At 72.5% G+C, this 87,605-nt stretch carries 69 protein-coding genes and 1 tRNA gene (1 of these 70 running past the window's edge); 26 read left to right on the top strand and 44 right to left on the bottom strand.

Annotated elements, in window-relative coordinates:
- The 3 genes from E4U92_RS07915 to E4U92_RS07925 form a co-directional block, all read right to left on the bottom strand.
- Window positions 1-428 carry the 5' portion of a hypothetical protein gene (locus tag E4U92_RS07915; protein ID WP_137299580.1) on the bottom strand. Its footprint begins 202 nt before the window's first position, so the window shows 428 of its 630 coding nt (coding positions 1-428); the start codon lies at window positions 426-428; its stop codon lies beyond the left edge, outside the window.
- Window positions 429-496: 68 nt separating this feature from the next.
- On the bottom strand, window positions 497-1,198 hold the full coding sequence (locus E4U92_RS07920; protein ID WP_137299581.1) for a ribonuclease HII: 702 nt from the start codon (window positions 1,196-1,198) through the stop codon (window positions 497-499).
- Between the two features lie 113 nt (window positions 1,199-1,311).
- A complete protein-coding gene (locus E4U92_RS07925; RefSeq protein ID WP_137299582.1) occupies window positions 1,312-1,935 on the bottom strand; it encodes a TetR/AcrR family transcriptional regulator in 624 nt (207 codons plus the stop codon).
- 186 nt (window positions 1,936-2,121) lie between these two features.
- On the opposite strand from E4U92_RS07925, the gene E4U92_RS07930 reads away from it, so the two are divergent.
- Complete coding sequence (locus E4U92_RS07930) at window positions 2,122-3,669, top strand: MFS transporter (protein ID WP_137299583.1); 1,548 nt, start codon at window positions 2,122-2,124, stop codon at window positions 3,667-3,669.
- A gap of 326 nt (window positions 3,670-3,995) precedes the next feature.
- Here E4U92_RS07930 and E4U92_RS07935 read toward each other — a convergent pair whose 3' ends face one another.
- From E4U92_RS07935 to E4U92_RS07945, 3 genes are all read right to left on the bottom strand, one after another.
- Window positions 3,996-4,901: an ADP-ribosylglycohydrolase family protein gene (locus tag E4U92_RS07935; RefSeq protein ID WP_137299584.1), complete on the bottom strand. Its 906-nt coding sequence runs from the start codon at window positions 4,899-4,901 to the stop codon at window positions 3,996-3,998.
- Window positions 4,902-4,914: 13 nt separating this feature from the next.
- Entirely contained in the window at window positions 4,915-5,574 is a 660-nt protein-coding gene (locus E4U92_RS07940) for a histidine phosphatase family protein (protein WP_137299585.1), read from the bottom strand.
- Window positions 5,575-5,672: 98 nt separating this feature from the next.
- Window positions 5,673-6,278, bottom strand: coding sequence for a YdbC family protein (locus E4U92_RS07945; protein ID WP_137299586.1), 606 nt, complete (start codon window positions 6,276-6,278; stop codon window positions 5,673-5,675).
- Window positions 6,279-6,456: 178 nt separating this feature from the next.
- Here E4U92_RS07945 and E4U92_RS07950 point away from each other — a divergent pair, with 178 nt between their 5' ends.
- Complete coding sequence (locus E4U92_RS07950; RefSeq protein ID WP_137299587.1) at window positions 6,457-6,990, top strand: TerD family protein; 534 nt, start codon at window positions 6,457-6,459, stop codon at window positions 6,988-6,990.
- A gap of 74 nt (window positions 6,991-7,064) precedes the next feature.
- Here the strand turns inward: E4U92_RS07950 and E4U92_RS07955 are convergent, their stop codons facing one another.
- The 3 genes from E4U92_RS07955 to nrdR all read right to left on the bottom strand — a co-directional run bounded on the left by E4U92_RS07955 (window position 7,065) and on the right by nrdR (window position 11,558).
- The gene (locus tag E4U92_RS07955) at window positions 7,065-7,760 is read right to left on the bottom strand and encodes a DUF6215 domain-containing protein (protein ID WP_137299588.1); all 696 of its coding nucleotides are present in this window, start codon (window positions 7,758-7,760) and stop codon (window positions 7,065-7,067) included.
- 161 nt (window positions 7,761-7,921) lie between these two features.
- Window positions 7,922-10,816 (bottom strand): vitamin B12-dependent ribonucleotide reductase, encoded by a 2,895-nt coding sequence (locus E4U92_RS07960; protein WP_137299589.1) that lies wholly within the window; start codon window positions 10,814-10,816, stop codon window positions 7,922-7,924.
- A 166-nt stretch (window positions 10,817-10,982) separates the two neighbouring features.
- A complete protein-coding gene (gene nrdR / locus E4U92_RS07965) occupies window positions 10,983-11,558 on the bottom strand; it encodes a transcriptional regulator NrdR (RefSeq protein ID WP_137299590.1) in 576 nt (191 codons plus the stop codon).
- A 703-nt stretch (window positions 11,559-12,261) separates the two neighbouring features.
- Between nrdR and lexA the strand changes: the two genes are divergently transcribed.
- Window positions 12,262-13,047 (top strand): transcriptional repressor LexA, encoded by a 786-nt coding sequence (lexA, locus tag E4U92_RS07970; protein ID WP_137299591.1) that lies wholly within the window; start codon window positions 12,262-12,264, stop codon window positions 13,045-13,047.
- 171 nt (window positions 13,048-13,218) lie between these two features.
- Here lexA and E4U92_RS07975 read toward each other — a convergent pair whose 3' ends face one another.
- From E4U92_RS07975 to E4U92_RS07990, 4 genes are all read right to left on the bottom strand, one after another.
- A complete protein-coding gene (locus E4U92_RS07975; protein WP_137299592.1) occupies window positions 13,219-15,195 on the bottom strand; it encodes an ATP-dependent DNA helicase in 1,977 nt (658 codons plus the stop codon).
- Between the two features lie 311 nt (window positions 15,196-15,506).
- Window positions 15,507-16,238, bottom strand: coding sequence for a GNAT family N-acetyltransferase (locus tag E4U92_RS07980; protein ID WP_137299593.1), 732 nt, complete (start codon window positions 16,236-16,238; stop codon window positions 15,507-15,509).
- A 24-nt stretch (window positions 16,239-16,262) separates the two neighbouring features.
- Entirely contained in the window at window positions 16,263-18,191 is a 1,929-nt protein-coding gene (locus E4U92_RS07985; protein WP_373311714.1) for an IucA/IucC family protein, read from the bottom strand.
- Window positions 18,192-18,447: 256 nt separating this feature from the next.
- Entirely contained in the window at window positions 18,448-19,917 is a 1,470-nt protein-coding gene (locus E4U92_RS07990; protein WP_137299642.1) for a diaminobutyrate--2-oxoglutarate transaminase family protein, read from the bottom strand.
- A gap of 793 nt (window positions 19,918-20,710) precedes the next feature.
- On the opposite strand from E4U92_RS07990, the gene E4U92_RS07995 reads away from it, so the two are divergent.
- The gene (locus E4U92_RS07995; protein WP_137299594.1) at window positions 20,711-21,940 is read left to right on the top strand and encodes a trypsin-like serine peptidase; all 1,230 of its coding nucleotides are present in this window, start codon (window positions 20,711-20,713) and stop codon (window positions 21,938-21,940) included.
- A gap of 185 nt (window positions 21,941-22,125) precedes the next feature.
- Here E4U92_RS07995 and hflX read toward each other — a convergent pair whose 3' ends face one another.
- From hflX to miaA, 6 genes are all read right to left on the bottom strand, one after another.
- Entirely contained in the window at window positions 22,126-23,619 is a 1,494-nt protein-coding gene (hflX, locus tag E4U92_RS08000; protein WP_137299595.1) for a GTPase HflX, read from the bottom strand.
- A 145-nt stretch (window positions 23,620-23,764) separates the two neighbouring features.
- Entirely contained in the window at window positions 23,765-25,450 is a 1,686-nt protein-coding gene (locus tag E4U92_RS08005; RefSeq protein WP_137299596.1) for a M1 family metallopeptidase, read from the bottom strand.
- Window positions 25,451-25,608: 158 nt separating this feature from the next.
- A complete protein-coding gene (locus tag E4U92_RS08010) occupies window positions 25,609-27,864 on the bottom strand; it encodes a RelA/SpoT family protein (RefSeq protein ID WP_137299597.1) in 2,256 nt (751 codons plus the stop codon).
- Between the two features lie 298 nt (window positions 27,865-28,162).
- Complete coding sequence (gene dapF / locus E4U92_RS08015; protein ID WP_137299598.1) at window positions 28,163-29,032, bottom strand: diaminopimelate epimerase; 870 nt, start codon at window positions 29,030-29,032, stop codon at window positions 28,163-28,165.
- A gap of 136 nt (window positions 29,033-29,168) precedes the next feature.
- Window positions 29,169-29,621 carry a hypothetical protein gene (locus tag E4U92_RS08020; RefSeq protein ID WP_229863369.1) on the bottom strand — a complete coding sequence of 151 codons (453 nt, stop codon included), beginning with the start codon at window positions 29,619-29,621 and terminating at the stop codon, window positions 29,169-29,171.
- A 340-nt stretch (window positions 29,622-29,961) separates the two neighbouring features.
- Window positions 29,962-30,900 (bottom strand): tRNA (adenosine(37)-N6)-dimethylallyltransferase MiaA, encoded by a 939-nt coding sequence (gene miaA, locus E4U92_RS08025; protein WP_137299600.1) that lies wholly within the window; start codon window positions 30,898-30,900, stop codon window positions 29,962-29,964.
- 225 nt (window positions 30,901-31,125) lie between these two features.
- Here miaA and E4U92_RS08030 point away from each other — a divergent pair, with 225 nt between their 5' ends.
- Together E4U92_RS08030 and E4U92_RS08035 are read left to right on the top strand one after the other, a co-directional pair.
- A complete protein-coding gene (locus E4U92_RS08030) occupies window positions 31,126-31,527 on the top strand; it encodes a hypothetical protein (protein ID WP_168725064.1) in 402 nt (133 codons plus the stop codon).
- Window positions 31,528-31,550: 23 nt separating this feature from the next.
- The gene (locus tag E4U92_RS08035) at window positions 31,551-31,802 is read left to right on the top strand and encodes an antitoxin (protein ID WP_137299602.1); all 252 of its coding nucleotides are present in this window, start codon (window positions 31,551-31,553) and stop codon (window positions 31,800-31,802) included.
- Window positions 31,803-31,930: 128 nt separating this feature from the next.
- Here the strand turns inward: E4U92_RS08035 and E4U92_RS08040 are convergent, their stop codons facing one another.
- On the bottom strand, window positions 31,931-32,668 hold the full coding sequence (locus E4U92_RS08040) for a class III extradiol dioxygenase subunit B-like domain-containing protein (RefSeq protein ID WP_137299603.1): 738 nt from the start codon (window positions 32,666-32,668) through the stop codon (window positions 31,931-31,933).
- Between the two features lie 233 nt (window positions 32,669-32,901).
- A complete protein-coding gene (gene miaB / locus E4U92_RS08045) occupies window positions 32,902-34,431 on the bottom strand; it encodes a tRNA (N6-isopentenyl adenosine(37)-C2)-methylthiotransferase MiaB (RefSeq protein ID WP_137299604.1) in 1,530 nt (509 codons plus the stop codon).
- 207 nt (window positions 34,432-34,638) lie between these two features.
- Between miaB and E4U92_RS08050 the strand changes: the two genes are divergently transcribed.
- The 4 genes from E4U92_RS08050 (at window position 34,639) to E4U92_RS08065 (ending at window position 40,836) form a co-directional block, all read left to right on the top strand.
- On the top strand, window positions 34,639-35,661 hold the full coding sequence (locus tag E4U92_RS08050; RefSeq protein ID WP_137299605.1) for a LacI family DNA-binding transcriptional regulator: 1,023 nt from the start codon (window positions 34,639-34,641) through the stop codon (window positions 35,659-35,661).
- Window positions 35,662-35,943: 282 nt separating this feature from the next.
- Entirely contained in the window at window positions 35,944-37,077 is a 1,134-nt protein-coding gene (locus E4U92_RS08055; RefSeq protein WP_137299606.1) for a glycoside hydrolase family 12 protein, read from the top strand.
- A gap of 176 nt (window positions 37,078-37,253) precedes the next feature.
- Window positions 37,254-39,491 carry a glycoside hydrolase family 3 N-terminal domain-containing protein gene (locus tag E4U92_RS08060; RefSeq protein ID WP_137299607.1) on the top strand — a complete coding sequence of 746 codons (2,238 nt, stop codon included), beginning with the start codon at window positions 37,254-37,256 and terminating at the stop codon, window positions 39,489-39,491.
- A 208-nt stretch (window positions 39,492-39,699) separates the two neighbouring features.
- Entirely contained in the window at window positions 39,700-40,836 is a 1,137-nt protein-coding gene (locus tag E4U92_RS08065; protein WP_137299608.1) for a lytic polysaccharide monooxygenase auxiliary activity family 9 protein, read from the top strand.
- A 50-nt stretch (window positions 40,837-40,886) separates the two neighbouring features.
- Here the strand turns inward: E4U92_RS08065 and E4U92_RS08070 are convergent, their stop codons facing one another.
- Both E4U92_RS08070 and E4U92_RS08075 read right to left on the bottom strand, forming a co-directional pair.
- Window positions 40,887-41,540, bottom strand: coding sequence for a response regulator (locus E4U92_RS08070; protein WP_137299609.1), 654 nt, complete (start codon window positions 41,538-41,540; stop codon window positions 40,887-40,889).
- Complete coding sequence (locus tag E4U92_RS08075; RefSeq protein WP_137299610.1) at window positions 41,537-42,598, bottom strand: sensor histidine kinase; 1,062 nt, start codon at window positions 42,596-42,598, stop codon at window positions 41,537-41,539. The genes E4U92_RS08070 and E4U92_RS08075 overlap by 4 nt, the downstream gene beginning before the upstream one ends.
- A gap of 184 nt (window positions 42,599-42,782) precedes the next feature.
- Between E4U92_RS08075 and E4U92_RS08080 the strand changes: the two genes are divergently transcribed.
- From E4U92_RS08080 to E4U92_RS08090, 3 genes are all read left to right on the top strand, one after another.
- A complete protein-coding gene (locus E4U92_RS08080) occupies window positions 42,783-43,268 on the top strand; it encodes a cation:proton antiporter regulatory subunit (protein WP_137299611.1) in 486 nt (161 codons plus the stop codon).
- Between the two features lie 3 nt (window positions 43,269-43,271).
- Window positions 43,272-44,531 carry a cation:proton antiporter gene (locus E4U92_RS08085; RefSeq protein WP_137299612.1) on the top strand — a complete coding sequence of 420 codons (1,260 nt, stop codon included), beginning with the start codon at window positions 43,272-43,274 and terminating at the stop codon, window positions 44,529-44,531.
- A gap of 98 nt (window positions 44,532-44,629) precedes the next feature.
- Window positions 44,630-45,628, top strand: coding sequence for a TAXI family TRAP transporter solute-binding subunit (locus E4U92_RS08090; protein WP_137299613.1), 999 nt, complete (start codon window positions 44,630-44,632; stop codon window positions 45,626-45,628).
- 27 nt (window positions 45,629-45,655) lie between these two features.
- Here E4U92_RS08090 and E4U92_RS08095 read toward each other — a convergent pair whose 3' ends face one another.
- Window positions 45,656-47,065: a sensor histidine kinase gene (locus E4U92_RS08095; RefSeq protein ID WP_137299614.1), complete on the bottom strand. Its 1,410-nt coding sequence runs from the start codon at window positions 47,063-47,065 to the stop codon at window positions 45,656-45,658.
- A 10-nt stretch (window positions 47,066-47,075) separates the two neighbouring features.
- Entirely contained in the window at window positions 47,076-47,762 is a 687-nt protein-coding gene (locus tag E4U92_RS08100; RefSeq protein ID WP_137299615.1) for a response regulator transcription factor, read from the bottom strand.
- A gap of 277 nt (window positions 47,763-48,039) precedes the next feature.
- Between E4U92_RS08100 and E4U92_RS08105 the strand changes: the two genes are divergently transcribed.
- The 8 genes from E4U92_RS08105 (at window position 48,040) to E4U92_RS08135 (ending at window position 54,570) form a co-directional block, all read left to right on the top strand.
- A complete protein-coding gene (locus E4U92_RS08105) occupies window positions 48,040-48,816 on the top strand; it encodes an amino acid ABC transporter ATP-binding protein (protein WP_137299616.1) in 777 nt (258 codons plus the stop codon).
- Between the two features lie 67 nt (window positions 48,817-48,883).
- The gene (locus tag E4U92_RS08110; protein WP_137299617.1) at window positions 48,884-49,729 is read left to right on the top strand and encodes a glutamate ABC transporter substrate-binding protein; all 846 of its coding nucleotides are present in this window, start codon (window positions 48,884-48,886) and stop codon (window positions 49,727-49,729) included.
- 114 nt (window positions 49,730-49,843) lie between these two features.
- Window positions 49,844-50,509 carry an amino acid ABC transporter permease gene (locus tag E4U92_RS08115; RefSeq protein ID WP_137299618.1) on the top strand — a complete coding sequence of 222 codons (666 nt, stop codon included), beginning with the start codon at window positions 49,844-49,846 and terminating at the stop codon, window positions 50,507-50,509.
- Complete coding sequence (locus E4U92_RS08120) at window positions 50,506-51,420, top strand: amino acid ABC transporter permease (RefSeq protein ID WP_137299619.1); 915 nt, start codon at window positions 50,506-50,508, stop codon at window positions 51,418-51,420. The genes E4U92_RS08115 and E4U92_RS08120 overlap by 4 nt, the downstream gene beginning before the upstream one ends.
- Before the next feature lie 185 nt (window positions 51,421-51,605).
- Entirely contained in the window at window positions 51,606-53,216 is a 1,611-nt protein-coding gene (locus E4U92_RS08125) for an FAD-dependent monooxygenase (protein ID WP_137299620.1), read from the top strand.
- 198 nt (window positions 53,217-53,414) lie between these two features.
- Window positions 53,415-53,486: a putative leader peptide gene (locus tag E4U92_RS37135; protein ID WP_309544753.1), complete on the top strand. Its 72-nt coding sequence runs from the start codon at window positions 53,415-53,417 to the stop codon at window positions 53,484-53,486.
- An 80-nt stretch (window positions 53,487-53,566) separates the two neighbouring features.
- Window positions 53,567-54,124, top strand: a complete 558-nt coding sequence (locus E4U92_RS08130) for a cupin domain-containing protein (RefSeq protein ID WP_373311712.1) — start codon at window positions 53,567-53,569, stop codon at window positions 54,122-54,124.
- Window positions 54,121-54,570 (top strand): rhodanese-like domain-containing protein, encoded by a 450-nt coding sequence (locus tag E4U92_RS08135; protein ID WP_373311711.1) that lies wholly within the window; start codon window positions 54,121-54,123, stop codon window positions 54,568-54,570. The genes E4U92_RS08130 and E4U92_RS08135 overlap by 4 nt, the downstream gene beginning before the upstream one ends.
- Window positions 54,571-54,638: 68 nt before the next feature.
- On the opposite strand, the gene recX is transcribed toward E4U92_RS08135, so the two are convergent.
- Together recX and recA are read right to left on the bottom strand one after the other, a co-directional pair.
- Entirely contained in the window at window positions 54,639-55,331 is a 693-nt protein-coding gene (recX, locus tag E4U92_RS08140) for a recombination regulator RecX (protein ID WP_373311710.1), read from the bottom strand.
- 8 nt (window positions 55,332-55,339) lie between these two features.
- Window positions 55,340-56,476, bottom strand: a complete 1,137-nt coding sequence (gene recA / locus E4U92_RS08145) for a recombinase RecA (RefSeq protein WP_137299621.1) — start codon at window positions 56,474-56,476, stop codon at window positions 55,340-55,342.
- A 323-nt stretch (window positions 56,477-56,799) separates the two neighbouring features.
- Between recA and E4U92_RS08150 the strand changes: the two genes are divergently transcribed.
- Window positions 56,800-57,609 carry a hypothetical protein gene (locus E4U92_RS08150; RefSeq protein ID WP_229863362.1) on the top strand — a complete coding sequence of 270 codons (810 nt, stop codon included), beginning with the start codon at window positions 56,800-56,802 and terminating at the stop codon, window positions 57,607-57,609.
- Window positions 57,610-57,703: 94 nt separating this feature from the next.
- Here E4U92_RS08150 and E4U92_RS08155 read toward each other — a convergent pair whose 3' ends face one another.
- Entirely contained in the window at window positions 57,704-58,933 is a 1,230-nt protein-coding gene (locus E4U92_RS08155; RefSeq protein ID WP_137299646.1) for an AI-2E family transporter, read from the bottom strand.
- A gap of 165 nt (window positions 58,934-59,098) precedes the next feature.
- Window positions 59,099-59,293, bottom strand: coding sequence for a DUF3046 domain-containing protein (locus tag E4U92_RS08160; RefSeq protein WP_067241957.1), 195 nt, complete (start codon window positions 59,291-59,293; stop codon window positions 59,099-59,101).
- A 79-nt stretch (window positions 59,294-59,372) separates the two neighbouring features.
- Here E4U92_RS08160 and E4U92_RS08165 point away from each other — a divergent pair, with 79 nt between their 5' ends.
- Window positions 59,373-60,317 (top strand): hypothetical protein, encoded by a 945-nt coding sequence (locus E4U92_RS08165; RefSeq protein WP_137299622.1) that lies wholly within the window; start codon window positions 59,373-59,375, stop codon window positions 60,315-60,317.
- 40 nt (window positions 60,318-60,357) lie between these two features.
- Here the strand turns inward: E4U92_RS08165 and E4U92_RS08170 are convergent, their stop codons facing one another.
- Genes E4U92_RS08170 through E4U92_RS08180 form a run of 3 tightly spaced genes read right to left on the bottom strand, consistent with a single transcriptional unit; the run spans window position 60,358 to window position 62,407 of the window.
- Window positions 60,358-60,666 carry an AzlD domain-containing protein gene (locus E4U92_RS08170; protein WP_137299623.1) on the bottom strand — a complete coding sequence of 103 codons (309 nt, stop codon included), beginning with the start codon at window positions 60,664-60,666 and terminating at the stop codon, window positions 60,358-60,360.
- Entirely contained in the window at window positions 60,663-61,502 is an 840-nt protein-coding gene (locus E4U92_RS08175; RefSeq protein WP_137299624.1) for an AzlC family ABC transporter permease, read from the bottom strand. Before E4U92_RS08175 ends, E4U92_RS08170 begins: the two co-directional genes overlap by 4 nt.
- On the bottom strand, window positions 61,466-62,407 hold the full coding sequence (locus tag E4U92_RS08180) for an AraC family transcriptional regulator (protein ID WP_137299625.1): 942 nt from the start codon (window positions 62,405-62,407) through the stop codon (window positions 61,466-61,468). Before E4U92_RS08180 ends, E4U92_RS08175 begins: the two co-directional genes overlap by 37 nt.
- A 92-nt stretch (window positions 62,408-62,499) precedes the next feature.
- Here E4U92_RS08180 and E4U92_RS08185 point away from each other — a divergent pair, with 92 nt between their 5' ends.
- Window positions 62,500-67,470 carry an ATP-dependent helicase gene (locus tag E4U92_RS08185; protein WP_137299626.1) on the top strand — a complete coding sequence of 1,657 codons (4,971 nt, stop codon included), beginning with the start codon at window positions 62,500-62,502 and terminating at the stop codon, window positions 67,468-67,470.
- Window positions 67,471-67,535: 65 nt separating this feature from the next.
- Window positions 67,536-68,390: an Fpg/Nei family DNA glycosylase gene (locus tag E4U92_RS08190; RefSeq protein WP_137299627.1), complete on the top strand. Its 855-nt coding sequence runs from the start codon at window positions 67,536-67,538 to the stop codon at window positions 68,388-68,390.
- Between the two features lie 65 nt (window positions 68,391-68,455).
- On the opposite strand, the gene E4U92_RS08195 is transcribed toward E4U92_RS08190, so the two are convergent.
- The 10 genes from E4U92_RS08195 to E4U92_RS08240 form a co-directional block, all read right to left on the bottom strand.
- A complete protein-coding gene (locus E4U92_RS08195; protein ID WP_137299628.1) occupies window positions 68,456-68,725 on the bottom strand; it encodes a hypothetical protein in 270 nt (89 codons plus the stop codon).
- A 116-nt stretch (window positions 68,726-68,841) separates the two neighbouring features.
- Window positions 68,842-69,312 (bottom strand): Dps family protein, encoded by a 471-nt coding sequence (locus E4U92_RS08200; RefSeq protein WP_137299629.1) that lies wholly within the window; start codon window positions 69,310-69,312, stop codon window positions 68,842-68,844.
- 227 nt (window positions 69,313-69,539) lie between these two features.
- Window positions 69,540-69,920, bottom strand: a complete 381-nt coding sequence (locus E4U92_RS08205) for a helix-turn-helix domain-containing protein (protein ID WP_003993396.1) — start codon at window positions 69,918-69,920, stop codon at window positions 69,540-69,542.
- 109 nt (window positions 69,921-70,029) lie between these two features.
- The gene (locus tag E4U92_RS08210) at window positions 70,030-70,566 is read right to left on the bottom strand and encodes a CinA family protein (protein WP_137299630.1); all 537 of its coding nucleotides are present in this window, start codon (window positions 70,564-70,566) and stop codon (window positions 70,030-70,032) included.
- Entirely contained in the window at window positions 70,563-71,495 is a 933-nt protein-coding gene (pgsA, locus tag E4U92_RS08215) for a CDP-diacylglycerol--glycerol-3-phosphate 3-phosphatidyltransferase (RefSeq protein ID WP_137299631.1), read from the bottom strand. Before pgsA ends, E4U92_RS08210 begins: the two co-directional genes overlap by 4 nt.
- Window positions 71,492-72,964, bottom strand: a complete 1,473-nt coding sequence (gene rimO / locus E4U92_RS08220; protein ID WP_137299632.1) for a 30S ribosomal protein S12 methylthiotransferase RimO — start codon at window positions 72,962-72,964, stop codon at window positions 71,492-71,494. Before rimO ends, pgsA begins: the two co-directional genes overlap by 4 nt.
- Before the next feature lie 86 nt (window positions 72,965-73,050).
- On the bottom strand, window positions 73,051-73,887 hold the full coding sequence (locus tag E4U92_RS08225; RefSeq protein ID WP_137299633.1) for a helix-turn-helix domain-containing protein: 837 nt from the start codon (window positions 73,885-73,887) through the stop codon (window positions 73,051-73,053).
- A gap of 256 nt (window positions 73,888-74,143) precedes the next feature.
- Window positions 74,144-76,906: a DNA translocase FtsK gene (locus tag E4U92_RS08230; RefSeq protein WP_174863753.1), complete on the bottom strand. Its 2,763-nt coding sequence runs from the start codon at window positions 76,904-76,906 to the stop codon at window positions 74,144-74,146.
- A 136-nt stretch (window positions 76,907-77,042) separates the two neighbouring features.
- A complete protein-coding gene (locus E4U92_RS08235; protein ID WP_137299635.1) occupies window positions 77,043-77,723 on the bottom strand; it encodes a response regulator in 681 nt (226 codons plus the stop codon).
- A gap of 295 nt (window positions 77,724-78,018) precedes the next feature.
- Window positions 78,019-83,484, bottom strand: coding sequence for a HAMP domain-containing protein (locus E4U92_RS08240; RefSeq protein WP_137299636.1), 5,466 nt, complete (start codon window positions 83,482-83,484; stop codon window positions 78,019-78,021).
- Window positions 83,485-83,870: 386 nt separating this feature from the next.
- Between E4U92_RS08240 and E4U92_RS08250 the strand changes: the two genes are divergently transcribed.
- Window positions 83,871-86,606, top strand: a complete 2,736-nt coding sequence (locus E4U92_RS08250; RefSeq protein WP_137299637.1) for a SpoIIE family protein phosphatase — start codon at window positions 83,871-83,873, stop codon at window positions 86,604-86,606.
- A 46-nt stretch (window positions 86,607-86,652) separates the two neighbouring features.
- Here the strand turns inward: E4U92_RS08250 and E4U92_RS08255 are convergent.
- Together E4U92_RS08255 and E4U92_RS08260 are read right to left on the bottom strand one after the other, a co-directional pair.
- Window positions 86,653-86,725: transfer RNA gene (locus E4U92_RS08255), tRNA-Thr, on the bottom strand.
- A 74-nt stretch (window positions 86,726-86,799) separates the two neighbouring features.
- Complete coding sequence (locus E4U92_RS08260; protein WP_168725068.1) at window positions 86,800-87,462, bottom strand: DegT/DnrJ/EryC1/StrS family aminotransferase; 663 nt, start codon at window positions 87,460-87,462, stop codon at window positions 86,800-86,802.
- Between the last annotated feature and the right edge of the window lie 143 nt (window positions 87,463-87,605).

The raw sequence follows: 87,605 nt of genomic DNA on the forward strand, positions 1-87,605 counted from the left end.
TCGTGCTGCGCCCAGTAGGACGCCTCACCGAAGGACAGTTCGTGGGTGGCCCACGGGTGCTGCTCGCCGGTGGTGACCACCAGCACGTCACCCGGAGCGCGGCCCGAATCCAGGAGGAGGTCCACGGCCTCCTCGGCGGCGTCCAGCGCACCTTCGGCCGAGGCCGGGATCAGCTGGATCTGCGGAGCCGTCGAGGGGGCGGCAACGGCCTGGGCCTGCGGCCCGGGCTTGAGTGCGGCCACGTCGCGAGGCGTGCGCTGTGCCGGAGCCGTCGGCCGCGGAGGACCGGGGCGGCCGGGGCGCGACGGAGCCGCGGGACGGGGGCCGGGTACGGGGCGGGGGGTCGGCGCGGTACGGCCGCTGGCCGGCGTGGCGCGGGGACCCTGGGCACTCTCGTGAATCTGAGGCTCCTCGGGAATGAGAGGCATGAGCTGATTTTTATCAAACACTGGTGCGGTTCGCGCCAGTGGGTGGCACAACAGTGCGAACGGCAGGATCAGAAGTCGAAGCCGAGCTGGCCCGCGACCTCCGGAACGCTCGCGTCCGCCCAACTGCGGGCCTTCTTGAGGTGCCGCCACTGGGGCAGCGCATCAAGATACGCCCACGACAACCGGTGGTACGGGGTGGGGCCCCACTCCTGCAGTGCGGCCTTGTGCACGGGCGACGGATAGCCGGCGTTGTCCGCGAAACCGAAGTCTGCATGGTCGGCACCCAGTTCGGCCATCATTTTGTCGCGCTGGACCTTGGCGAGCACCGAAGCCGCCGCGACGGCCACGCAGGACTGGTCGCCCTTGATCACCGTGCGGACCCGCCAGGGAGCGCCCAGGTAGTCGTGCTTGCCGTCGAGGATGACCGCGTCGGGCTGGACCGGCAGGGCTTCCAGTGCCCGTACGGCGGCGAGCCGCAGCGCGGCCGTCATCCCCATGTGGTCGATCTCCTCGTGGGAGGCGTGTCCGAGGGCGTACGAGGTCACCCACGTCCGCAGTTCCTCGGCCAGTTCGGTGCGACGCTTCACGGTGAGGAGCTTGGAGTCGGTGAGGCCCGCGGGGGGTCGGCGCAGTCCGGTGACCGCGGCGCACACGGTGACGGGTCCGGCCCAGGCACCGCGCCCCACCTCGTCGACACCGGCAATGATCTTCGCTCCGGTCGTGGCGCGGAGAGAGCGCTCGACGGTGTGAGTGGGTGGTTCGTACGGCATGGCGCCCTAAGCGTACGCCGCCGGGATCGCTGCGCGACACCCCGGTTTCCGACCCCGCTTTCCCCTGCGGGGATGGTCGTCTCCGGCCGGCGGCCCGCGTCACGCTACCCGGTTCAGTCCCCGTCCGGCCGCAGCAACGGCAGCATGAGCTGGTCGACCATCTCCTCGAGCTCCAGATCCTCCCATTCGCATCCGCGTATCTTGGAGCGGTACATCATCATCGCCGGGACGGCGTCGAAGACGTAGCCGTTCGTCGCGTCGGGCCGCACCTCCCCCCGCTCGATCCCACGGCTGATGACCTGGTGGAGCAGCTCCACGGTCGGCCGCACGACACTCTCGAAGATCAGCCCCTGGAAGCGTTCCACCTGCGCCGGATCGCATTCGTGAATCACCGCACGGAGAGCGAATCCAGGGCGCGAGAACATCGCGTCGCGCGCCGTGCGGCACAGCGCCAGGAGGTCCTCGCGCAGGGTGCCCAGGTCGGGCGCCTCGTCCAACCGCGGCAGCGCGGCCTGGAGGGCATCGGCGACGAGGTCCTCCTTCGACGGCCAGCGCCGGTACACAGCGGCCTTGCCGGTCTGGGCGCCGGCGGCGACGCCTTCCATCGTGAGGCCGTTCCAGCCGACGGTACTGAGTTGCTCCAACGCGGCGTCGAGGATCGCGCGTTCGAGCACGGCGCCGCGCCGGCGGGGGGAGGTCGCCTGAGCGGGGGCGACCGTCCAGCGCGAAGTAACCATCCGAGTCTCTCCAGGTGCAGGCGAAGCGGGCGGTGCGGGGAAGCGGCGGTCACCGGACGGCAGTTGGGGGACGGAGACCGCCGTACGGCGAAGACAGTGAACGCTTGCGTTCTCTAGCGCGGACTCACTACCGTGGACGCAACAGTGAACGCAAGCGTTCACTAAGCCATGCGTGGGGGACTCATAGTGACAACCTCTCAGTTGATCGAAGAACAGAAACCGGGTGCGGCCCGCCGGCAGGGGCATCCCGGCATCGCGCTCACCGTCATCGCGGCCTGCCAACTGATGGTGGTCCTCGACGCGACGATTGTGAACATCGCGCTCCCGCACATTCAAGATGCGCTCGAGTTCAGCACCACGGATCTCACCTGGGTGGTCAGCGCCTACACGCTCACCTTCGGCGGTCTGCTGCTGCTCGGCGCGCGGGCCGGTGACATCCTCGGGCGACGCCGGGTGTTCATGACCGGCATCCTGCTGTTCACCTTCGCCTCGCTCCTGGGTGGAGTGGCCCAGGAACCCTGGCAGTTGCTCGCCGCGCGCGCCCTGCAGGGCGTGGGAGGAGCGATCGCGTCCCCCACCTCCCTGGCGCTCATCACCACCACGTTCCCCGAGGGCCCGGAACGGAACCGGGCCTTCGGAGTCTTCGCCGCCGTGTCGGCGGGCGGCGGCGCCATCGGTCTGCTCACCGGCGGCATGCTCACCGAATGGCTCGACTGGCGCTGGGTGCTGTTCGTCAACGTGCCCATCGGCGTGCTGATCGCGTTCCTGACCCCGCTGTACATCAGCGAGTCCGAACGCCACCCGGGACGCTTCGACATCGCGGGCGCGCTCGCCTCGACGCTCGGCATGGCCTCCTTGGTGTACGGCTTCATCCGCGCCGCCGAGGAAGGCTGGCGGGACGACCTGACCCTCGGCTCCTTCGGGGCCGCCGTGGTCCTGCTGCTGGCCTTCGTCTTCATCGAGACGCGGGCCAAGGAGCCGATCACCCCACTGAGGATGTTCGCCGACCGCAACCGCTGCGGCACGTACGTGATCATGCTGAGCCTGGCCGCCGCGATGTTCGGCATGTTCTTCTACATCGTGCTGTTCGTGCAGAACGTGCTCGGCTACAGCCCGATCAAGGCCGGTGTCGCGTTCCTGCCCGTGACGTTCGCGATCGCCCTCGGCGCCGGTCTGTCGCAGCGCTTCCTGCCCGTGCTCGGCCCCAAGCCGTTCATGGTCAGCGGCACCTTCCTGGTGGTGACCGGTCTCGTCTGGCAGACGTTCATCAGCCCCGACAGTTCCTACCTCGGTGGCGTGCTCGGTCCGATGCTCGTGTTCGGCTTCGGCATGGGGCTGAACTTCGTGACCGCCACGGTCACGGCGGTCGCGGGCGTCGCCCCTCGCGAGGCGGGCGCGGCGTCGGGACTGCTCAACGCCATGCAGCAGGTGGGCGGTTCGCTCGGTCTGTCCATCCTGACCACCGTCTTCGGGTCGGCCAGCAAGGACGAGGCCGAGAAGCAGGTGCCGCGGTTCCTGGCCGACGGGTCGCCGGAGCAGAAGGCGGAGTTCGCCAGGACGCACCAGCTGCCCGGCCCGTGGGGGCACGAGGTGCTCGCCCACGGCATCTCGACGGCGTTCATCCCGGCGGCCGCCATGGGTGTGCTGGCCCTGGCCACCGCCTGGTTCGTCATCCGGGTCCGCAGGAGCGACCTGGAGGCCCTGTCCGGCACGGCCGGCCCGATGGTGGGCTGACCGAGGAACCGGCACACCACGAGCCGGACGGGCCGGGTCACCGGCGGACGCGAGCGCAGCGCGTCCGCGGGGGCCCGGCCGAGCCCGTTCCCCGATCCGACCCATGGCTCTCCTCCACACCCCGGCGACGAACGCCACCAGCACCATCGACCCCCGCACCCACTCCGCCCACCTCACGACCACCACCCCGAGACCTCGCCCGTCCCCTCCAGAAGCACCCGCACCTCACACAGCGGATGTCCGGACAACGAGCCCAAGGTCACTCAGAGTTCCCGATCGGCACGGAGAGTTTTGAGTTCCGGTCCCCCGGACGGCACAGCGGTGCGTCAGACGGACACGGCCGCCCACTCCGGCAGCGGCTCCGTCCGTTCCCCCCACGCCACCGGCGGTGCACCCGCCCGGCCCGCGGCGACGATCCCTCCCACGATCGCGCAGGTCGTGTCGACGTCCCCGCCGACCTGCGCCGTCGTCCAGAACGCCGCCTCGTAGTCGCCCAGGGAGCGGGCGGCCGACCAGACGGCGAAGGGGACCGTGTCGTGGGCGGTCGTACGGCGTCCGCAGCCCAGGACCGCCGCGACGGTGGCCGCGTCGCCGTAGTCGAGCATGTCCTTGGCGCGGCGCAGACCGGCACCGACCGCGCTCCGCGGGACGAGCGCGATCACGTCGTCGAGGAGCGACTCGGGAGTCGGCGGGCCGCCCGGCGCGGCGGCCAGTGCGGCGGCCGCGGCCACGGCCATGGCGCCGACCACCGCTTCCCGGTGCTGGTGCGTGGGGTAGGCGGAGATCTCGGCCTGGTGGGTGGCCTGCTCGGGATCGTCCGCGTACCAGGCGCCGAGCGGGGCGATGCGCATGGCGGCGCCGTTGCCCCAGGAGCCCTGTCCGTTGAAGAGCGCGGCGGACAGCTCGCGCCAGTCACCGCCCTCCCGGACCAGCCGCAGGAGCCGGTTCACGGCGGGGCCGTAGCCCCGGTCGAAGTCGTGGTGCGCGGCGAAGGACTGCGCCAGGGCGTCCTGGTCGATCCGCCCGTGCTCGGCGAGGACGGCGACGACGGAGCAGGCCATCTCGGTGTCGTCCGTCCACTGCCAGGGTCCGGGCGGCAGCTCGCGGCGCTTGAGCAGCGGGACGTTCACCGGGACGAAGAACTGCGAACCCAACGCGTCGCCGACGGCGAGTCCGCGCAGGGCGGCCAGGGCGCGCTCCTGGCGCCCGCGGGAAGAGGTGTCTGAGATCATCGGTTCTGCCACTCTATCCGGTGATCCCGTACGATTCCGGGTCACGCCAGCGGTCGAACGGCCGGTCGAGGGTGTACTTGCCGTCGTCGCCCAGAACGAGCATCCGCATCTCCGCGTTCCCGGGATTGGACAGCGACTCGAACTCGGCGACCGTCCAGTGGAACCAGCGCATGCAGAACAGGCGCATGGCCAGGCCGTGGGTGACGAGGAGGACGTTCGGCGGGTGGTCGGGGGCCTCGAAGCTGCGGAAGAGGCTCTCCAGGAAGTTGCCGACGCGGTCGTAGACGTCGGCGCCGCTCTCGCCCTGGGCGAAGCGGTAGAAGAAGTGCCCGTAGGCGTCGCGGTAGGCCTTCTGCAGGCGCACGTCGTCGCGGTCCTGCCAGTTCCCCCAGTCCTGCTCGCGCAGCCGGGGCTCCTCGCGCACCCGGATCAGCTCCTGGTCGAGGTGGAAGGCGCGCAGGGTCTCGTGCGTGCGCCGGTACGGGGAGACGTAGACGCTGACCTGCTCGCGGCCGAAGACCTCCCGCAGTGTCTTGCCGGTCTCCTCCGCCTGCCGCCACCCGCGCTCGGTCAGCGCGAGGGCATGGTCGGGTTCACGCTCGTACACGGTGTCATCAACATTGCCCGTTGACTCCCCGTGGCGGACAAGGACGATGCGCCGTGGTCGTGCCATGCCAAAACCCTAGATCGGATGGCGCGCTCGTGAGCACTCGTGCGGGCCCCGTACGGCGTACGTCACACCGGGCGTGCACCCGGGGTCACAGAACGGGGTCAAACGGTCCAGGTGGGTTCCAGCTCGACGATGTCGCCGGTGAGCGAGGCGATGTCGGCCTCCGTCTGCGCGCGCAGGGCGAGCCGCTCGATGCGCTCGGTCCGGTACTTGCCGTGCTCGGCCTGCGAGCGCCACATCGACAGCACCAGGAACTCATGGCCGGGCGCTTCGGCGAACAGGCCGCGGATCATGCCGGGGGAACCGGCCATCGCGGGGTTCCAGACCTTCTCCTGCATCAGGGTGTAGTGCTCGGCCCGGTCCTCGTGGACGCGGCACAGCGCCACGCGCAGCAGGTCGGCGTCCGTGAAGCGGGGCTCGAAGCCGGTCTTCACGTCGAAGCGGTGGTCGAAGAGCCGGGCCTGGGGGTCCTTGAAGGTGCCGGCCTGGGCTGCCGCGAGGCGGTCGTGGGAGCGGGCCATGAAGGAGTCGTAGAAGGCGCGGCTCTCCCAGAACGCGAAGACGTGGGCCACGGACGGCCGTCGGCGGCTCCAGCCCCCGCCCTGTCCGCGAAACCCCGGCTCCCCCAGAAGCCCCGCCCACTTCCGCTGCCCGCGCTCGAAACCGCGGCGGTCCACCACGGTGCAGCGAATCCACTTGACCAGCACCGCGCCATCGTAAGGCCAGCGGGCGTGGCGTCGGTCACGCTGAGCGCACCTCTGGCGCACGGACACGTACGCGCGCGTGGCAGGATGGACAACCCGCCCCGGGTATCGGTCAGTTAAGGCCGACGATCGACCGGGAACGGGCGGACGGGCACATGGGGAGACGGGGAAGGGGAGCCTGGTGAACGGTCTCAACAAGGGGATCCGCAAGGTCGAAGCCGCGGTCAAGTGGGATCCGAGCCCGGCCGGGCAGCCGCCCACCGACCTCGACATCGTTGCCGCCACCTACCTGGCGGACGACCCGCACGGCGAACCCGCGTACGTGGTGCACTTCGACAGCCGTTCCCCCGACGGCACGATCTACCTCAACCGGGACAGCACGGACGGCAAGGGCTTCGGCTGGGACGAGGTCCTCACGGTGGAGCTCGAGCGGCTGGACGCGCGGTACGCGCGCGTGGTGGTCGGTGTGGTGATCCAGCAGCGGCCCGCCCACCGCACGTTCGTGAGCGTGGTCAACCCCGGCTTCCGGGTGCGCGAGGGCTACTCCGTCCTGGCCGAGGGCGACTTCGGCTCCGTCCTCGGCGCCACGGCGGCGACGTTCGCGGACTTCGTGCGCGACCCGGCGGAGGGGTGGACGTTCCGCGACGGCGTGCGGGGTTACGAGGACGACCCGGTGACGTTCACCCGGTTCATGGGCGGGCTCGGCCAGGCGTGAGGCGTGCGCGGAGCTGAGGGGGCGCGCTGCTGCGGCAGGCGCCCGCTCTCCTCGCCTCCTGCCTCTTCCCCGGGTCAGCCCGCGCTGTTCCAGCCGGGTACGGTCGGCAGGACACGCTCGGCGACGCGCAGCAACGCGGCGTCGTCGGGCGTCACGTTGTCCTGGCGCCAGATCACGATCTCGAGGGAGCCGCCGCCGTCCTTGGCGCTCGGCGCGACCATCAGGCAGCGGGCGATGCCACCCGGGGCGCTGCTCGCCTTCTTGCCGCCGAGGTTGAAGCTGAGCTCGATGGTCCGGTCCGAGTAGAGGACCGCAGGGTGTCCGAGGAGGGTCTTCTTCTCGGCGTTGTGGCCCAGGAGCGTGCCCATCCGCGCGACCGGGATGTCGTCGTACGAGGCGGACAGCTTCACGGAGTAGGTGTCCAGGTCGACACTGCCCTCGGGGGTGGTGATCTTGGTGCCGCCGGCGAGGGTGAAGGAGCTCTCGTTGCCGTTGGCGCTCCGCGCGCGCTCGGCCGGCGTGCCGAGGAGCGTGGGCAGGTCCGGGCGGTTGAGCGCCTCGCACAGTTGCGCGCCGGAGACCCGTTGCGCCCGCGGGGGCGCGCTCGACGAGGAAGAGCACACGGCCGGCTTCCCTTCGTCGGACGTGTCGCCCACGGCATCCCCCAGCGCCCAGAGCCCCACCGCGAGGCCGCCGACCAGCAGCAGCGCCGCGGCCGCCTGGGCGCCCGCACTCGTCGTCTTCTCCGGTTCGGCGGCACCGTCGGTCATGTCCCCCACCTGCACTCCCTGTCCCCCCACTTGTAGTGCGCCTGACATCGCGCCGGTGGAGCCTAGCCGGTGATCGTTCCGCGGCAAACAGGAAAAGAAGCGGGGGGACCACCGTGGTGGTCCCCCCGCTCAGCGAGGTACCGGTCGGACCGGTGCCGGGGTCAGCTGCAGCCGCTGGTGGAGCCGCAGCCCTCGCAGATGTAGCAGGAGCCGGCGCGCTGCATCTTCGTACCGCAGGAGAAGCAGAGCGGGGCGTCGGCCTGGATGCCGAGCTGCATCTCGACCAGTTCGGCGCTGGTGTGGGCCTGCTTGGGGGCGGGCTTGGCCGTCTCGGTGGACGCCTTGGGGGTGGCCACCGCCTTCAGGTCCGTCTGGCGCGGCGCCGACTGGGCGAGGCCCTCCACGTCGACGTCCTCCTCGGCCGCCTCGTAGGAGCCGGTCTCCAGGTGACGCTGGCGCTCCTCGGCCGAGTGGATGCCGAGCGCGGAACGCGTCTCGAACGGCAGGAAGTCCAGCGCGAGGCGGCGGAAGATGTAGTCGACGATCGACTGCGCCATCCGCACGTCCGGGTCGTCCGTCATACCGGCCGGCTCGAAGCGCATGTTGGTGAACTTCGAGACGTACGTCTCCAGCGGCACGCCGTACTGCAGGCCGACGGAGACGGCGATGGAGAAGGCGTCCATCATGCCCGCGAGGGTCGAGCCCTGCTTGGACATCTTCAGGAAGACCTCGCCCAGCCCGTCGTCCGGGTAGGAGTTGGCCGTCATGTAGCCCTCGGCGCCGCCGACGGTGAAGGACGTGGTGATGCCGGGACGTCCCTTCGGGAGGCGCTTGCGGACCGGGCGGTACTCGACGACCTTCTCGACCTTGGTCTCGACGGCGGCGGGCGCCTCGGTCTTGGCCTCGGCCTTGTCGTCGCCCTTCGTCTTGGCGGACAGCGGCTGGCCGACCTTGCAGTTGTCGCGGTAGATCGCGAGGGCCTTGACGCCGAGCTTCCAGGCCTCGTAGTAGATCTCCTCGACCTCCTCGACGGTCGCCGTCTCCGGCATGTTGACCGTCTTGGAGATCGCGCCGGAGATCCACGGCTGGATCGCGGCCATCATGCGGACGTGGCCCATCGGGGAGATGGCACGCTCGCCCATGGCGCAGTCGAACACCTCGTAGTGCTCGGGCTTGAGGCCGGGGGCGTCGATCACATTGCCGTTCTCGGCGATGTGGGCGACGATCGCCTCGATCTGCTCCTCCTGGTAGCCCAGGCGGCGCAGGGCCTGCGGGACGGTGCCGTTGACGATCTGCATCGAGCCGCCGCCGACCAGCTTCTTGAACTTCACGAGCGCCAGGTCGGGCTCGACGCCGGTGGTGTCGCAGGACATCGCCAGGCCGATGGTGCCGGTCGGGGCGAGCACCGACGCCTGGGCGTTGCGGAAGCCGTTGCGCTCACCGAGGCGCAGGACGTCCTGCCAGGCCTCCGTGGCGGCGGCCCACACCGGGGTGTCCAGGTCGTCCATGCGCAAGGCCGTGCCGTTGGCGTCGGAGTGCTGCTTCATGACGCGGTTGTGCGCGTCGGCGTTGCGGGCGTAGCCGTCGTACGGGCCGACGACGGAGGCCAGTTCGGCGGAGCGGCGGTAGGCCGTGCCGGTCATCAGGGAGGTGATGGCGCCGGCGAGGGCACGGCCGCCGTCGGAGTCGTAGGCGTGACCGGTCGCCATCAGCAGGGCGCCGAGGTTGGCGTAGCCGATGCCGAGCTGGCGGAACGCGCGCGTGTTCTCGCCGATCTTCTGGGTCGGGAAGTCCGCGAAGCAGATCGAGATGTCCATCGCGGTGATGACCAGCTCGACGACCTTCTGGAAGCGCTCGGTCTCGAAGGACTGGGTGCCCTTGCCGTCGTCCTTCAGGAACTTCATCAGGTTCAGCGAGGCGAGGTTGCAGGACGTGTTGTCCAGGTGCATGTACTCGCTGCACGGGTTCGACGCGGTGATCCGGCCGGACTCGGGGCAGGTGTGCCAGTTGTTGATCGTGTCGTCGTACTGGATGCCGGGGTCGGCGCAGGCCCAGGCCGCTTCGGCGATCTTGCGGAAGAGCGCCTTGGCGTCGACCTCCTCGATCACGTCGCCGGTCATGCGCGCACGCAGGCCGAACTTGCCGCCCTGCTCGACCGCCTTCATGAACTCGTCGTTGACGCGGACCGAGTTGTTGGCGTTCTGGTACTGGACGGACGTGATGTCGTCGCCGCCCAGGTCCATGTCGTACCCCGCGTCGCGCAGGACGCGGATCTTCTCCTCTTCCTTCACCTTGGTCTCGATGAAGTCCTCGATGTCCGGGTGGTCGACGTCGAGGACGACCATCTTCGCCGCGCGGCGGGTGGCACCACCGGACTTGATGGTGCCGGCGGAGGCGTCGGCGCCGCGCATGAAGGAGACCGGGCCGGAGGCGTTGCCGCCGGAGGAGAGCAGCTCCTTGGAGGAGCGGATGCGGGAGAGGTTCAGGCCGGCGCCGGAGCCGCCCTTGAAGATCATGCCCTCTTCCTTGTACCAGTCGAGGATCGACTCCATGGAGTCGTCGACGGACAGGATGAAGCAGGCGGAGACCTGCTGCGGCTGGGGCGTGCCGACGTTGAACCAGACGGGGCTGTTGAAGCTGAAGATCTGGTGCAGCAGGGCGTAGGCCAGTTCGTGCTCGAAGATCTCGGCGTCCGCGGGCGAGGCGAAGTACTTGTAGTCCTCACCGGCCTTGCGGTACGTCTTCACGATGCGGTCGATCAGCTGCTTGAGGCTGGTCTCGCGCTGCGGGGTGCCGACGGCCCCGCGGAAGTACTTGCTGGTGACGATGTTGACCGCGTTCACCGACCAGAAGTCGGGGAACTCGACGCCACGCTGCTCGAAGTTGACCGAGCCGTCGCGCCAGTTGGTCATGACGACGTCACGGTGCTCCCAGGCCACCTCGTCGTACGGGTGCACGCCGGGGGTGGTGTGGATGCGCTCGATACGCAGCCCCTTGGTGGCCTTGGTCCCCTTGGCCCGGGAACCTCGTGCCGGACCGCTCGCCGTCTCTGTCATGCCGCCTCCCTGTACAGGCAAAAACGCCCTGAAATGCCACGATGTTCCCGTGGCACGGTGATGTGTCTGGTAGTGCGGGCACCCACGCGCTGCCGCCCGCACCTGGTCTTGTCAACGCCGCCGCCCGGCCGGCCCCCGGTATCGGGGCCCGGCTGTGGCCCTTCGGTCAGTCGGCGGCCCGGGCGGGCTCGGGGACCTGAACGGCTCCCCCTGGCCCCCCGTCGTCTTGTCGGCTCCCCGCGACGGTTCCGCCGCCCTCGCGGCCGCCGCCCGCGTCGTCGTCCGCAGTGGGGGGCCCGGTCTGGTCCCTGAGCTCCGCGATGGCGGCCTCGAAGTCCTCGAGCGAGTCGAAGGCCCGGTAGACGGAGGCGAACCGCAGATACGCGACGAGGTCGAGTTCCTGCAACGGGCCGAGTATGGCCAGCCCCACGTCATGGGTGGTCAGTTCGGCGCTCCCGGTGGCGCGCACCGCCTCTTCGACCCGTTGGCCGAGCTGGGCGAGTGCGTCCTCGGTGACAGGCCGCCCCTGGCATGCCTTGCGCACGCCGTTGATGACCTTGGTACGGCTGAACGGCTCGGTGACTCCGGACCGCTTGACCACCATCAGTGAACAGGTCTCCACCGTCGTGAAGCGACGGGAGCAGTCGGGACACTGACGGCGCCTGCGGATCGACGTGCCGTCGTCGGTCGTACGACTGTCGACGACACGGCTGTCGGGGTGCCTGCAGAAGGGGCAGTGCATGATCTCCAACCCTCCTCACAGCAGACTCAACAGCCTCGTGGGCCACATGAGCCCCTCGAAGCAGCCCCCAGCATAGGCGATCGCCGCGCGTCCGAAGACACCGGGGACCACAACTTCTGGGCCGCTGGTGACATCCAACCACTACATCTAGGGCTTGGTTCATACATGCAGGATGTGTCGCGTGTCGCAGTCGGAGCCCTCACGCACCGCTGCCCGGCCGTCACGCCGAGCGTCCGGGACGCGACATGATCGCGCCCGCTCCGCACCCGCGCGACCACGGAACGGAGCCGCCACGCGCACGCGTACGGGCGCCCGACGGCACCGGCGCGGACGCGCGCGCGTGGCGCGTGTGCGCGCACCACGAAGCCGTCGGTACGCCCGCGTGGGGCACACCGCGCGGGCGGTTACGGAGATACCGTGAGCGCCGCAAGGAGGAGCGGTGCGACTCCCGCGCAGGGCCGGGCCGGGTCCCGGCGAGCGGGACGACGGATGGCAGACTGGCCACGGATCGCGAGGCCGGCGACCCCGGCGGTGAAGAGTACAACGATGGGCTCTTCCGTCCGCCACGAAGCAGCGTCAGCTATACACCCGGACACATGATCAGGTCCGGTTATCCGCGGTTTTTAACTCGAACGTGTGTTTGGCGCAACCTTTCGAAAGCATCTACCGTTGTCCAGCAGGGAGACCATCGAGAGGGGCCGACGTGACCACCACCGCAGACAGCGCCACCATCACCACCCAGGACCGCTCCCAGGGCCGACTCGAGCCGGTGCATGGGATGAACGAAGCCGTAGCCGTGAGTCCCGAGGGGCACAAGCGCTCCCTGCCAGGCCGACCTCCAGGCATCCGTGCCGACAGCTCGGGACTCACCGACCGTCAGCGCCGGGTGATCGAGGTCATCAGGGACTCCGTGCAGCGCCGGGGGTACCCGCCGTCGATGCGCGAGATCGGCCAGGCGGTGGGTCTGTCCAGCACGTCTTCGGTCGCCCACCAGTTGATGGCGCTGGAGCGCAAGGGCTTCCTGCGTCGCGACCCGCACCGCCCGCGCGCCTACGAGGTGCGCGGCTCGGACCAGGCCGCGCAGGTCCAGCCCACGGACACCGCCGGCAAGCCCGCCGCGTCGTACGTCCCGCTCGTCGGCCGGATCGCCGCCGGTGGCCCGATCCTCGCCGAGGAGTCGGTCGAGGACGTCTTCCCTCTCCCCCGCCAGCTCGTCGGTGACGGTGAGCTGTTCGTGCTGAAGGTCGTCGGCGACTCGATGATCGAGGCCGCGATCTGCGACGGCGACTGGGTCACGGTCCGCCGCCAGCCGGTCGCCGAGAACGGCGACATCGTGGCCGCCATGCTCGACGGCGAAGCGACCGTCAAGCGCTTCAAGCGCGAGGACGGCCACGTGTGGCTGCTCCCGCACAACTCGGCCTACGAGCCGATCCCCGGCGACGACGCGACGATCCTCGGCAAGGTGGTGGCCGTTCTGCGCCGCGTCTGAGCACGGCGACGGGCGGGCCTCTCCTCGCCTGTCCCCCTGTGACTGGGCCCCGGGATCCCTGCGCCGGTTCCGGGGCCCTGTGCTGTGCCGGCCTGTCGGCGCCCACGGCCTGAGGGCCATCCTGCGTCGAACGCTACGAGCCAGGGCCGGTGCGCGGGCACCGGCCCGCGCTCACTGGGCTTCCGTCTGCTTCGCCGCCGCGTCGATGGCCGCGAGCGACTTGCGGACCTGGTTGCGGTCCGTTGTGAACCAGAAGTCGGGCATGGACGCCTTGAGGTAGCTCCCGTACCGGGCCGTCGCCAGCCGCTGGTCCAGGACGGCGACCACCCCACGGTCCTCGGACGCCCGTACGAGACGGCCGGCACCCTGCGCCATGAGGAGCGCCGCGTGCGTGGCGGCCACCGCCATGAAGCCGTTGCCCCCGGCGTCCTCCACCGCCTTCTGCCGGGCGCTCATCAGCGGGTCGTCGGGACGCGGGAAGGGGATCTTGTCCATGACGACCAGCTGACAGCTCGGGCCGGGTACGTCGACGCCCTGCCAGAGCGACAGCGTGCCGAACAGGCAGGTCCGCGGGTCCGCCGCGAAGTTCTTGATCAGCTCGCCGAGGGTCTCCTCGCCCTGCAGCAGGATCGGGTACTCGGGGATGCGTGCGCGCAGTTCCTCCGCGGCGAGCTGGGCCGCCCGCATGGAGGAGAAGAGCCCGAGCGTGCGCCCGCCGGCCGCCTGGATCAGCTCGGACAGCTCGTCCAGCATGTCGCCCCGGTCGCCGTCGCGCGCGGGGCGGGACAGGTGCTTGGCGACGTAGAGGATGCCCTGCTTGCGGTAGTCGAACGGCGATCCGACGTCGATGCCCTTCCACTGCGGCACGTCCTCGCCCTCGGTGCCCTCCGGGGCGAGCCCGAGGGAGGCACCGACGCCGTTGAAGTCGCCGCCCAGCTTCAGGGTCGCCGAGGCCAGGATCACGGAGCGGTCCGAGAAGAGCTTCTCCCGCAGCAGCCCGGAGACGGACATGGGGGCGACGCGGAGCGACGCACCGAACCGGTCGTGCCGCTCGTACCAGACGACATCCCACTCGGAGCCGTTGACGACCCGCTCCGCCACGTCGTGCACCGACTCCACGGACGCGAGGGCCTGCTTGCGGACCGCGTCCTCGTCCTGGACGGACTTGTCCCGGGTGCCGCCGATGGCGGTGATGACCGTCCGCGCGGCGTCGCGCAGCGCCATGAGCGCGTAGCCGAGGTCTTCCGGGATCTCCTCGAGGCGGCCGGGCAGGGCCAGCTCCATCACCCGCTCGAACCCCTCGGCGGCGGTCTGCAGCTGATCGGCCGCCTTCTCGTTGACGAGCTTCGCGGCGCGCCGCACCGCGCGGTTGACCTGCCCCGGGGTCAGCTCGCCGGTCGCGACCCCGGTGACCCGGGAGACCAGCTCGTGGGCCTCGTCGACGATCAGCACCTCGTGCTGCGGGAGCACCGGCGCGCCCTCGATCGCGTCGATCGCCAGCAGGGCGTGGTTGGTGACGACGACCTCGGCCAGCTTGGCCCGCTCCCGCGCCATCTCGGCGAAGCACTCGGCACCGTACGCGCACTTGGAGGCGCCGAGGCACTCCCGCGAGGACACCGACACCTGCGACCAGGCGCGGTCGGAGACACCGGGCGTCAGGCCGTCGCGGTCACCGGACTCGGTGTCGTCGGCCCAGTCCCGCAGCCGCAGCAGGTCCTGGCCCAGCTTGCTGGTGGGGGCGGCCGCCTCGAACTGGTCGAACAGACCCTCTTCCTCGTCCTGCGGCACCCCCTCGTGCAGGCGGTGCAGGCACAGGTAGTTCGACCGGCCCTTGAGCATCGCGAACTCGGGGCGGCGGCGCAGCAGGGGGTGCAGCGCCTCCACCGTGCGCGGCAGGTCCCGCTCGACCAGCTGGCGCTGGAGGGCCAGCGTGGCGGTCGCTACGACGACGCGCTCGCCGTGGGCGAGCGCGGGCACCAGGTAGCCCAGCGACTTGCCGGTGCCGGTGCCGGCCTGGACGAGGAGGTGGGTGCCGTCGTCGATCGCCGCCGCGACCGCTTCGGCCATGGCCACCTGGCCGGGACGCTCCGTGCCGCCGACAGCGGCGACGGCGGCGTGCAGGAGTTCGGGGAGAGAGGGCTTCGTCATAGCGCGACCACCCTACGGCGCGGGACCGACAAACGAGGGGTCGAGGCGGTGAGGAGCGGTGGGATCAAGACCTTGGGCTTCTTGTGGGAGGGAGCAGTGGGGTGCGGAGAAGGCGCTCTGGGCCGGGGGTCGTGGGTAGGGGATCGGGGATCGGGGGTCAGGGATCGGGAGGGGCGTGGGCGGCTTCGGCAGACGGTGCTGGAGAGCGGGAGGTGAAGGTTCCCGCCGAAAATCTCGAGATGCGGCGTGTCATGCGGGAACCGGCTCGCCGAGCCGTTCGTTGCGGAGAGTGACGGCACTTTGTCCGAGTGTCACAACAGGTGAAGGGATCGGTCTCTGATCAGCAGCGCGGCTCGCTTGGCCGGCAGTTCGAGTTCGGCGGCGTATCGGAAACCGGCGGTGAGAAAGGTGGCGAGGGACGGGATGTTGCGGAGGTCGGGTTCCGCCACGACGCGGGCACAGGCAGGCCGACGGTCGAGCACGAGATCGGCGACGGACCTGAGGAGCACACCACCCAGACCGCGCCCGCGGTCGGCTGCATCACCGATCAGCAGGTGGATACCGGTGTCGTGAGGCCGGGCCGGGTAGTGCCGGGCCAGCGGGTCGAGGTCGGCCCGGTAGATCTCCCAGTAGCTCATCGGCGTGCCCTCCAGCACGCCCAGGCACGGCACGCTGCGCCCGTCACCCGCGAGTTGGCGGCGCAGGTGTGCCTCGGTCACGGCGTCGGGGCCCGCCAGGTCCCAGAAGGCCGCGACGGAGGGGTCGTTCATCCAGCGGGTGATGAGGAGGAGGTCACGGTCCACGTGGACGGGGACCAGTCGGAACGCACCAGCGGGGGAGGCGGCCGGGCCCCAGGTGTCGATGTGGTCGAGCAGGTCCTCCGCGAAGGGCGTCCGGCGTGCGGCTGGACTCCGCCCCTGGACACAGCTGTCGAAGAAGTCCGCCGGCAGGCGCAGCTCCAGGGTCTCCTCGTTGTCCGTGGCGCTGCGCAGTCCGGCGACGGGAGGGGTACGGGCGTCGGCGCCGGTGTCGATGGAGGGCACGGGACGCTCCTCTCGGGAGTGGGCTCAGGCGTGGAGGGGGTTGGCGATGGTGACGTAGACGGACTGGGTGTCGACGGGACCCACGAGTTCGTCGAGGCCGTGGAGCCGTGTGAGCAGGTTGGCCTTGCAGCGCAGGGCGGGTGAGTCGAGCAGCCGGGCGGGCAGCGAGCTGCGCCGCCGGTGCGGGCCGGCTGCGGCGTCCTGGAGGAAGCGGCGCAGGGCGGCGAGCAGCAGGTGTTCGTCGGCCAGGCGCTGGGAGCCGAACGCGCCGATGAGACCGAACACGTTGTTGATGCCGAGGTAGTAGGCGAAGCGCTCGTCGGTGACCTCGTCGGGGACGAACGTGTCGCTCTGCTCACCGATGCCGGGCAGTCGGGCGTCCAGTTCCGCGCGGCGGGACGCCCGGAAGTAGTAGCCCTGGTTGTCGCGGTAGCGGGCGCCGGCGGGCCATCCGTGCCGGTCGAGCAGGAGGAGGGTGTTCTGCTGGTGGGCCTCAAGCGCCACCCCCGCCTCGCCGTCCAGCCAGAGGACCGGACGGACGACGTGGTGGAGGTAGCGCAGGAACCACTCGGTGGCGACGGCTCCGACCGGGCGTCCGGTGTGGGCGGCGAGCGCGCTGACGACGGTGGCGAGACGGGAGTGGCTGACGGCTGCTGTCGCCTGGGGGCGGGGCGAGACCAGGCCCGCGACGCAGGAGACGTCGTCGGCCGGGGTGAACGGGTTGTGCCGGATCACCACGTCGAGGCCGCTCACCGGGGTCCCGTCCGGGGTGTCGACGGCCAGCCAGGCGGGGTCGCGGACGACGTCGAAGTCCGGGTGGTCGGCGTGCCACTGCTGGGCGAGGCCGGTGCGCAGCAGGCGGTGGACCTCGACGCCGCGGTGGAGTTCCTTGCGGAGGTTCTCGCGGCGGGAGTTGGTGATGCGCAGCGCCAGTGACAGCTTGAGCATGGCGGGGGCGCCGGAGCGGTGCACGGTACGGACGGAGGAGGTGGGGTGCCACGGCAGCCCGTGCGGGCCGAGGTCGCGGAGGAGGCCGACGTCGAAGAGAGCGGCGACCTCGTCGCGGTGGCGGGCCTCGCGCAGTTGCCAGGGGTGCAGCGGCAGGGCAGCCCAGCCGTCGGGCAGCGCCGGTTGGGCACCGCCCAGGCGGGCGGTCAGCAGCGGGGCGGGGACAAGGCGGCCGCGTTCGGTCCAGGCGGAGTCGGCAGCGAGGACGGAGGGAGCGACGGCGAGCCAGTGCAAGGGGAAGGATCCGCGCAACTCGGGTGAGTACAGACGGGCTTCGGCGTCGGAGAGCCCCTCGCGGCTCTTGGGGGTCGGGTGCATCGGATGGCCGAGCAGCAGGGCCTGCTCGGCGGCGAGGAACAAGTCCGTTGCGGAAGCGGGGTGTTCCCTGCGGTCGGCGATGAAGGTCGCGGTGCGCCGCGCGGAGTCGGCGACGCGCGCTACGAGGTCGACGCCGTGGGTGGACGAAGGGGCGCCGTTGCGGTCGGCGGGCGGTGCCGTGGTGGCGGTGGTGTCGGGGTCACCCGGGCACCGCGGGGGCTCCCCGGTGGAATCCAGGGCGGACTCGCGGGCCAGGAGTGCCGCCACCGTGGCCGGATCGGCGGGTGGGCAGGCCAAGGGGGCTTTGGCGAGCCGAGGCGGACCGAAGCGGTGCCAGCCGGTCGGGGACCAGTAACGGACAGGGACGAGCAGGGCAGTTCCGGAAGCCGGGAGAGGGATGCGGAGGACGTCGGTGACAGGAGCGGGGAGGTTCGTCTCGCGCACCCAGCAGCGCAGGAGGTTCTCGGTGGCGGCCGCCTGGGCCGCGGTGTGCGGGTCCGGGTGGTCCAGGGGGTCGGGTTCCGGGGCAGGGACGGTGCGCGACCGCTTGGCCAAGGGTGGGGCGTCGGTGCGGCGCGGGGACGCCGCCGGCAGCACGCGCTCCCCCGGCAGACCGGGCTGCCCCACGGGCCTGGGCTCTCCCGCCGGCCGGGGGTCACTCGGGGGTCGAGTCCCTCTTGGAGACCTGATCTCGCTGGCCCGGAGGTGGGTATCGGCCAGGGCCTGCGGTGGCTCAGGGGCGGTGGCGGCGGGAGCAGCGGTGGTGCTCCGGTCGGCGGTGCAGGGGGCGGCGGGCGAGGTGGGGACGGTCAACGGAGTTCCTTGCAGGGCGGGGTGGTCGGTCGGTGCGGGGGCTGCAGGGTGGCCGTGGGGCGAACGGCGGTCAGGGGATCGGTCGGCCGGGGCGCTCGGCTCTGCCCCTGGCCACCGCCTCCACCGCGTCCGCCAACCGGTCGAGGACGGCGGTGGCCTGTTCGTCGGTGATCGTCAGGGGTGGGAGCAGGCGGACGACCGAGGAGTGGCGGCCGCCGAGTTCGACGATCAGGCCTCTCCTCAGGCACTCGCGCCGGATGGCTGCCGCGAGGCCGGGCGCGGCGGGACGGGGGGCGCGGGGGACGGGGTCCAAGACGGCAGGCCGGCTCGTCGCGGCCTTCGGTTCGGCACGCGGGTTCCGCGCGTCCGCCTCGGCCTGACTCTCGTCCGTCCGCCGCGGATGCCTGTCTTCCCGATGCGGAGCCTCGTACCCCTGCTGTTCCGGTGCCGCGGCCTCCTGTTCCGGGTCGACCACCTCCAGCCCGATCATCAGGCCGCGCCCCCGGACGTCCCCGATGCAGGGGAAGCGGTCCGCGAGCGTGCGCAGTTGGGTCAGCATGCGGGTGCCCAGGGTGGCGGCGTGGTCGGCGAGGCGGTGCCGGCGGACGTAGGCCAGGGTGGCGGTGCCGGCGGCCATGGCCAGTTGGTTGCCGCGGAAGGTGCCGGCGTGGGCGCCGGGTTCCCAGACGTCGAGGTCGTCGCGGTAGACGACGACGGCGAGCGGGAGGCTGCCGCCGATGGCCTTGGACAGGACCATCACGTCGGGAACGATGCCACTGTGCTCGACGGCCCAGAAGGCGCCGGTGCGGCCGACGCCGGTCTGGATCTCGTCGGCGATCAGCGGGATGGAGCGGTCGGCTGTGATCTGCCGCATGCGGCGGAGCCATGGGTCCGGTGCCGGGATCACCCCGCCCTCGCCCTGGACGGGTTCGAGGATCATCCCCGCGGGCGGGCGGACGCCGGACCGGGGGTCGTCGAGGAGGTACTCCGTCCAGCGGGCGGAGAGTTCGGCGCCCGCCTCGCCGCCGGTGCCGAAGGGGCAGCGGTAGTCGTACGGGTAGGGCAGGCGGGTGACGCGGACGTCGGTGGCGTGGCCGGAGGCGTCCTGGGCGGCGGCGGTCATGCCGTGGTAGGCCCCGGTGAAGGCGAGGACGCCCGTGCGGCCGGTCGCGGTCCGGACGAGTTTGAGGGCGGCCTCCACGGCGTCGGTGCCGGCGGGGCCGCAGAACTGCACGCGTGCGTGGTCGGCGAGCCCGGGCGGCAGGGTGTGGAACAGCTCGGTGACGAAGGCGTCCTTGACGGGAGTGGCGAAGTCGAGGGCGTGCAGGGGTGCACCGGAGTCGAGGACGGCGCGGATGGCCTCCAGGACGACGGGGTGGTTGTGGCCGAGCGCGAGGGTGCCGGCGCCGGAGAGGCAGTCGAGGTAGCGACGGCCGTCCGCGCCCTCCACGGTCAGGCCGCGAGCGCGCACGGGCACGATCGGCAGGGCGCGCGCATAGGTGCGGGCGGAGGACTCGCGCGCCGCCTGGCGTCGCACGATCCCCTCGTACCCGGGGCGCGGACCGCCGTGCCCGGCCTCACTCCCGAGCTCACGCTCGTCCTCGTGGGTCCCGCCGAGGAGGGCGCCGGTGCCGGCACCGGTCGGCCCTCGTCCTCCGGACGTCTCTCCGGAGCCTCCGGAAGTCCCACCGGACACAGATTCGGTCACGGCCACGGCTCGCAGTCCTCCCGCTGTCCAGAGGTGAGTTCGGTCGTCGCGGAGTGCCGGGTGGGGGCGGCGGGGGTCCGGTCGGGGACGCGGCCGTTCCGTCGGCGGCGAGTTCCCGGCCGGTCACGGGGGCGGCCGGCGCTCGGCCCTGCTGCCCGTGGCGGCCGGCGTCGCGCTGCGGTCCGCCCCGGTGTGACGTGGTCCGGCCCGTCGGCGCCGCCCCGCCCTTCCGCTGATCACCCGCTGGTCTTCCGCGCGGAGCCCGCCCGCGGGCATCCGGCTCCTCACCGCTACCAACCCCGTTCGGGCTCACGGGTTACGGCCTCGCGTCGAGATCGTCGCGACGACGGGAGCAGTACCGCCGGCCGCGCGCCCCCACCCGGCCACGCCGTCCGCCCGTGCACCCCCGCCCGCTCCCTCCCGGCCACCCGGCGAAGCAGCAGGTCAGGAAGCCCGTAGCGAAACCGTTGCCGTTCCGTCGGAAGTCCCCCACGGGGACGGCATATTGTGTGATGCCGTTCCACAGGGCTGTGGGACGCGTCTGAACCCGGCATGAAAGCACCGTGAGTTCAGCGGGTTGTCCGGGCCACGGTGTCCAGTTCGTCCACCTCAGGGGAGTAAGACCATGCGACCGATACGGCCGTCGTTCACCGCTCGTCGAGGCGGGAGCACGCGCCGCCGACCCCTCCCCGCCCTGTCGGCCGTCGCCCTTGCCTCCGCGCTGGCGCTCACCGCGACCGCGTGCGGCGGCGACGACACCGACGCGACCGGACAGTCGTCCGCGTCCGCCTCGGCCACCGGCAGCGGCCACGGGAAGATCAGGATTCCGGACGACCTGAAGAACCGGCTCAAGGAGCACGGGATCGACCTCGACAAGTGGAAGAACGGCGCCTGGAAGAACTGGGACCGGGACGACTGGCTGCGCGAGGCCAAGGACTTCGTCAACCCGATCATCGAGGGACTGTGGGACCCGGACCGCATGCGGGGCGCCGAGGACCCCGACCGGGGTGTGGACAGTGGTGACCTCTCGGCCGACCAGGGCGTGACCGATCCGACGCCGGACCCGGTGGACGCGCAGGCCGTGCCGACCACCTACCACGCCAACGCCGCCGAGGCGGGCAAGGTGTTCTTCGACTCCCCCGAGGGCACGATGGTGTGCTCCGCGACGGTCGTGAAGGACCCGGCGCACCCGGGCAAGTCCAACCTGGTGTGGACCGCGGGCCACTGTGTGCACGCGGGCAAGAAGGGCGGCTGGTACCGCAACATCGCGTTCGTGCCGTCGTACAACGACGCGGGGTTGTCGACCTCGGCGCTGCAGACCGCGACCCGGGAGCAGGTGGCCCCGTACGGCGTCTGGTGGGGCGACTGGGCGCGGACCTCGGACCAGTGGATCGCGCAGGGCGGTCAGACCGGCGGCGACGGCGCGCCGTACGACTTCGCGGTGATCCATGTGACGCCGGAGGAGGGCGGTTCGGGGAAGTCGCTGGAGGAGACGGTCGGTTCGGCGCTGCCGGTGAACTTCGCGGCGCCGGCCGTGCCGAAGGTGCGAAGCATCACGGCGACCGGCTACCCGGCGGGTGCGCCCTACGACGGGCAGAAGCTGTACCAGTGCCAGGACAAGCCGGGGCGGCTGTCGCTGGGGGCCTCGGACCCGACGATGTACCGCATCGGCTGCACGATGACCGGTGGTTCGTCCGGTGGCGGCTGGGTCGCGGCGGGCTCGGACGGCAAGCCGGCTCTGGTGTCCAACACCTCCATCGGCCCGGTCCGCTCGGGCTGGCTCGCGGGACCGCACCTGGGTGCCGTGGCCAAGGGCGTGTACGACTCGGTGAGCAAGAAGTTCGCCGGTCGGTGACGCTGCGCTGAGCACATCGCGGCACGGCACCCGCTGCCTGAAGCGGGTGCCGTGCCGCATCTCTACGCGGTAGGAGCAGGACCTGCGACGGGCCGTGATCCCGTACGTGCGAAGGCCCGCCCCTTGCGGCGAGCAAGGGGCGGGCCTTCATATGGGCCTCGCTGCGCGTGGGCCGGGCGCAGGTTCTAGAGCGCCTGCGCCGGTACGTACGGTGCGAGGTCCGCGGCCAGTTCCTCGTGGACCCGCGCCTTGAGCAGGGTGCCCTCCGCCGTGTGCTCCGCGGAGATCACCTCACCCTCGGTGTGGGCACGGGCGACCAGCTTGCCGTGGGTGTACGGCACGAGCGCCTCGATCTCGACGGACGGCCTGGGCAGTTCGTTGTCGATCAGCCCGAGCAGTTCGGCGATGCCCTGGCCGGTGCGGGCGGAGACGGCGATGGAGCGCTTCTCGACCCGCAGCAGCCGCTGGAGCGTCAGCGGGTCGGCCGCGTCGGCCTTGTTGATCACGACGATCTCGGGCACGCCGGTGGCGCCGACGTCCCGGATCACCTCGCGCACGGCCAGCAGCTGCTCCTCCGGGTTGGGGTGCGAGCCGTCCACCACGTGCAGGATCAGGTCGGCGTCGCCGACCTCCTCCATGGTGGAGCGGAACGCCTCGACCAGGTGGTGCGGCAGGTGGCGTACGAAGCCGACGGTGTCGGCCAGGGTGTAGAGCCGGCCGCTCGGGGTCTCCGCCCGGCGGACGGTGGGGTCCAGGGTCGCGAACAGGGCGTTCTCGACCAGGACGCCCGCGCCCGTGAGGCGGTTGAGCAGGGACGACTTGCCGGCGTTGGTGTAGCCCGCGATGGCGACGGACGGCACCTTGTTGCGCCGGCGCACCTGGCGCTGGACGTCGCGGCCGGTCTTCATCTCCGCGATCTCCCGGCGCATCTTCGCCATCTTCTCGCGGATCCGTCGCCGGTCGGTCTCGATCTTGGTCTCACCGGGACCACGGGTGGCGAGGCCGCCGCCCTTGCCGCCGCCCATCTGCCGGGACAGCGACTGACCCCAGCCGCGCAGCCGCGGCAGCATGTACTGCATCTGCGCGAGCGCGACCTGCGCCTTGCCCTCACGGGACTTGGCGTGCTGGGCGAAGATGTCGAGGATCAGGGCCGTACGGTCGATGACCTTGACCTTGACGACGTCCTCGAGGTGGATGAGCTGGCCCGGGCTGAGCTCACCGTCGCAGATGACGGTGTCCGCGCCGGTCTCCAGCACGATGTCGCGCAGCTCGTCGGCCTTGCCGGAGCCGATGTAGGTGGCGGCGTCGGGCTTGTCGCGGCGCTGGATCACGCCGTCGAGCACGAGGGCGCCGGCCGTCTCCGCGAGGGCGGCGAGCTCGGCGAGCGAGTTCTCCGCGTCCTGCACCGTCCCCGAGGTCCAGACGCCGACGAGGACGACCCGCTCCAGGCGGAGCTGCCGGTACTCGACCTCGGTGACGTCCTCGAGCTCGGTGGAGAGGCCCGCCACGCGGCGCAGGGCCGCGCGCTCGGAGCGGTCGAACTGGTCGCCGTCGCGCTCTCCGTCGATCTCGTGGCTCCAGGCGACGTCCTCTTCCATCAGGGCATCGGCCCGGAGACCTTCGGGGTAGGCGTGCGCGAAGCGCTTGGTGTCCTGGGAAGGGGAAGAGGAGGAGGTCATTGGATCCTTACGTCGATGGGGATGCCTGTGCGGCGTTCACTTCTGACAACGCGCGAGTACCCCGGGAGATTCCCGTGTCCCGCCCCTGTCGCGTACCACGCCGACCGGACGATGGTCGCACGGTGCGGCACGTCTCGTCATCGCCTTATTCGACGGACGCCGCAGCCCTTTCTCCGTCCGGCGCGGCGGATGCCGCGGCCTTCCGGTCGCCGTGCGGGGCAGGCACCGTGGCGGCCTTCTGCTCGTCCGGCCCGGCGGGCGGCGTGGCCTTCCAGTCCGGGTGGCCGGGCATCGGCGGGGTCTTGTCGCCGTACAGCCAGTCGCGGAAGAAGCCGTCGAGGTCGCGGCCGGAGACGCGGGCCGCCAGCGCCGTGAAGTCGGCGGTCCCCGCGGTGGCGTCGTGGTTGCGCCGCACCCAGGCCCGCTCAAGCTGCTCGAACCCTTGTTCGCCGATCTCCTGGCGCAGGGCGTACAGGACGAGCGCCGCGCCGTCGTAGACGTTCGCGCGGAAGATGCCGATCTTCTGACCCGGCTCGGGCGGCTTCGGCGCCGCGGGCGGTCCGCCGGTCGCGCGCCAGCGGTCGGAGGCGCCGTACGCGGCCTTCATGCGCGCCTCCATCGGCCGGTCGGCCTTCTCCTGCGCGTACAAGGACTCGTACCAGGTGGCGTGCCCTTCGTTGAGCCACAGGTCGGACCAGGTGCGCGGGCTGACGCTGTCGCCGAACCACTGGTGGGACAGCTCGTGCACCATGATCGACTCGACGTACCAGGCCGGGTAGGCGGGGTCGGTGAACACCTCCCGCTCGAAGAGGGACAGGGTCTGGGTCTCCAGCTCGTACCCGGTGGAGGCGTCGGCGAGGAGCAGCCCGTACGTCTCGAAGGGGTACCGGCCGACCTTGCTCTCCATCCAGGTGATCTGGTCCGGGGTCTTCTTCAGCCACGGCTCCAGCGCGTCGCGGTACCGGGTCGGCACGACGTCCCGCACGGGCAGTCCGCCCGGGCCCTCGCGGCGTACGACCGTGGAGTGGCCGATGGACACCTGCGCGAGCTCGGTGGCCATCGGGTGCTGGGTCCGGTACGTCCACGTGGTCGAGCTGTCGCCGCGGTCGACGCCGGTCGGCAGGCCGTTGGCGACGGCGGTGTAGTCGTTCGGGGCGGTGACCCTGATGGTGAACATCGCCTTGTCGGAGGGGTGGTCGTTGCACGGGAACACCAGGTGGGCGGCGTCCGCCTGGTTGGCCATGGCCAGGCCGTCCGCGGTGCGCACCCAGCCGCCGTCCCGGTCGGGCGCGGGGGCGGGGTCGCTGGTGTGCCGCACGGTGATGCGCGTCCAGCGGCCCCGCGGCAGGGGGCGTTCGGGGGTGACGACCAGGTCGTCGCCAGCCTCGGTGAAGGCGGCCGGCCGGCCGTCCACCTCGACGGAGCGGACGGTGCCGTGGGCGAAGTCGAGGTTCACGCGGTCCAGAGGGGCCGTCGTCCGGGCGGCGATCGTGGTGACCGCCTGCAGCGGTTCGCTGTTCCGGCCCGAGTAGGTGAAGGCCAGGTCGTACGCCGCCACGTCGTACCCCGGGTTGCCCAGGTACGGGAAGAGGCGGTCGCCCACGCCCAGCGGGGCCGCGGGGGCGCTCGCCGCGAGCAGGGCGAAGGAGACGGCGGACGCGGCGCCGGCGAGCAGCACGGCCCTGGCCCGGCGCCGGCACGGCGCCGTGAGGCCCCGGCGGGCACCCCGCACGCGGGGTGGGCCGTCAGCGGTGGGCGTCGGCGGGGTGTCGGGCGGGGACGCGGCGGCGGAGGGCCTGCGGGACCGGGCGGCGCGGAGGGTGAGCGGCATGCACCACCGCTACCAGCGCCCGCCCGCCCGACGGCGACGACGCGCGCCCGGCCCACCCGAACGGGTCGCTCACGCGCGCGTGGGGTTTCAGGGGGCCGCGGGGGCGCCCGGCTCCGCGCGACCAGGCCGACGACCGCCGCGTCGTGCCGGGCGGCGCCTCACGCGGACACGTGGTGCTGCGCGCGCCCCACGTCGTACACCCCGGGCACGTTGCGCATCGCGCGCATCAGGGTGGGCAGGTGGGAGGCGTCCGGGAGCTGGAGGGTGTAGGTGTGCCGGACGCGCTGCTGGGTGGGCGGTTCGACGGTGGCGGAGACGATCTCGGCACCCTCCGTGGCGATCGCCTCGGTCAGGTCGGCCAGCAGGTGCGGCCGGCCGAACGACTCGGCGACCAGGGTGACCCGGCACTCCGTGGTGTCCCCCCAGCGCACGTCGACCTCCGCGCGCCCTGCGTCCCTCATCCGCGCCACCCCGGCGCACTCGACGCGGTGCACGGTCACCACTCCCCCGCGCACGGCGAAGCCGATGACCTCGTCGGAGGGCACGGGCGTACAGCAGCCCGCGAGCCGCGCGCTCGCCTCGGGCCGTCCGACGACGGTGACCCCGTCGCCGGGGCGGGGCGCGGGAGCCTCGGCCTGGGACCGTGCGGCCGCCCCGGCACCGCCCTGCGGTACGGCGGGTGCGGCGCCCTGCTGTGCCGCGGCGGCCTCCGCGGGGTCCGCCTCCGCACCCGCCCAGGCCGCCGCACCCGCCGCGCGGTCGTCCGCGGCCTCCGCGCCGTCCGTCCCGGGGTCCGTCGCCGCCGCGGGGTGCGCCGTCAGCCAGCGCTGGATGGCGATGCGGGCGGCCGGGGTGTGGGCGTGCTCCAGCCACTCGCGGGAGGGCTCGGAGGCGGGGTCCTGGCCCATGAGGAGCTGGACGGTGTCGCCGTCCCGCAGCACGGTGCTCAGGGTCGCGAGACGGCCGTTGACGCGGGCGCCGATGCACGCGTGGGCGTCCTCGCCGTACTGGGCGTAGGCGGCGTCGACGCAGGTGGCGCCGTCGGGGAGGCCGAGCGCGCCGCCGTCGGGGCGGAAGACGGTGATCTCGCGGTCCTGGGCGAGGTCCTCGCGCAGGGTCGACCAGAAGGTGTCGGGGTCCGGCGCGGCCCGCTGCCAGTCGAGGAGCCGGGAGAGCCAGCCGGGCCGGGTGGGGTCGACGCGCTCGCCGTCGGCCGTGGCCTGCTCCTCGGCCGGAGCGGCGGAGGGGTCCGACGGGGCGGTGTACGGGTTGCCCAGGGCGACGACGCCGGCCTCGGCGACCTTGTGCATCTGGTGGGTGCGGATGAGGACTTCGGCGACCTGGCCGTCCTCGCGGGCGACGGCGGTGTGCAGCGACTGGTACAGGTTGAATTTGGGGACGGCGATGAAGTCCTTGAACTCCGAGACGACGGGCGTCAGACAGGTGTGCAGCTCGCCGAGGACGGCGTAACAGTCGGCGTCCTCGTTGACCAGCACGAGGATGCGCCCGAAGTCGGCGCCGCGCAGGTCCCCGCGCTTGCGGGAGACCCGGTGGACGGAGACGAAGTGCCGTGGCCGGATGAGGACCTCGGCCGGGATGTCGGCATCGCGCAGCACCGCGCGGATGGCGTCGCAGAACTCGGCGAGCGGATCGTCCGCGCGGGAGGCGTTGGCGGCGATCAGCTCCCGGGTGTGCGCGTACTCCTCGGGGTGGAGGATCGCGAAGACCAGGTCCTCCAGTTCGGTCTTGAGGGCCTGGACACCGAGGCGTTCGGCGAGCGGGATCAGGACGTCACGGGTGACCTTGGCGATGCGGGCCTGCTTCTCGGGGCGCATCACGCCGAGGGTGCGCATGTTGTGCAGCCGGTCGGCGAGTTTGATCGACATCACGCGGACGTCGTTGCCGGTGGCGACGAGCATCTTGCGGAAGGTCTCGGGTTCGGCGGCGGCGCCGTAGTCGACCTTCTCCAGCTTGGTGACGCCGTCGACCAGGTAGCGCACCTCCTCGCCGAACTGCTCGCCGACCTGATCGAGCGTCACCTCGGTGTCCTCGACGGTGTCGTGGAGCAGCGAGGCGGTCAACGTGGTCGTCTCAGCGCCGAGTTCGGCGAGGATCAGGGTCACGGCGAGCGGGTGGGTGATGTACGGCTCGCCGCTCTTGCGCATCTGCCCGCGGTGCGAGGACTCCGCGAGGACGTAGGCGCGGCGCAGGATGTCGAGGTCCGCGTCGGGGTGGTGGGCGCGGTGGACCTCCACGACGTGGCCGATGGCGTCGGGCAGCCGGTCGCGGGAGGCGGGGCCGAGGAGCGCGGCGCGGCCCAGCCTGCGCAGGTCGATCCGGGGGCGGCTGCGCCTGCGGGCCACCGCGGGCGCTACCGGGCCTGGGGTCGCGGGGTTCGTGGCCTCCGCACTCATGGGGCACCTCCGGCTGCGTCGACCGGCTGACGGGGTGCCCCATGCGGACACGGCTCGGGGCACTGGCGTAGATCCCCCGTCCAGGCCGGTGCTTGATGCTACCGACCTCATCACGCCCGGCCGACCGCCTCTCGCCGAGCGTGAAACGGATCACCCATTCGAGCGAGGCAAAGGAGGTTTACGTTTTCGCGCCACAAGTACAGGCCGTCACCTTCGGCTCGAACCTGCCTGCCGCCCGGGGGACCGCACACCGACCGCGCACACCCTCCCGGGCCTGTGATTCGCAGCCCAACTGCCGTCAGCGCAGGGCGTTTTCCAGCCACTCGCCGTCGATCTCGCCCTCGGCGACGATCACGGCCGGGCCGGTCATCTCGATCTCGCCGTCCGGGTGCTCGGTGATCACCAGGCGTCCGCCGGGGACGTCCACCGTGTACGTGACCGGCGTGCCCGTGGCGGCCGGGTCGGCCCCGTCCCGGCGGGCGGCGGCCACCGCGACGGCGCACGCGCCCGTGCCGCAGGAGCGGGTCTCGCCGGCACCGCGCTCGTGCACGCGCAGGGCGACGTGGCGCGGGCCGCGGTCGACGACGAACTCGACGTTCACGCCGTCGGGATAGGCGGAGGCCGGGCTGAAGGGCGGCGGAGTGAGCAGGTCGCCGGCGTGCGCGAGGTCGTCGACGAACGCGACGGCGTGCGGGTTGCCCATGTTGACGTTGCGCGCGGGCCAGTCGCGCTCGCCCACGCTCACCGTGACGTCCCCGGTCGGCAGGGTGGCCCGGCCCATGCCGACGGTGACATCGCCGTCCTTGTCGATGTGAACGGACTTCACGCCCCCGCGTGTGGCGATCGCCAGGTCTCCCTCGGTGACGAGGCCGGCGTGCTGGAGGTAGCGCGCGAAGACGCGGACGCCATTGCCGCACATCTCGGCGATCGAGCCGTCGCCGTTGCGGTAGTCCATGAACCATTCCGCCTCGGCGGCCATGGCACGCGCCTCGGGGTGTGCCGCGGACCGCACGACGTGCAGCAGGCCGTCCCCGCCGATGCCCGCGCGCCGGTCGCACAGGGCCGCCACGGCGGCCGGGGGCAGGTCGAGGGCGTTGTCGGGGTCCGGGACGATCACGAAGTCGTTCTCGGTGCCGTGCCCCTTGAGGAAGGCGATCCGCGTGCTCATTCCTCGATCGTACGGGGTCGCTACGACAGCGGCTGACGGCCAGGTCGGTGCCCGGGTGAGCCGGGTGCCGCACGCACGCGTGGGCCCTCGGCGCGCCTACGCGCGCGTGCCCGGGGCCCGCCTCCGGCGGGGGCGGTCAGCGCAGCCGGGCCACGCGCCAGACGGCCAGGACGACCACCGCGGCGACGACCACGACGTACGCCAGGACGACCCGCCAGTCCGGCCGGCGCCCGGAGCCCCGCTGGGGCAGGCCGGGCCAGGTGTAGCCGACGCGGCGGGCCGCCATCATGCCCCAGCCGGCCGCGCACGAGCAGATCAGCAGACCGAGCATCGCGATCACGGCTCCGCTGTCGCCGAAGTCGAAGGCGAGCGGGAAGGCGAACATCAGGGAGCCGGTCGCGGCCAGGGCGACGATCGGGGCGAGCTGCCAGATGCGCAGCCGCCGCTGCGGACGCAGCTCCACCTCGACCTCGGGGCCGCCGGTGAACATCTCCTCCGGCTCGGGGCCGTCGTCGGTCACCTCGCCGTCGGACGTGTCGTCGAGCGCCTCGGGCCCGAGAGGACCGATGACCAGAGGTTCGGCGTCCAAGGGACCGGCACTCGGGCGGTCGGCGCCCAGGGCGTCGGCGGGCGGGGAGTGCGCGCCGTCACCGTCGGCACCGTGAGCGCCCGGCGAGCCGCCGTCGGGCCCGAAGGCGCCATCGGCCCGGTCGACGCGCTCCTCGTCCCGGCGCACGTGATCGTCGTCCGCTTCCCCGTCACCGCGTCGTGCGGTGAGGGGTTCGGTACCTTGTGCGGTGTCGCGAGGGCCGGCCTCCATCGCCACGCGCCCTCCCAACCTCGGACTCCACTTGGTCGATCGAAGCTCGATGATGGCACGGCGCCGGAGGCCCGGACCGCGGCCTGGGCGTCCCGATGCCATGACGTGATCAGGCTGTGACCGGTCGTTCGACCAACGCCAGGGCGCGTCGCGGAAGTTCTGTGACATCCGCCGCAGCCCCACTCAACCAGTGCACCCGCGGGTCGCGCCTGAACCACGCATCCTGACGGCGCGCGAAGCGCTTGGTGGCACGGACGGTCTCGGCGCGGGCCTCCTCCTCGGTGCTCTGTCCCGCGAGCGCCGCCAGGACCTGCTGGTAGCCGAGCGCGCGCGAGGCCGTACGCCCCTCGCGCAACCCCTGCGCCTCCAGTGCGCGGACCTCGTCCACGAGACCCGCCTCCCACATCCGGTCCACCCGGCGCGCGATGCGCTCGTCGAGCTCGGGGCGGGCCACGTCCACGCCGATCTGCACGGTGTCGTAGACCGAGTCGTGGCCGGGGAGGTTGGCGGTGAACGGCTTGCCGGTGATCTCGATGACCTCCAGCGCCCGGACGATACGGCGGCCGTTGCTGGGCAGGATCGCCTGCGCGGCCTCCGGGTCGGCGGCGGCGAGCCGGGCGTGCAGCGCGCCGGAGCCGCGCAGGGCCAGCTCCTCCTCCAGGCGGGCGCGGACCTCCGGGTCGGTGCCGGGGAACTCCAGGTTGTCGACGGCCCCACGGACGTAGAGCCCGGAGCCGCCCACGAGGACGGGCCAGCGGCCCTCGGCCAGCAGGGCGTCGATGCGGGCGCGGGCGAGCCGCTGGTACTCGGCGACGGAAGCCGTGACGCCGACGTCCCAGATGTCCAGGAGGTGGTGCGGCACCCCCCCGCGCTCCTCGGGCGTCAGCTTGGCGGTACCGATGTCCATCCCTCGGTACAGCTGCATGGAGTCGGCGTTGACGACTTCGCCGCCGAGCCGTTGGGCCAGGAAAACGCCCAGATCGGACTTACCGGCCGCGGTCGGTCCGACGACGGCGATGACGCGGGGGGCGGGGGGTGCGCTGCTCACCGGACCAGTCTCCCAAACCTCACAGGCCGCCCCCGAACGAGTTACGTGACGGCACGGCACCGGGGTCGTTCCCCGTTGCGAGGTTCCCCGCAGCCAGGCGCAGGGGCGGCACCCCGGCGAGGCGCACGGACGCTCTCCCGGGCTCGCGACGCCGCCCGAGCCGGTGGGACCGGGACCGCACGGCAACGCGGGATGTCGCCCGCACGAGTAACGTATGGAGTGGATATGGGCGTTTTTGCGCGGCTTCTTCGGAGGTCGAAGACCACGGAGGAGGCGGTCACGGAGGAGGTGACCCCGGAGGCGATCCCGGTCGCGGGTGAGGTGTCGGCCGACGGTGAGGTCCCGGCCGGCGACGGGGTTCCGGCGCCCGTGGCGGTGCCCGTTGCCGACGAGGCGGCCCCGGCAGCTGCGGCGGCTGCGGCCACCGACGCGGGGGCCCCGGCGGACTCCGTCACCGAGGCCGCGTCCGACCCCGCCGGCGCTCCGGCCGAGCCGGACGGCCCCGGGGCGGTCACGGAACCGGTCGCCGAGGCCGACCCCGCCGACGCGGACGGGGTCGAGATCCCCCGGCAGCAGTCCGCCGACGAGGCGGCCGACCGCGAGGCCGACGAAGGCGCCCACAGGTGACGGTCCCGTCAGGAAGGTGACCCATGGGTCTGATGGACAACTTGAGAGCCAAGCTCGGCCCGGCCAAGGAGAAGGTCTCGGACCTCGCGCACCAGCACGGGGGCAAGATCACGCACGGCATCGACAAGGCCGCGAAAGTCGTGGACGAGAGGACCAAGGGCAAGTACAGCGACAAGATCCACACGGGCACCGGCAAGGCCAAGGACGCCGTGGACCGGCTCGCGCACAAGGACGGCGGCACGACGCCGCCCAGCGCCCCGCCGCCGGCTTCCTGACGACGGCGGACGGCCGCGCAGCCCCGGCTCGCGACCGCCCGCCGCCCGCCGCCCGCCGCCCGGCGTCCGCGTATGCCGCTTGACGCCCGGCACTTCGCCGTCCCACGCCGGCCAGGACCGTCGGGCTCCTACGACCAGGTCGCGACCAGGTATCCCACCCCGTACGGCGCGTCGTCGTACAGCAGCGTCCCGCCCAGCCCCGCTCCCCCGGCCCCCGCGGCGCTCTCGGCGGCTCCCGCAAGGACCTGCCAGGGCGCACGCCCGGAGACCTTGAGCTCGTCGGCCAGGTCCACGTCGAGGTCCCGCAGGGCCGCGAGGTCCGCGTCGCGCAGCGCGCGGGCCGCCTCGGCGTCGAAGGGCGTCGCGCGCTCGTCGAGGTAGCCGGGCGCCTTGAGGGTGCGGCAGGCGCTGCCGTCGCCCATCACCAGGAGCGCGACGCGTCCCTCACCTGCACCGATCTCCCGGCCGATCCCGAGGCACCGCTCGGTCGCGAGCCGCTGGTCGACGGCCAGCGCCTCGACGGGGGCGTCCGCCCGGTCGACGCGCTGCAGCAGCCACGCGGCGACCGCGAGCGACGGAGGAAGGGCGGGCAGGTCGGCCGCGGCGGGGTCCGGCCGGCCGAGCCGTACGTCGAGGTCCACGCCGAAGCCGCGGAACGTCCCCGGTGAGCCCGCGGGGAACAGCGCGTGTCCCGGTGCCTCGGCGGCGGGCCCTACGACCACGAGCCGGTCCGGCCGGGAGGCGGCCAGGACGCCGAGCGCGTCGGCGCAGGCGGCCCGCGCCCCGTCCAGCTCGGGCGCGGCACCCGCGGCCACCTCGGGCACGAGCAGCGGCGGACACATGCATACGGCGGCGGCGACAAGCATGATCGGCAGGGTAACCCGAGCGAGGCGCGCGACTCGCCGTCACCCCGCGGCCGGAGCGCCCAGAGCCTCAGCGCCTCGACACGCGTCCACGACGGCACCCGATGCGGCCACCCTCCCGCAGACCGGCCGCACCGGCTTCGGCTTCAGCACCGCCCCGGCCGGTCACGGTCCCACCCGCGGCCCTCAGTCGCAGCCGCACCCGCGCCCCTCAGGGGCAGCCCCGCCCGCGACGATCAGTCGCAGCCGCACCCGCTCCCCGTGGCCACCGGCAGCGGGGCCGGTGCGCCGATCTTCGGCAGGCCCAGGAGCACGCCCTTCGGCTGCGCGGTCTCGGCGGCGTTGCGCTTCTCCCAGGCGTCCCCCGCGCGCGTGCGGCGCACCTCGAGCACGGCGCCCTCGGCGAGGAGGTGGTGCGGGGCGGCGTAGGTGACCTCGACGGTCACCACGTCGCCGGGGCGGACCTCCTGCTCGGGCTTGGTGAAGTGGACCAGCCGGTTGTCGGGGGCCCGGCCGGAGAGGCGGTGGGTGGCGCCGTCCTTGCGGCCCTCGCCCTCGGCCACCATCAGCTCCAGGGTGCGGCCGACCTGCTTCTTGTTCTCCTCCCAGGAGATCTCCTCCTGCAGGGCGACGAGACGCTCGTAGCGCGCCTGGACGACCTCCTTGGGGATCTGGTCCTCCATGGTCGCGGCCGGGGTGCCGGGGCGCTTGGAGTACTGGAAGGTGAACGCCTGCGCGAAGCGGGCCTCGCGGACGACGTGCAGGGTCTGCTCGAAGTCCTCCTCGGTCTCGCCGGGGAAGCCCACGATGATGTCGGTCGTGATCGCCGCGTGCGGGATGGCGGCCCGGACCTTCTCGATGATGCCGAGGTAGCGCTCCTGCCGGTACGAGCGGCGCATCGCCTTCAGCACCGTGTCCGAGCCGGACTGCAGCGGCATGTGGAGCTGCGGCATGACGTTCGGCGTCTCGGCCATGGCGGCGATGACGTCGTCGGTGAAGTCACGCGGGTGCGGGGAGGTGAAGCGGACGCGCTCCAGGCCGTCGATGGTCCCGCAGGCGCGCAGCAGCTTGCTGAACGCCTCGCGGTCGCCCATGTCGGAGCCGTAGGCGTTGACGTTCTGGCCCAGCAGCGTGATCTCGCTGACGCCCTCGGCCACCAGCGCCTCGACCTCGGCGAGGATCTCGCCGGGCCGGCGGTCCTTCTCCTTGCCGCGCAGGGCCGGGACGATGCAGAACGTGCAGGTGTTGTTGCAGCCGACGGAGATGGACACCCAGGCGGCGTAGGCGCTCTCGCGCCGGGTCGGCAGGGTGGAGGGGAACGCCTCCAGGGACTCGGCGATCTCGACCTGCGCCTCCTCCTGGACGCGGGCGCGCTCCAGCAGGACCGGCAGCTTGCCGATGTTGTGCGTGCCGAAGACGACGTCCACCCAGGGCGCCTTCTGCACGATGGTGTCGCGGTCCTTCTGCGCGAGGCAGCCGCCGACCGCGATCTGCATGCCGGGCCGGGATGCCTTGCGCGGGGCGAGGCGGCCGAGGTTGCCGTACAGCCGGTTGTCGGCGTTCTCCCGCACCGCGCAGGTGTTGAAGACGACCACGTCGGCGTCGCCGTCGGAGCCCTCCGGGGCGCGCACGTAGCCCGCCTGCTCCAGCAGCCCGGACAATCGCTCGGAGTCGTGGACGTTCATCTGGCACCCGTAGGTGCGGACTTCGTACGTCTTGGCCGAGGGGATGTCCACTGCGGGGCTCCGGTCGCTGCTGCTGGTCATGCCACAAGGGTAGGCGCTCCCCGGAGGGGCCCGTGTCGGCCGCGTCCCGGCCGCCCGGGGGCAGCGGCGCGGGTCTCGTCGGAGCGCCCGCTTTCCCCGGTGGCGGTCGCGGCGGTAGACCTGTGCGGGCCGCGCTCCGGCCGCCGAGGGGCCGTGTGCGCGCGGGGGCGGGGCCGTAAGATCGGTGATCTCGTGGGGGAGGTGGTCATGGGCAGGCGACGCCCTGGCACGCCGACGCTGGAGGAGGTGGCCGCCCGCGCCGGAGTGGGGCGGGGCACCGTCTCGCGCGTCATCAACAACGCGGCGGGGGTGAAGGAGTCCACCCGGCGCGCCGTGCAGCAGGCCATCGCGGAGCTGGGTTACGTGCCCAACCTCGCGGCCCGCTCGCTGGCCGGGCGGCGGGCCGACGCCGTGGCCCTGGTCATGACCGAACCGGACTGGCGGCAGTTCGCCGAGCCCTTCTTCTCCGAGATCGTCACCGCGCTCGGGGACGCCGTGGCGGACACCGGGCTGCAGCTCCTGCTGACCCTGGTGCGCTCCGACGCCGAGCGGCTGCGCTTCCTGGAGTACGCGCGCGGGGGGCGGGTGGACGGGGTGCTGCTGATGTCCGTGCACGCCGACGACCCGCTGCCCGACATGCTCGCCGAGGCGCGGATGCCGACCGTGCTGCTCGGGCGCCGCTCCGCCGAGGAGTACGTCAGCTACGTCGACGCGGACAACGTCGGCGGGGCCCGCACCGCGGTGGGCCACCTGATCGGGCAGGGCCGCACGGCGATCGCCACCATCACCGGGCCGGCCGACATGTACGTCGCCCAGTGCCGGCTGCGCGGCTACCACGAGGCCCTGGAGTCGGCCGGCCTGGGCGGCAAGCCGTCCTGGATCGCCGAGGGCGACTTCACCGAGGAGAGCGGGCGCCGGGCCATGGCCCGCCTCATCGAGCGGCACCCGGAGATCGACGGGGTGCTCGCCGCGTCGGACACCACGGCCGCCGGGGCGCTGCAGGCGCTGCGCGCGGCGGGGCGGCGGGTACCGGAGGACGTCGCCGTGATCGGCTTCGACGACTTCCCGCTGGCGCAGCGGACGGCGCCGCGGCTGACGACGGTCCGCCAGCCGCTGGAGGAGATCGGGCGGGCCATGGTCCGGCTGCTCCTGGAGGAGATGGAGGAGCCGTCCGTGGCCTGGCGGCACGTGATCCTGCGGACCGAACTGGTGCTGCGCGAGTCCGCCTGAGCGACCCCGGGACGCCGTGGGAGCGGCCTCCCTCGGGTCCCCCTTCCCGTTCGCAACATTTCGGGAGCGCTCCCAGCGATCTCCGCGCACCGACGACCCGTCCGCCGTCGTACCTCTGACCTGGGGCTTCGAAGTCGCTTCGACGGACCGGCGTCAAAAGTCTTGTCAGGGACATGAGCCGCTCCTTACAGTCCCAACCGAACCGAGGGAATGGGAGCGCTCCCATTCGCATGTCGTGGGAGCGCTCCCGCATGCCCCCCATCCCTTCGAAGAGGACCCGCAATGCGACCGTCAAAGCACCATGCACGTCGAGCGCGTGGCCTGTTCGGCGCGCTGCTCACCTTCCTCGCCGCGCTGGCGGCGCTGCTCACCACCACCTCGGCCGCCCAGGCGGCCACCACGATCTGCGAACAGTACGGCTCCACGACCGTCCAGGGCCGCTACGTCGTCCAGAACAACCGCTGGGGCACCAGCGAGACCCAGTGCATCAGCGTCGGCGACTCCGGGTTCACCATCACCCAGGCCGACGGCTCGGTCGCCACCAACGGCGCCCCGAAGTCGTACCCGTCGATCTTCAACGGCTGCCACTACACCAACTGCTCGCCGGGCACGAACCTCCCGGCCCAGCTCAGCTCCATCTCCAGCGCCCCCACGTCCATCTCGTACTCGTACGTGAGCAACGCTGTGTACGACGCCGCCTACGACATCTGGCTCGACCCCACCGCCCGCAAGGACGGCGTGAACCGCACCGAGATCATGGTGTGGTTCAACAAGGTGGGCCCGATCCAGCCGGTCGGCTCGCAGGTCGGCACGGCGACGGTCGCCGGGCGCCAGTGGCAGGTGTGGTCCGGCAACAACGGCTCCAACGACGTGCTGTCCTTCGTCGCCCCGTCGGCGATCGGCAGCTGGTCCTTCGACGTCATGGACTTCGTCCGGCAGGCCGTCTCCCGCGGCCTGGCCCAGAACAACTGGTACCTGACCAGCGTCCAGGCCGGCTTCGAGCCCTGGCAGAACGGCGCGGGCCTCGCGGTGTCGTCGTTCTCCTCGTCCGTCAACACGGGCGGCGGCAGCGGAGACCCGGGCACCCCCGGCGGCCCCGCGGCCTGCCGGGTGACGTACGGCACGAACGTCTGGCAGGGCGGCTTCACCGCCGACGTGACGGTGGCCAACACCGGTTCCGCCCAGGTCAACGGCTGGAAGCTGGCGTTCGCCCTGCCGTCGGGCCAGCAGATCACCAGTGCGTGGGGCGCGACCGTGTCGCCGTCCTCGGGCGCGGTCACCGCGAGCAACCTGGCGTACAACGGCCAGCTCGCGCCGGGCGGTCAGACGTCCTTCGGGTTCCAGGGCACCTACAGCGGCACCTTCGTCAAGCCCTCCGGCTTCACCCTGAACGGCACCGCCTGCACCACCGCGTGACCCGGGGGCGATGCGCGCGGCCCCGCACCGCCGCGCATCGCGCCCCCGCAGGACCGCGCCGCCCCGCGGCGCACCGCTCCGGAGGTCCGCCCGTCCGCCGCCGCCGATCGGACGGGCGGGCCTCCGGTCCCGCACGGCACCGCCCCTGGGACCCCGCCCCGGAAAGGCCCACCCGCATGAGCCCGCTGCTCGCCCGCCGCCGCCCCTCGGCGGCCCTCGCCCTGTGTGTCACGGCGCTGATCGCCACCGGTACCGGGGCCGCCCCGCCGGAGCCCGCGGCCACCGCCCGGGCCGCGGCCGCCCTGCCGTACCAGGACCCGTCCTTACCCGTGGCCGACCGCGTCAGCGACCTGCTCGCGCGCATGTCGCTCGACGACAAGCTCGGCCAGATGACCCAGATCGAGAAGGACTCCCTCGTCCCGCAGTCCGACCTCGCCACGTACCGCATCGGCTCGGTGCTGTCCGGCGGTGACTCGACCGTCAGCCCCAACAACGCGCAGACCTGGGCCGACACCTACGACTCCCTGCAGCGCACCGCCCTGACCACGCCGCTCGGCATCCCGATGATCTACGGGATCGACGCCGTGCACGGCCACAACGCGGTGCGCGGCGCCACGCTCTTCCCGCACAACATCGGCCTCGGCGCGACCCGCGACCCCGCCCTCGTCCAGGACGTCGGGCACGCGGTCGCCGAGGAGGTGTCGGGCACCGGTATCGACTGGGACTTCGCGCCGTGCCTGTGCGTGGCGCGCAACGACCGCTGGGGCCGCACCTACGAGTCCTTCGGCGAGACCCCCGAACTGCCCTCCGCCATGACGACGTTCATCACCGGGCTGCAGGGACAGACGCTGGGCGCGGGCCCCGCCTCCGTGCTCGCCACCGCCAAGCACTACATCGGTGACGGCGGCACCGGCGGGGGCGTCGACCAGGGCGACACCCAGGTGTCCGAGGCCGAACTGCGGGCGGTCCACCTGCCGCCGTTCAAGGAGGCCGTGCGCCGGGGGGTGGGCGCGGTGATGCTGTCGTACAGCAGTTGGAACGGGGTGCGGTCGCACGCCAACAAGTACCTGGTGACCGACGTCCTCAAGGGTGAGCTGGGCTTCGGCGGGTTCGTCGTCTCGGACTGGGCCGCGGTCGACCAGCTCGACGGGCAGACCGGGTTCACCGGCGCGGAGATCGCCACGGCGGTCAACGCGGGCGTCGACATGGTGATGGTCCCGCACGACTACAAGAAGTTCCTGAGCCTGCTGCGCGGCGAGGTCAGCGCGGGCCGCGTCTCCCAGGCGCGGGTCGACGACGCCAACCGGCGCATCCTCACCAAGAAGTTCCAGCTCGGCCTGTTCGAGAAGCCGCTGACCGACCGGTCGTACACCGCCACGGTGGGTTCGGCCGCGCACCGGTCGCTGGCCCGGCAGGCGGTGCGCGCCTCGCAGGTGCTGCTGAAGAACGACGGCGGCGTCCTGCCGCTGCCGAAGTCGGCGCGGCTGTTCGTCGCGGGCAAGTCGGCCGACGACATCGGCAACCAGAGCGGCGGCTGGACCGTCGGCTGGCAGGGCCGCAGCGGCGCGGTCACCGACGGCACGACGATCCTCCAGGGCATCCGGGCCGCCGTCACCGACCCCTCCCGGGTCACCTACGACCGGTACGGCAACGGCATCGACTCGGGGTACACGGCCGCCGTGGCCGTCGTCGGGGAGACCCCGTACGCCGAGGGGCGCGGCGACCGGCCGGGGTCGCTCGGCCTGGACCAGGAGGACCTGCAGACGCTGGCCCGGCTGAAGGCGAGCGGCGTCCCGGTGGTCGTGGTGCTGGTGTCCGGCCGGCCGCTGGACATCGCCGCCCAACTGCCCGACTGGAAGGCGCTGCTGGCCGCCTGGCTGCCGGGCACCGAGGGCGCCGGCGTCGCCGACGTGCTGTTCGGCGCCTACGCCCCCACCGGCAAGCTCCCGATGAGCTGGATGAGCAGCGCGGCGCAGGAGCCGGTCAACGACGGCGACGGCAAGGTCCCGCTGTTCCCCTACGGGTACGGGCTGACGTACGGCGGCACGCAGCCGGACCCCGATCCGACCCCCACCCCGACCCCGACCCCCACCCCGACGCCGAGCCCGACGCCCACGGACGGGGCCTGCACCGCCTCCTACCGCACCGTGTCCTCCTGGCAGGGCGGTTACCAGGCGGAGGTCACGGTCAAGAACACCGGCTCCGCCGCGCTGACGGGCTGGTCGGTCGACTGGGACCTGGGCGGTGCCACGATCGCCAGCCTCTGGAACGGCACGCTGACCACCGCGCAGGGCCGGGCCACCGTCCGCAACGCCGCCTTCAACGGCTCGCTCTCCCCCGGCGCCACCGTCTCGTTCGGCTTCACGGCGAACGGCACGGCGGGCACCCCGGCCCCGCACTGCGCGGCCGGCTGACCGACGTCCCCGCCCGCCCGGGTGGCACCTTCCCCGGGCGGGCGGGGCTCCCAGCGTTCGCCCCTCCGCGGGGCCAGGCACCACGGCCCCCGACGGTCGGATCCTCTCCGTTCGACGTCCCCCACCGAGCTCGACAACTCCTCGTCGTGAGACAAGGAAAGGAGAACAGCACGTGGAACAGCACGTGAAACGGCACACGAACCGGCACATGAACCGACGCGGTCTCTACGCGTCACTGGCGGCGGCCCTGGCCACCCTGCTGACGGCGCTCGGACTGATCGCACTGTCCGAGTCCAGCGCGCAGGCGCACGGGGTGGCGATGCTGCCCGGCTCCCGCACCTACCTGTGCTACCTGGACGCCCGCACCGGCAACGGCGCGCTCGACCCGACCAACCCCGCCTGCAAGGACGCCCTGGCCCAGAGCGGCTCGACCGCGCTGTACAACTGGTTCGCGGTCCTCGACTCCAACGCCGGCGGCAAGGGCGCCGGTTACGTCCCGGACGGCACCCTGTGCAGCGCCGGCAACAAGTCGCCGTACGACTTCAAGGCGTACAACGCGGCCCGCTCCGACTGGCCGCGCACCCACCTGACGAGCGGGGCGACGATCCAGGCCCAGTACAGCAACTGGGCGGCGCACCCGGGCGACTTCCGGGTGTACGTCACCAAGCAGGGCTGGTCGCCGACCACCCCGCTGGCCTGGGGCGACCTGGAGCTGTTCCAGACCGTCACCAACCCCCCGCAGCAGGGCTCGCCGGGTGCCGACGGCGGCCACTACTACTGGGACATGAAGCTGCCCTCGGGCCGCTCCGGTGACGCCATGATCTTCATCCAGTGGGTGCGCTCCGACAGCCAGGAGAACTTCTTCTCCTGCTCCGACGTGGTCTTCGACGGCGGCCACGGCGAGGTCACCGGCATCCGCAACTCCGGCGGCACGCCGACGCCGAGCCCGACGTCGACCCCGACCTCCACCCCCACCTCCACCCCCACGTCGACCCCGACCTCTACCCCGACGTCCACGCCGAGCGACCCGCACACCGGTTCCTGCATGGCCGTCTACAGCGTGACGAACTCCTGGGGCGGCGGCTTCCAGGGGTCCGTCGAGGTCATGAACCACAGCACCTCGGCACAGAGCGGCTGGGCCGTGTCCTGGAAACCGGGCACCGGCACCAAGATCAGCAGCGTCTGGAACGGCGCGCTGTCCACGGCGTCGGACGGCACCGTGACGGTCCGCAACATGGACTACAACCGCGTCATCCCGGCCGACGGCAGCGTGACGTTCGGCTTCACCGCCACCTCGACGGGCAACAACGTGCCCGTCGGATCCATCGGGTGCGTCACGCCGTAACGGCACAACGGCACCTCGCTCCCCCCGTGACCCGGCCGTCCCCGGCCGGGTCACGGGTCGATGAGGCCGGCCCGGATGGCGTAGCGGGTGAGCTCCAGCCGGTCGCGCATACCGAGCTTCTGGAGCAGGTTGGCCCGGTGCCGTTCGACGGTCTTGACGCTGATGAACAGCAGTTCGCCGATCTCCTTCGACGTGTGGCCCTCGGCCACCAGCTTGAGGATCTCCTCCTCGCGCTCGGTGATCGGCCGCGCCGGCACGCCGTCGCCGCGGTGCAGCCGGTCCAGGTAGGAGCGGACCAGGGCCCGCTCGGCGCCCGGGTAGATGAACGGCTCGTCGCGCACGACGGCCCGGCACGCCTCCACCAGGTCCCGGTCCGCGGCCGACTTGAGCACGAACCCGCCCGCGCCCGCCTTGAGCGCCTCGAAGAAGTACTGCTCGTTGTCGTACATCGTCAGGATCAGGATGCGCAGGTCCGGCAGGCGCCGGGACAGCTCGCGGGCCGCCTGGAGGCCGGTCGTGCGGGGCATGGCGACGTCCAGGACGGCCAGGTCGACACCGCCGCGCCGGGCCAGCTCGACCGCCTCGGCGCCGTCCCCGGCCTCCGCCACGACGGTCAGGTCCGGCTCGGCGTCCAGGATGAGCCGCACGCCCCGCCGGACGAGCGTGTGGTCGTCGGCGAGCAGCACCCGGATCGGCGCGGTCATCGCGTGTCTCCCTCGACAGGCAGCCCGGCCGTGCCCACTCCCACCGACGACGGCCGGACCACGGGCACCTCTGCGTCCGCCTCCATCGACGACGGCCGGACCGCCTCCGCCGACGGCACCCGCAGGCGCACCTCCGTGCCGCCCGGCGCGCCGGCCGCGCCGCCCTGAGCCGGTCCCAGCGTGAAGCGCGCCCCGACCAGCAGCGCCCGCTCCCGCATCCCGCGGATCCCGGCGCCCTCCCGCACCGCTCCCGGCCCCCTGCCGTCGTCGCGGACGAGCAGCTCGACACCGCCGGGCACCGGACCCAGGACCAGCTCGGCGCGGTCGGCGGCGGCGTGCCGGGCCGTGTTGGTCAGGGCCTCCTGGGCCACGCGGTAGAGGACCAGCTCGGTCTCGGGGGTCAGCGGCGGCAGCGCGGGGGCCAGGCCGGGCCGGACCGTCAGGCCGTGCTCGGTGAACTCGGCCGCCAGGGCGCGCAGGGCGCTCGGCAGTCCCAGCTCGTCGAGCACGCCGGGGCGCAGCCGGCGCGCGATGCGGCGGACCTCGTCGAGCCCGGCCCGGGTGGCGTCCTGCGCCTGGCCGACCTCGGCGCGCAGGTCCGCCGGGACCCGGTCGGCGACGCGCTTGAGCTGGAGCAGCACGGCCGTCAGGGTCTGGCCGACCTCGTCGTGCAGTTCCCGGGCGATGCGCCGGCGCTCGCGCTCCTGCGCGGACAGCGCCCGGCCGGCGCTGGTGGCCCGCTCCGCCTCCAGCCGGTCGAGCATCGCGTTGTACGTGGTGATCAGCTCCGCCGTCTCCACCGGGCCGCCGACCACGGCCCGCCGTCCCGGGCTGAGCAGGTCGGCCGCCGCCATGGCCCGCCCCAGCCGCCCGAGCGGGGCGAGCCCGATGCGCAGGACGACCGCGTGGACGACGAGCAGCACGGCGAGCCCCGCGACGACGACCACGGCCTCGGCGGGCAGCACGGGCGTCGAGACGGTGACCGGTCCGAGGAGCAGCGCGGCGGCCACCACCAGGCCGACCGCGTTGAGGGAGAACATCCGCCAGAACAGCGACACGCGTCCGGCGCCTCCCTTCCCGCTCCTGATCCATGGCACGGCCCTGACCAGCATGTTCGCTCGCCGTCGGCCCTGTCCATCCGTGCTGACACCCATGTCTCCACGGTACGGGCGGATGGCAGCATGGCGGCCCTGACCACCTTCCGCAGCCTCCGACCACTCACGACCGACAAGGGGAAGAAACGTGTCTGCTCCACGCCTGAGGGCGACGCCGCTGCCGGGTATCGGGGTCCGGTACGACCTCGTGACACGCGAACGGCGCCACCTGTCGGTCGTGGCGCACCGCGACGGCACCCGCACGGTCAACGTGTACCGGACCGACGACCCCGACTCCTGCGCCCAGTCCGTACGGCTGACCGGCGCGGAGGCGGGCTCCCTGATCGACGCGCTGGTGCCCTCGCACCACAGCGCGAGCCTGCTCTACACCACGGACCTCGGCCTGGTGGCGGAGCGGATCGAGGTGGCGGCGGCCTCCCGCTGGAACGGGCGGGTGCTCGGCGAGACCCGGATGCGCACCGACACCGGCGCCTCGGTCGTCGCCGTCCTGCGCCGGGCCGAGGCGATCCCGTCCCCGGCGCCGGACTTCCGGCTCGCGGGCGGTGACACGCTCATCGTGATCGGCACCCGTGAGGGCGTGGACGCGGCCGCGGCGATCCTCGGACGGGAGTGACCGGTGCACTCCGCTGTCCTGCTGATCGAGTTCGGGTCCATCATCCTGGCCCTCGGCCTGCTCGGCCGGTTCGCCGGCCGCTTCCGGATCTCACCGATCCCGCTGTACCTGCTGGCCGGGCTGGCGTTCGGCGAGGGCGGGCTGCTGCCGCTGGGCGCGAGCGAGGAGTTCGTGGCCACCGGCGCCGAGATCGGCGTCATCCTGCTGCTGCTCATGCTCGGCCTGGAGTACACGGCGAGCGACCTCGTCTCCAACCTCAAGGCCCACTACCCGGCCGGCCTCGTCGACGGAGCGCTGAACGCCCTGCCGGGTGCGGTGGCGGCCCTGCTCCTGGGCTGGGGCCCGGTGGCGGCGGTGGTGCTGGCGGGCGTCACCTGGATCTCGTCGTCCGGGGTCATCGCGAAGGTCCTGGGCGACCTGGGCCGGGTCGGCAACCGGGAGACACCGGTGATCCTCAGCGTTCTGGTCCTGGAGGACCTGGCGATGGCGGTCTACCTGCCGATCGTCACCGCGCTGGTCGCCGGCGCCGGCCTCGCGGCGGGCAGCCTGACCCTCGCCATCGCGCTGGGCGCGGCGGGCCTCGTGCTGTTCCTGGCCGTGCGCTACGGCCGGGTCATCTCCCGGTTCGTCTCCCACGACGACCCGGAGAAGCTGCTCCTCGTGGTGCTGGGCCTGACCATCCTGGTGGCCGGTGTCGCCCAGCAGTTGCAGGTGTCGGCCGCGGTGGGCGCGTTCCTGGTCGGCATCGCGCTGTCCGGTGAGGCCGCCGAGGGCGCGCACACGCTGCTGAGCCCGCTGCGCGACCTGTTCGCCGCGATCTTCTTCGTCTTCTTCGGGCTGCACACCGACCCCGCCAGCATCCCGCCGGTGCTGCTGCCCGCTCTCGCGCTGGCCCTCGTCACCGCCGGGACGAAGATCGCCACCGGGTACTGGGCGGCGCGGCGGGCCGGCATCTCGGTCAGGGGGCGCTGGCGGGCCGGCGGTGCGCTGGTGGCCCGCGGCGAGTTCTCCATCGTCATCGCCGGGCTCGCGGTCACGGCGGGCATCGAGCCGTCCCTGGGCCCGCTGGCCACGGCGTACGTCCTGATCCTGGTCGTCCTCGGCCCGCTCACCGCCCGGTACACCGAGCCGCTGGCCCTGTGGTGGAGCCGGCGCCGTACCGGCCGCAGGGAGCCGGAGCCGCTGGAGCGGGCGGAGGCGCCGGCGCAGACGTCGGCTCAGACGTCGGCTCAGACGTCGGCTCAGACGTGGGTCGGGGATTGAGAACCCGCCGGCGGGGCACGGCCGCGCGCGGGCAGCGGCGCCGGCCGTGTGAGCCCCGCCCTGGTCACCCGCCCCGCCCACCTGGCAGGATCCCGACCATGTCCAGGACGTTCCCGCGGATCGGCAGGCGCCGCGCCCTCCAGGGTGCCGGGGCCGGCGTCGTCGTGCTCGGGCTGCTGCTGTGGTGGCTGCTGCCGCTCGGCGAGGACCCGCCGAGCGGGGCGATCACCTTCAGCACCGGGACACGGGCCGGGGTGTACCAGGAGTACGGCAGCCGGCTGCGGCCCGAGCTCGCCAAGGACATGCCGGACCTGCGGGTGCGGCTGGCGACCAGCAACGGTTCCCAGGACAACGTCGAGCGGGTCGCGTCCGGCCGGGCCGACTTCACGATCGCCGCGGCCGACGCGGTCGCGGCGTACGAGGCACGGCACCCGGAGGCGAAGGCCGAGCTGCGCGGGGTGGCCCGCCTGTACGACGACTACGTCCAACTGGTCGTGCCGCGCGACTCGGACATCCGGACGATCGCGGACCTGCGCGGCAAGCGGGTGGCGACCGGGCTGCCCCGCTCGGGTGTCCGCCTGATCGCGGACCGGGTGCTGGAGGCGGCGGGCCTGGACCCGGTCAAGGACGTCGAGGCGGCGTCGGACGGCATCGACACCGGCCCGCGGCAGCTCGAGCAGGGGAAGATCGACGCGTTCTTCTGGTCGGGTGGCGTGCCCACCAACGGCCTGCGCGACCTCGCCGACGACTTCACCTTCCGGTTCGTCCCGATCGACGCCGACCTCGTGGCCAGGATGCACGACCGGGACGAGTCGACCCGCTACTACCGGGCGACGAGCATGCCCGAGTCGGCCTACCCCACCGTCCAGAACGGCTACGCCGTGCCCACCGTCGCGGTGTCCAACCTGCTCATCACCCGGGCCGACGTGAACGTCCGGCTCACCGAGTGGATGACCCGGGTCGTCATCAAGAGCCGTGACGACATCGGCGAGAAGGTCCACTCCGCCCAGCTCGTCGACCTGCGCACGGCCATCTACACCGACCCGCTGCCCCTGCACGAGGGCGCACGGCGCTACTACCGCTCGGTGAAGCCCTGAAGCCCTGAAGCGCGTCCCCCCAGGGCCTCACGATCCCGAGGTCCGCGGCACCCGCACCGTCACCGTGAGCCCGTGCGGCTCGTGGTGGCCGTAGGACAGGGAGCCGCCGCCCGCCGCGAGCAGGGCGCGGGAGATGGACAGGCCGAGGCCCGAGCCCTTGACGTTCTGGTGGCGGCCGCTGCGCCAGAAGCGGTCGCCGACGCGGGCCAGCTCTTCGTCGGTCAGGCCGGGACCGTTGTCGCTGACGACGACGGTCACGCTGTCCCCTTCGGCGGCCACGGACACCTCGACGCACTCCCCGTCCGGGGTGAACTTCACGGCGTTGTCGATCACCGCGTCCAGGGCGCTGGACAGGGCCACCGGGTCCGCCCAGCCGGTCAGGGGCGGGCAGGCGCCGACCAGGTCGATGCCCTTGGCCCGGGCGGTGGGCGCCCAGGCGGCGACGCGCTCGGCGGCCAGCGCGCCGATGTCGGTGATCCGCAGGTCGGCCTCGGTGTGCTCGGCCAGGGCCAGGTCGAGCAGGTCGTCCAGGACCTGGGCCAGGCGCTTGCCCTCGGCCTGGACGGAGGCGATCTCCTCGTTGCCCTCCGGGAGTTCGTAGGCCAGCAGCTCGATGCGCAGCAGCAGCGCCGCGAGCGGGTTGCGCAACTGGTGCGAGGCGTCGGCGACGAAGGCGCGCTGCTGCTCCAGCACGTCCTCGACGTTGTCCGCCATCTCGTTGAACGACCGGGCCAGCCGCCTGAGTTCCGGCGGACCCCCGCCCACGGCGACGCGTGACTTCAGCCGCCCGGTGGCGATGTCGTGGGTGGTGGCGTCGAGGACGCGCACCGGCTTGAGCACCCAGCCGGTCAGCTGGAGCGCCGCGCCGATGGCGAGCAGCATCGCGGCGATCTCACCGGCGCCGATCAGCAGCCAGCCGTGCAGGATGCGGGAACGCATCGGCCCGGTGGGCGAGTCGAGCACGACGACCGCGACGACGTCGCCGTCCCGGACGACCGGGGAGGCGACCACGAGGTGCCGGTGCTGCCAGGGCCAGACCTGCTGCGGGTCGTGGCTGCGCCGGCTGAGCCGCGCCTCCTCGAACGCCGCGCGCACCTCACCGGTCCTGGGCAGGAACCAGTCCCGCGGCGCGTGCGCCATGGGCGTGTCGGTGCGGTAGAAGACAGCGGCGCGGATGCCGTACACCTCGTAGTAGCTGTCGAGTTCGCGGGCCAGGGTCTTGCGCCGCTCGTCCAGGGAGCGGGCGGTGCTCCCGGGCGCCTCGGCGGTGGCCGTGACGAACTGGGCGAGTGCCGCGAAGCGCGCGGTGTCGTCGATCCGGTCGACGATCACCTTCTGCTGCTGGGCCCCGGCCACGCTGACCGCGAGCGGCACGCCGAGGGCGAGGAGCACGGCCGCCATCAGCACGATCAGCAGCGGCAGGAGACGTGTGCGCAACCGGTCCCCGCTACACGGCCGGGGCGACGAGCCGGTACCCGACGCCGCGTACGGTCTCGATCAGCGCGGGCATGCGCAGCTTGGCGCGCAGGGAGGCGACGTGCACCTCCAGGGTGCGGCCGGTCCCCTCCCAGCTCGTGCGCCAGACCTCGCTGATGATCTGCTCGCGCCGGAAGACCACGCCGGGCCGCTGGGCGAGGAGGGCCAGCAGGTCGAACTCCTTGCGGGTGAGCTGGACGACGGCGCCGTCCACGGTGACCCGCCGGGTGGGCAGCTCGATGTGCACGGGCCCGAGCCGCAGCGCGTCCTCGGCACCGGTGACCTGGTCCTCGGGGACGGTGCGCCGGCTGACCGCGTGGATGCGGGCCAGCAGCTCGCCGGTGTCGTACGGCTTGACCACGTAGTCGTCGGCGCCCAGGTTGAGGCCGTGGATGCGGGAGCGCACGTCGGAGCGGGCCGTCACCATGATCACCGGGGTGCTGGTGCGCTTGCGGATCTTGCCGCAGACCTCGTAGCCGTCCTGGTCGGGCAGGCCCAGGTCGAGGAGGACGACACCGAAGCCGGGCCCCTCGGGGACGAGCGCCTGGAGGGCCTCCTCGCCGCTGCGCGCGTGTGTGACCTCGAAGCCGTGCCGCTTCAGCACCGCGGACAGCGCGGCGGCGACGTGGTTGTCGTCCTCGACGAGCAGCAGTCTCATGCCGGCCTCCCCCTGTCCCTCGTGCCTGGGTGCGAACAGTACGTGCACGCGCGCGTGCCCCATGGCAGTCACGCCGATGGACGAGGACGCCGTCAAGTGGCTTCCGGTTGCGCGCCCCTACCGTTATCCGGCCGATACGCACGCGTACCGCCCGGGCTACGACACGTGTCCGATTGCTATCGGATCGTGATGCTCAGATTCCCCTCAGATGTAATGACGCTGGTCGCGGCGGGTCACTACTGTCCTCCGAAACCGAGAAGGACGGAGCCTGAGAGCGATGACCGACGTATCGGTGGCCAAGGAAGACGTGGCCGCGACCGGCGACCTGGTCGTCCTGAAGAGCGTCAACAAGCACTTCGGCGCGTTGCACGTGCTCCAGGACATCGATCTGACGATCGCCCGCGGCGAGGTCGTCGTCGTGATCGGGCCCTCCGGGTCCGGCAAGTCGACCCTGTGCCGGACCATCAACCGCCTCGAGACGATCGACTCGGGCACGATCACGATCGACGGCAGGCCCCTGCCGCAGGAGGGCAAGGAGCTGGCCAGGCTGCGTGCCGACGTCGGCATGGTCTTCCAGTCCTTCAACCTGTTCGCGCACAAGACCGTGCTCGAGAACGTGATGCTGGGCCAGGTCAAGGTCCGCAAGACCGACAAGAAGCAGGCCGAGGAGAAGGCGCGTGCCCTCCTCGACCGGGTCGGCGTGGCCAGCCAGGCCGACAAGTACCCGGCGCAGCTCTCGGGCGGTCAGCAGCAGCGCGTGGCGATCGCGCGGGCGCTGGCGATGGGTCCGAAGGTCATGCTCTTCGACGAGCCGACCTCGGCCCTCGACCCCGAGATGATCAACGAGGTGCTGGAAGTGATGCAGCAGCTCGCCCGCGACGGCATGACGATGATCGTCGTCACCCACGAGATGGGCTTCGCACGATCGGCTGCAAACCGGGTGGTCTTCATGGCGGACGGCCGGATCGTGGAACAGGCTGCGCCCGACCAGTTCTTCAGCAACCCGCGCAGCGACCGCGCCAAGGACTTCCTGTCCAAGATCCTGCACCACTGACGCGCCCGGGACGCCGCACGTCATGGGCGTCGACGGCCCGCATCTGACAACTCGAAGGATGTTCACCATGAAGCTCCGCAAGGTCACCGCCGCCTCGGCAGCCGTGCTCGCCCTCTCCCTGGCCGCCACCGCCTGCGGCGGCAGCGACGACGACAACTCGGGCAGCGGCTCGAGCGGCGGCGGCGGCAAGATCAAGGTCGGCATCAAGTACGACCAGCCCGGCCTGGGGCTGAAGAAGCCCGACGGTTCCTTCTCCGGCTTCGACGTGGACGTCGCCACGTACGTCGCCAAGGAGCTGGGCTACAAGCCCGACCAGATCGAGTTCGTCGAGACCAAGAGCGCCGACCGCGAGAACGCCCTCGCGCGCGGTGACGTGAAGTACATCGTCGCCACGTACTCGATCACGGACGAGCGCAAGCAGAAGGTGGACTTCGCGGGCCCGTACCTGCTGGCGCACCAGGACCTGCTGGTCAAGTCGGACTCCGACGTCACCAAGGGCACGGACCTGAACGGCAAGAAGCTGTGTTCCGTGACCGGTTCCACCTCGGCGCAGAACGTCCAGAAGTCGATCGCCCCGAAGGCGAACCTCAAGGAGTACAGCAGCTACTCCGAGTGCGTCGCGGCCCTGCAGAGCGGCGCTGTGGACGCGGTCACCACGGACGACTCGATCCTCGCCGGCTTCGCGTCGCAGGACCAGTACAAGGGCAAGTTCAAGCTCGCCGGGCTGAAGCTCAGCAACGAGAACTACGGCATCGGCGTCAAGAAGGGCGACACCGTGACCGTCGACAAGATCAACAAGGCGCTGGAGAAGATGGAGAGCGACGGCTCCTGGCAGAAGGCCGTCGACACCAACTTCGGTCCCGCCGACTACAAGAACGAGCAGGCCCCGAAGATCGGCCAGATCGTCAAGTAACCCCGGGGCCGCCCGGACCGCAGGGTTCACCGGGTGCGCCGCCGTCCGTCGCGATCACGGCGGCGGCGCACCACCTCCAGCCCGTTCGCCACACACCCGGAAGCGCGGGAGATCGTGTTCGATTTTCTTGAAGGTTACGACGTCCTCGGGGCGTTCTGGATGACGGTCAAGCTCACCGTCCTCTCCGCCGTGGGCTCACTGGTCTGGGGCACCCTGCTGGCCTCGATGCGCGTCAGCCCGGTTCCGCTGATGCGTGGTTTCGGCACCGCCTACGTCAACCTCGTCCGGAACACCCCTCTGACCGTCATCATCCTGTTCTGCTCGGCCGGCCTCGCCGACCAGTTCGGCGTCACCCTGGGCTCCGAGGACTTCAAGGTCCAGGGCTTCCGGCTGGCCGTCCTGGGCCTGGTCGCCTACACGGCCGCGTTCGTCTGCGAGGCGCTGCGCTCGGGCATCAACACCGTGCCGCTCGGGCAGGCGGAGGCGGCCCGGGCCATCGGGCTGAGCTTCAGCCAGACCCTGCGGCTGATCGTCCTCCCCCAGGCGTTCCGCGCGGTGATCGGCCCGCTGGCCAACGTGCTGATCGCACTGACCAAGAACACCACGGTGGCGGCCGCCATCGGCGTCGCCGAGGCGGCCTACCTGATGAAGAGCATGATCGAGAACGAGGCGCAGACGCTGCTCGTCGGCGCGGTCTTCGCCTTCGGTTTCGTGGTCCTGACCCTGCCGACCGGCCTCATCCTGGGCTGGCTCGGCAAGCGCCTGGCGGTGAAGCGATGAGCTCGGTCCTCTACGACACTCCGGGTCCCCGCGCCAAGTGGCGCAACGTGGCCTTCTCGGTGGTCTTCTTCGTCCTGCTCGCGCTGCTCCTGTGGTGGCTGTGGAGGGCGATGGACGACAAGGGCCAGCTGAGCTCCGCGATGTGGAAGCCGTTCAGCGAGTCGGAAGCGTGGACCACGTACCTGCTGCCAGGACTCGCCGACACCCTCAAGGCGGCGGCCCTGGCCATGGTGATCGCGCTGCCGCTCGGTGCCGTCTTCGGCATCGCCCGGCTCTCCGACCACCGCTGGGTGCGGGCCGTGTCCGGCACGGTGGTCGAGTTCTTCCGGGCCATCCCGGTGCTGCTGCTGATGCTGTTCGCGAACGAGTTCTACGCCCGTTCCACGAACGTCGGCAGCGCGGACCGGCCGCTGTACGCGGTCGTCACCGGCCTGGTGCTCTACAACGCCGCGGTCCTCGCGGAGATCGTCCGGGCCGGCATCCTCTCGCTCCCCAGGGGGCAGACGGAGGCCGCGCACGCGATCGGTCTGCGCAAGGGCCAGACGATGTCCAGCATCCTGCTGCCGCAGGCGGTGACCGCGATGCTGCCGGCCATCGTCAGCCAGCTCGTGGTCATCGTGAAGGACACCGCGCTCGGCGGTGTGATGCTCGGCTTCACCGACCTGCTGAACTCGCGCGGCACGCTCGCGGCCAACTACGCCAACGTGATCCCGAGCTTCATCGTGGTCGCCGCGATGTACATCGTCCTGAACTTCCTCCTCACGAGCTTCGCGGGCTGGCTGGAGCGCTACCTGCGGCGCAGCAAGCGCAGCACCGGCGCGGTGCTCGGCGCGGAGGACATGGAGGAGCTCAACCCGGCAGGCACGGCCGGGACCTTCGGCGCCGGCGCGGGCGCGGGCGGAAGCATCTGACGTCCGATCAAGTGACCTGAGGAGACCCGGAGGCAGTGGTGCGTGCGCCACTGCCTCCGTCGCTTGACGCGATCAGCGCCAGTGGGTTGCATACGTTGTGTGATCGCGCACCCTGCTCCACCCCCTGGTCCAGTTGATTCGTCGAGGTCGTCGAGGGCATCGTCACGGGCGGGGGGCGCGGCACCGTGGACCCGGTGATCATCGTCGGAGCGGGGCCCGTGGGCCTCACGCTCGCCCTGGCACTGGCCCGCCAGGACGTCCCCTCGGTCGTCCTCGACGAGAACCCGGGCAAGGACGAACCCCGGCTCGCGCGCACCGTCGTCCTGGGCGAGGACACCGCCGCGCTGGTGGAACGGCTGACCGGTGTGCCCCTCGACGCGATCGGGGCGCGTTGGGCCGGATGGCGGTCGATGCGGCGCAAGCAGGTGATGCGCGCCATCACGTTCGACGACGCCGACCCCGCCCCCCTGCACGTCGCCCAGCACGTCCTGACCGGCGCCCTGCGCGCGGCCCTGGCGGAGGAACGACTCGTCAAGATCGCCGTCGACCACCGCCTGGACGCCGTCGAGCAGGAGCCGTCCGGCGTCACCGCCCACACCCGCGGCCCGAGCGGTACGTGGTGGCGCGGCAGTTACCTGGTCGGCTGCGACGGCCCCCGCTCGACGGTCCGCAAACTCCAGGACATCCGCTTCCCCGGCCGCACCGCGGTGGAACGACACGCCGTGGCCGCGCTGCGCGGGGAACTCCCCTGGGACGGCCACGCGTTGCTCCACCGGATGCCGCCGTGGCGGACGTCCGGACCGTCGGCCGGGGAGGTCACCGCCCGCCCCCTCCCGGACGGCGTCTGGCGCCTGGACTGGCTGCTGCCGCCCGGCAAGGACCTCGTCACGCCCGACCTGCTCGTCTCCCGCGTGCGCGAGACCCTCGCCGGCTGGCACGGCGGTTCCACCCCGGCGTACGAGCTGCTCGACACCGGCGTGCACACGGTGCACCACCGCCTGGCCCGGCGGTGGCGCGTCGGGCGGGTGTTCCTCGCCGGGGACGCCGCCCACCTGCTCGGCGCGTTCGGCACGCAGGGGGTGGAGGAGGGGCTCCGGGACGCCGACAACCTCGCCTGGAAGCTGGCCGCCGCCTGGCACCACGGGGGGCACGCGGCGCTGCTCGACAGCTACCAGACCGAGCGGCGCGCCGCCGTCGCCGCCCGCCTGCGCGCCGCCGACCAGGTGCTGCCGCTGCTCCGCGGCGGCGGGGGCATCAGGGCGTACGTGCCCGGTGCCGCCCGCGGCCACGACGCGCTGCTGACCGACGGCCACCTCGGCCGCGGCCCGCTCGGCGATCCCGGTACGTACGCCGACTCGCCGCTGGCGCCCGGGCCGCTGGAGGGCGAGGTCCCGGTGGACACCGCGCCGGGCGCGCCCGTGGCCGACGTCCGGGTGACGGCCGAGGACGGCTCGTTCGTCCAGCTGCGCGACCGGCTCGGCCGCGGCGCCCTGCTCGTCGTGCTCATCGCGCCGGGCACGGGCGTCTGGGAGCGCAAGCACTGGATGAGCGCCGGGCTGATGCCCCGGCTCGCCGCTGCGGTGACCGCGCTGCCGCACCCCACCGAGCTGCTGGTCGCCGAGAGCTACCCGGGCGCGGCGGCCCACACCGTGCTGCTGGTCCGCCCCGACGGCCGCCTCGTCACGGCGCTGAGCGGGGTCCGCCCCGCCGACCTGTACGCGGCGGCCGAGGCCGCCGTGGGCGGTGCCGCGGAGCGGGCCGAGACGGAGGCCGGGGCCAGGTCCGCGGCGGGGTGAACCGCGGTGGCCGGTGGGGCCGGGCCGGACCTCACCGGCCCGCCCCACCGGCCGGGTACGCCGTAGCGACCCCCGGTTCGCCGGCGCCCGGGCGGTGGCCCCCGGCCGCACACACGGTCACCGTACGGTCCGCATAGTGACAGTGAGTTGACCGGTCCGCACCGGCATGGTGTACTCCGGATCGTGACCGACACCTGCGTGCGCCTGTGGCGGAGGGTCCACATGGACCTCGTCCGCTATGCGGGCTGCGTGTGTCGCCCGTCCTGCTGACTTCGCACACTCCCTCTTTCCGCCGGCCCGGCGCTCCGCGCCGCCGTGCGCTCCCGCGAACGCTCCTCAGGACGGTGCACGTGTCTGTCGTTCCCCCTGCCTCCCCGCCCTCCTCGTCCCTGCCCTCCGCCGCCACGACCGCCGCGGCTCCGACGCAGGCCGAACTCCTCGACTTCGTCCGGCGCACGGCCGCCGACGCCGAACTGATCTCCTCGCTCCCCCTCGACCCGGAGGGCCGCACCTGGGTGCGCCTCGAAGGGCCCGGCGGCAGCGAGGCCTGGCTGATCGGCTGGCCGCCCGGCAGCGGCACCGGCTGGCACGACCACGCCGACTCGGTCGGCGCCTTCCTCACCGCGCAGGGCGAGCTGACGGAGAACTCGCTCGCCGCGCGGCTGCCCACCGACGGCTGGAAGACCCTGGAACTCACCGAGGGCGTCGACCGCTCCCGTCGGCTGCCGGCCGGCCGGGGCCGCGCCTTCGGACGCCACCACGTGCACGAGGTGTTCAACGAGTCCACCGAGCACCACGCGATCTCCGTCCACGCCTACTACCCGCCGCTGCCGCAGATCCGGCGCTACAGCCGCACCGGAGCGACGCTCCGGCTGGAGCAGGTCGAGCGCCCGGAGGACTGGCAGTGAGCATCCGCCGACCCGGCACCCAGGACACCGCACCGGACACCGCGTCCCCGGTCGGCATAGACGAGTTGCTGGAACGGGTGCGCGCCCGCTACCAGCGCGTCGAGGCATCCGAGGCGTACGCGGCCGCCCGGGCCGGCGAGGCCCTGCTGGTCGACATCCGGTACGAAGCCCTGCGCGAGCGGGACGGTCTCGTCCCCGGCGCGCTGGTCATCGAGCGCAACGAACTGGAGTGGCGCCTCGACCCCCAGGGCAGCCACCGGGTCCCCGAGGCCACCGGCCACGACCTGCGGATCGTCGTGCTGTGCAACGAGGGGTACGCCTCCAGCCTCGCCGTCGCCTCCCTCCACGAGCTGGGCCTGCACCGTGCCACCGACCTGATCGGCGGCTTCCAGGCGTGGCGGGCGGAGGGGCTCCCGGTGACCGGGGGGCGGGCGGCGGGTCCGTAGGCGCCCTTCGGGCGGTACGGCGCGGAGGTGCCCCCGGCCGTGCTCGCGTCGGAGCGCGCCCTGCGCCCTCAGTACTGCCCGTCGCCGCCGTGATCGCCGTCGAGGAACTCCGTGTCCTCGCCCTCTTCCTCCAGGGCCTGGCGGACCACCCGCAGGGCCATGCCCTCGGGGTAGCCCTTGCGGGCCAGCATGCCGGCCAGGCGCCGCAGCCGTTTGTCGCGGTCCAGGCCGCGGGTGAAGCGCAGCTTGCGGGCGACCAGCTCCCGCGCCGTCGCCTCCTCCTGCTCGGAGTCGAGCTGGGAGACGGCCTCGTCGATCAGCGCCGAATCGACGCCCTTGGTGCGCAGCTCCCGCGCGAGGGCCCGCCGGGCCAGGCCCCGGCCGTGGTGCCGGGACTCCACCCAGGCGTCCGCGAAGGCGCCGTCGTCGATCAGCCCGACCTCCTCGAACCGGGACAGCACCTCCTCGGCCACCTCGTCCGGGATCTCCCGCTTGTGCAGCGCGTCGGCGAGTTGCTTCCGCGTGCGCGGGGTCCCGGTGAGCAGGCGCAGGCAGATCGCCCGTGCCCGCTCAGCCGGGTCCCCCGAAGACTCCCCCTGCTCGGCCCTCGACGAGGAGGAGGGGCCTTCGTCCGCACCGGGCGGCTGCGCGGAACGGCGTCCGCGACGGCCGCCCCGCCCGCGCGGCCCGCCGTCACGCGTGCCGTCCTCGGGAGCGTCGGGAGGGGTGAGCTCGTCGACCCAGTCCGTTCGTCGTGTCACGGGTCGGGTCAGCTCTTGGCAGCGGCGGCCTTGGTCTTGGCCGTCTTGGCGGCGGCCGGGGCGGCCACGGTCTTGGCGGCCTCGTCCGCGGGCGCGCCGGACGCGGTGACCGCGGCGTCGGCACCCGCCTCCGTGGCGGGCTGGGCCGGGCGGACGCCCACGCCGAGCTTCTCCTTGATCTTCCTCTCGATCTCGTTGGCGAGGTCGGGGTTGTCCTTGAGGAAGTTGCGGGCGTTCTCCTTGCCCTGGCCGAGCTGGTCGCCCTCGTACGTGTACCAGGCACCGGCCTTGCGGACGAAGCCGTGCTCCACGCCCATGTCGATCAGGCCGCCCTCGCGGCTGATGCCCTGGCCGTAGAGGATGTCGAACTCGGCCTGCTTGAAGGGCGGGGCCACCTTGTTCTTGACGACCTTGCAGCGGGTGCGGTTGCCGACCGCCTCCGTGCCGTCCTTCAGGGTCTCGATGCGACGGATGTCGATGCGCACCGAGGCGTAGAACTTCAGCGCGCGGCCACCGGTCGTGGTCTCGGGCGAGCCGAACATCACGCCGATCTTCTCGCGGAGCTGGTTGATGAAGATCGCCGTGGTCTTGGACTGGTTCAGCGCGCTGGTGATCTTCCGCAGCGCCTGGCTCATCAGCCGGGCCTGCAGACCGACGTGGCTGTCGCCCATCTCGCCCTCGATCTCCGCGCGCGGGACGAGCGCGGCGACGGAGTCGATGACGATGAGGTCGAGCGCGCCGGAGCGGACCAGCATGTCCACGATCTCCAGCGCCTGCTCGCCGTTGTCCGGCTGGGACAGGATCAGGTTGTCGATGTCGACGCCGAGCTTGCGCGCGTACTCGGGGTCGAGGGCGTGCTCCGCGTCCACGAAGGCGACCTGACCGCCGGCCTTCTGCGCGTTGGCCACGGCGTGCAGGGTCAGCGTGGTCTTGCCGGAGGACTCCGGCCCGTAGATCTCCACGACGCGGCCGCGCGGAAGACCGCCGACGCCGAGCGCCACGTCGAGGGCGGTCGAGCCGGTGGGGATGACCTCGATGGGCTCGTTCGTCCGGTCGCCCATGCGCATGACCGCGCCCTTGCCGAATTGCCGTTCGATCTGTGCGAGTGCGGCGTCCAGGGCCTTCTCGCGGTCGGTTCCTGCCATGGGTTCCACCCGATTTGCTTGAGTCGATCGCTTCACGTCAAAGACGCTAACGCCTGCCACTGACAATGCACCCCGACGCCGGTCCGGCCTGTGGATAACTCGGGTGCATCTCGCCCCGGATCGGGACGAACCACCGCTCGCTGACCGTGCCGGAGCCTCTATAAGAATAGATGTTCGATTTTGGTGTCAAGCGCACCACGCGGCTCAGGAGTGACGCACCGCGAGACGTCCCCTGGGCACGTCCCCCGCTGCTCCGCCTGGCGTACGCCCGCTGTCTCCGGCCGGAGGACGACGCGGCGCGGCCGGACCGCGAAGCTCGGTCCATGGCCGACACGCACGCTCCGACCCCGCACCTCCGTCCCGCCGCCGGCACCGCCCCGGCTCCCGTCCGCTTCCCGGTCCACCGCATCGACACGCTGTGTCTGACGGTCGGCCTGGTCCTGGTCGTCTCCGGTCTGGCGCACCTGCTCGTGTTCGCCGTCGACGGCGGCCCCTGGAACGGCCCGGTCTCCTGGCGCAAGCCGGTCACCTTCGGCCTCTCGTTCGGGGCGACGCTCGTCGCGACCGCCTGGGTCACGTCGTATCTGCGCGTCGGACCGCGGCTGCGCGCCGCGCTGCTCGGTGTGTTCGCCGCCGACTGTGTCGTGGAGGTCGGCGGCATCACCCTCCAGGCGTGGCGCGGGGTGCCCTCGCACCTCGACATGGAGACGCCCTTCGACACCGCGGTGTCCCTGACCCTCGCGGTGGGCGGAGCGGTCCTGGTGGCGCTCCTCGGCGTCTTCGCGGTCGCCTCGTTCCGGCACCGGCCCACGGGTCCTGCGGGCATGCCCCTCGCGGTGCGGTCGGGGTTCGCGGTGCTCCTCGTGGGCCTGGCCTCCGGCGCGGTGATGATCGCGCGTGGGGTGGTGCTCACCCGCACCGGCCACCAAGAGGCGGCGTACCACTCGACGGCACCGCTCAAGCCCCTGCACGCGGTGAGCCTGCACGCCGTCCTGGTGCTGCCCGCGCTGGCCGGGCTGCTGTCCCGCACGCCCTGGAGCGAGCGGACGCGGTGGCGTGCCGTGGCGGTGGCGACCGGCTGCTACGGAGTGGCCGTCGTCGGGGCGGTGGTGTGGGCGGCGCTCACGTGGTGACGGCCCGGATGCCGGCTCCGTTGGGACCCGGATGCCGGCTCCGTGGAGCCCGGTCGCTCTCCCGGGCCCGGTCCGGTCGGCGAGCCGCCGTTCCTCAGCCCGGTCCCCGGTCCGGCCCCGGGTCGCTGTCCGTGCTCCTGCCCGCGTCCGGGTCCGTGTCCACAGGTGGGTTGCGGTCCGTCCCCGCGGCCGATCCGGGCGGCGCGCCCGTCCGCAGCCTCGTCCAGAGGTGTCGCGCGCGCGTGGCGGCGCCCGGTCCCTGCCCGCGGGTCCGGTGGCCCTGCACCCGGGGGTCGTCGGCGACGGCGTACCGCTTCACGTACGCCCCGAGGAACGCCTGGAGCGTGGCGACCGCCGGGATGGCGATCAGCGCGCCGACCGCGCCGAGCAGCGCGGTGCCCGCGACCACGGAGCCGAAGGCGACGGCCGGGTGGATGTCCACCGTCCTGGCCGTCAGCTTGGGCTGGAGCATGTAGTTCTCGAACTGCTGGTAGACCACGACGAAGATCAGCACCCACAGCGCGTACCAGGGATTGACCGTGAAGGCGATCAGCATGGGCAGCGCGCCCGCGAGGTAGGTGCCGATGGTCGGGATGAACTGGGAGACCACACCCACCCACACACCGAGCACGGGCGCGTACGGGATGCCGAGGGCCTGGAACAGTACGTAGTGGGCGACCCCCGAGACCAGCGCCATCAGGCCGCGCGAGTACAGGTACCCGCCGGTCTTGTCGACAGCGATCTCCCAGGCGCGCAGCACCTCGGCCTGCCGGGCCGGCGGCAGCACGGAGCACAGGGCGCGCCGCAGCCGCGGCCCGTCGGCGGCGAAGTAGAAGGCGAACAGCGCGATCGTCAGCAGCTGGAAGAGCCCGCCGAGGACCTGGGTCGACACGTCCAGCACGCCCGCCGCGCTGTTCTGCGCGTACTTCTTCAGCCACTGCGAGTGCAGCAGCCCTTCCTGGATGTCGACGCGCCTGAGGTGGGTGTGGAACGTGTCGTTGACCCAGCTGATGACCGAGTCCAGGTAGTCCGGGAAGCCCTCGACCAGCTTGATGATCTGCCCGGCGAGCATCGACCCGAGCAGGGTGAAGAACCCGGCCAGGACGACGAACAGGCCGAAGAAGACGATGAAGGTGGCGAGCCCTCTGCGCATGCCGTAGGAGGCCATCCGGCTGACCGCGGGTTCGACCGCAAGCGCCAGGAAGAACGCGATGAGGATGTTGATCAGCAGACCGAGGACCTGGTGGAAAGCCCAGGTGCCGAGCTGGAACAACGCGAAGAGGGCGAGCGCGAGGACCATCGCGCGCGGGAGCCAGCGGGGCATGCGCGCGACCGGCGCGGCCGCGCCGTCGGCCGGTCCGGCCGGGGGCGTCTCCCCGGGCGCGGAGGGGTGCCGGGCGACCTGCCCGGACTCGTCAGTGGGTGCCACGGACCAAGTCTCGCCCACGCCACCGACAATCGAGCGCCCCCCTCGGGTCTTCGTTACCGATCAGCGCTTCTCCAGGGGCACGTTCATCACGTCGCAGACCACGCGCCACACGTCCTTCGCGTCCCAGCCGGCCGCCAGCGCCTCCTGCACCGTGCGTCCGCCCAGTTCCGACATCACGTGGTCGCGCGCGAAGGTCTCGGCGTACCCGGCACCGAAGTGCTCCGCCATCCGCTCCCAGAAAACCGTCAACCGCATGATCCCAGTATCCCGCCCGCGAGGGTGGCCCCGGCCGGTGCCGCCTGCGGAGACCGCTTTCCGTCCTACGGTCTGACCCATGGCCGACACCGGAGCACCCCCACTCCCCCCGACGCCCCCGGCGCAGTCCCCGCTCTTCCGCGCCGAGCACTTCGTCTGGCTCACCGCACGCGTACTGGAACAGCGCCTCTTCGCCAACCGCTTCCTGAACGGCGCCGCCGACCCCGTGGAGACCGCGCTGGAGGCCTACCGCAACGAGGACGGCGGCTACGGCCACGCGCTGGAGCCCGACCTGCGCGGCCCCGTCAGCCAGCCCCTGCACACCGCGCACGCCCTGCGCGTCCTGGACGCCGTCGGCCGCTGCGGCGGACAGCGCGTGCAGCGCGTGTGCCGCTACCTGACGTCCGTCTCCACGGCCGACGGCGCCCTGCCGGCGATCCATCCCAGCCAGCGCGGCTATCCCGTGGCGCCGTTCGTCCCGGTCGTCGACGACCCGCCGGGCGCACTCCTGTCGACCGGGCCCGTGGTGGGCGTGCTGCACGGCAACGAGGTGTGGCACGCCTGGCTGTTCCGGGCGACCGACTTCTGCTGGCAGGCGGTCGAGTCGCTGGGGACGACCCACCCGTACGAGGTGGAGGCCGCCGTGGCCTTCCTCGACACCGCGCCCGACCGCCCCCGCGCGCAGGCGGCCGCCGACCGGCTGGGCCGCCTGGTGCGCGAGCAGCGGCTCGCCGCGCTCGATCCGGACGACCTGGAGGCGTACCCGGTCGCACCGGGCTACGCCCCCGCCGAGCACCACTTCCCGCACGACTTCGCCCGGACCCCGCACTCGCTCGCGCGCGCCTGGTTCAGCGACGGCGAGATGGCCCGCTCCCTGGACCACCTGGCCGCCGAGCAGCAGGAGGACGGCGGCTGGCCGATCCGCTGGCGCACCTGGGGCGCCGCCCCCGCCCTGGAGGCGCGCGCCCTGGTGACCATCGACGCCCTGAGCACCCTGCGGGCATACGGGAGGCCGATCGGCTGACGGGCGGGCGCCCCGGCACGCGCGCGTACCTCGCTCCCGCTCAGCCGCCCAGGGCCCGGACCCCCGCCGTCACCACCACGGCCGCCGCGACGACCAGCAGGAACGGTGCCCGCAGCACGACGGCCACGGCGGCCGCGGCGAGCCCGGCGGCGCGGGCGTCCAGCACCAGCGTGTGGCCGTCGGCGAAGGTCTGCTGGGCCGTGAGGGCGGCCAGGAGCGCCACGGGCAGCAGGGCGGCGAGCCTGCGGACGACCGGCCGTTCCAGGACTCCGGCGGGCACCAGGAGCCCGGCCAGCTTGACGACGTAGCAGCCGATCGCGGTCGCGCCGATGGCGATCCAGGTGTTCACCGCTGGTCCCCGTCCTCGTCGTCGTGTGCCTCCGCCGCCTGCGCGTGCGGCCCCTGTCCTCCTTGCGGGTCCACGGCGTCGCCCGGGAGGCGGCGCTCCCGGGCCGCGCCGTCCCCGCCCCGGCGCATGCCCTGCGCCCACAGCACCGCCGGTGCCGCCAGGGCCGCGACCAGGACGGGCACGCCCGCCGGCAGGACGGGCAGCAGACCGAGGCCGAGCAGGACGGCGCAGCCGGCCACCGTCCGCTCGGTGCCGGACTTCAGCATGGGCGCGAGCAGCGCCAGGAAGACCGCGGGGCCCGCCGCGTCGAGCCCCCACGCGTCCGTGTCGCCGATGGCCTCCGCACCCAGGGCGCCCAGCAGCGTGGTGAGGTTCCACAGCACGTAGAGGGTGAGCCCGGTCACGGCGAAGCCGATCCGCACGCCCCGCCGGTCGGTCTGTGCCAGCGCCACGGCCGTCGTCTCGTCGATGACCCACTGCGCGGCGAACGGGCGCAGCACGCGCGGCAGCGCCAGCAACTGGGACAGGCGCAGCCCGTAGAACGCGTTGCGCACGCCCAGGAAGAAGGCACCCGCGGCCGCCGTGAGCGGGTTGCCGCCCGCCGCGAGCGCCCCCACGAGGGCGAACTGGGAGGCGCCGGTGAACACCAGCAGGCTCAGCGCGCAGGTCTGCCACACCGAGAGTCCGCTGCCCGCCGAGGTCACCCCGAAGGCGAACCCCGACAGTCCCACGGCGATGCCCACCCCCAGGGCGTCCCGTACGACGGCCCGGTCCGGCCGTCGCGCGCCGTCGGGTCCTGTCACGTCCGTGTCCGCGAGTGCTGTTCGTTCTCCCACGCGTCCGACGGTAGGAGCAGCCGCGCCGCGGTGTCTTGTACGTTCTTGCGCCCGCCGCCCCCTTGGTCCTCCGGCTCGCCCCGGCCCGAGCGCTCCCGCCGGTACGCGCCCGGCGGTACGCCCACGATGCGGGTGAAGTGGCGGTTGAGGTGGGGCTGGTCGGTGAAGCCGACGGCCACGGCGGCCTCGGCCGGGGCGGTCCCGGCGTCCAGCATCCGCCGGGCCCGCCGCACCCGCGCGTCGGTGAGCCACGCGTGCGGCGGCATGCCGTAGGCGTCCCGGAAGGCGCGCAGCAGGGCGAACGGACCGGTGCCCAGGTCGGCGGCCAGCCTGTCGAGGGTCGGCGGCTCGGCGAGCCGTTCCTCCAGCACGGTCCGCGCGCGTGCCGCGAGGCGGGCACCGGCGGTGCGCACCGGCCGGGCCGGCAGCGAGCCGCCGTTCAGCCGGAGCAGGCGGGTCACGGCCACCCGCAGCAGTGTGTCGGCGGCCAGCGCGTTGCCCTCGTCGGCGGCCCGGAGCACCTTGTGCACGAGCGCACCCGCGTAGGGGTCGACGAGCACCGGGCTGACGAACGCGGGCGTGCCCCGCAGCGTCGTCGTCTCGGCCGCTATCGCCGCGACCACCTCGGGCGACGGGTACACCGCCCCGTACCGCCACCCCTCGGGCACCCCGGCCCGCCCGGTGTGCGGGGTGTCCGGGTTGACCAGAGCGAGGGCGCCGGGCCCGGCGTACTGCTCCGCGCCGCCGTGGCGGAAGACCTCCACGCCGTCGGCGATGGCGGCGATCACGAACTCCTCGTGGGTGTGCCGCACGAACGCCTTGCGGACGTACCGCGCCCGCAGCAGGTCGACGCCGGGCAGCTCCTCGTACCGCCAGTGCCGTGCCCGCTCGCCCGAACCCGCCATGCCCCCATTCTCCGTCCCGCCGACCGTCGCTCGGGGCCGCGCCGTCCGCGCAGCTCAGGACCATTGTCAGTGGCCGGGTGCAGGATGGACGCATGGTCAGCTCCGCACACCGGGCCCTCGACGGCTTCTCCCCCGCGACCCGCGGCTGGTTCACGGGGGCGTTCTCCGCGCCCACCGCGGCCCAGGCGGGCGCGTGGCGGGCCATCGGTGAGGGCTCGGACGTGCTGGTGGTGGCCCCGACCGGCTCCGGCAAGACCCTGGCGGCCTTCCTCGCCGCGCTGGACCAGCTCGCCTCCACGCCCCCGCCGGCCGACCCGAAGAAGCGCTGCCGCGTGCTGTACGTGTCCCCGCTGAAGGCCCTCGCGGTGGACGTGGAGCGCAACCTCCGCAGCCCCCTGACCGGCATCCGCCAGGAGTCGGTGCGCCTGGGCCTGCCCGAGCCCGAGGTGAAGGTGGGCATCCGCTCCGGTGACACCCCGCCCGCCGAGCGCCGCGCGCTGTCCACGCGCCCGCCGGACATCCTGATCACCACGCCGGAGTCGCTGTTCCTGATGCTGACGTCGGCCACGCGCGACGCGCTGACCGGCGTGGAGACGGTCATCCTGGACGAGGTGCACGCGGTCGCGGGCACCAAGCGCGGGGCGCACCTGGCGCTGTCCCTGGAGCGGCTGGACGAGCTGTTGCCGAAGCCGGCCCGCCGCATCGGCCTGTCGGCGACGGTCCGCCCGGTCGACGAGGTCGCCCGGTACCTCTCGCCGCGCCGCAAGGTGGAGATCGTCCAGCCGGAGTCCGGCAAGGAGTTCGACCTGTCGGTCGTCGTGCCCGTGGAGGACCTCGCCGAGCTGGGCGGCTCCCCGGTGGCCGACGGCTCGGAGGGCGCCGAGCGCCCCTCGATCTGGCCGCACGTCGAGGAGCGGATCACCGACCTGGTCCAGTCCCACCGCTCCACGATCGTCTTCGCGAACTCGCGGCGCCTGGCGGAACGGCTGTGCAACCGGCTGAACGAGATCGCCTACGAGCGCGCCACCGGCGAGCCCCTGGACGAGCACCACGCCCCGGCCGAGCTGATGGGCGGCTCGGGCGCCGCCCAGGGCGCCCCGCCGGTCATCGCGCGCGCCCACCACGGGTCGGTCTCCAAGGAGCAGCGGGCCCTGGTGGAGGAGGACCTGAAGGCGGGCCGTCTGCCCGCCGTGGTCGCCACGTCCAGCCTGGAACTGGGCATCGACATGGGCGCCGTCGACCTCGTCGTGCAGGTCGAGTCCCCGCCGTCGGTCGCCTCCGGCCTGCAGCGCGTGGGCCGCGCCGGCCACCAGGTGGGCGCGGTCTCCACGGGCGTGGTCTTCCCGAAGTACCGGGGCGACCTGGTCCAGGCGGCCGTCGTCACCGAGCGGATGCGCCAGGGTGCGATCGAGTCCCTGCGCGTCCCCGCCAATCCGCTGGACGTCCTGGCCCAGCAGCTGGTCGCGATGACCTCGATGGACACCTGGCAGGTGGACGACCTGCTGGCGATGGTCCGCCGGGCCGCGCCGTTCGCCTCGCTGCCGGAGTCGGCGTTCACCGCGACCCTCGACATGCTCGCCGGCCGCTACCCGTCGGACGCGTTCGCCGAGCTGCGCCCGCGCGTGGTGTGGGACCGGGTCACCGGCACCGTGACCGGCCGCCCCGGCGCGCAGCGCCTCGCCGTCACCTCGGGCGGCACGATCCCCGACCGCGGTCTGTTCGGCGTCTTCCTCGCGGGCTCCGACCCGAAGAAGGGCGGCGGCCGGGTCGGTGAGCTGGACGAGGAGATGGTCTACGAGTCGCGCGTGGGCGACGTGTTCACGCTCGGCACCAGCTCCTGGCGCATCGAGGACATCACCCGCGACCGGGTGCTGGTCTCCCCCGCGCCCGGCGTGCCGGGACGGCTGCCCTTCTGGAAGGGCGACCAGCTCGGCCGCCCGCTGGAACTGGGCCGCGCCGTGGGCGCGTTCCTGCGCGAGGTGGGCTCGCTGTCCAAGGAGGACGCGCGGCTGCGCCTGCTCACCGCGGGCCTGGACGCGTGGGCCGCGGACAACGTGCTGACCTACCTCGACGAACAGCGCGAGGCCTGCGGCCACGTCCCCGACGACCGGACCATCGTGGTGGAGCGCTTCCGCGACGAACTGGGCGACTGGCGCGTCGTCGTGCACTCCCCCTTCGGCGCCCAGGTCCACGCCCCCTGGGCTCTCGCCCTGAACGCGCGCCTCGCCGAGCGATACGGCATGGACGCCCAGGTCATGCACGCCGACGACGGCATCGTGCTGCGCCTGCCCGACGCCGACCTGATGGGCCTGGACCTGCTCGACCAGGAGCCCAGGACGGCCGGCACGGAGTACGACGCCGACCAGGCCCCGGTCGGCGCCGCGGACGTCGTCTTCGACAAGGGCGAGGTCGACCAGGTCGTCACCGACCAGGTCGGCGGCTCGGCCCTGTTCGCCTCCCGCTTCCGTGAGTGCGCCGCCCGCGCGCTGCTGCTGCCGCGCCGCAACCCCGGCCGGCGCACCCCGCTGTGGCAGCAGCGCCAGCGGGCCGCGCAACTGCTGGAGGTGGCGAGCGAGTTCGGCTCGTTCCCCATCGTCCTGGAGGCCGTCCGCGAGTGCCTGCAGGACGTGTTCGACGTCCCCGGGCTCGTGGAGCTGATGGGCGACCTGGAGTCCCGCAAGGTCCGCCTGGTCGAGGTCACCACGCCCGAGCCGTCGCCCTTCGCCCGCTCCCTGCTCTTCGGCTACGTCGCCCAGTTCCTGTACGAGGGCGACTCCCCGCTCGCCGAGCGCCGCGCCGCCGCCCTGTCGCTGGACTCCCGGCTGCTCGCCGAACTGCTCGGCCAGGCGGAGCTGCGCGAGCTGCTCGACGCCGAGGTGCTGGCCGAGCTGGAGCAGGAGCTGCAGTGGCTCACCGAGGACCGTCGCATCAAGGACGCCGAGGGCGTCGCCGACCTGCTGCGCCTCCTCGGCCCGCTCACCGACGCGGAGCTGGCCGAGCGCGGCGCCGAGCCGCCGTGGGCGCCCGAGCTGGCCGCCGCCCGCCGCGCCATCAAGGTCCGCGTCGCCGGCGCCGACCACTGGGCCGCGATCGAGGACGCGGGCCGCCTGCGCGACGCCCTGGGCACCGCCCTGCCCGTCGGCGTCCCCGAGGCGTTCACCGAGCCGGTGAAGGACCCGCTGGGCGACCTCCTCGCGCGCTTCGCCCGCACGCACGGCCCGTTCACCTCGGCGCAGGCGGCCGCCCGCTTCGGCCTCGGCGTGGCGGTGACGGAGGGCGCCCTCCAGCGGCTCGCGGCGAGCGGCCGGGTCGTCCAGGGCGAGTTCCACCCGGCGGGGATCGGCCAGGAGTGGTGCGACGCGACCGTCCTGCGCCGGCTGCGCCGCCGCTCCCTGGCCGCGCTGCGGCACGAACTGGAGCCGGTACCGCCCGCCGCGCTCGCCCAGTTCCTCCCCCAGTGGCAGCACATCGGCACGGGGCACACGCTGCGCGGCGTCGACGGACTGGTGCGCGCCATCGAGCAGTTGCAGGGCGCGTCGGTCCCGGCGTCCGCCCTGGAGAAACTCGTCCTGCCCTCCCGCGTGACCGACTACGCCCCCGCGATGCTCGACGAACTCACCGCCGCGGGCGAGGTCGTGTGGGCGGGCGCGGGCTCCCTGCCCGGCAAGGACGGCTGGGTCTCCCTGTACCTGGCGGACGCCGCCCCGCTGCTCCTGCCCGCGCCGCACCCACTGGAGCTGACCGCCCTGCACCAGTCGGTGCTCGACGCCCTCTCCGGCGGCTACGGCCTGTTCTTCCGCCAGATCGCCGACCAGGTCCGCGCCACCACGCACCCGGACGCCACCGACCCCCACCTCGCCGACGCCCTGTGGGACCTGGCCTGGTCGGGCCGCCTCACCAACGACACCCTCGCGCCGATGCGCTCCCTGCTGGGCTCCGGCCGCACCGCGGGGTCCACGGCCCACCGCGCCAAGCGCGCGGTCCCGCGCGGCCGCTACGGCTCGCTGACGGCCGCCGCCCGCTCCGCCTCCCGGGGCGGCCCCCCGACGGTCGCGGGCCGCTGGTCACTGCTGCCGGCCCACGAGAGCGACCCCACGGTCCGCGCCCACGCCCTGGCCCGTTCGCTGCTCGACCGGCACGGCGTGGTGACCCGGGGCGCGGTCTCCGCCGAGGGCGTCGAAGGCGGCTTCTCGGCGACGTACCGCGTCCTGTCCGCCTTCGAGGACAGCGGCCAGGCCCGCCGCGGCTACGTCGTCGAGGGGCTCGGCGCCGCCCAGTTCGCGATGGACGGCGCGGTGGACCGCCTGCGCGCGGTGGCCAACGCGCGCGACCGCGGAGACGGCCGCGTGGACCCGACGGTCTTCGGCACGGTGGGCCCCGACGGCGGGGCGCCCACGGGAGCCACCGGCTTCGACGCGCCCGCCCCGTACGCCTCGCTCCCCGACTTCGCCGACGCCCCGGACGCGGACTTCCCGGACTTCGCGGCCACCCCCAGCGAGTGGATCTCCCCGCGCGACCTGTCCGACCCGGGCGCCGGCGGCCCGCGCGGCGGCTCGCCGAACCCGTACGCCGCCGCCTCCCGCGGCCGAGACGGCCAGAACCCCTACGGCCAGGGCGCGTACGGCCAGCGCTTCGCGCACCGGGGCGGCCGCCGTGACCCTTCCGCCTCGCGCGCGGTCGTCCTGGCCGCCGCCGACCCGGCGAACGCGTACGGCGCCGCCCTGGGCTGGCCGGAGCCCCCGACGGGAGCGGGGCACAAACCGGGCCGCAAGGCCGGTTCCCTGGTGGTGCTGGTCGACGGCGAACTGACGCTCTACATGGAGCGCGGCGGCAAGACCCTGCTGGCCTGGCCCGCCACGGCGGACGGTGACACCGCCCCCGGTGACGACCCCAGACTGCAGATCGCGGCGGAAGCCCTCGCCACGGCGGCCCGCGCGGGTGCCCTGGGCACGGTCACCGTGGAGCGCGTCAACGGCGCCTCGGCCCTGACCTCCCCCCTCGGGACCCTGCTGGAGACGGCGGGCTTCATCGCGACCCCCAGAGGGCTGCGCCTGCGTGCCTGACGCCCTGGGCGCCCTGCCCCGTACCGGGCAGGTTTCGATCGCCCCGCTCGTGCCACCCTTGACCCATGCCCGAAGGTGACACGGTCTGGCAGGCCGCGCGACGGCTGCACACCGCCCTCGCGGGCAAGGTGCTGACCCGCTCCGACCTGCGCGTCCCCAAGTACGCCCTGACCGACCTCACCGGCCGCGCGGTCCTCGACGTCACCCCGCGCGGCAAACACCTCCTCACCCGCGTCGACGGCGGACTGACGCTCCACTCCCACCTCAGGATGGACGGCGCCTGGAAGGTCTACACCCCCGACCAGCGCTGGAGCGGCGGTCCCGGGTACCAGATCCGCGCGATCCTCGGCACCGCCGACCGCACCGCCGTCGGCTACCGCCTCCCGGTGCTGGAGCTGCTGCACACCGCCGACGAGGACCAGGTGGTCGGACATCTCGGTCCCGACCTCCTCGGCTCGGACTGGAACCCCGAGCAGGCGCTGGCGAACCTGCTCGCCGACCCCGATCGCGCCCTCGGCGAGGCCCTGCTCGACCAGCGCAACCTGGCCGGCATCGGCAATGTCTACAAGTGCGAGCTGTGCTTCCTGCTGGGCGCCACCCCCTGGCTCCCCGTCGGCGCGCTCCCGGCCGACCGCGCGGCCAAGCTGCCCGCGCTCGCCCAGCGGCTCCTGGAGGTCAACCGGGACCGCCCGATCCGCAACACCACGGGCCGCCGGGGCCCAGAGGTCTTCGTCTACGGCCGGGCCCGCCGGCCCTGCCTGCGCTGCGGCACCCCCATCCGGCTCGCCGACCAGGGCGACGGCTCCCGCGACCGCCCGACGTACTGGTGCCCGACCTGCCAGACCGGCCCGGCACCCACCCGTCCCGCCACGATCCCCACCCCGAAGTCGACGAGTTCCCGCCCCGGCGCCCGGGGGTGACAACCGTCCGAGGCTTCGGAACGGCGCCCCGGCCGCACCGCCCGCTCGCTCCGGGCGATGACCGTTCATGACGGTTCGGCCCCGTCCCCCACGACACCCCGATCCCGCTCCGCACCCCACCCCCACGCCTCGCGCCACCGCCCCGCCGCCAGCGCGCCTGCCGCCCGGCCCTTCGGCACGCAGTGCACCGGCAGCAGGCTCAGCCCCCACCCGCCGGCCGCCACGGCGCCCTCCACGGGCCCGGCGCCGGGCGCCAGGGCCAGGCGCAGCACGGCCCACCACCACACCGCCCCGAAGCCCAGGGCGGCCCCCCAGCGCACGCTTCGCCCTGCCATGGCCCGCACCTTCCTCCCGCCCGGCCGGACGCCGGAGCAAGCCCGCACGGCCCGGCAGGGAGCCCCGGCAGCACCGCGCCCGGACGCCTCCAGCACGGTCCACGGCAACCGCCGTGTCAGCTGTTCTCCGCCTGGAACATCCAGTGGTGCTTCTCCAGGTCCGCCGTGATCGTGATGAAGATGTCCTGGCTGACCGGGTCCGCCTCGGCCGTCGTCGTCACGCGTTCCCTCATCCGGGTGATCACCGAGCCCAGCGCCGCCACCAGGGCCCCCACCGCGTCCGTGTCCTTGACCCAGCCCGGCGCCACGGCGGCGATCCCGCTGCCGGAGGCCACGGTCGCGGCCCGGCCGTCGGGCGACACCCCGAGCGCCGAGGCCCGCTCGGCGACCGTGTCGGAGTGGGTGCGCGCGCTGTCCACGACCTCGTCGAGCTGGAGGTGGACGGAGCGGAACCGGGGGCCCACGACGTTCCAGTGGACCTGCTTGGCGACGAGGCCCAGATCGACCAGGTCGACCAGTGCGCCCTGCAGTGCTTCGGACACGGTCTTCAGGTCGCCCTCGGGCAACGGGCTCTTCACGACGGACATGGACATCTCCCGGCTCGGATACCGCGCACTCCCCCGCTGGCCCCTCCACGATGACGTCCCGGCCCCGGAGCGGCAAACGGACGCATACCGGACACCACGGGAACGAGAAAGCCCCGGCCGGTCTCGCCCGGGGTCTGCCCGGAGAAACCCCGGCCGGGGCTTCGTACGCCTGACGTGCAACTGTCGTGTGCTGGTCGTGTGCCTGGTGTGCCGCTCAGGGGCGAGCGTCAGGCGGCGACCACGTCGACTGCCTCGGCGGGCGCCTTGATGGTCACCCGTTCCGGTGGCACACCGGTCACCGACACGGAGCCCAGCATCGGACGCACCGGCGTGGGCACAGGTTCACTGGGGGTGGCCGCAGCGGACTGGGCCAGCTCGGCGAGGGCGAGTTCGTCGCTCACTTCCCGCATGAGCTCGGACATCCGTACGTCCAGCGCGTCGCAGATGGCGGAGAGCAGTTCGGAGGAAGCCTCCTTCTGCCCCCGCTCCACCTCGGAGAGATAGCCGAGTGAGACTCGGGCGGACGAGGAGACTTCGCGCAGAGTACGGCCCTGGCGCTGGCGCTGCCGACGCAGCACGTCACCCAGCAGGCGACGGAGCAGAATCATCGGTGGCTCCCTCCTCGGACCGCGTAGCCGCATCCTTCACGCCCCACCGTACCGCCTTGCGCCGCGGCCGTGCGGGGAGCGATGTCGTGTTCACTCAGGGCTGCAAACATCAAAACCCCCCGTTCCGTTCCGTATCCTGTGCCCGCTCATTCCCACTGTGTTCGTCCGCCAGCTCCTTCAGGAGCAGGCCGAGTACGCTCCGTACACTCTCTCTACGAATTTCCGCGCGGTCGCCGTTCAACCGCAGGGCCTCCACTTTTCCGCCGCGGGCGGAACCGGCGCGAGGCCCGCACACCGCGACGAAGACCGTCCCCACCGGCTGTCCGTCCTGCGGTTCGGGGCCGGCGACCCCGGTGGTCGCGATGCCCCAGTCGGCACCGAGCGCGGCGCGCACTCCGGCCGCCATCTGCTGTGCGACCTGCGGGTCCACCGCGCCTCGGGCGGCGAGCAGGTCGGCGTCCACGCCGAGCACCGCGTGCTTGAGCTCGGTGGCGTACGCCGTCACCGACCCCCGGAATGCCTTCGACGCACCGGGGACCGAGGTGATCTCCGCGGCCACCAGTCCCCCGGTCAGGGATTCGGCCACGGCGAGGCTCTGACCGCTCACGGTCAGTAGTCGCACCACGTCGGTGGCCGGGGAACTCACGCTTGCCTCTCCTCCAACCCGGCCCTGCGCTCGGCCATTCCCCGCCGGCGCAGCACGATGGCCTGTTTCACATAGTCCAGTCCGGTCGCCACGGTCAGGACGACCGCCGCGGCCATCACCCAGAACCTCAGGGACGCCAGCCACCCGGTCAGCGCCAGGACGTACATCCCGACGGCCACGCCCTGGGTGAGGGTCTTGAGCTTGCCGCCCCGGCTGGCCGGGATCACGCCGTACCGGATGACCCAGAAACGCAGCAGGGTCACGCCGAGTTCCCGGCCGAGGATGACCACCGTCACCCACCACGGCAGGTCGCCCAGCGCGGAGAGGCAGATCAGCGCCGCCCCCATGATCGCCTTGTCGGCGATGGGGTCGGCGATCTTCCCGAAGTCGGTGACGAGGTCGTAGGTCCGCGCCAGGTGCCCGTCGAACAGGTCGGTGATCATGGCGACGGCGAAGGCCGCCCAGGCGAACGAGCGCCACGCCGGGTCGTACCCGCCGTCGGCCAGCATCAGCGCGACGAAGCCCGGCACGAGGATGAGCCGGAGCATGGTCAGCAGGTTGGCGACGTTCCAGACGCTCGCCTGGTTGACGGCGGCGGCCGCCAGCTTGCCGCCCCGCGCGGGCCGTCCCGCGTCCCGGTCGTCGGCGGCTCCGTCGTCGCCGCCGGCCGCGGCCGCGTCGACCGCGCCCAGGCCCTCGTCCGCGCCCAGTGCCCGGCCCGCGAGGTCGGCGGCGTCCAGCTCCTGGTCCGCGGCCTGGCCGGCCGGTCCCGGCCGGCCCGTGGCCTCGGCGGGCTCCCGTTCCGGACCGGCGGCCGACGCTGCGGTGTCCGGCCCCTGGCCCTCCACCGCGCTCAGCCCCTGGCCCTCGGCCCGGTGCGAAGCCCCGGCCGGGGAACCGCCCGCGGCCGACGCCGGGACACCCGTCATCTGCCCGCCTCCTCGGCACACCCGGACGAACCCGCAAGGGGCTCGGCCACCAGGTCGACACCTTCCGTACCGACCACCTTCGCCTCGACCATACGACCCACCGCCAGGCCCTCGCCGCTCGTGAGCAGCACCTGGCCGTCGGTCTCCGGCGCCTGGTGGGCCGCGCGGCCGTACACGCCCTCGTCGGGGTCGACCGACTCGACGAGGACGTGCAGCGTCTCGCCCAGCCGCTCCTCGGCGCGCTGGGAGACGAGCTGCTCGGCGAGCCGGGAGACGCGGGCCAGCCGCTCGGCGACGACGTCCTCGTCGAGCTTGCCGTCGTACGTCGCGGCCTCCGTGCCCTCCTCGTCGGAGTAGCCGAAGACGCCGATGGCGTCCAGTCGCGCGTGCTGGAGGAACCGCTCCAGTTCGGCCAGGTCGGCCTCGGACTCGCCGGGGAAACCGACGATGAAGTTGGAGCGCACGCCGGCCTCGGGCGCCTTGCTCCGGATGGTGTCGAGCAGCTCCAGGAACCGGTCGGTGTCGCCGAAGCGGCGCATCGCGCGCAGCACGTCCGGCGCGGAGTGCTGGAAGGACAGGTCGAAGTAGGGGGCGACCTTCGGCGTCGAGGTGAGGACGTCGATGAGGCCCGGGCGCATCTCGGCCGGCTGGAGGTAGCTGACCCGCACGCGCTCGATGCCGTCGGTCTCGGCCAGCTCCGGCAGCAGGGACTCCAGCAGGCGGATGTCGCCCAGGTCCTTGCCGTAGGAGGTGTTGTTCTCGGAGACCAGCATGATCTCCTTGACGCCCTGCTCGGCCAGCCACCGCGTCTCGTTGAGCACGTCGCTCGGGCGGCGCGAGATGAAGGAGCCGCGGAAGGACGGGATGGCGCAGAAGGAGCAGCGCCGGTCGCAGCCGGAGGCGAGCTTGACCGAGGCGACCGGGGAGCCGTCGAGGCGGCGGCGCAGGGGCGCGCGGGGGCCGGAGGCGGGGGCGACGCCCTCGGGGAGGTCGCTCGGGCCGTGGCCCGGCAGTGCCACGGAGGTGGCCGACTCCTGACGCTCGGCGGGGCTGATCGGCAGCAGCTTGCGCCGGTCGCGCGGGGTGTGCGCGGCGTGGATGCCGCCGTTGAGGATGGTCTGCAGGCGGTCGGAGATGTCGGCGTAGTCGTCGAAGCCGAGCACGCCGTCGGCCTCGGGCAGGGCCTCGGCGAGGTCCTTGCCGTACCGCTCGGCCATGCAGCCCACGGCCACCACGGCCTGGGTCCTGCCGTGCCCCTTGAGGTCGTTGGCCTCCAGGAGGGCGTCGACGGAGTCCTTCTTGGCGGCCTCCACGAAGCCGCAGGTGTTCACCACGGCGACGTCGGCGTCCGAGGCGTCCTCCACGAGCTGCCAGCCGTCCGCCTCCAAACGGCCTGCGAGCTCCTCCGAGTCCACCTCGTTACGGGCGCAGCCAAGGGTGACCAGTGCGACGGTACGGCGTTCAGGCATGGGCTCAAGAGTACTTTGTCCCACCGGCGCGGAACGTCGACGGGGTTGGCGATCTCCGCCGCCCCCGTCGTGCGCGCCGGACCCGCTCAGCCGACCTGCGGATCGCCCTTGGTGTACGTCAGGCGCTCCACGGCCCCGGGCCGGAAGTCGTCGTCGATCTTCTTGCCGTTCACGTAGAGCTGGATCGCGCCGGCGTCGCCGAGGATCAGGTTGACCTTCTGGCTGTCCTGGAAGGTCTTGGACTCGCCCTGCTTGAGCAGGCCGTCGAACAGCAGGCGGCCGTTGTGGTCCTTCGCGGAGATCCAGCTGCGCCCGTCCGCCGCGGTGACCTGGACGGTCACCTTGTCCTGGGGTGCGGCGGCGATGGCGCTGTCGGAGGGCGCGGGGGTGATGTCGACGGGCTTGTCGTTCTTCGGGACGGCGGACGCGCTCGTGCTCGCCTCGGGCGTGGTGCCGTCGGCGACCTGTTCCTTGGTGCCGCCGCCGTCGCCCTTGACGGCGGTGAAGCCGACGAAGCCGATCACGGCAACGATCGCGGCGACCATGGCCGCCGTCCAGTTCGGTCCGCGCCGCTCGGGACGGATGCGCTCCGCCTCGAACAGGGGTGCGGCGGGGGTGGGCGCGGGGCGTCCCCCGTGGGTGGCTTCGAACTGCTCGATCAGCGGGGCGGGGTCGAGGCGGACGGCCCTGGCCAGGGTCCTGATGTGGCCGCGCGCGTACACGTCGCCGCCGCACGGGGTGAAGTCGTCGGCCTCGATGGCGTGGATGATGGCGATGCGGACCCGGGTGGCGGTACTGACGTCGTCGACGGTCAGCCCGCGCGCGATGCGCGCCTGGCGCAGGGCGCGGCCGATGGAGGGGCGGGCTTCCTCGGACGCGTCTTCGAACGGACGCTCGTCTTCAGGGGAGTTGCCGATGGACACGGGGGCGCCTTTCGAGCGTGTAGCCACCTGTGCTGGAGGTTCAGTCTAGGGGGGGTGCGAAAGGGTGGGGCAACCGGGCGGTAGGACTTTGTACGCCATCGGAATGGCCGGACAGACCGATGACGGGACGGGTCCGGACCCCAGCCTGGGACCCGAACCTGACCACTCGCTCAACTTGACGTACGCCAAGGGGAAACGGTTGCCCGCGCTTTCCTAACGTATGCGTCACGGACGCCCGCCCGCCTCACGGATACCTCTACCCTTCCGACTCGCCCCGGATCACCGCGAGTACGCCATCGAGCTCATCGGGTTTGACGAGGACGTCACGCGCCTTCGAACCCTCGCTCGGTCCCACGATGTTCCGCGACTCCATGAGGTCCATGAGCCGGCCCGCCTTGGCGAAGCCCACGCGCAGCTTGCGCTGGAGCATGGAGGTCGACCCGAACTGGGTGGAGACGACCAGCTCGGCCGCCTGGCACAGCAGGTCGAGGTCGTCGCCGATGTCCTCGTCGATCTCCTTCTTCTGCTTGGTGCCCACGGTGACGTCGTCCCGGAAGACGGGCGCCATCTGGTCCTTGCAGTGCTGGACGACGGCCGCGACCTCGGCCTCGGTGACGAAGGCGCCCTGCATACGGGTCGGCTTGTTCGCGCCCATCGGCAGGAACAGCCCGTCGCCCTTGCCGATCAGCTTCTCGGCGCCCGGCTGGTCCAGGATGACGCGGCTGTCGGCGAGCGAGGAGGTGGCGAAGGCGAGCCGGGAGGGCACGTTCGCCTTGATCAGACCGGTGACGACGTCCACCGAGGGCCGCTGGGTGGCGAGCACCAGGTGGATGCCTGCGGCGCGCGCGAGCTGCGTGATGCGCACGATGGCGTCCTCGACGTCACGCGGCGCGACCATCATCAGGTCGGCCAGCTCGTCGACGATCACCAGCAGGTACGGGTACGGCTGGAGCTCCCGCTCGCTGCCCTCGGGCGGCTTGACCTTGCCCTCGCGCACGGCCTTGTTGAAGTCGTCGATGTGCCGGTAGCCGTACGCCGCCAGGTCGTCGTAGCGCAGGTCCATCTCGCGGACGACCCACTGCAGGGCCTCGGCGGCCCGCTTGGGGTTGGTGATGATCGGCGTGATCAGGTGCGGGATGCCCTCGTAGGCGGTGAGCTCGACGCGCTTGGGGTCGACCAGGATCATCCGCACGTCCTCGGGGGTCGCCCGCATCATGACCGAGGTGATCAGGCAGTTGATGCAGGACGACTTGCCGGAGCCGGTGGCGCCGGCGACCAGCATGTGCGGCATCTTCGCCAGCGAGTGCATGACGTAGCCGCCTTCGACGTCCTTGCCGAACGCGACCAGCATCGGGTCGTCGTCCTCCGCGGACTCCGCGAGGCGCAGCACGTCGCCGAGGTTGACCATCTCCCGGTCGGTGTTGGGGATCTCGATGCCCACCGCGGACTTGCCGGGGATCGGGCTGATGATCCGCACGTCCGGGCTGGCGACGGCGTACGCGATGTTCTTCGCGAGCGCGGTGATCCGCTCGACCTTCACGGCCGGGCCGAGCTCCACCTCGTAGCGGGTGACCGTCGGTCCGCGCGTGAAGCCGGTGACGGCGGCGTCGACCTTGAACTCGGTGAAGACGTTGGTGAGCGCGGCGACTATGGCGTCGTTGGCCGCGCTGCGCGCCTTGCCGGGCCCGCCCCGGGTGAGGAGGTCGAGCGAGGGCAGGGCGTAGGTGATGTCCCCGGCCAGCTGGAGCTGCTCGGCGCGCGGCGGCAGCTCGCGGGGCTGCTCGGGCGGCGACTTGGTGAGGTCGGGGACCGCCCCGGACTGCGCCTTCTCGGGCGTGCTCCGCTCCTGCCGGGGCCGGGCGGCCGGCACCGGCGTCGGTGTGGGCACCGCGGCCGGGACGGGCGTCGGGGTGGTCGGCTCCCGGTCGCCGACGCTGACGCCCTGGGTGAGGTCGGCGACGACCGGCGAGGGCGGCATGCCGTGCAGGACGGCGCCGTCGAGGGCGGCCGCGGCCGCCGCGGCGACGTCCACGGCGTCCATGCCGCGCTGCATGTCGGGCTGCGGCACGGCGGAGCGCCGGGGGCGCCCGCGGCGCCGGGACAGCGCCTCCTCCTCGGCGACCTCCGGGTCGTACGCCTGGGGGGCGCTCGAGCGCCTGCGGGGGCGCGCGGGCAGCGCCTCGCGCCACTGCTCGTCGTAGCGCTCGTCGTCGTCGGCGTACGCCTCGTCGAGCAGGTCCTCCTCGGGGTCGCGCAGCACGCCGAGGCTCACGCCGAGCTGGCGCAGCCGCTGCGGGATCGCGTTGACCGGGGTGGCCGTGACGACGAGCAGGCCGAAGACCGTCAGCAGCACCAGCAGCGGGACGGCGAGGACCTCCGTCATGGTGAACGTCAGCGGGGTCGCGGCCGCCCAGCCGATGAGGCCGCCGGCGTCCCTTATCGCCTGCATGCCCTCGCTGCGGGCGGGCGAGCCGCACGCGATGTGCACCTGCCCGAGCACGCCGATGAGCAGCGCGGACAGACCGATCACGATCCGCCCGTTGGCCTCGGGCTGCTCCGGGTGCCGGATCAGCCGTACGGCGACGACGCCGAACAGGATGGGCACCAGCAGGTCGAGCCGGCCGAAGGCGCCGGTCACCAGGATCTCGACCAGGTCGCCGACGGGCCCCCTCAGGTCGGCCCAGGTGCCGGCGGCGACGATCAGGGCGATGCCCAGCAGGAGCAGGGCGACGCCGTCCTTGCGGTGGGCCGGGTCGAGGTTCCGGGCGCCGGTCCCTATGCCGCGGAACACGGCGCCCACGGCGTGCGCCAGGCCCAGCCAGACGGCGCGCACAACGCGGTACAGGCCCCCGGTGGGGCTCGGGGCGGGCTTGGGCACGGGTTTCCTGGCCGCGGCTTTCCTGGCGGGTGCCTTCTTCGCCGGGACCTTCTTCGCAGCGGCCCTCTTCGCCGGAGCCTTCGCCGGAGCGACCGCCTTCCTGGCGGGCTGCTTCTTGGCTGCGGAGGGACGTGAGGCCATGGGTGTGAGGTTACCGGGGGAGACGACAGCGGACACGTGTGCCCACTGCTTCACCCGTTCGTGTCGCCCCTGCGGGGGCGCGGAACTGACGCGTCCTCACAGCCAACTCCGCGCTCCCCCCGGGCCGGTTCCGTGGTCAGGTCTGCGACGACACCGATGTCGTACCGCTCCCGGCGCCCGGCTCCAGGGCGTCCAGCGCCCGCCGCAGTCCGGTCAGTTTGCGCTCCAGGTGCGCCGCGGTGGCCACCGCCGCCGCGTCCGCCGAGTCGTCGTCGAGCTGCTTGGACAGCGCCTCGGCCTGCTCCTCGACCGCGGCGAGCCGCGCGGACAGCTCGGCCAGCAGCCCGGCCGACTCCTTGGCCCCGCCGACAGCCTTGCCGCCGCCCTCCAACTGCAGCCGCAGCAGCGCCGCCTGCTCCCGGAGCTGGCAGTTCTTCATGTACAGCTCGACGAACACCGAGACCTTCGCGCGCAGCACCCACGGGTCGAACGGCTTCGAGATGTAGTCCACCGCCCCCGCCGCGTAGCCGCGGAAGGTGTGGTGGGGCCCGTGGTTGATCGCCGTGAGGAAGATGATCGGGATGTCTCTGGTGCGCTCCCGCCGCTTGATGTGCGCGGCCGTCTCGAATCCGTCCATGCCCGGCATCTGGACGTCCAGCAGGATGACCGCGAAGTCGTCCGTCAGCAGCGCCTTGAGCGCCTCTTCCCCGGACGATGCCCGCACCAGCGTCTGATCGAGCGCCGAGAGGATCGCCTCCAGCGCCAGCAGATTCTCCGGCCGGTCATCGACCAGGAGGATCTTGGCCTTCTGCACCATGGCCCGCCCTCCTCGCCCCGGCAGTGCACCGGGCGCCGCCCCTGGGGACGACTCCTTTGCGCCGCCCTTCCTTGTGCCGGTCATGGTAGCCGCACCCCGACCGTCGCCACACCCTGTCACCGTGATGTCACTGTGCACGGAGCAGGAACGCGGCAGGAGACCTGAAAGTTCCCCGGATCGCCCGGTTCCACACGCGGCCCGCCACCAAACCCGAACAACTTCCGGCGGCCGCGGGAAGTTCCCGCGGCCGAGACGTGCGCTGCGGCGCGGCACCCGGACACCGCGCCGTGGCGCGTCAGCGCTCCCGCATCCAGTCCTGCATGACCGTCAGCAGGTGGTCCGGGTCCACCGGCTTGGTCACGTAGTCCGAGGCGCCCGACTCGATCGCCTTCTCCCGGTCGCCCTTCATCGCCTTCGCGGTCAGCGCGATGATCGGCAGGCCGGAGAACTGCGGCATCCGCCGGATCGCCGTGGTCGTCGCGTACCCGTCCATCTCCGGCATCATGATGTCCATCAGCACCACCGCCACGTCGTCGTGCTGCTCCAGGACCTCGATCCCCTCACGGCCGTTCTCGGCGTACAGCACCGACAGGCCGTGCTGCTCCAGGACGCTGGTCAGCGCGAACACGTTGCGGATGTCGTCGTCGACGATCAGGACCTTCTCCCCGCCGAACCGGATGCCCGTCCGCGCCTGGCCCGGCGCCTCCTGGCCGCCGCCCGACCACTGGTCGGTCTGCTCGCCGAGGGACACGCCGTTGCGCCGGCGGCGCCGGAAGAGGGCCGCGGGACCGTTCTGCGTGTCCTGGTACGACTTCACCTCGGCCGGTGTCTCGATCTCCGCGTCGGACAGCTCCGACAGCTCCCTGGCCGCCCGCTCCGAGGCCGCCACCAGGTCACCGGCCTCCAGGGCCGGCAGGTTCTGCTGGTAGCCCTGCGGCGGCAGCTCGCTCGGGTGCAACGGCAGGTACAACGTGAACGTCGACCCCCGGCCCGGCTCGCTCTGCGCGTGGATCTCACCGCCGAGCAGCTGCGCGATCTCCCGCGAGATGGACAGCCCGAGACCCGTGCCGCCGTACTTGCGGCTGGTGGTGCCGTCGGCCTGCTTGAACGCCTCGAAGATCACCCGCATCTTGCTGGCCGCGATGCCGATGCCGGTGTCGGTCACCGAGAACGCGATCATCGGCGCCTCCGGATCGGCCAGCGACCCGGCCTCCAGCAACTGCTCCCGGATCGACTGCGGCACGTCCGGGCCGGCCGGCCGGATCACCAGCTCCACCGACCCGGAGTCGGTGAACTTCACCGCGTTCGACAGCAGGTTGCGCAGCACCTGCAGCAGCCGCTGCTCGTCCGTGTGCAGGGTGGCGGGCAGCTCCGGCGACACCCGCACCGACAGGTCCAGGCCCTTCTCCGCGGTCAGCGGCCGGAAGGTGGCCTCCACGTAGTCCACGAGCTGCACGAGCGCGATACGCGTCGGCGAGACGTCCATCTTGCCCGCCTCGACCTTCGACAGGTCCAGGATGTCGTTGATGAGCTGCAGCAGGTCGGACCCTGCGCCGTGGATGGTCTCGGCGAACTCCACCTGCTTCGGCGAGAGGTTGCCCTCCGCGTTGTCGGCGAGCAGCTTGGCCAGGATCAGCAGCGAGTTCAGCGGCGTACGCAGCTCGTGCGACATGTTGGCCAGGAACTCGCTCTTGTAGCGCATCGACACCGCGAGCTGCTCGGCGCGCTCCTCCAGGACCTGCCGCGCCTCCTCGATCTCGGTGTTCTTCACCTCGATGTCCCGGTTCTGCTGGGCCAGCAGCTCGGCCTTCTCCTCCAGCTCGGCGTTGGACGCCTGGAGCGCCTTCTGCCGCTGCTCCAACTCCGCCGACCGCTCGCGCAGTTGCTCGGTCAGCTCCTGCGACTGCTTCAGCAGCTGCTCGGTCTTGGTGTTGACCGAGATGGTGTTGACGCTGGTCGCGATCATCTCGGCGAGCTGGTTGAGGAAGTCCTTCTGGATCTGCGTGAACGGCGTGAACGACGCGAGCTCGATCACCCCGAGCACGGTGCCCTCGAACAGCACCGGCAGCACGATCACCTGGGCCGGCGGGGCCTCGCCGAGCCCCGAGGAGATCTTCAGGTAGCCGCTGGGCGCGTTCTCCACCAGGATCGTGCGCTTCTCCTGGGCGGCCGTCCCGACCAGCGCCTCACCGGGCCGGAACGACGTCGGCATGGAACCCATCGAGTAGCCGTAGGACCCCAGCATCCGCAGCTCGTAGTGGTCCTCCTGGTCGGTGACCTCCTCCACCAGCGGCATCGCCAGGAAGAACGCCCCGTGCTGCGCGGCGACCAGCGGCGGCAGCTCGCTCATGATCAGCGAGGCCACGTCCTCCAGGTCGCGCCGGCCCTGCATCAGGGCGGACACGCGCGCGAGGTTGCCCTTGAGCCAGTCCTGCTCCTTGTTGGCGATCGTGGTGTCGCGCAGGTTGGCGATCATCTTGTTGATGTAGTCCTGGAGTTCCTGGATCTCCCCGGACGCGTCCACGTCGATCTTCAGGTTCAGGTCGCCGCGGGTCACCGCGGTCGCCACGCGCGCGATGGCGCGCACCTGCCGGGTGAGGTTCCCGGCCATCTCGTTCACGGACTCGGTCAGGTCGCGCCAGGTGCCGTCCACGTCCCGCACGCGTGCCTGGCCGCCCAGCTGACCCTCGGTGCCCACCTCACGGGCCACCCGGGTGACCTCCTCGGCGAACGACGAGAGCTGGTCCACCATCGTGTTGATCGTCGTCTTCAGCTCCAGGATCTCGCCCCGGGCGTCGATGTCGATCTTCTTCGTCAGGTCGCCCTTGGCGATCGCGGTGGTGACCATGGCGATGTTGCGCACCTGACCGGTCAGGTTGGACGCCATCTGGTTCACCGACTCGGTGAGGTCCTTCCAGGTGCCGGCCACGCCCGGCACGTGCGCCTGGCCGCCCAGGATGCCGTCCGTGCCCACCTCGCGGGCCACCTTGGTGACCTGCTCGGCGAACGAACTGAGCGTCTTCACCATCGTGTTGAAGGTGTCGGCGAGCTGCGCGACCTCACCGCGCGCCTCGATGGTCACCTGCCGCGTCAGGTCGCCGTTGGCGACGGCCGCCGCGACCTGCGAGATGTTGCGCACCTGCATGGTCAGGTTCTTGGCCATCAGGTTGACGTTGTCGCTGAGGTCCTTCCAGATGCCGGTGACACCCGGCACCGTCGCCTGGCCGCCCAGGATGCCCTCGGTGCCCACCTCACGGGCCACCCGGGTCACCTGCTCGGCGAACGACGAGAGCTGGTCGACCATCGTGTTCACGGTGGTGACGAGCTCGAGGATCTCGCCCTTGGCGTCGACCGTGATCTTCTTGGACAGGTCGCCCTTGGCGACGGCGGTCGTGACCTCGGCGATGTTGCGCACCTGGATGGTCAGGTTGTTCGCCATGAAGTTCACCGACTGCGTGAGGTCCTTCCAGGTGCCGGAGACACCCTGCACCTCGGCCTGCCCGCCGAGGATGCCCTCGGTGCCCACCTCACGGGCCACGCGCGTGACCTCCTGGGCGAACGACGACAGCTGGTCCACCATCGTGTTCAGGGTGTTCTTCAGCTCCAGGATCTCCCCGCGCGCGTCCACGGTGATCTTCTGCGACAGGTCACCCCGCGCCACCGCCGTCGCGACCTGCGCGATGTTGCGGACCTGCGCCGTGAGGTTGCCCGCCATGCCGTTCACGGAGTCGGTGAGGTCCCGCCACACACCGGCCACGCCCGGCACCTGCGCCTGACCGCCGAGACGCCCGTCGGTGCCCACCTCGCGCGCGACGCGGGTCACCTGGTCGGCGAACGCCGAGAGCTGGTCGACCATCGTGTTGATGGTGTTCTTCAGCTCCAGGATCTCGCCCCGGGCGTCCACGTCGATCTTCTGCGACAGGTCACCGCGCGCGACCGCCGTCGTCACCTGCGCGATCTGCCGCACCTGCGAGGTGAGGTTGCCGGCCATGAAGTTGACGGAGTCGGTGAGCTCCTTCCAGGTGCCCGAGACGCCGTCCACCCGCGCCTGACCGCCCAGTCGGCCCTCCGTGCCCACGTCCCGCGCCATCCGCGTGACCTGGTCCGCGAAGCTCGACAGCTGGTCCACCATCGTGTTCACGGTGTTCTTCAGCTGGAGCATCTCGCCGGACACGTCCACGGTGACCTTCTGCGACAGGTCACCGTTGGCCACCGCCGTCGTCACCTGGGCGATGTTGCGCACCTGCCCGGTGAGGTTGCGGAACGCCGTGTTGACGGAGTCCGTCAGGTCCTTCCACGTCCCCGCCGCGCCCGACACCTGCGCCTGGCCGCCCAGCTCGCCCTCCACGCCGATCTCGCGCGCCACGCGCGTGACCTCGGCGCCGAAGGCCGAGAGCTGGTCCACCATCCCGTTGACGGTGTTCTTCAGCTCCAGCATCTCGCCGGCCACGTCCACGGTGACCTTCTGCGACAGGTCGCCGTTGGCCACCGCCGTCGTCACCGCCGCGATGTCCCGCACCTGGGTGGTCAGGTTCCGGAACACCGTGTTCACGGAGTCCGTCAGGTCCTTCCAGGTCCCCGCCGCGCCCGGCACGTTCGCCTGGCCGCCGAGCCGCCCCTCCGAGCCGACCTCGTTGGCCACGCGGGTGACCTCGTCCGCGAAGATCCGCAGCGTCTCGGTCATCTGGTTGATCGTGTCGGCGAGCTGCGCCACCTCCCCGCGCGCGGGGACCGTCACCTTCCGCGACAGGTCACCGTTGGCGACCGCGGTGGTCACCTCCGCGATCCCGCGCACCTGGGCCGTCAGGTTCCCGGCCATGGTGTTCACCGAGTCGGTGAGTTCCTTCCACACCCCGTCGACGCCGGTCACCTTCGCCTGGCCGCCGAGGATGCCGTCGGTGCCCACCTCACGGGCGACGCGGGTCACCTCCGACGAGAACGCCGAGAGCCGGTCGACCATCGTGTTGACGGTCTCCTTCAGCTCCAGCATCTCGCCGGCGACGTGGACGGTCACCTTCCGTGACAGATCGCCCTTGGCGACCGCCGTCGTCACCAGCGCGATGTCCCGCACCTGGGCCGTCAGCCGGTCCGCCATCGTGTTGACGGACTCCGTCAGGTCCTTCCACGAGCCGGACATGCCGCGCACCTGCGCCTGCCCGCCCAGCTTGCCCTCGGTGCCCACCTCGCTGGCCACCCGGGTGACCTCGTCGGTGAACGTCGACAACTGGTCGACGAGGTTGTTCACGGTCCGGCCGACCTTCAGGAACTCCCCGCGCAGCGGATGCCCGGGCCCCTCCGGCGTGTGCGCCCGCAGCTCCATCCGCGGCGACAGGTCGCCCTCGGCCACCGCCGACAGCACCCGCCCCACCTCGGACACCGGCCGCACGAGGTCGTCGACCAGCGCGTTGGAGTGGTCGATGGCGGCCGCCCAGGAGCCCTCGCAGGCCCCCGTCTCCAGCCGCTCGGTGAGCTTGCCCTCCCGCCCGACCACGCGCCGTACGCGCGCGAGCTCGCCCGTGAGGTGCAGGTTGCGGTCGGCGACCTCGTTGAAGACCGCCGCGATCTCCGACATGACCCCGTCGCCGGACACCGTCAGCCGCTTGCGGAAGTTCCCGTCCCGCATCGACCCCAAGGCGGCCAGCAGCCGGTGCAGGGCGGCCGTGTCCACCGTCGTGGTGCCGCCGCGTGCTGCTCGCTTGCTCAGGGACGGTCCGCCTTTCGCGCGCGTCTCAGTGCCCCGCGTCGCTGCGCCAGACTCCACTTGTCCCTCCCGCAGGGATCGACCGTTACTGCTGTGCTCGGGTGCTGCTGCTCGCCGTCACCGTTACCGCCGCGTACTGCCCCGGAAACCGGACCGGCTCCGAGGCTGCTGCCCGCCCGGGACGAGGACACTCGCCCCGCCCGGACCTTCGCAACAAGCTTGCCCAGTGTTTCACCCTCACCGAACCAGGCCATAACAGTTCGGCAGCTTCGCACATCGTCCGCACAGCCCCGGGACCGAACCACCAAGGACGGAAACACCGGCGACCGGCATCCGCACGGGCGGGGAAGGTAAGTAACCTTGCATGCGGCTGTCCAGCCGCGCCGGTCCTACCGGCCTGGGCGGTGGCACGAGTACGAGCGGGCATCGGAGGGGCGGCCGCACACATGACCACCGGACTGATCCCGGGGGGACAGCCCCCGGAACCCCGTCCGACGGACGGGCTGCCGTACCCGCGCAGCCGTCCGGACGAGGGGGTAGCCCTGCACGTCGACGACCGGCCGAGGAGTTCTGTGATCACCGCGCGTGCGGCTGCCAGCTTCGAGCCCGTCGGGCGCTCGGTCGCGACCGCCCGATCCTTCGTCCGCGACACCCTCCAGGGCTGGGGCTTCGCCGACATCGTCGACGACGCCGTGGTCCTCACCAGCGAGCTGGTCACCAACGCCGTCGTGCACGCCGGGACCCACGCCGACCTGCTGTGCCTGCGCAGCGACGACGGCGTACGCATCGAGGTGTCCGACCGCTACCCGGAGCGCGAGGTCCCCCTCCAGGGCTCCCCCGTCACCATGGGCAGCCCCGACCGCGAGGGCGGCCGCGGCCTCCAGCTCTGCGCGGCGCTCGCCGGTCACTGGGGCGTGGACTACACGCCCACCCACAAGACCGTCTGGTTCCAGCTCGACCTGCCCGAGCGCCCCGTCGGCACCCGCGCGGCCGGCCCCGCCCTCCCCGCCCACCTGCTGCCGCTCGCCGACGCCCGGGTCCGCGTCGCCGTCGTCCAGATCGACCGCACGGGCGCCATCTCCGCGTGGAACGAGGACGCCGAGGAACTCTTCGGCTACCCCGCCGACCAGGTCGTCGGCAAGCCCCTCACCGACCTCGCCGCCTGGCCCCACACGCCAGGCACCGGCACCGGCATCGCCGAGGCGCTCCAGCTCTCCCGCTGGGAGGGCAGCTACGGCATCCGCGGCGCCGACGGCCGCGTCACCCCGGTCTACGCCTCCCACCTGCGCGTACGTGACACCGACGGCGAGCCCTCCACGGTCTGCCTCCTGGTCCGCGACCACGAGCGGGCCGTCCTGCAGAGCCCCTCCCGCGTGCCGTCCTCCGACCCCTCGCCCCAGGGGGACCAGAACACCGACCCGTTCGAGGTGTTCATCGGCTCCCCCGCCCCGGACGACCTCGACGGTCTCCTCCAGCGCACCGTGGAGCGCGCCCGCGACATGCTCGACGGCGACTCCGCCTTCCTCCTGCTGGCCACCGACGACGAGACCGAGCTCGAGGTCCGCGCCTCCACCGGCCTGCCCTCCGCCCGCCAGCGCTTCGCGCGCGTGCCCGTCGAGGCCGGCCCCGGCCGCTACGGCTCCGCCCGCATGCCCGCCGTCCACGAGGACCTCCTCGCCGTCCCCGGCGCCGTCCCCCTGCTCAACGGCACCGGCATGCGCTCCGTCGTCACCGTCCCGCTCAAGGTGGAGGGCCGCCTCACCGGCTCCCTCGGCGTCGCCGCCGAGGCCCCCGGCCGCTACTCCAACGAGGAGGCGCTGCGCCTGCAGTTCGCCGCCGACCGCATCGCCCTCGCGGTCGAGTCCGCCCGCCTCGGCGAACTGGAGCGCCTGCGCCGCGGCTCCCTCAGCTTCCTCGTCGAGGCGTCCGACCTGCTGGCCGGCACCCTGGACCGCGACCAGACGCTGGCCCTGATGGCCCAGATGACCGTCCCCACGCTCGCCACCTGGTGCGCCGTCTACACGATCGCCGACCAGGCGTCCGAGCCGGACCTGTCGTACGTCCTGCACGAGGACGAGGAACTGATCGACGGCATCAAGTCGCTGCTCTCCAAGATCTCCCCGCCCGACCCGGTGCCCACCCCCGGCGCCCGCGTCTGGGCGGCCCCCGGCGAGGCCGCGCACGACGCCGCCCTGCGCAGCTCCATGCGGAGCCTCGGCCTGAGCGGCGGCCCCGCCCACCAGCCCGCCTCCGGCATCGGCCCGACCCTCGCCACCGCCTCCGCGGTGGGCGGCGAGACGGTCGTCCTCCCGCTGGTCGCCCGCAACCGCGTCATCGGCATGCTCACCCTCGGCAAGCCCACCGACGAGCACTTCCGCCAGGAGATCCTGGAACTGGCCGAGGACCTGTCCCGCCGCGCCGCCCTCGCCCTCGACAACGCCCGCCTCTACTCCGAGCGCACGGCCATCAGCCAGGCCCTCCAGCGCAGCCTCCTCCCCCCGGAACTCCCCGAGGTCGACGGCGTCGAGGTCGAGGTCATCTACCGTGCGGCCGGCGAGGGCAACGAGGTCGGCGGCGACTTCTACGACCTCTTCCCCATCAGCGACGGCGCGTACGGCTTCGCCATCGGCGACGTCTGCGGCACCGGCCCCAACGCCGCCGCCGTCACCGGCCTCGCCCGGCACGCCCTGCGCCTGCTGGCACGCGAGGGCCTGAGCGGCCCGGCCGTCCTGGAGCGCCTGAACTCCGCGATCCTCGACGAGGGCGCCCGCAGCCGCTTCCTCACCCTCCTCTACGGCGAGATGCGCCCGCAGGAGGACGGCAGCGCGGAGCTGAAGGTGGTCTGCGCCGGCCACCCTCTGCCGCTGCGCCTGCGCCAGGACGGCACGGTCGAGCCGGCCGCCGAACCCCAGCCCCTGCTCGGCGTGATGGAGGACCTGGAGCTGTACGAGGAGACGGTCACCCTGGACCCGGGCGACGTCCTGCTCTGTGTCACCGACGGCGTCACCGAACGCCGTGAGGGCACCCGCATGCTCGGCGACGACGGCCTCGCCGACGTCCTGACGACCTGCACGGGCCTGACCGCCGGGGCGGTCGCAGCCCGCATCATGCGCGCCGTGGAACGCTTCGCCTCGGACGCCCCGTCCGACGACATGGCGATCCTGGCGATGCGCGTGGCGTGAGGGAACGCAAAAGACCCCGCCCGAAAGGGCGGGGTCTTTTTTTCTGAGCCCCCAAACGGAATCGAACCGTTGACCTTCTCCTTACCATGGAGACGCTCTGCCGACTGAGCTATAGGGGCCGGTCACTTTTCGAGGTTTCCCTCGCGGCAACGGAATAGATCATACCCCGAATGAGTCCCAGTTCCCAACCCGCTCAGAACGCCGGCTGGAGCAGTCCGCCCAGGGCATTGCACGCCGTGACGATCCGCTGCATGTCACGCCTCGTCAAAAGGGCACCTATCGGCAGGGACAGCGTTTCGTCGGCGGCCCGTTCGGTCTCCGGCAAGGACACGCACCGCCGGTGGTCGGGCAGCCGGTGCACGGGAGTCTTCACCGGCACCCGACAGTCAACTCCCTTCGCCCGCAGGGCCCGTGCGAACGCGTCCCGGTCGGGCCGCCCGTTCCCGGGCACGCGCACGACGTACTGCTGGTAGGTGTGCCCGTCACCCCCGTCGGGCGTCCGCACCCCGCGCAACCGCGCGTCGAGGAACGCGGCCCGCTCCCGCCGCTGCGCGATCTCGTCCCGCGGCGCCTCGGACTCGCCCCGCTCCAGTACCAACAGCCCGTGCCGTGCCCCGAGTTCATGCATCCGCCCGAGCTCCGCCGGCCGCCCGAAGCGGTGCACGACGACGACGGCCGCGGTCCGCGGGGAGACGGCCGCCTCGACGGCGAGCGGGTCGAGGCAGTAGGTGGCGGGGTCGATGTCGGCGAACACCGGCAGCGCACCCGTCCTGATCACCGCCTCGGTGACGTCCACGTTCCCGAACGCCGGCACGATGACCTCGTGACCGAGCCCGACACCCGCAGCTCTGAGCAGCGCAGCAGTACCCATGCGTCGATGCTCGGGGCGGTGTGTGAACTCCGGATGACGGGCAACAAAAAAGGGTGGAACTCCGAACCGAAGTTCAGAGTTCCACCCTTTGAAGAATTGTTCGGCGGTGTCCTACTCTCCCACAGGGT

This window comes from Streptomyces galbus (assembly GCF_005280195.1).
Lineage (GTDB): Bacteria > Actinomycetota > Actinomycetes > Streptomycetales > Streptomycetaceae > Streptomyces > Streptomyces galbus.

What these genes read in the sequence shown, in the direction of transcription:
- E4U92_RS08250 (WP_137299637.1), top strand. Translation starts at nt 83,871, where the DNA reads ATGACCACCGGACTGATCCCGGGGGGACAGCCCCCGGAACCCCGTCCG.
- E4U92_RS08055 (WP_137299606.1), top strand. Translation starts at nt 35,944, where the DNA reads ATGCGACCGTCAAAGCACCATGCACGTCGAGCGCGTGGCCTGTTCGGC.
- E4U92_RS08050 (WP_137299605.1), top strand. Translation starts at nt 34,639, where the DNA reads ATGGGCAGGCGACGCCCTGGCACGCCGACGCTGGAGGAGGTGGCCGCC.
- E4U92_RS07955 (WP_137299588.1), bottom strand. Translation starts at nt 7,760, where the DNA reads ATGACCGACGGTGCCGCCGAACCGGAGAAGACGACGAGTGCGGGCGCC.
- E4U92_RS08060 (WP_137299607.1), top strand. Translation starts at nt 37,254, where the DNA reads ATGAGCCCGCTGCTCGCCCGCCGCCGCCCCTCGGCGGCCCTCGCCCTG.
- dapF (WP_137299598.1), bottom strand. Translation starts at nt 29,032, where the DNA reads ATGAGCACGCGGATCGCCTTCCTCAAGGGGCACGGCACCGAGAACGAC.
- E4U92_RS08070 (WP_137299609.1), bottom strand. Translation starts at nt 41,540, where the DNA reads ATGACCGCGCCGATCCGGGTGCTGCTCGCCGACGACCACACGCTCGTC.
- E4U92_RS08100 (WP_137299615.1), bottom strand. Translation starts at nt 47,762, where the DNA reads ATGAGACTGCTGCTCGTCGAGGACGACAACCACGTCGCCGCCGCGCTG.
- E4U92_RS08165 (WP_137299622.1), top strand. Translation starts at nt 59,373, where the DNA reads ATGGCCGACACCGGAGCACCCCCACTCCCCCCGACGCCCCCGGCGCAG.
- E4U92_RS08090 (WP_137299613.1), top strand. Translation starts at nt 44,630, where the DNA reads ATGTCCAGGACGTTCCCGCGGATCGGCAGGCGCCGCGCCCTCCAGGGT.
- E4U92_RS07975 (WP_137299592.1), bottom strand. Translation starts at nt 15,195, where the DNA reads ATGACGAAGCCCTCTCTCCCCGAACTCCTGCACGCCGCCGTCGCCGCT.
- E4U92_RS07940 (WP_137299585.1), bottom strand. Translation starts at nt 5,574, where the DNA reads ATGGCACGACCACGGCGCATCGTCCTTGTCCGCCACGGGGAGTCAACG.
- E4U92_RS08155 (WP_137299646.1), bottom strand. Translation starts at nt 58,933, where the DNA reads ATGCCCCGCTGGCTCCCGCGCGCGATGGTCCTCGCGCTCGCCCTCTTC.
- recA (WP_137299621.1), bottom strand. Translation starts at nt 56,476, where the DNA reads ATGGCAGGAACCGACCGCGAGAAGGCCCTGGACGCCGCACTCGCACAG.
- nrdR (WP_137299590.1), bottom strand. Translation starts at nt 11,558, where the DNA reads ATGCACTGCCCCTTCTGCAGGCACCCCGACAGCCGTGTCGTCGACAGT.
- E4U92_RS08180 (WP_137299625.1), bottom strand. Translation starts at nt 62,407, where the DNA reads ATGGCGGGTTCGGGCGAGCGGGCACGGCACTGGCGGTACGAGGAGCTG.
- E4U92_RS08010 (WP_137299597.1), bottom strand. Translation starts at nt 27,864, where the DNA reads ATGAGTGCGGAGGCCACGAACCCCGCGACCCCAGGCCCGGTAGCGCCC.
- E4U92_RS08040 (WP_137299603.1), bottom strand. Translation starts at nt 32,668, where the DNA reads ATGCTTGTCGCCGCCGCCGTATGCATGTGTCCGCCGCTGCTCGTGCCC.
- E4U92_RS07920 (WP_137299581.1), bottom strand. Translation starts at nt 1,198, where the DNA reads ATGCCGTACGAACCACCCACTCACACCGTCGAGCGCTCTCTCCGCGCC.
- hflX (WP_137299595.1), bottom strand. Translation starts at nt 23,619, where the DNA reads ATGACCTCCTCCTCTTCCCCTTCCCAGGACACCAAGCGCTTCGCGCAC.
- E4U92_RS08110 (WP_137299617.1), top strand. Translation starts at nt 48,884, where the DNA reads ATGAAGCTCCGCAAGGTCACCGCCGCCTCGGCAGCCGTGCTCGCCCTC.
- E4U92_RS08030 (WP_168725064.1), top strand. Translation starts at nt 31,126, where the DNA reads ATGGGCGTTTTTGCGCGGCTTCTTCGGAGGTCGAAGACCACGGAGGAG.
- E4U92_RS07935 (WP_137299584.1), bottom strand. Translation starts at nt 4,901, where the DNA reads ATGATCTCAGACACCTCTTCCCGCGGGCGCCAGGAGCGCGCCCTGGCC.
- E4U92_RS08205 (WP_003993396.1), bottom strand. Translation starts at nt 69,920, where the DNA reads ATGATTCTGCTCCGTCGCCTGCTGGGTGACGTGCTGCGTCGGCAGCGC.
- E4U92_RS08150 (WP_229863362.1), top strand. Translation starts at nt 56,800, where the DNA reads ATGGCCGACACGCACGCTCCGACCCCGCACCTCCGTCCCGCCGCCGGC.
- E4U92_RS08190 (WP_137299627.1), top strand. Translation starts at nt 67,536, where the DNA reads ATGCCCGAAGGTGACACGGTCTGGCAGGCCGCGCGACGGCTGCACACC.
- E4U92_RS08160 (WP_067241957.1), bottom strand. Translation starts at nt 59,293, where the DNA reads ATGCGGTTGACGGTTTTCTGGGAGCGGATGGCGGAGCACTTCGGTGCC.
- E4U92_RS07960 (WP_137299589.1), bottom strand. Translation starts at nt 10,816, where the DNA reads ATGACAGAGACGGCGAGCGGTCCGGCACGAGGTTCCCGGGCCAAGGGG.
- E4U92_RS08035 (WP_137299602.1), top strand. Translation starts at nt 31,551, where the DNA reads ATGGGTCTGATGGACAACTTGAGAGCCAAGCTCGGCCCGGCCAAGGAG.
- E4U92_RS08065 (WP_137299608.1), top strand. Translation starts at nt 39,700, where the DNA reads ATGAACCGACGCGGTCTCTACGCGTCACTGGCGGCGGCCCTGGCCACC.
- E4U92_RS07995 (WP_137299594.1), top strand. Translation starts at nt 20,711, where the DNA reads ATGCGACCGATACGGCCGTCGTTCACCGCTCGTCGAGGCGGGAGCACG.
- E4U92_RS08185 (WP_137299626.1), top strand. Translation starts at nt 62,500, where the DNA reads ATGGTCAGCTCCGCACACCGGGCCCTCGACGGCTTCTCCCCCGCGACC.
- E4U92_RS08120 (WP_137299619.1), top strand. Translation starts at nt 50,506, where the DNA reads ATGAGCTCGGTCCTCTACGACACTCCGGGTCCCCGCGCCAAGTGGCGC.
- E4U92_RS08105 (WP_137299616.1), top strand. Translation starts at nt 48,040, where the DNA reads ATGACCGACGTATCGGTGGCCAAGGAAGACGTGGCCGCGACCGGCGAC.
- E4U92_RS08200 (WP_137299629.1), bottom strand. Translation starts at nt 69,312, where the DNA reads ATGTCCGTCGTGAAGAGCCCGTTGCCCGAGGGCGACCTGAAGACCGTG.
- E4U92_RS08230 (WP_174863753.1), bottom strand. Translation starts at nt 76,906, where the DNA reads ATGGCCTCACGTCCCTCCGCAGCCAAGAAGCAGCCCGCCAGGAAGGCG.
- E4U92_RS08235 (WP_137299635.1), bottom strand. Translation starts at nt 77,723, where the DNA reads ATGGTGCAGAAGGCCAAGATCCTCCTGGTCGATGACCGGCCGGAGAAT.
- E4U92_RS07925 (WP_137299582.1), bottom strand. Translation starts at nt 1,935, where the DNA reads ATGGTTACTTCGCGCTGGACGGTCGCCCCCGCTCAGGCGACCTCCCCC.
- rimO (WP_137299632.1), bottom strand. Translation starts at nt 72,964, where the DNA reads ATGCCTGAACGCCGTACCGTCGCACTGGTCACCCTTGGCTGCGCCCGT.
- E4U92_RS08005 (WP_137299596.1), bottom strand. Translation starts at nt 25,450, where the DNA reads ATGCCGCTCACCCTCCGCGCCGCCCGGTCCCGCAGGCCCTCCGCCGCC.
- pgsA (WP_137299631.1), bottom strand. Translation starts at nt 71,495, where the DNA reads ATGACGGGTGTCCCGGCGTCGGCCGCGGGCGGTTCCCCGGCCGGGGCT.
- miaB (WP_137299604.1), bottom strand. Translation starts at nt 34,431, where the DNA reads ATGACCAGCAGCAGCGACCGGAGCCCCGCAGTGGACATCCCCTCGGCC.
- E4U92_RS08195 (WP_137299628.1), bottom strand. Translation starts at nt 68,725, where the DNA reads ATGGCAGGGCGAAGCGTGCGCTGGGGGGCCGCCCTGGGCTTCGGGGCG.